Source organism: Frigidibacter sp. (assembly GCF_030695035.1).
Classification (GTDB): domain Bacteria; phylum Pseudomonadota; class Alphaproteobacteria; order Rhodobacterales; family Rhodobacteraceae; genus Frigidibacter.
Genome location: NZ_JAUYTT010000012.1, coordinates 113,205 through 224,050, shown reverse-complemented (window position 1 = coordinate 224,050; position 110,846 = coordinate 113,205). Strand labels below are relative to the sequence as shown.

At 67.8% G+C, this 110,846-nt stretch carries 106 protein-coding genes and 2 pseudogenes (2 of these 108 cut by a window edge); 61 read left to right on the top strand and 47 right to left on the bottom strand.

Translation table 11 applies throughout. The annotated features are described in order from the left end of the window. From Q8S30_RS12430 to Q8S30_RS12420, 3 genes are all read left to right on the top strand, one after another. On the top strand, window positions 1-97 hold the 3' end of the coding sequence (locus Q8S30_RS12430; protein ID WP_305666333.1) for a M48 family metallopeptidase. The gene continues 671 nt to the left of window position 1, outside the view; only the last 97 of its 768 coding nucleotides appear in the window; its start codon lies beyond the left edge, outside the window; its stop codon occupies window positions 95-97. A gap of 133 nt (window positions 98-230) precedes the next feature. Next, window positions 231-509: a DUF6455 family protein gene (locus Q8S30_RS12425; protein WP_305666332.1), complete on the top strand. Its 279-nt coding sequence runs from the start codon at window positions 231-233 to the stop codon at window positions 507-509. A 4-nt stretch (window positions 510-513) separates the two neighbouring features. Beyond that, the gene (locus Q8S30_RS12420; protein ID WP_305666331.1) at window positions 514-774 is read left to right on the top strand and encodes a DUF6455 family protein; all 261 of its coding nucleotides are present in this window, start codon (window positions 514-516) and stop codon (window positions 772-774) included. 112 nt (window positions 775-886) lie between these two features. Here Q8S30_RS12420 and Q8S30_RS12415 read toward each other — a convergent pair whose 3' ends face one another. After that, window positions 887-1,213 carry a hypothetical protein gene (locus Q8S30_RS12415; RefSeq protein ID WP_305666330.1) on the bottom strand — a complete coding sequence of 109 codons (327 nt, stop codon included), beginning with the start codon at window positions 1,211-1,213 and terminating at the stop codon, window positions 887-889. 211 nt (window positions 1,214-1,424) lie between these two features. On the opposite strand from Q8S30_RS12415, the gene Q8S30_RS12410 reads away from it, so the two are divergent. Together Q8S30_RS12410 and Q8S30_RS12405 are read left to right on the top strand one after the other, a co-directional pair. Beyond that, window positions 1,425-1,787, top strand: coding sequence for a YigZ family protein (locus Q8S30_RS12410; protein WP_305666329.1), 363 nt, complete (start codon window positions 1,425-1,427; stop codon window positions 1,785-1,787). Window positions 1,788-1,875: 88 nt separating this feature from the next. Next, window positions 1,876-2,241, top strand: coding sequence for a PRC-barrel domain-containing protein (locus tag Q8S30_RS12405; protein WP_305666328.1), 366 nt, complete (start codon window positions 1,876-1,878; stop codon window positions 2,239-2,241). A gap of 150 nt (window positions 2,242-2,391) precedes the next feature. On the opposite strand, the gene rimO is transcribed toward Q8S30_RS12405, so the two are convergent. The 4 genes from rimO to Q8S30_RS12385 all read right to left on the bottom strand — a co-directional run bounded on the left by rimO (window position 2,392) and on the right by Q8S30_RS12385 (window position 6,901). After that, a complete protein-coding gene (gene rimO / locus Q8S30_RS12400) occupies window positions 2,392-3,774 on the bottom strand; it encodes a 30S ribosomal protein S12 methylthiotransferase RimO (protein WP_305666327.1) in 1,383 nt (460 codons plus the stop codon). Between the two features lie 157 nt (window positions 3,775-3,931). Continuing rightward, window positions 3,932-4,582 (bottom strand): GcrA family cell cycle regulator, encoded by a 651-nt coding sequence (locus Q8S30_RS12395; protein WP_305666326.1) that lies wholly within the window; start codon window positions 4,580-4,582, stop codon window positions 3,932-3,934. 140 nt (window positions 4,583-4,722) lie between these two features. Then, window positions 4,723-5,649, bottom strand: coding sequence for an ornithine carbamoyltransferase (gene argF, locus Q8S30_RS12390; RefSeq protein ID WP_305666325.1), 927 nt, complete (start codon window positions 5,647-5,649; stop codon window positions 4,723-4,725). A gap of 82 nt (window positions 5,650-5,731) precedes the next feature. Continuing rightward, window positions 5,732-6,901: an aspartate aminotransferase family protein gene (locus Q8S30_RS12385; RefSeq protein ID WP_305666324.1), complete on the bottom strand. Its 1,170-nt coding sequence runs from the start codon at window positions 6,899-6,901 to the stop codon at window positions 5,732-5,734. Between the two features lie 351 nt (window positions 6,902-7,252). Between Q8S30_RS12385 and rlmJ the strand changes: the two genes are divergently transcribed. After that, complete coding sequence (gene rlmJ, locus Q8S30_RS12380; RefSeq protein ID WP_305666323.1) at window positions 7,253-8,038, top strand: 23S rRNA (adenine(2030)-N(6))-methyltransferase RlmJ; 786 nt, start codon at window positions 7,253-7,255, stop codon at window positions 8,036-8,038. 17 nt (window positions 8,039-8,055) lie between these two features. On the opposite strand, the gene efp is transcribed toward rlmJ, so the two are convergent. Further along, window positions 8,056-8,622 (bottom strand): elongation factor P, encoded by a 567-nt coding sequence (gene efp / locus Q8S30_RS12375; protein ID WP_305666322.1) that lies wholly within the window; start codon window positions 8,620-8,622, stop codon window positions 8,056-8,058. Between the two features lie 104 nt (window positions 8,623-8,726). Here efp and epmA point away from each other — a divergent pair, with 104 nt between their 5' ends. From epmA to Q8S30_RS12335, 8 genes are all read left to right on the top strand, one after another. Further along, window positions 8,727-9,773, top strand: coding sequence for an EF-P lysine aminoacylase EpmA (gene epmA / locus Q8S30_RS12370; RefSeq protein ID WP_305666321.1), 1,047 nt, complete (start codon window positions 8,727-8,729; stop codon window positions 9,771-9,773). Window positions 9,774-10,175: 402 nt separating this feature from the next. Further along, window positions 10,176-10,988: a TIGR00282 family metallophosphoesterase gene (locus tag Q8S30_RS12365; RefSeq protein WP_305666320.1), complete on the top strand. Its 813-nt coding sequence runs from the start codon at window positions 10,176-10,178 to the stop codon at window positions 10,986-10,988. Between the two features lie 164 nt (window positions 10,989-11,152). Further along, window positions 11,153-12,931, top strand: a complete 1,779-nt coding sequence (locus Q8S30_RS12360) for an SLC13 family permease (protein ID WP_305666319.1) — start codon at window positions 11,153-11,155, stop codon at window positions 12,929-12,931. A 14-nt stretch (window positions 12,932-12,945) separates the two neighbouring features. After that, a complete protein-coding gene (locus Q8S30_RS12355) occupies window positions 12,946-13,323 on the top strand; it encodes a hypothetical protein (protein WP_305666318.1) in 378 nt (125 codons plus the stop codon). Between the two features lie 57 nt (window positions 13,324-13,380). After that, window positions 13,381-13,644 (top strand): BrnT family toxin, encoded by a 264-nt coding sequence (locus tag Q8S30_RS12350; protein ID WP_305666317.1) that lies wholly within the window; start codon window positions 13,381-13,383, stop codon window positions 13,642-13,644. Next, entirely contained in the window at window positions 13,631-13,846 is a 216-nt protein-coding gene (gene brnA / locus Q8S30_RS12345; protein WP_305666316.1) for a type II toxin-antitoxin system BrnA family antitoxin, read from the top strand. Before Q8S30_RS12350 ends, brnA begins: the two co-directional genes overlap by 14 nt. A 94-nt stretch (window positions 13,847-13,940) precedes the next feature. Next, window positions 13,941-14,681 (top strand): YebC/PmpR family DNA-binding transcriptional regulator, encoded by a 741-nt coding sequence (locus Q8S30_RS12340; RefSeq protein WP_305666315.1) that lies wholly within the window; start codon window positions 13,941-13,943, stop codon window positions 14,679-14,681. A gap of 187 nt (window positions 14,682-14,868) precedes the next feature. Next, window positions 14,869-15,423, top strand: a complete 555-nt coding sequence (locus Q8S30_RS12335; protein ID WP_305666314.1) for a DinB family protein — start codon at window positions 14,869-14,871, stop codon at window positions 15,421-15,423. 3 nt (window positions 15,424-15,426) lie between these two features. Here the strand turns inward: Q8S30_RS12335 and Q8S30_RS12330 are convergent, their stop codons facing one another. Continuing rightward, a complete protein-coding gene (locus Q8S30_RS12330; protein WP_305666313.1) occupies window positions 15,427-16,359 on the bottom strand; it encodes an L-lactate dehydrogenase in 933 nt (310 codons plus the stop codon). Between the two features lie 184 nt (window positions 16,360-16,543). Here Q8S30_RS12330 and Q8S30_RS12325 point away from each other — a divergent pair, with 184 nt between their 5' ends. The 12 genes from Q8S30_RS12325 (at window position 16,544) to recN (ending at window position 30,467) form a co-directional block, all read left to right on the top strand. Then, complete coding sequence (locus Q8S30_RS12325; protein WP_305666312.1) at window positions 16,544-17,710, top strand: putative peptidoglycan glycosyltransferase FtsW; 1,167 nt, start codon at window positions 16,544-16,546, stop codon at window positions 17,708-17,710. A gap of 1 nt (window position 17,711) precedes the next feature. Then, complete coding sequence (murG, locus tag Q8S30_RS12320) at window positions 17,712-18,833, top strand: undecaprenyldiphospho-muramoylpentapeptide beta-N-acetylglucosaminyltransferase (protein WP_305666311.1); 1,122 nt, start codon at window positions 17,712-17,714, stop codon at window positions 18,831-18,833. Then, window positions 18,830-20,248: a UDP-N-acetylmuramate--L-alanine ligase gene (gene murC, locus Q8S30_RS12315; protein ID WP_305666310.1), complete on the top strand. Its 1,419-nt coding sequence runs from the start codon at window positions 18,830-18,832 to the stop codon at window positions 20,246-20,248. The genes murG and murC overlap by 4 nt, the downstream gene beginning before the upstream one ends. Next, complete coding sequence (locus tag Q8S30_RS12310) at window positions 20,248-20,532, top strand: DUF2484 family protein (protein WP_305666309.1); 285 nt, start codon at window positions 20,248-20,250, stop codon at window positions 20,530-20,532. Before murC ends, Q8S30_RS12310 begins: the two co-directional genes overlap by 1 nt. A 9-nt stretch (window positions 20,533-20,541) precedes the next feature. Further along, entirely contained in the window at window positions 20,542-21,468 is a 927-nt protein-coding gene (gene murB / locus Q8S30_RS12305) for a UDP-N-acetylmuramate dehydrogenase (RefSeq protein ID WP_305666308.1), read from the top strand. A 78-nt stretch (window positions 21,469-21,546) separates the two neighbouring features. Then, window positions 21,547-22,479: a D-alanine--D-alanine ligase gene (locus Q8S30_RS12300; RefSeq protein ID WP_305666307.1), complete on the top strand. Its 933-nt coding sequence runs from the start codon at window positions 21,547-21,549 to the stop codon at window positions 22,477-22,479. Beyond that, the gene (locus tag Q8S30_RS12295) at window positions 22,467-23,363 is read left to right on the top strand and encodes a cell division protein FtsQ/DivIB (protein ID WP_305666306.1); all 897 of its coding nucleotides are present in this window, start codon (window positions 22,467-22,469) and stop codon (window positions 23,361-23,363) included. Before Q8S30_RS12300 ends, Q8S30_RS12295 begins: the two co-directional genes overlap by 13 nt. A gap of 34 nt (window positions 23,364-23,397) precedes the next feature. Further along, window positions 23,398-24,729: a cell division protein FtsA gene (gene ftsA / locus Q8S30_RS12290; RefSeq protein WP_305666305.1), complete on the top strand. Its 1,332-nt coding sequence runs from the start codon at window positions 23,398-23,400 to the stop codon at window positions 24,727-24,729. 197 nt (window positions 24,730-24,926) lie between these two features. After that, window positions 24,927-26,615, top strand: a complete 1,689-nt coding sequence (gene ftsZ, locus Q8S30_RS12285) for a cell division protein FtsZ (protein ID WP_305666304.1) — start codon at window positions 24,927-24,929, stop codon at window positions 26,613-26,615. A gap of 258 nt (window positions 26,616-26,873) precedes the next feature. Beyond that, the gene (gene lpxC / locus Q8S30_RS12280; protein WP_305666303.1) at window positions 26,874-27,797 is read left to right on the top strand and encodes a UDP-3-O-acyl-N-acetylglucosamine deacetylase; all 924 of its coding nucleotides are present in this window, start codon (window positions 26,874-26,876) and stop codon (window positions 27,795-27,797) included. Window positions 27,798-27,957: 160 nt separating this feature from the next. Further along, the gene (locus Q8S30_RS12275; RefSeq protein WP_305666621.1) at window positions 27,958-28,800 is read left to right on the top strand and encodes an outer membrane protein assembly factor BamD; all 843 of its coding nucleotides are present in this window, start codon (window positions 27,958-27,960) and stop codon (window positions 28,798-28,800) included. Between the two features lie 17 nt (window positions 28,801-28,817). Further along, a complete protein-coding gene (recN, locus tag Q8S30_RS12270) occupies window positions 28,818-30,467 on the top strand; it encodes a DNA repair protein RecN (RefSeq protein WP_305666302.1) in 1,650 nt (549 codons plus the stop codon). A 74-nt stretch (window positions 30,468-30,541) separates the two neighbouring features. On the opposite strand, the gene Q8S30_RS12265 is transcribed toward recN, so the two are convergent. The 7 genes from Q8S30_RS12265 to Q8S30_RS12235 form a co-directional block, all read right to left on the bottom strand. Further along, the gene (locus Q8S30_RS12265; protein WP_305666301.1) at window positions 30,542-30,931 is read right to left on the bottom strand and encodes a DUF4440 domain-containing protein; all 390 of its coding nucleotides are present in this window, start codon (window positions 30,929-30,931) and stop codon (window positions 30,542-30,544) included. Beyond that, a complete protein-coding gene (locus Q8S30_RS12260) occupies window positions 30,928-32,313 on the bottom strand; it encodes an FAD-binding oxidoreductase (RefSeq protein WP_305666300.1) in 1,386 nt (461 codons plus the stop codon). The genes Q8S30_RS12265 and Q8S30_RS12260 overlap by 4 nt, the downstream gene beginning before the upstream one ends. A 345-nt stretch (window positions 32,314-32,658) precedes the next feature. Next, window positions 32,659-33,000, bottom strand: coding sequence for a DUF427 domain-containing protein (locus Q8S30_RS12255; RefSeq protein WP_305666299.1), 342 nt, complete (start codon window positions 32,998-33,000; stop codon window positions 32,659-32,661). Window positions 33,001-33,063: 63 nt separating this feature from the next. Continuing rightward, on the bottom strand, window positions 33,064-34,878 hold the full coding sequence (locus Q8S30_RS12250) for an aminopeptidase P family protein (RefSeq protein WP_305666298.1): 1,815 nt from the start codon (window positions 34,876-34,878) through the stop codon (window positions 33,064-33,066). Further along, a complete protein-coding gene (cobT, locus tag Q8S30_RS12245; protein WP_305666297.1) occupies window positions 34,879-36,759 on the bottom strand; it encodes a cobaltochelatase subunit CobT in 1,881 nt (626 codons plus the stop codon). It lies immediately after the preceding gene. 66 nt (window positions 36,760-36,825) lie between these two features. Then, a complete protein-coding gene (cobS, locus tag Q8S30_RS12240; protein WP_305666620.1) occupies window positions 36,826-37,812 on the bottom strand; it encodes a cobaltochelatase subunit CobS in 987 nt (328 codons plus the stop codon). Between the two features lie 200 nt (window positions 37,813-38,012). Then, complete coding sequence (locus Q8S30_RS12235; RefSeq protein WP_305666296.1) at window positions 38,013-38,651, bottom strand: J domain-containing protein; 639 nt, start codon at window positions 38,649-38,651, stop codon at window positions 38,013-38,015. Between the two features lie 114 nt (window positions 38,652-38,765). Here Q8S30_RS12235 and Q8S30_RS12230 point away from each other — a divergent pair. After that, a pseudogene (locus Q8S30_RS12230) lies at window positions 38,766-39,022 on the top strand (BolA family protein). On the opposite strand, the gene Q8S30_RS12225 reads toward Q8S30_RS12230, so the two are convergent. Next, window positions 39,019-39,516 (bottom strand): DUF4177 domain-containing protein, encoded by a 498-nt coding sequence (locus Q8S30_RS12225; protein WP_305666295.1) that lies wholly within the window; start codon window positions 39,514-39,516, stop codon window positions 39,019-39,021. The pseudogene Q8S30_RS12230 and the gene Q8S30_RS12225 sit on opposite strands and share 4 nt — an antisense overlap. 136 nt (window positions 39,517-39,652) lie before the next feature. On the opposite strand from Q8S30_RS12225, the gene Q8S30_RS12220 reads away from it, so the two are divergent. Continuing rightward, window positions 39,653-40,225, top strand: coding sequence for an NAD(P)H-dependent oxidoreductase (locus Q8S30_RS12220; protein ID WP_305666294.1), 573 nt, complete (start codon window positions 39,653-39,655; stop codon window positions 40,223-40,225). Window positions 40,226-40,322: 97 nt separating this feature from the next. After that, window positions 40,323-41,948, top strand: a complete 1,626-nt coding sequence (locus tag Q8S30_RS12215; protein WP_305666293.1) for a DNA methyltransferase — start codon at window positions 40,323-40,325, stop codon at window positions 41,946-41,948. Window positions 41,949-41,960: 12 nt separating this feature from the next. On the opposite strand, the gene gatB is transcribed toward Q8S30_RS12215, so the two are convergent. Then, entirely contained in the window at window positions 41,961-43,472 is a 1,512-nt protein-coding gene (gene gatB, locus Q8S30_RS12210) for an Asp-tRNA(Asn)/Glu-tRNA(Gln) amidotransferase subunit GatB (RefSeq protein ID WP_305666292.1), read from the bottom strand. 388 nt (window positions 43,473-43,860) lie between these two features. On the opposite strand from gatB, the gene Q8S30_RS12205 reads away from it, so the two are divergent. Further along, window positions 43,861-44,412: a transglycosylase SLT domain-containing protein gene (locus Q8S30_RS12205; RefSeq protein ID WP_305666291.1), complete on the top strand. Its 552-nt coding sequence runs from the start codon at window positions 43,861-43,863 to the stop codon at window positions 44,410-44,412. Window positions 44,413-44,575: 163 nt separating this feature from the next. On the opposite strand, the gene Q8S30_RS12200 is transcribed toward Q8S30_RS12205, so the two are convergent. From Q8S30_RS12200 to pepN, 3 genes are all read right to left on the bottom strand, one after another. Beyond that, complete coding sequence (locus Q8S30_RS12200) at window positions 44,576-45,457, bottom strand: lysophospholipid acyltransferase family protein (RefSeq protein WP_305666290.1); 882 nt, start codon at window positions 45,455-45,457, stop codon at window positions 44,576-44,578. 41 nt (window positions 45,458-45,498) lie between these two features. Next, window positions 45,499-45,753 (bottom strand): hypothetical protein, encoded by a 255-nt coding sequence (locus tag Q8S30_RS12195; protein WP_305666289.1) that lies wholly within the window; start codon window positions 45,751-45,753, stop codon window positions 45,499-45,501. A 225-nt stretch (window positions 45,754-45,978) separates the two neighbouring features. Then, the gene (gene pepN, locus Q8S30_RS12190) at window positions 45,979-48,546 is read right to left on the bottom strand and encodes an aminopeptidase N (protein ID WP_305666288.1); all 2,568 of its coding nucleotides are present in this window, start codon (window positions 48,544-48,546) and stop codon (window positions 45,979-45,981) included. A gap of 516 nt (window positions 48,547-49,062) precedes the next feature. On the opposite strand from pepN, the gene Q8S30_RS12185 reads away from it, so the two are divergent. The 6 genes from Q8S30_RS12185 (at window position 49,063) to Q8S30_RS12160 (ending at window position 55,847) form a co-directional block, all read left to right on the top strand. Beyond that, the gene (locus Q8S30_RS12185) at window positions 49,063-51,225 is read left to right on the top strand and encodes a malate synthase G (RefSeq protein WP_305666287.1); all 2,163 of its coding nucleotides are present in this window, start codon (window positions 49,063-49,065) and stop codon (window positions 51,223-51,225) included. Continuing rightward, window positions 51,222-51,647 (top strand): heme-binding protein, encoded by a 426-nt coding sequence (locus tag Q8S30_RS12180; protein WP_305666286.1) that lies wholly within the window; start codon window positions 51,222-51,224, stop codon window positions 51,645-51,647. The genes Q8S30_RS12185 and Q8S30_RS12180 overlap by 4 nt, the downstream gene beginning before the upstream one ends. Before the next feature lie 155 nt (window positions 51,648-51,802). Beyond that, window positions 51,803-52,591: a gamma-glutamyl-gamma-aminobutyrate hydrolase family protein gene (locus Q8S30_RS12175; RefSeq protein ID WP_305666285.1), complete on the top strand. Its 789-nt coding sequence runs from the start codon at window positions 51,803-51,805 to the stop codon at window positions 52,589-52,591. Between the two features lie 336 nt (window positions 52,592-52,927). Beyond that, entirely contained in the window at window positions 52,928-54,214 is a 1,287-nt protein-coding gene (locus Q8S30_RS12170) for a lipoprotein-releasing ABC transporter permease subunit (protein ID WP_305666284.1), read from the top strand. After that, the gene (locus Q8S30_RS12165) at window positions 54,207-54,887 is read left to right on the top strand and encodes an ABC transporter ATP-binding protein (protein ID WP_305666283.1); all 681 of its coding nucleotides are present in this window, start codon (window positions 54,207-54,209) and stop codon (window positions 54,885-54,887) included. The genes Q8S30_RS12170 and Q8S30_RS12165 overlap by 8 nt, the downstream gene beginning before the upstream one ends. Window positions 54,888-54,950: 63 nt before the next feature. Beyond that, entirely contained in the window at window positions 54,951-55,847 is an 897-nt protein-coding gene (locus tag Q8S30_RS12160; RefSeq protein ID WP_305666282.1) for a DMT family transporter, read from the top strand. A 198-nt stretch (window positions 55,848-56,045) separates the two neighbouring features. On the opposite strand, the gene Q8S30_RS12155 is transcribed toward Q8S30_RS12160, so the two are convergent. The 3 genes from Q8S30_RS12155 to Q8S30_RS12145 all read right to left on the bottom strand — a co-directional run bounded on the left by Q8S30_RS12155 (window position 56,046) and on the right by Q8S30_RS12145 (window position 59,919). Next, window positions 56,046-56,804, bottom strand: coding sequence for a gamma-glutamylcyclotransferase (locus Q8S30_RS12155; protein WP_305666281.1), 759 nt, complete (start codon window positions 56,802-56,804; stop codon window positions 56,046-56,048). A 94-nt stretch (window positions 56,805-56,898) separates the two neighbouring features. After that, on the bottom strand, window positions 56,899-58,851 hold the full coding sequence (parE, locus tag Q8S30_RS12150; RefSeq protein WP_305666280.1) for a DNA topoisomerase IV subunit B: 1,953 nt from the start codon (window positions 58,849-58,851) through the stop codon (window positions 56,899-56,901). 414 nt (window positions 58,852-59,265) lie between these two features. Further along, window positions 59,266-59,919, bottom strand: a complete 654-nt coding sequence (locus Q8S30_RS12145; protein ID WP_305666279.1) for a glutathione S-transferase family protein — start codon at window positions 59,917-59,919, stop codon at window positions 59,266-59,268. Between the two features lie 132 nt (window positions 59,920-60,051). Between Q8S30_RS12145 and Q8S30_RS12140 the strand changes: the two genes are divergently transcribed. The 4 genes from Q8S30_RS12140 to Q8S30_RS12125 all read left to right on the top strand — a co-directional run bounded on the left by Q8S30_RS12140 (window position 60,052) and on the right by Q8S30_RS12125 (window position 64,115). Next, a complete protein-coding gene (locus tag Q8S30_RS12140) occupies window positions 60,052-60,657 on the top strand; it encodes a cyclopropane-fatty-acyl-phospholipid synthase family protein (protein WP_305666278.1) in 606 nt (201 codons plus the stop codon). A gap of 336 nt (window positions 60,658-60,993) precedes the next feature. Next, entirely contained in the window at window positions 60,994-61,656 is a 663-nt protein-coding gene (locus Q8S30_RS12135) for a DUF1007 family protein (RefSeq protein ID WP_305666277.1), read from the top strand. Further along, window positions 61,644-62,681, top strand: coding sequence for a nickel/cobalt transporter (locus Q8S30_RS12130; protein WP_305666276.1), 1,038 nt, complete (start codon window positions 61,644-61,646; stop codon window positions 62,679-62,681). Before Q8S30_RS12135 ends, Q8S30_RS12130 begins: the two co-directional genes overlap by 13 nt. Before the next feature lie 54 nt (window positions 62,682-62,735). Beyond that, window positions 62,736-64,115, top strand: a complete 1,380-nt coding sequence (locus Q8S30_RS12125; protein ID WP_305666275.1) for an MATE family efflux transporter — start codon at window positions 62,736-62,738, stop codon at window positions 64,113-64,115. Here Q8S30_RS12125 and Q8S30_RS12120 read toward each other — a convergent pair. From Q8S30_RS12120 to Q8S30_RS12110, 3 genes are read right to left on the bottom strand one after another with little or no spacing between them, the layout of a single operon-like run. Beyond that, entirely contained in the window at window positions 64,088-64,513 is a 426-nt protein-coding gene (locus Q8S30_RS12120) for a hypothetical protein (protein ID WP_305666274.1), read from the bottom strand. The two genes, Q8S30_RS12125 and Q8S30_RS12120, sit on opposite strands and share 28 nt — an antisense overlap. Next, on the bottom strand, window positions 64,503-64,889 hold the full coding sequence (locus Q8S30_RS12115) for a bleomycin resistance protein (protein WP_305666273.1): 387 nt from the start codon (window positions 64,887-64,889) through the stop codon (window positions 64,503-64,505). The genes Q8S30_RS12120 and Q8S30_RS12115 overlap by 11 nt, the downstream gene beginning before the upstream one ends. 11 nt (window positions 64,890-64,900) lie before the next feature. Then, entirely contained in the window at window positions 64,901-66,103 is a 1,203-nt protein-coding gene (locus tag Q8S30_RS12110) for a pyridoxal phosphate-dependent aminotransferase (RefSeq protein WP_305666272.1), read from the bottom strand. A gap of 82 nt (window positions 66,104-66,185) precedes the next feature. Between Q8S30_RS12110 and Q8S30_RS12105 the strand changes: the two genes are divergently transcribed. From Q8S30_RS12105 to Q8S30_RS12095, 3 genes are all read left to right on the top strand, one after another. Further along, window positions 66,186-66,608: a helix-turn-helix domain-containing protein gene (locus Q8S30_RS12105; protein ID WP_305666271.1), complete on the top strand. Its 423-nt coding sequence runs from the start codon at window positions 66,186-66,188 to the stop codon at window positions 66,606-66,608. 13 nt (window positions 66,609-66,621) lie between these two features. Continuing rightward, entirely contained in the window at window positions 66,622-66,897 is a 276-nt protein-coding gene (locus Q8S30_RS12100; protein ID WP_305666270.1) for a succinate dehydrogenase assembly factor 2, read from the top strand. Window positions 66,898-66,989: 92 nt separating this feature from the next. Continuing rightward, window positions 66,990-67,493 carry a MarR family winged helix-turn-helix transcriptional regulator gene (locus tag Q8S30_RS12095; protein ID WP_305666619.1) on the top strand — a complete coding sequence of 168 codons (504 nt, stop codon included), beginning with the start codon at window positions 66,990-66,992 and terminating at the stop codon, window positions 67,491-67,493. A gap of 271 nt (window positions 67,494-67,764) precedes the next feature. Here Q8S30_RS12095 and Q8S30_RS12090 read toward each other — a convergent pair whose 3' ends face one another. Continuing rightward, window positions 67,765-68,193 (bottom strand): VOC family protein, encoded by a 429-nt coding sequence (locus Q8S30_RS12090; RefSeq protein WP_305666269.1) that lies wholly within the window; start codon window positions 68,191-68,193, stop codon window positions 67,765-67,767. A 178-nt stretch (window positions 68,194-68,371) separates the two neighbouring features. Here Q8S30_RS12090 and thyX point away from each other — a divergent pair, with 178 nt between their 5' ends. Continuing rightward, window positions 68,372-69,277, top strand: coding sequence for an FAD-dependent thymidylate synthase (thyX, locus tag Q8S30_RS12085; protein ID WP_305666268.1), 906 nt, complete (start codon window positions 68,372-68,374; stop codon window positions 69,275-69,277). 7 nt (window positions 69,278-69,284) lie between these two features. Here thyX and Q8S30_RS12080 read toward each other — a convergent pair whose 3' ends face one another. Beyond that, complete coding sequence (locus tag Q8S30_RS12080; RefSeq protein WP_371135510.1) at window positions 69,285-70,139, bottom strand: autoinducer binding domain-containing protein; 855 nt, start codon at window positions 70,137-70,139, stop codon at window positions 69,285-69,287. 196 nt (window positions 70,140-70,335) lie between these two features. On the opposite strand from Q8S30_RS12080, the gene Q8S30_RS12075 reads away from it, so the two are divergent. Both Q8S30_RS12075 and Q8S30_RS12070 read left to right on the top strand, forming a co-directional pair. Continuing rightward, a complete protein-coding gene (locus Q8S30_RS12075) occupies window positions 70,336-71,520 on the top strand; it encodes an FAD-binding oxidoreductase (protein WP_305666267.1) in 1,185 nt (394 codons plus the stop codon). Continuing rightward, a complete protein-coding gene (locus Q8S30_RS12070) occupies window positions 71,517-72,248 on the top strand; it encodes a phosphotransferase enzyme family protein (RefSeq protein ID WP_305666266.1) in 732 nt (243 codons plus the stop codon). Before Q8S30_RS12075 ends, Q8S30_RS12070 begins: the two co-directional genes overlap by 4 nt. Before the next feature lie 70 nt (window positions 72,249-72,318). Here the strand turns inward: Q8S30_RS12070 and Q8S30_RS12065 are convergent, their stop codons facing one another. The 4 genes from Q8S30_RS12065 to Q8S30_RS12050 all read right to left on the bottom strand — a co-directional run bounded on the left by Q8S30_RS12065 (window position 72,319) and on the right by Q8S30_RS12050 (window position 78,167). Next, complete coding sequence (locus tag Q8S30_RS12065; RefSeq protein ID WP_305666265.1) at window positions 72,319-73,362, bottom strand: cytochrome-c peroxidase; 1,044 nt, start codon at window positions 73,360-73,362, stop codon at window positions 72,319-72,321. Between the two features lie 109 nt (window positions 73,363-73,471). Beyond that, window positions 73,472-74,506 (bottom strand): NAD-dependent epimerase/dehydratase family protein, encoded by a 1,035-nt coding sequence (locus Q8S30_RS12060; RefSeq protein WP_305666264.1) that lies wholly within the window; start codon window positions 74,504-74,506, stop codon window positions 73,472-73,474. A gap of 23 nt (window positions 74,507-74,529) precedes the next feature. Next, window positions 74,530-75,903, bottom strand: a complete 1,374-nt coding sequence (locus Q8S30_RS12055; protein ID WP_305666263.1) for a phosphomannomutase — start codon at window positions 75,901-75,903, stop codon at window positions 74,530-74,532. A 131-nt stretch (window positions 75,904-76,034) separates the two neighbouring features. Further along, the gene (locus Q8S30_RS12050) at window positions 76,035-78,167 is read right to left on the bottom strand and encodes a polysaccharide biosynthesis tyrosine autokinase (protein ID WP_305666262.1); all 2,133 of its coding nucleotides are present in this window, start codon (window positions 78,165-78,167) and stop codon (window positions 76,035-76,037) included. 566 nt (window positions 78,168-78,733) lie between these two features. Between Q8S30_RS12050 and Q8S30_RS12045 the strand changes: the two genes are divergently transcribed. The 8 genes from Q8S30_RS12045 to Q8S30_RS12010 are packed head-to-tail and all read left to right on the top strand — an operon-like array spanning window position 78,734 to window position 87,505. Beyond that, window positions 78,734-79,609 carry an ABC transporter ATP-binding protein gene (locus Q8S30_RS12045; protein WP_371135520.1) on the top strand — a complete coding sequence of 292 codons (876 nt, stop codon included), beginning with the start codon at window positions 78,734-78,736 and terminating at the stop codon, window positions 79,607-79,609. Next, on the top strand, window positions 79,606-80,487 hold the full coding sequence (locus Q8S30_RS12040; protein ID WP_305666260.1) for a branched-chain amino acid ABC transporter permease: 882 nt from the start codon (window positions 79,606-79,608) through the stop codon (window positions 80,485-80,487). Before Q8S30_RS12045 ends, Q8S30_RS12040 begins: the two co-directional genes overlap by 4 nt. Further along, window positions 80,488-81,531 carry a branched-chain amino acid ABC transporter permease gene (locus Q8S30_RS12035; RefSeq protein ID WP_305666259.1) on the top strand — a complete coding sequence of 348 codons (1,044 nt, stop codon included), beginning with the start codon at window positions 80,488-80,490 and terminating at the stop codon, window positions 81,529-81,531. It begins immediately after the preceding gene. Window positions 81,532-81,563: 32 nt separating this feature from the next. Then, window positions 81,564-82,739 carry an ABC transporter substrate-binding protein gene (locus tag Q8S30_RS12030; RefSeq protein WP_305666258.1) on the top strand — a complete coding sequence of 392 codons (1,176 nt, stop codon included), beginning with the start codon at window positions 81,564-81,566 and terminating at the stop codon, window positions 82,737-82,739. 5 nt (window positions 82,740-82,744) lie between these two features. After that, complete coding sequence (locus Q8S30_RS12025) at window positions 82,745-83,554, top strand: ABC transporter ATP-binding protein (RefSeq protein ID WP_305666257.1); 810 nt, start codon at window positions 82,745-82,747, stop codon at window positions 83,552-83,554. Window positions 83,555-83,559: 5 nt separating this feature from the next. Further along, a complete protein-coding gene (locus tag Q8S30_RS12020) occupies window positions 83,560-85,368 on the top strand; it encodes a long-chain fatty acid--CoA ligase (RefSeq protein WP_305666256.1) in 1,809 nt (602 codons plus the stop codon). Window positions 85,369-85,384: 16 nt separating this feature from the next. Then, window positions 85,385-86,542, top strand: a complete 1,158-nt coding sequence (locus Q8S30_RS12015) for an acyl-CoA dehydrogenase family protein (protein ID WP_305666255.1) — start codon at window positions 85,385-85,387, stop codon at window positions 86,540-86,542. A gap of 21 nt (window positions 86,543-86,563) precedes the next feature. Then, a complete protein-coding gene (locus Q8S30_RS12010; RefSeq protein WP_305666254.1) occupies window positions 86,564-87,505 on the top strand; it encodes a nitronate monooxygenase family protein in 942 nt (313 codons plus the stop codon). 14 nt (window positions 87,506-87,519) lie between these two features. Here the strand turns inward: Q8S30_RS12010 and Q8S30_RS12005 are convergent, their stop codons facing one another. From Q8S30_RS12005 to Q8S30_RS11985, 5 genes are all read right to left on the bottom strand, one after another. Continuing rightward, window positions 87,520-88,314, bottom strand: coding sequence for a FadR/GntR family transcriptional regulator (locus tag Q8S30_RS12005; protein ID WP_305666253.1), 795 nt, complete (start codon window positions 88,312-88,314; stop codon window positions 87,520-87,522). 84 nt (window positions 88,315-88,398) lie between these two features. Next, the gene (locus tag Q8S30_RS12000) at window positions 88,399-89,193 is read right to left on the bottom strand and encodes an enoyl-CoA hydratase-related protein (RefSeq protein WP_305666252.1); all 795 of its coding nucleotides are present in this window, start codon (window positions 89,191-89,193) and stop codon (window positions 88,399-88,401) included. Beyond that, window positions 89,190-90,551, bottom strand: coding sequence for an enoyl-CoA hydratase-related protein (locus Q8S30_RS11995; protein WP_305666251.1), 1,362 nt, complete (start codon window positions 90,549-90,551; stop codon window positions 89,190-89,192). The genes Q8S30_RS12000 and Q8S30_RS11995 overlap by 4 nt, the downstream gene beginning before the upstream one ends. Before the next feature lie 10 nt (window positions 90,552-90,561). Continuing rightward, the gene (locus tag Q8S30_RS11990; RefSeq protein ID WP_305666250.1) at window positions 90,562-91,767 is read right to left on the bottom strand and encodes an acetyl-CoA C-acetyltransferase; all 1,206 of its coding nucleotides are present in this window, start codon (window positions 91,765-91,767) and stop codon (window positions 90,562-90,564) included. A 9-nt stretch (window positions 91,768-91,776) separates the two neighbouring features. Further along, window positions 91,777-92,538, bottom strand: coding sequence for an SDR family NAD(P)-dependent oxidoreductase (locus Q8S30_RS11985; RefSeq protein WP_305666249.1), 762 nt, complete (start codon window positions 92,536-92,538; stop codon window positions 91,777-91,779). A 266-nt stretch (window positions 92,539-92,804) separates the two neighbouring features. Here Q8S30_RS11985 and Q8S30_RS11980 point away from each other — a divergent pair. From Q8S30_RS11980 to Q8S30_RS11960, 5 genes and pseudogenes are all read left to right on the top strand, one after another. Then, window positions 92,805-93,479, top strand: a pseudogene (locus Q8S30_RS11980) (aldehyde dehydrogenase family protein). 88 nt (window positions 93,480-93,567) lie between these two features. Further along, window positions 93,568-93,795, top strand: a complete 228-nt coding sequence (locus Q8S30_RS11975; protein WP_305666248.1) for a hypothetical protein — start codon at window positions 93,568-93,570, stop codon at window positions 93,793-93,795. A gap of 229 nt (window positions 93,796-94,024) precedes the next feature. Beyond that, complete coding sequence (locus Q8S30_RS11970; RefSeq protein ID WP_305666247.1) at window positions 94,025-97,897, top strand: PAS domain S-box protein; 3,873 nt, start codon at window positions 94,025-94,027, stop codon at window positions 97,895-97,897. Window positions 97,898-98,188: 291 nt separating this feature from the next. After that, window positions 98,189-99,733, top strand: coding sequence for a PAS domain-containing sensor histidine kinase (locus Q8S30_RS11965; RefSeq protein WP_305666246.1), 1,545 nt, complete (start codon window positions 98,189-98,191; stop codon window positions 99,731-99,733). 106 nt (window positions 99,734-99,839) lie between these two features. Continuing rightward, entirely contained in the window at window positions 99,840-100,229 is a 390-nt protein-coding gene (locus Q8S30_RS11960; protein WP_305666245.1) for a response regulator, read from the top strand. Window positions 100,230-100,235: 6 nt separating this feature from the next. Here the strand turns inward: Q8S30_RS11960 and Q8S30_RS11955 are convergent, their stop codons facing one another. Both Q8S30_RS11955 and Q8S30_RS11950 read right to left on the bottom strand, forming a co-directional pair. Then, window positions 100,236-100,580: an Hpt domain-containing protein gene (locus Q8S30_RS11955; RefSeq protein WP_305666244.1), complete on the bottom strand. Its 345-nt coding sequence runs from the start codon at window positions 100,578-100,580 to the stop codon at window positions 100,236-100,238. 85 nt (window positions 100,581-100,665) lie between these two features. Continuing rightward, complete coding sequence (locus Q8S30_RS11950) at window positions 100,666-101,649, bottom strand: PleD family two-component system response regulator (protein WP_305666243.1); 984 nt, start codon at window positions 101,647-101,649, stop codon at window positions 100,666-100,668. Window positions 101,650-101,964: 315 nt separating this feature from the next. Between Q8S30_RS11950 and Q8S30_RS11945 the strand changes: the two genes are divergently transcribed. Together Q8S30_RS11945 and Q8S30_RS11940 are read left to right on the top strand one after the other, a co-directional pair. After that, window positions 101,965-103,011: a chemotaxis response regulator protein-glutamate methylesterase gene (locus Q8S30_RS11945; RefSeq protein WP_305666242.1), complete on the top strand. Its 1,047-nt coding sequence runs from the start codon at window positions 101,965-101,967 to the stop codon at window positions 103,009-103,011. After that, a complete protein-coding gene (locus tag Q8S30_RS11940; protein ID WP_305666241.1) occupies window positions 103,008-103,541 on the top strand; it encodes a chemotaxis protein CheD in 534 nt (177 codons plus the stop codon). Before Q8S30_RS11945 ends, Q8S30_RS11940 begins: the two co-directional genes overlap by 4 nt. Window positions 103,542-104,520: 979 nt before the next feature. Here the strand turns inward: Q8S30_RS11940 and Q8S30_RS11935 are convergent. The 9 genes from Q8S30_RS11935 to Q8S30_RS11895 all read right to left on the bottom strand — a co-directional run. Beyond that, entirely contained in the window at window positions 104,521-104,970 is a 450-nt protein-coding gene (locus Q8S30_RS11935) for a hypothetical protein (RefSeq protein WP_305666240.1), read from the bottom strand. Then, complete coding sequence (locus tag Q8S30_RS11930; protein ID WP_066811660.1) at window positions 104,967-105,353, bottom strand: response regulator; 387 nt, start codon at window positions 105,351-105,353, stop codon at window positions 104,967-104,969. Before Q8S30_RS11930 ends, Q8S30_RS11935 begins: the two co-directional genes overlap by 4 nt. 13 nt (window positions 105,354-105,366) lie before the next feature. After that, complete coding sequence (locus tag Q8S30_RS11925) at window positions 105,367-106,227, bottom strand: protein-glutamate O-methyltransferase CheR (RefSeq protein WP_305666239.1); 861 nt, start codon at window positions 106,225-106,227, stop codon at window positions 105,367-105,369. Further along, the gene (locus tag Q8S30_RS11920) at window positions 106,224-106,688 is read right to left on the bottom strand and encodes a chemotaxis protein CheW (protein WP_066811667.1); all 465 of its coding nucleotides are present in this window, start codon (window positions 106,686-106,688) and stop codon (window positions 106,224-106,226) included. Before Q8S30_RS11920 ends, Q8S30_RS11925 begins: the two co-directional genes overlap by 4 nt. A gap of 4 nt (window positions 106,689-106,692) precedes the next feature. Further along, on the bottom strand, window positions 106,693-109,056 hold the full coding sequence (locus Q8S30_RS11915; RefSeq protein ID WP_305666238.1) for a chemotaxis protein CheA: 2,364 nt from the start codon (window positions 109,054-109,056) through the stop codon (window positions 106,693-106,695). A 15-nt stretch (window positions 109,057-109,071) separates the two neighbouring features. Continuing rightward, the gene (locus Q8S30_RS11910; protein ID WP_066811669.1) at window positions 109,072-109,437 is read right to left on the bottom strand and encodes a response regulator; all 366 of its coding nucleotides are present in this window, start codon (window positions 109,435-109,437) and stop codon (window positions 109,072-109,074) included. Beyond that, the gene (locus tag Q8S30_RS11905; RefSeq protein ID WP_305666237.1) at window positions 109,434-109,712 is read right to left on the bottom strand and encodes an STAS domain-containing protein; all 279 of its coding nucleotides are present in this window, start codon (window positions 109,710-109,712) and stop codon (window positions 109,434-109,436) included. The genes Q8S30_RS11910 and Q8S30_RS11905 overlap by 4 nt, the downstream gene beginning before the upstream one ends. A gap of 111 nt (window positions 109,713-109,823) precedes the next feature. After that, on the bottom strand, window positions 109,824-110,804 hold the full coding sequence (locus Q8S30_RS11900; RefSeq protein WP_305666236.1) for a glucokinase: 981 nt from the start codon (window positions 110,802-110,804) through the stop codon (window positions 109,824-109,826). Continuing rightward, on the bottom strand, window positions 110,804-110,846 hold the end of the coding sequence (locus tag Q8S30_RS11895; RefSeq protein ID WP_305666235.1) for a GH1 family beta-glucosidase. Its footprint extends 1,286 nt past the window's final position; the window shows 43 of its 1,329 coding nt (coding positions 1,287-1,329); its start codon lies off the right edge, out of view; its stop codon occupies window positions 110,804-110,806. The genes Q8S30_RS11900 and Q8S30_RS11895 overlap by 1 nt, the downstream gene beginning before the upstream one ends.

Sequence of the window (110,846 nt, the reverse complement as noted above, 5' to 3'; positions counted from 1 at the left end):
GGGCGACCGCTTCATGGGCAGCCACCCGCCCAATGCCGCGCGGGTCGAGATCGTGCGCCGCACCATCGCCGACCTGCGCGCCGGCCGCGGCATGTGAGGCGGCTTGGCGGGAAACCGCCACGCCGGTCCAGCCTGCCCGCCGATTGATCTGGATCATGGCAGCGGGGCACCCCCGTCGGCATTCCTTCTGGCATCCGATCCAGCAATGATCGGGCCAGAAAGGAGCGCCCATGTGTGAAGCCCGCACGCTCAACCGCCACGCCGCGCTTGTGAACCGCATGGCCGAAACGCTTGGCCTCGACCTGACGCAGGCCACGCGCGACGGGCGCCTCTCGGCCGAGACCTGGCGCGATGCGGTGATGTCCTGTACCGGCTGCGCGGACCCGAACCATTGCATGGGCTGGCTGGCCGAGCGACATGAAACGGGGGCGGAGGCGCCGCCGGACTATTGCCAGAATGCCGCGCTGATGGCGCGGCTGGCGGATGCGGCAGCGGTGGGCAAGGAGTAGGGCAATGGGTCTGCAGGGGGATGTCGGCACGCATCTGTGGCTGACCCGCGGCATGGCAGCGCGGGTGGGCGTCTCGCTGGATGCGGTGCTGCATGAAGGCACGCTGACCCGCGCCGATTTCGCCGGCATGGTCACACGCTGCCGGGGTTGCAGCCAGCCGGTCGATTGCCTCGCCTTCCAGACGGCGGGCGGCGCGCTCTGCGCCGAGCCGCCGGAGTATTGCGCCAACCGGGCGCTTCTGGCGGAGTTACAGGATCTGGGCTGAAAAGCCCGGTATAGGTCCGCGCCGCAAGTCCTGCGGGGGCAGGCAGCGGCGCGAGGGACGGGGCGGGGTCTGGAGGGGCCGCGCCCCGTCCGCATTTTGGGGGCTGGCCCGGTTATTCGCCCTGGCTCATGACGACTACCGAGGCGACGGCCAGTGACAGCCCAAGCGCTTCACGCCAGCCGAAGGGCTCCTTGAACATGAAAAACCCCAGTGCGGCCAAGAGGATGATTGTCGAGGCGCTGTAGAGCACGCCGATCGCGGCCAAGGAATGGGTTCTCATCAGGAAGAACCATCCGATGGCCGGCAGCCCGTAAAAGACCATTCCCACCACGAAGGTCCGGCTGAACAGGCCGCTCTGCGCCCCCGAGGCCAGCTTGATGCAATAATCCCCGATCAGGGTCAGGCCGGTAATTCCGATCAGGATGAGCAGCGAGGTCATCTGGCAGTCCCTTGGGCGTGGAATAAGTCGTGTCGAAATCTGTGTGGCGATGGCCGACGCTAGCATGGCGCGGCCATGCCCCGGCAGTCTTTCCGCTGCCCGGTTGCAGATGTCGCGGGGGGGAGGGCGCTCCGGCCCTGCGCCGTGCCGCCTTGCCCTTCCCTCCGCGCCTGCTTTCATGCCACTCCTGCGGGGCAGCGGAGGGCACCCCATGCGAACCATTCTCGATGTCGCGACAGACCGCGGCTCTCGCTACGCTGTCACCGATGCGCCCGCTGCCAGCCGGGCCGAGGCGCTGGCGGTGGTGGCCGAGCTGAAAAAGTCTCGCCGTTTCGCCCGCGCCACCCATAACAGTTGGGCCGTGCTGCTGGAGGGGCCAGAGGGGCGCGAGTCGGTGAAGGCCGATGACGGCGAGTCGGGCGCCGGCGCGGTGATCCTGCGGATGCTGGAGCGGGCGGGGCGTGTGAACCATGTGGTGATCGTCACCCGCTGGTATGGCGGGGTGAACCTTGGCGGCGACCGCTTCCGCCATGTGCAGACAGCGGTGCGCGCCGCGCTTGGCGAGGCCGGCTGAAAGGCGCCTGCCGCGCGGGACTATCGGAACACCCGGCCCCGCCTCGCGTTGTGTCTGCATCATCCCACCCGAACTGGAGGATCACGACATGACAGACCACTATACCAGCAGCGCGAGCCAACCGCAGATCTCGACCTCGGACGTGAACGGCACCAAAGTGTACAGCCCCACCGGCGACAAGCTCGGCCATATCGACGAGCTGATGATCGACAAGCAATCGGGCAAGGTGGCCTATGCGGTCATGGGCTTTGGCGGCTTTCTGGGCATGGGCGAGGATCACCATCCGATCCCGTGGAGCAAGCTGCGCTATGATACCGAGTTGGATGGCTATGTGACCGACATCACCAAGGACCAGCTGGAAGGCGCCCCCGTGCGCAATGACAACTGGCGCAGCGACCGCCAGTGGGAAGAAGGTTACTTCACCTACTACGGCGCCGCACCCTACTGGATGTGATCGCCCAAGGGCTGCATCCGCAGTCCAGAACAGAAAACCCCGCGCTCCGGCGCGGGGTTTTGCTTTGGGACGTTTGCAGGAATGCGATGAAGGCTTGGCACATACGGTCAAACAGGGTGGCGAAATATCACAAACCCGACATTCCTGCCCTTACGCCCGCCGCCCCCACAGATCGTACTCCCCGGCCTCGTCCACCGTCACCGGGATGATATCCCCCGGCGCCAGCCCCTCGAAGCCCTCGTCGATGAACAGGTTACCGTCGATCTCGGGCGCATCGGCCATGGTGCGGCAGGTCGCGCCCTCGGCATCCACTGCATCCACGATCACCTGCTGCACGGTGCCGACCTTGGCCGCCAGCTTCGCCTCGGAAATCGCCTGCGCCTTTTCCATGAAGCGGTCCCAGCGGTCCTGCTTCACCTCGGCCGGCACATGGTCCGGCAGCGCGTTCGACCGCGCCCCGGCGACATTCTCGTATTGGAAGCAGCCGACACGGTCCAGCTGCGCCTCGTCCATCCAGTCCAGCAGGGTTTGGAACTCGGTTTCCGTCTCACCGGGATAGCCGACGATAAAGGTGGATCGCAGGGTGATCTGCGGGCACACGGCCCGCCAGGCCGCGATCTCATCCAGCGTCCTCGCCGCCGCCGCCGGCCGCGCCATCCGCCGCAGCACCTCGGGATGCGCATGCTGGAACGGGATATCGAGATAGGGCAGGATCGCCCCCTCGGCCATCAGCGGGATCAGGTCCCGCACATGCGGATAAGGGTAGACGTAATGCAGCCGCACCCAGGCCCCCAGCTTGCCCATCTCGCGCGCGAGGTCGGTGATATGGCTACGCACCTCGCCGCCCTTCCAGGGGTGCAGGTCATGCTTCCGGTCCACGCCGTATGCCGAAGTATCCTGCGAGATCACCAGCAGCTCGCGCACCCCCGCTTCCACCAGCTTCTCCGCCTCGCGCAGCACGGCATGGGCAGGGCGGCTCACCAGCTTGCCGCGCATGTCGGGGATGATGCAGAACTTGCACTTGTGGTTGCAACCCTCTGAAATCTTGACGTAACTGTAATGCCGCGGGGTGAGGGACACCCCCGTCGCCGGCAACAGGTCGATGAACGGATCGGGGCTTGGCGGCACCGCCTTGTGCACCGCGTCCAGCACCGCCTCATACTGATGCGGCCCGGTCACGGCGAGCACCGAGGGATGCGCGCCGGTGATGAACTCGGGGTCGGCGCCGAGGCAGCCGGTCACCAGCACGCGACCGTTTTCGCGCAGCGCCTCGCCGATGGCCTCCAGGCTCTCGGCCTTGGCGCTGTCCAGAAAGCCGCAGGTGTTGACGATCACCGCATCGGCGCCGCGATAGTCGGGGCTGATCGCATAGCCCTCGGCCCGCAGCCGGGTCAGGATCCGCTCGCTGTCGACCAGTGCCTTGGGGCAGCCAAGGCTGACCATTCCGATCCGCGGCTGGCCGGGACGCGCCGCGCCAGTAAATACCGGGGCAGGCGCAAGATCGGGTCGAAGGTTCGGTGGGTTGGCGCTCATCGGCTGTCCCTGAGGATGGCGGGGCGTGCCCCTGAAACGGATCTTCTAAAACGCCAGGGGGAAGAGCCGTGCCCTTCCCCATTCGTCTTGGTTCAAATATCCCGGGGGGAGTCCGCTTCAGCGGACGGGGGGCAGCGCCCCCCAACCCGGCCAGCCCCTAGCGGCGACGGTCGCGGCGCGCGCTCATCGGCTGGAACGCCACGCCCACATGCGCCTCGCAGTAGGGCTTGCCGGGAATGCTGCCAAGGCCGCAGAACCAGAAGTCATCCGTCGCAGGGTCACCGATCGGCCATTTGCAGGTGCGCTCGGTCAGTTCCATCAGCGTCAGCCGGCGGGCGCGCTTCTCGACCTCGCGGACGGAGGCCAGCGCTTCGGGGCTGATCTCGCCGGCGGAAGGCTGCGGCGGCAGCGGCTGGCCGGCGGGCACGATCTGCTTGCGGGCGGGGCTGACCGAAACTGGCGCGGCAGGCTGCGCCGGGGCCGGCGCGGCCGCCGGGGCAGGGCGCGGCGGCTCGGCGCGCGCAGCGGCGGGGGCCGCTGCGACCGGTTCGTCTTCGACCACCGGGGCAGCGCGCGGCGCCACCGTTTCCGCACGCGGCGCGGCAGCAGGCTCGGGGCGCGCCGGGGCTGCCGGTTTCGGCTCGGGTGCCGCCGGGCCGCCGACGCGGTTCGACAGGCCCAGCCGGTGCACCTTGCCGATCACCGCATTGCGGGTGACCCCGCCAAGCTCCTTGGCGATCTGGCTGGCACTCTGGCCTTCGGCCCACATCTTCTTGAGCGTCTCGACGCGCTCGTCGGTCCAGGACATGGATGACCCTTCGGCTTGCCGGGCACCCCGCGGAAAGGGCGGCCTTGCGAATTTCTGATGCTCCCGATCTAGTCAGGACGCCCGGTGATACAAGCTTGGGGGCGGAAGTTCAAGCCGCGTCCGCCCGCGCGGGGCGCGCCTCAGACCCCGAGGCACCAGCGCAGCACCGCCTTTTGCGCGTGCAGGCGGTTTTCGGCCTCGTCGAACACCACGGAATGCGGCCCGTCCATCACCGCGCTTGTCACCTCGTCATCGCGGTGGGCGGGCAGGCAATGCATGAACAGGGCATCGGGCTTGGCCAGCGCCATCAGCGCCTCGTTCACCTGATAGCCGCGCAGCTGGTTGTGCCGCCGCTCGCGCGCCGATTGCGGATCATGCATGCTGACCCAGGTATCGGCGACGACCAGATCGGCGCCTGCGACGGCCTTTGCCGGATCGCGGATCACCTGCACGTCGGATCCTTTGGAGCGGGCGAAGTCCAGCCATTCCCGCTCGGGGTCCAGCGGTTCCGGCCCGGTGAAGGTGAAGTCGAAGCCGAACTGCCCCGCGGCATGCAGGAAGCTGGCGCAGACATTGTTGCCATCGCCGGACCAGACCACCTTCTTGCCGGCGATCGGGCCGCGATGCTCTTCATAGGTCATCACGTCGGCCATGATCTGGCAGGGATGGGTGCGGTTGGTCAGCCCGTTGATCACCGGCACCGTGGCATGTTCGGCCATCTCCTGCAGCGTCGCCTCTTCGAAGGTGCGGATCATGATCAGGTCGACATAGCGCGACAGCACGCGGGCGGTGTCGGCAATGGTCTCGCCATGCCCCAACTGCATTTCCTTGCCCGACAGCACCATCGTCTGCCCGCCCAGTTGGCGCACGCCGACATCGAAGGACACGCGGGTGCGGGTCGAGGGTTTTTCGAAGATCAGCGCCACCATCCGCCCGGCCAGCGGCTGCTCGTCATCGGGCGTGCCGCGCGGGCGGCCGTTGCGGGCCGACTTCATCGCATGGGCGCTATCGATCATCTGCCGCAGGTCGGGGGCGGCGGTGGTGTGGATATCGAGGAAATGTTTCATCGCATCTGTCTTTCTTGCGGGGGTGCGGGGGCCCTTCGCCCCCTGCCAGCTGAGGCCGGCGTCACCCCCCGAATGTGGGATGTCAGGCAAGCCGGGTGGCGGCACGGTCCAGCCGCGCCACCGCCTCGGTGATCTCGTCATCGGTGATGTTCAGGGGCGGCAGCAGGCGCAGCACATTGTCGGCCGCGGGCACGGTCAGCACATGTTCGGCATAACCGGCCTTGACCATCTCGGCCGGGGCCACCTTGCATTTCAGCCCCAGCATCAGCCCCTGGCCGCGCACACCCTCCAGCACGTCCGGATGCGCCGCGACCAGCCCTTCGAGCCGCTGGCGCAGCAGCGCCGCCTTGCGGTTCACTTCCGCGAGGAACTCCGGCTCTGCCACGATCTCCATCACGCGGGCGCCCACGGCGCAGGCCAGCGGGTTGCCGCCATAGGTCGATCCATGCGTGCCCGCGACCATACCCGAAGCGGCGTTTTCGGTCGCCAGCACGGCGCCAAGGGGGAAGCCGCCGCCGATGCCCTTGGCGACCATCATGATGTCGGGGGTGATCCCGGCCCATTCATGGGCAAACAGCCGCCCGGTCCGGCCCATGCCGCATTGCACCTCGTCGAGGATCAGCAGCACGCTGGTCTCATCGCAAAGCGCGCGCAGCGCCTTGAGGTCCGCATCGGGCATCGGGCGGATGCCGCCTTCGCCCTGCACCGGCTCGATCAGGATCGCAGCGGTATCGGGTGTGATGGCGGCCTTGACCGCCTCCATGTCGCCCCAGGGCAGATGCACGAAACCCGGCATCAAGGGGCCAAAGCCCTTGACCATCTTCTCGGCCCCCGAGGCGGCGATAGCCCCGGTGGAGCGGCCGTGGAAGCTGCCTTCGAAGGTGATGATATCGGTGCGGTTCGGCTCGCCCTTCTCATACCAGTATTTGCGCGCCATCTTGATCGCCAGCTCCGCCGCCTCGGTGCCGGAATTGGTGAAGAACACCGTGTCGGCGAAGGTCGCCTCGACCAGCATGTCGGCCAGCCGCTGCTGCTCGGCGATCTGGTAGAGGTTCGACACATGCCAGAGCTTGCCGGCCTGCGCCGTCAGCGCGGCGACCAGCTCCGGGTTGGCATGACCAAGCACATTGACCGCGATCCCGGCGCCAAGGTCGAGATATCGGCTGCCATCCGCCTCGGTCAGCCAGGCACCCTCGCCGCTGACAAAGGACAGCGGGGCACGGTTATAGGTCGGCAGGACGGACGCGATCATGGGTCAGCTCCAGATGGGAAGGCCAATGGGTGCCTCAGGCACCGGGCCAAGTCAACGAGGGAAGGGGTGGGGTGTGGCGCAGGGCCACGGCGGATCGGACGTCAGGCGCGGGGGGCGCGACGTCGGGACTGAGCAATGCGGGCTGCGGTCTGGGCGATCATGCGAGGATGAGTAGCGCAAGGCGGGGCGTGGGGGAAGTGATTTTTGCGGGGGTGCTGGTGGCGAGCGCCGGGGGTTTTCCACCCCCGGACCCCCGGAGGATATTTGGACCAAAACGATGGAGAAAGGGGCGGCGGTTGCCTTGAGGGGCGAAAAGCTGGATAGGGGGAGGAGGTTACCAGCGAGGCTTTGATGCTTTCCTATCAGCACATCTATCATGCCGGGAATCTGGCCGATCTGCACAAGCACGCGATGCTGGCCTTCGTGCTGGACTACATGACCGCCAAGGACAAGCCGCTGAGCTATCTGGAAAGCCATGCCGGGCGCGGGATCTATGCGCTGGACGGGGCCGAGGCGGCCAAGACCGGCGAGGCGGCGCAGGGGATCATCCGGGCGCTGCGCGAGGGCTGGTTCCCCAAGGGCCACCCCTATCTGCGGCTGCTGGGGGAGGTGCGGGACCAGTTCGGGCCCGAGGCCTATCCGGGCTCGCCGCTGCTGGCGGCGCTGGCGCTGCGGCCCGGCGATGCGATGCATCTGGCCGAGCTGCATCCGCAGGAACATGCGGCGCTGCTGGAGGCGATGGAGCCCTGGACCGGCAATTGCCACCGCGAGGACGGGATCGCCATGGTGCTGGCCCGCACCCCGCCCGAACCGCGGCGGGGGCTGCTGCTGGTCGATCCCAGCTTCGAGGTGAAGACCGATTACGAGGCGATGCCGCGGTTCCTGGCCCAAGTGAACCGCAAGTGGAACGTCGGCGTGCTGATGCTATGGTATCCGGTGCTGACCTCTGCCCTGCACCGCCCGATGCTGGCGGCGCTGGAGCAGGCGTTTCCGGAGGGGCTGCGCCATGAGATCGGCTTCAAGCCCGCCCGGCCCGGGCATGGCATGGTCGGCAGCGGCATGTTCGTGGTGAACCCGCCCTGGGGGCTGGCCGAGGAGGCGGCGCGGCTGACGCGGGTTTTTGCCCGCGCCCGCTGAGCCTGCTGCGCTGAACCTCAGTCCTTCGCGCGTTCCACGTAGGAATTGTCCTCGGTGTTGATGACCACCCGCGTGCCGGCGCTAATATGCGGCGGCACCATCACCCGCAACCCGCTGGTCGTCATCGCCGGCTTGTACGACGATTGCGCGGTCTGGCCCTTCATCACCGGCTCTGTCTCGGCAATCTCGACCGTCAGCTTCTGCGGCACTTCCAGCGCGATGGCGATGCCCTGATAGGTCTTCAGGAATACCCGCAGCCCTTCGGTCAGGAACACCTTCTGGTCGCCGACGACATCGGGGGCGACGGCGACCTGATCGTAGGACACCGGCTCCATGAAGTGGAAGCCCTCGCCGTCTTCATAAAGGAAATCATATTCCCGCTCATCGACATGCGCCCGTTCGACCTGCTCGGTCGTGCGCCAGCGCTCCGACACCTTCACCCCGTCCGAGATGCGGCGCATGTCCACCTGGGTCACGGGCGTGCCCTTGCCGGGGTGGAAATTCTGCGCGGTCAGAACGACATAGAGCCGGTCTTCCAGCTCGACGACATTGCCCTTGCGCAGGGTCGAGGCGATGACTTTCACGTCGGGACTTCCTTGTTCCTGGTGGCGCCGCGTCGTAGAAGGCGCGCGTTTGTCGCCGCAGCTAGCGCATTTCGCGCCAAATCTCCAGCCGAAAGCCGAATGTCATGACCAGACCTGCCTCGCCCTGGTGGACGCCCCATGTCCATGCGGATCGCCGCCCGCTGCTGCTGGCGCGGGGGCGGATCCAGGCCGCGTTGCGCGGCTGGCTGGCGGGGGAGGGGTTTCTGGAGGTCGATCCCGCCGCGCTGCAGGTCAGCCCGGGGAATGAGGCGCATCTGCACGGCTTTGCGACGCAGATGATCGGCAATGACGGGCTGGCGCAGCCGATGTATCTGCACACCTCGCCCGAGTTCGCGATGAAGAAGCTGCTGGCGGCGGGGGAGGAGCGGATCGCCGCCTTCGCCCATGTCTGGCGCAACCGCGAGCGGGGGGTGCTGCACAGCCCCGAGTTCACCATGCTGGAATGGTACCGCGTGGGCGAGCCCTATGAGGCGCTGATGGACGATTGCGCGGCGATGCTGCGGCTGGCGGCGGGGGCGGCGGGGAGCGCCGAGCTGCGCTTCCGCGACCGGAGCTGCGATCCGTTTGCGGTGCCGGAGCGGCTGGGGGTGGTGGAGGCCTTTGCGCGCTATGCCGGCATCGACCTGATGGCGACGATTTTGCCGGATGGCGGGACGGACGCGGCGGCTTTGGCGGCGCAGATGGCGGGGGCCGGCTTGCGGTCTGCGGCGGATGACACCTGGTCCGACATGCTCTCGCGCGTGCTGGTGGAGAAGGTGGAGCCCAATCTCGGGCAGGGGCGGATGACGATTCTCGACCGCTATCCGGCGGCCGAGGCGGCGCTGGCCCGCCCGTTGCCGGGGGATGCGCGGCTGGCGGAGCGGTTCGAGCTTTACGCCTGCGGGGTGGAGCTGGCCAATGGCTTTGGCGAACTGACCAACCCCGAGGAACAGCGCCGCCGCTTCGGGCTCGAGATGGACGAGAAGGCCCGGGTCTATGGCGAGCGCTATCCGGTGGATGAGGAGTTCCTTGCAGCACTGGCGCTGATGCCGCCGGCCAGCGGTATCGCCTTGGGGTTCGACCGGCTGGTGATGCTGGCGACCGGGGCGCCGCGGATTGATGACGTGATCTGGACGCCGGTGGCGGGGTGATGGAGTAGGGGCTGAGACTGGATTGTCGTCTGGCCCGTCTCTGACCTTGGACCGTTGGGTCGGGCGGGAACAGGCGAGGCACTGCCTCGCCCCCGCCCGTGCGCGACTTGTCTCCAGGAGCCGCCGGCAATGAGATACCGTATGAGGACAGCGCCCGACCTGGCGGGCGAGAAGCGCCCGCCGAGGGGTGATGAGCGATCAGAAACCTTCCGGTGGAAGGTTTCCGGGAAGAACGCCCGGCCCGTGGCCGGGCCGGGAGGGCGGGCGCTGGCCGGGCCCTTTGGGGGCCCGTCCGGGACAGTTGAGATGTCTGGACGTGGCGAAGGCGATGGCCTTCGCCAATGTGAGGGGCTCCCCCCACCCCTCTTGCCCTTTCCCCTTCCCCGGCCTAATCCGGGATCCATGAAACTCCTCTTCCTAGGCGATGTCATGGGCCGCGCGGGGCGTGCGGCCATCACCGAACGGCTCCCGGCGCTGCGTGCCGAATGGGGGCTCGATTTCGTCGTGGTCAATGGCGAGAATGCCAGCAGCGGCGTTGGCCTCACCGGCGATCATGCCAAGGCGATCCTCGCCGCGGGGGCCGATTGCATCACACTGGGTGACCATTCCTTCGACCAGAAGGACATGATGCAGTTCATCGAGCAGGAGCCGCGGGTGCTGCGCCCGCTCAACTACGCCCGCGAGGCGCCGGGCAAGGGCGCACGGCTGTTCAACGCCACCCAGGGGCGCAAGGTCTTCGTCGCGCAGGTGCTGGGGCAGGTCTTCATGAAGCGGCCCTTCGACGATCCGTTCTCGGCCATCGACGCCGCCCTGCGCTCTCACCCGCTCGGCGGGCTCGCGCAGGCCAGCATCGTCGATGTCCATGCCGAGGCGACCAGCGAGAAGATGGCGATGGGCCATTGGTGCGATGGCCGCGCCAGCCTGATCGTCGGCACCCATACCCATGTGCCCACCGGCGACGCGCAGCTGCTGCCCGCGGGCAGCGCCTACATGACCGATGCGGGGATGTGCGGCGATTACAACTCTGTCATCGGCATGGACAAGGCCGAGCCGATGCGCCGCTTCATCACCCAGATGCCGCGCGAGCGCTTCACCCCGGCGGCGGGCGAGGCTACCCTGTCCGGCGTCTATGTGGTGACCGACGACCGCACCGGCCTTGCCAAACGCGTGACGCCGATCCGCATTGGCGGCCGGCTGCAGGACGCGCGGCCCTAAACGCCGAAGCCGCATTTCCGCGCGGCTTTTCCGCCCCACAGCCACTTTGCGGGGCGGCCCTGCAACGGCGCTCCCTCTGGCCCTCCTGTCCAAAGCGCCGGTGCTTGTGCGGATGCTGCACAAGCCGCATAAGGTGGGGGAAATTTCCCCTCAGGTGCCCCCGAATGTTCGACCTTGCCCTGTCCCCGCCGCTCCCGGCCATTCTGGCGCTGGTGATCGTGTCCGGGATGTTCGTGCTGTTCGTGACCGAGATCTTCCCGACAGAGGTGGTCGCCATCGCCGGCGCGGCGCTGATGCTGGTGACCGGGCTGCTGCCCTATGCCGATGCGGTGGCGGTGCTGTCCAACACCGCGCCCTGGACCATCGCCTTCATGTTCCTGATCATGGGCGGGCTGGTACGCACCGGCGCGCTCGACGGGCTGACCCGTGAAGTCGAGAAACATGCCGGCAGCCGGCCCAAGCTGACCATCGTCATGCTGTTCGGCTTCGTCGTCGTCGCGTCCGGCTTCATGAACAACACACCGGTGGTGGCGGTGATGATCCCCGTGGTGATCCAGATCGCGCGCAAGCTGTCGATCTCGCCCTCCAAGCTGCTGATGCCGCTGAGCTATTTCACGATCATGGGCGGGATGCTGACCCTGATCGGCACCTCGACCAACCTGCTGGTCGACGGGGTGGCGCGCGACCGGGGGCTCGCGCATTTCTCGATCTTCGAAATCGCGCCGCTGGGGATCACGGTGGCCTTGTCGGGCGCCGTGTTCATGGCGCTGTTCGCAGACAAGCTGCTGCCCGACCGCGTGTCGATGAGCGACCTGCTCGCCGGCCGCCGGGCGATGAAATACTTCACCGAGGTCGCCGTGCCCGAAGACAGCGACGTGATCGGCACCCCGGTGCTCGACGTGCCGCTGTTCAAGCGCGAGGGGATCCGGGTCATCGACGTGCTGCGCGGCGATGCCAGCTTGCGGCGCGACATGGGCAGCGCCGTGCTGGCCGCGGGCGACCGGGTGGTCTTGCGCACCGAGATGGCCGACCTGCTGGACCTGCAGCAAAGCAAGACGCTGCGGCTGGTCGACAAGCTGAGTTCCGTGCAGACCGAAACGGTCGAGGTGCTGATCTCGCCCGGCTGCCGGATGATTGGCCGCACCCTGGGCGAGCTGCGCCTGCGCCGCCGCTACGGCGTCTACACGCTGGCCGCGCACCGGCGAAACCAGAATATCGGCCGCCAGCTCGATGATCTCGAGGTGCGGGTGGGCGACACACTGCTGCTGGAAGGCGCCGCCGAAGACATCCAGCGCCTCGCGCTCGACATGGAACTGGTGGACGTCTCGCGCCCCACCGCCAAGCCGTTCCGCCGCCGCAACGCGCCCATTGCCGTCGGCGCGCTGATCGCCGTGGTGGTGCTGGCGGGGTTCGATGCCGCGCCGATCCTGGCGCTGGCGGCGGTGGCGGTGGCGGTGATCCTGATCACCCAATGCATCGACGCGGATGAGGCGTTCTCCTTCATCGACGGCCGCCTGCTGGCGCTGATCTTCGCGATGCTGGCGGTGGGCGCAGGGCTCGACCATTCGGGCGCGGTCACGCTGATTGTGGATGCGGTCGCGCCCTGGCTGATGGGACTCTCGCCGTTCCTGACCATCCTGTGCGTCTATTTCCTCGGGCAGGCGCTGACCGAACTGCTGTCGAACAACGCCGTCGCCGTGATTTTGACCCCCATCGCCATCGAGCTTGCCGCGACACTGGGGATGGACCCGCGGCCCTTCGTGGTGGCGGTGATGTTCTCGGCATCGGTGGCTTTTGCCACGCCGATCGGGTATCAGACGAATACGATGGTCTATGGCCCGGGCGGGTATCGCTTCACCGATTACATGCGCCTTGGCCTGCCGCTGAACATCGTGACAGGGCTCGTCGCCTGCGCGCTGATCCCGATCCTGTGGCCGCTGTGAGAAGGATGACCCCGATGCGCCGCATTTCCAAACCCGCCCTCCGCGCCGCTGCGTTGGCCCTGCTGCCTGCGCTGGTCCTCGGCACCGCCCTCAGCGCCGGCTCGTTCCCGGTGCGCGCCGACCGCATCGGGCTGACCTCGCAAAAGCTGACGGTCTGGTTCGCCGACGGCTCCGTCTGCCGCGCCGCAATGCAGGCCGAGGGCGGGCAGGGCATGTTCACCGACTGCCCGCATCCCGCCCGGTTCGATGTGCGTATCCAGCGTCAGAGCTTCCTTGCGCCGGTGCTTGGCGATCTGGTGGCCCCGCTGGCGACTGTCACCGTGATTTCGGCCGATGGCCGGACGCAGAAGTTCCTGTCCCCTGGCTCGCGGATGCCGGGCTGGAAGGACTGAGGGGCGATCCCTCACCGCGGCACTTGAAAATGGATAGTTATTATACCATTTTCCGGTATGTCGTTCGAGTATGACCCCGCCAAGAGCGCCCTGAACAAGACCAAGCACGGCATCGACTTCGACGAGGCGCAAGCCTTGGGGGAAGATCCCTGGATGCTCGAGGCGCCGGCGAAGACCGAGGAGGAGCCGCGCTTCCTCTCCATCGGGGTCATCGAGGGCAGGCACTGGGTGGCGGTCTGGACACCGCGGGGCGGCAAGGTGCGGATCATCTCGGTGCGCCGCGCCCGGACAGAGGAGATCGGATATTATGAAGGCAGCTGATTTCGACGCGAAGTTCGAGTCTGGCGAAGACCTCGGCGAGGCGGTGGACTGGTCCAAGGCCCGCCGCCCCAATGACCAGATCCGCCGCGTGAATGTGGACTTCCCATCCTGGGTGGTGGACGGGCTGGACAAGCAGGCCCGGCATCTGGGCGTGACGCGGCAATCCCTGATCAAGCTGTGGATCGCCGAGCGCCTTCAGTAAGGGCTCCACTCTCCCCCTCTCGCCCCTCCCTTGCGGTCGCCCCGCCCGCTGGCCTATAGAGGCGCGTGTTTCCAGGATAGCGACGGAGAAGGTCATGGCAGGCCATTCAAAATGGGCGAACATCCAGCACCGCAAGGGGCGGCAGGACAAGCTGCGCTCCAAGCTGTTCTCGAAGCTGGCCAAAGAGATCACCGTGGCCGCCAAGATGGGCGACCCCGACCCCGACAAGAACCCGCGCCTGCGGCTGGCGGTGAAGGCGGCCAAAGCTGTCTCCTGCCCCAAGGACGTGATCGACCGGGCGATCAAGAAGTCGATGGGCGGGGACGCCGAGGATTACTCGGAAATCCGCTATGAAGGCTACGGCGTGAACGGCATCGCCATCATCGTCGAGGCGATGACCGACAACCTGAACCGCACCGCCTCGAACGTGCGCAGCTATTTCACCAAATGCGGCGGCAACCTTGGCCAGACCGGATCGGTCTCGCACAGCTTCGACCGGGTCGGCGAGATCACCTATCCGGCCAGCGCCGGGGATGCCGACACGGTGATGATGGCGGCGCTGGACGCCGGCGCCGATGACGTCGAAAGCGATGAGGACGGCCACTGGATCTATTGCCAGGTCGAGGCCCTGTCGGAGGTCTCCGACAAGCTGGAGGCGATCCTCGGCGAGTCCTCGGAATCCAAGCTGGTCTGGAAGCCGCAGACCCTGACCGAGGTCGATCTCGAGACCGCGCAGAAGCTGATGCGGCTGATCGACATGCTCGAAGAGGATGACGATGTGCAGGCAGTGACGCATAACTTCGACATCCCGGAAGACGTCGCGGCGCAGCTCTGATCTCTGGCCGGGGAGGGGGGCGCTGCCCCCCGTCGCCTTTGGCGACTCCCCCCGGGATATTTTTGCAAAGAAGATGGGGGCAAGGCAGGGGCCTAGGGCAGATCGTATGTATGACATACATACGGGTTCCATACGGGTTCTGTATCCGCGGAGTTGACCCCGCGGGCGGGCCGTGATCCCCTTTGGCATGGATATTTGCCGCCCCTATCGCCAGATGGCCCGCAACGCCCTGCTGGCCAATCGCCGCCTTCACGCGGCCATTGCGACGCTGCCCACCGCCGAGTGGGAGGCGTCGCGGGTGTCGTTTTTCCCGTCCCTGCGGGCGACGCTGGCGCATGTGCTGCTGGTCGATGCCTTCTATCTGATGGCGATGGAGGGCGGGGTCTGGACGGAGGCTGCGGAAGCGGAGGTGGACCCCTGCGCCACCCCGGATGACTGGCTGGCGGCCCAGGAAAAGCTGGACATGCGGCTGCTGGAACGGGCCGAAGCGCTGGTTGCGCAGGACCTTGGGCTGCTGGTGCAGATCCACCGGACCGGGCGGGTGCAGGTGGAAACCCTCGGCGATACGCTGCTGCATCTGTTCCTGCATGACCAGCATCATCGCGGGCAGGTTCATGCCATGTTGGCCGGCACGGCCGTGCCGCCGCCACAGCTCGATGAGTTCATCATGGCCGATGATGCGGCGGCGCGGGCGCAGGATCTTGTGGCTCTGGGCCGCGATGAACCCTGGATCATGCGGTAGCGCTCAGAACCCCAGCGAGGTGGCGCTGTCCTTCAGCAGCCGGGCCGAGGCGGCGAGGCCCTCGCTCTCCGCCGCCGTCAGCTCGGGATGCAGGTCCGCCAGCACCCCCGCCGCGCCCACCACCCGCGGCAGCGACAGCGCCACATCCTGCACCCCCAGCACGTCTGGCGTCAGCATCGACACGGTCAGCACATCGCGCTGATCGGCGGCGATGGCGCGCACGATCCGGGCGAGGCCTGCGCCGATGCCATACCAGGTGGCGCCCTTGCCGGCGATGATCCGGTAGGCGGCGCGGCGCACGCCTTCGTCAATCGCGGCGCGGGCGGCGGCGTCCAGCGGCCGGCCCATCTGATCCGCGAAGGCTCCTATCGGGACCGATCCGGCGCGGGCCGTGGACCAGGCCAGAACCTCGCTGTCGCCATGCTCCCCCAGCACCAGCGCGTGAACGGACTGCGGCGCGATGCCCAGATGCCGGGCCAGCAGGCTGCGGAAGCGCGCGGTATCGAGGATGGTGCCCGACCCGATCACACGCCCCGCCGGCAGGCCCGACATCCGCGTCGCCGCCTGGGTCATCACGTCGACGGGGTTCGAGGCGATGAGCAAGATCGCGTCCGGCGCGGCGCGGCGCACCTCGGCCACCACCTCGGCGAAAACCTCGGCATTGCGGCCCAGAAGCTCCAACCGCGTCTCGCCCGGCTTCTGCGCGACCCCGGCGGCGAGGATCACCACGCCCGCGCCGGCCAGCGCCAGATAGTCACCGGCCTCGACCACGCAGGCCGAGGCGAAGGGCACCGCATGGGCGATATCCTCGGCCTGCGCCTGTGCCAGCGCGGCATTGCGATCCACCAGCACCACATGGCTGGCATGCCCCGTCAGCGCCAGCGCATAGCCCGCCGCCGATCCGACCATGCCCGCGCCGACGATTCCAACCTTCATGCCTGCCTCCTGCCTGCTGCGCCTGCAGCGTGACAGAAGCGGGGGCGCAGCGATATGCGTTTCACGCAGCCGCGATCCTGCCATGTCGCCGCCATGTTCTGCTGGCGCGGCGGCCCGGTTTTCGCTAGACTCTTCATCAGACCCGGCAAACGGGCGATCTCGAGGCAGTGAAAGCGGTACATCCATGACGGAAATGGTCTTCGGCACCATGCCGGCGCGAGTGGGCGAACCCGTCCTTCCGCGCTGGTGGCGCACAATCGACAAATGGTCCCTGTCCTCTGTCCTGTTGCTGTTCGGCATCGGGCTGTTGCTGGGGCTCGCCGCCTCGCCGCCCTTGGCCGAGAAGAACGGGCTGCATCCCTTCTACTATGTCGAGCGGCAGGCGCTGTTCGGCTTCGTCGCGCTGGCGGTGATGATGGCGGTCTCGATGATGTCGCCCTCGCAGGTGCGGCGGATCGGGGTCGTGGGCTTCCTCATCGCCTTCCTTGGCTTGATGGCGCTGCCGTTCTTCGGCACCGATTTTGGCAAGGGCGCAGTGCGCTGGTTCAGTCTTGGCTTTGGCTCGGTGCAGCCGTCGGAGTTCCTCAAGCCCGGTTTCGTGGTGCTGGCGGCCTGGCTGATGGCGGCCGCGCAAGAGGTGAACGGGCCTCCGGGACGCCTTTACAGCTTCGTCATCGCCCTCGTCGTGGTGATGTTCCTCGCGCTGCAGCCGGACTTCGGGCAGGCCTGCCTCGTGCTCTTTTCCTGGGGCGTGGTCTATTTCGTCGGCGGCGCGCCGTTCTTCTTGCTGATCGTCATCGTCGGGTTGGCGGTTGTCGGCGGCCTTGGCGCCTATAACGGCTCCGAGCACTTTGCCCGCCGCATCGACGGGTTCCTGTCGGCCGAGATCGACCCGCGCACCCAGCTTGGCTATGCGACGAATGCCATTCAGGAGGGCGGCTTCTTCGGTGTCGGCGTCGGCGAGGGGCAGGTGAAGTGGTCGCTGCCCGATGCCCATACCGACTTCATCATCGCCGTCGCGGCCGAGGAATACGGGCTGATCCTGGTGCTGGCGATCATCGCGCTTTACACGCTGGTGGTGGTGCGCAGCTTCTTCCGGCTGATGCGCGAGCGTGATCCCTTCACCCGGCTGGCCGGGGCGGGGCTTGCCGCCGCCTTCGGCGTGCAGGCGATGATCAACATGGGCGTGGCCGTGCGGCTGCTGCCGGCCAAGGGCATGACGCTGCCGTTCGTCAGCTATGGCGGGTCGTCCGTCATCGCCTCGGGCATCGCGGTGGGGATGCTGCTGGCGCTGACCCGGTCGCGCCCGCAGGGGCAGATCGGCGACCTGCTGATCAAGCGGGGCCGATGACATGGCCCCCGCAGCGACGCCGCCCCTGCTGCTGATCGCGGCCGGGGGCACGGGCGGGCATATGTTCCCCGCGCAGGCCCTGGCCGAAGAGATGCTGGCGCGCGGCTGGCGGGTGACGCTGTCCACCGATGACCGCGGCGCGCGTTATGCGGGCGGCTTTCCGAAAGCGGTGCAGATCCAGCAGGTCGCCTCGGCCACCTTCGCGCGAGGCGGGGCATTGGCCAAGGTCGGCACGCCCTTGAAGATCGGGGCAGGGGTGCTTGCGGCGGTGCGGGCGATGCGGCGCGACCGGCCGGCGGTGGTGGTGGGCTTTGGCGGCTACCCGTCGATCCCGGCGCTGGCGGCGGCGGTGCTGCTGCGCCTGCCACGGATGATCCATGAGCAGAACGGCGTGCTTGGCAAGGTCAACCGGGTCTTCGCCACCCGCGTCGATGCCTTTGCCTGTGGCACCTGGCCGACCGACCTGCCCGAGGGCGTCGCCGGCACGCCCACCGGCAACCCGGTGCGCGCGGCGGTGCTGGAGCGGGCCGGCGCGCCCTTCATTCCGCCTGGGGATTACCCGCTCAGCGTGCTCGCCATCGGCGGCAGCCAGGGCGCGCGCATCCTGTCCGATATGGTGCCCGCGGCGCTGGCCTCGCTGCCCGAACCGCTCCGCACCCGCCTGCGCGTCTCGCATCAGGCCCGGGCCGAGGATATGGCGCGCGTGACGGCCGCCTATGCCGAGGCTGGCATCGATGCCGATGTGCAACCCTTCTTCACCGACATCCCCCGCCGCCTGTCCGAGGCGCAGCTGGTGATCTCGCGCTCTGGTGCCTCCTCGGTTGCCGATATCTCGGTGGTCGGGCGCCCGTCGATCCTGATCCCCTTCGCCGCGGCGGCGGGCGATCACCAGACCGCCAATGCCCGCGGGCTGGTGGAAGCCGGCGCCGCAATTCTGGTGCCCGAGTCCCGCGCGACCCCCGCTTCCCTTGCGGAACAGATCGCGCTGGTGCTGGACAATCCCGCCGCGGCGCAGCAAATGGCGCGGGCCGCGATGTCTTGCGGCATTCCCGACGCTGCAGAGCGGCTTGCCGCGCTGGTCGAGACCGTCGCCACGACCACGAACAAGAAAGCCCCGACATGAACGCTGCCACCAAACTTCCCGGAGAACTCGGGCCGATCCACTTTGTCGGGATCGGCGGCATCGGCATGTCGGGCATTGCCGAGGTGCTCATGACTCTGGGCTACCGGGTGCAGGGTTCGGACCTGAAGGCCAGCAAGATCACCGAACGTCTGGTGGGCCTTGGCGCTACCTTCTTCGAGGGGCAACAGCGCGAGAATGTGGCGGATGCTGCGGTGGTGGTCGTCTCCTCCGCGATCCGCCCCGATAACCCCGAACTGGTCGAGGCGCGGCTGCGCAAGCTTCCCGTCGTGCGCCGGGCCGAGATGCTGGCCGAACTGATGCGCCTGCGGTCGAACATCGCCATCGCCGGAACGCATGGCAAGACCACGACCACGACGATGGTCGCGGCGCTGCTGGACAAGGGCGGGATGGACCCGACCGTCATCAACGGCGGTGTGATCCACGCCTATGGCTCCAACGCGCGGGCCGGGGCGGGCGAGTGGATGGTGGTCGAGGCGGATGAGAGCGACGGGTCCTTCAACCGCCTGCCCGCAACCATCGCCATCGTCACCAATATCGACCCCGAGCATATGGAGCATTGGGGCAGCTTCGACGCGCTGCGCAAAGGCTTCTACGATTTCGTCACCAACATCCCGTTCTATGGCCTTGCCGTGTGCTGCACCGACCATCCCGAGGTTCAGGCGCTGGTCGGGCGCGTGGCCGACCGGCGGATCGTGACCTTCGGCTTCAACGCGCAGGCCGATGTGCGGGCGGTGAACCTGCGCTACGAGGCTGGCGTGGCGCATTTCGACATCGCGCTGCAGAACGAGGATCAGGTGATCGAGGGTTGCAGCCTGCCGATGCCCGGGGATCATAACGTGTCGAACGCGCTGGCGGCTGTGGCTGTGGCGCGGCATCTGGGCATCAAGAAGGACGAAATCCGCGAGGCGCTGGCGGCCTTTGGCGGTGTCAACCGGCGCTTCACCAAGGTGGGGGAAGTCCTCGGCGGCGTCACCATCATCGACGATTACGGCCACCACCCGGTCGAGATTGCGGCCGTGCTGCGGGCGGCGCGGCAGGCGGTTGGATCCAACCCCGGCGCGCGGGTGATCGCGGTGCATCAGCCGCATCGCTACACGCGCCTGCACGCGCTGTTCGAGGATTTCTGCACCTGCTTCAACGACGCCGATGTGGTTGCCATCGCCGAGGTCTATGCCGCGGGCGAAGAGCCGATCCCGGGCGCGAGCCGCGATGACCTTGTGGCCGGCCTGATCGCCCACGGCCACCGCCATGCCCGCGCCATCCTGTCCGAGGAGGATCTGGAACGACTGGTGCGCGAGCAGGCGCGGCCGGGCGATATCGTCGTCTGCCTCGGCGCCGGCAACATCTCGGCCTGGGCCAACGCGCTGCCGGCGCGGCTTGCGGGGGCGGCCTGATGGAGGTTGCCACCTGCCTTGGGCTGGTGCTGATCTGGGTGCTGGCCGCGAACCTGCCGCTGCTGGTAGCGGATCGCTGGCGCCGCGCGGCGGGCTACGCGCTGGTGCCGCTCGGGGTTCCGATCCTTGGCTATGTCACCTGGCAGGCCGGTCCGGTCTGGGGCCTGATCCTGCTGGCTGCCGGGGCGATCATGTTGCGCTGGCCGCCGCTGATCCTGTGGCGGGCGCTGTTGCATCCGGGGCAGGGGCGGGGCAACAAGGGCCTGTCTGGTCCTGCCGAGTGAGCCTGCCCCATGCCTGCCTTCCCCGATGACATCCCCTGCCGCGGCACGCTGACGCCGAACCGCAGCCTCGCCGACCTCACCTGGCTGCGCGTCGGGGGGCCCGCCGACTGGCTGTTCCAGCCCGCGGATGCCGAGGATCTGGCGCAGTTTCTGGCGGCGCTTGGCCCCGCGGTGCCGGTCTTCCCGATGGGCGTGGGGTCGAACCTGATCGTGCGCGATGGCGGGCTGCGCGCCGTGGTGATCCGGCTCGGCCGCGGCTTCAACACGATCACCGTGCAGGACGGGCAGGTGACGGCGGGGGCCGCCGCGCTCGATGCCCATGTCGCGCGCCGCGCGGCAGAGGCGGGGCTCGACCTGACCTTCCTACGCACCATCCCCGGCAGCATCGGCGGCGCGGTGCGGATGAACGCCGGCTGCTATGGCAGCTATACCGCCGATCACCTGATCTCGGCCCGCGCCATCACCCGCAGCGGCGAGGCGGTGACGCTGACCCCGGAAGACCTGAGCTTCGGCTACCGCCAGTCGCATCTGCCGGACGGTTGGGTGCTGGTGGAGGCGACCTTTGCCGCGCCCGCCGGTGACCCGGCAGCGCTGGCCGCGCGGATGGATGAACAACTCGCCCGCCGCGATGCCAGCCAGCCGGTGAAGGACCGCAGCGCCGGATCGACCTTCCGCAACCCCGCCGGGTTCTCCTCGACCGGGCGGGCCGATGACGTCCACGACCTCAAGGCCTGGAAGGTGATCGACGAGGCGGGTCTGCGCGGCGCGCGGCTTGGCGGGGCGCAGATGTCGGAAAAGCATCCCAATTTCCTGATCAATGCCGGGGGGGCCACGGCGGCCGATCTGGAGGGGCTTGGCGAAGAGGTGCGCAAAAAGGTTTTGCAGCACTCGGGAATTTCGCTACAGTGGGAAATCATGCGTATCGGGGAACCGTAACGCTGGGGCGCGGCATCCAGGCAAGGGCCGTGTCGAATAAAAACGAATAATATCAAGGGGTCGCCAAAGACCCCGGAAATGGCGAACGTGGCGGGTGTGTCGAGCAGGACAACCCCCAAGGTGGCGGTACTGATGGGCGGACCCTCGGCCGAGCGCGAGGTGTCCCTGTCCACGGGGCGTGAATGCGCAACCGCACTGCGGGTGGCAGGATTTGAGGTGGTCGAGCTTGATGCCGGCCGCGACCTCTGCGCACGGCTGACCGAAATCGCCCCCGATGTGGTGTTCAACGCCCTGCATGGCCGCTGGGGCGAAGATGGCTGCGTGCAGGGGATGCTGGAATGGCTGGGCCTGCCCTATACCCATTCGGGCGTGCTCGCCTCCTCGATGGCGATGGACAAGACCCGCGCCAAGGCCGCCTTCCGCGCCGCCGGGCTGCCGGTGGTGGACAGCGTGCTGGCCAGCAAGGCCGAGGTGATGGCCGCCCATGTGCTGCCCGCCCCCTATGTGGTGAAGCCCAACAACGAAGGCTCCTCGGTCGGGATCTACATCGTCCATGCCGATGCCAATGGCCCGCCGCAGCTGTCCGCCGAGATGCCCGAGACAGTTATGGTCGAGACCTACGCCCCGGGGCGCGAGTTGACCTGCTCCGTGCTTGGCGACCGCGCGCTGTGTGTGACAGAGATCGTGACCTCGGGCTGGTACGACTATCACGCGAAATACGCGCCGGGCGGGTCCAGCCATATCCTGCCGGCCGATCTGCCCGATGACATCACCGATGCCTGCCTCGATTATGCCCTGCGCGCCCACCGCGCGCTTGGCTGCCGGGGCCTGTCGCGCACCGATCTGCGGTGGGATCCGGAGCGGGGCCTCGCGGGCCTCGTGCTCTTGGAGACCAACACCCAGCCGGGGATGACCCCGACCTCGCTCGCGCCCGAACAGGCACAGCATGAGGGCTTCGATTTCCCCGCGCTCTGCCGCTGGATTGTGGAGGATGCCTCGTGCAACAGGTAACCGCGCCGCTGCGCCGCGATCCTGCCCCCAGCCGGGCCGCCTACCGGATGCACCGGCTGTGGCTGACCCCGGTGTTCCGCGCGCTGCTGCGGGTGGGGGTGCCGGCCTTCGTGGTGACGATGGGCTTTGGCCTGTACCTCTCCGACGATACCCGCCGCGCTGCGCTTGGCGACAAGGTCGCGGCGATGACCAAGTCGGTGCAGGAGCGCCCCGAGTTCATGGTCACGTTGATGGCCGTCGATGGCGCCTCGGAACCCCTTGCCGCCGCGATCCGCAATCTGGTGGTGGTGGAATTCCCGGTCTCGTCCTTCTCGCTCGACCTTGAGGCGATGCGGGCCCAGATCGAGACCATCGACGCGGTGAAATCGGCCGACCTGCGCATCCGCGCTGGCGGCATCTTGCAGGTCGACGTCACGGAACGCGACCCCGCGATGGTCTGGCGGTCCGCGCAAGGGCTGTTCCTGCTTGATGAAACCGGCCACCGCATCGCCGGGCTGACGGTGCGCGACGCGCGCCCCGATCTGGCGCTGGTCGCGGGCGACGGTGCCGACAAGGCCGTGCCAGAGGCGCTGGCGCTGATGGCAGCCGCCGGGCCGATCGCCGGGCGCATCCGCGGCCTCGTGCGCATGGGTGAGCGGCGGTGGGATCTGGTGCTGGACCGCGAGCAGCGCATCCAGCTGCCCGAGGACGAGCCGGTGGCGGCGCTGGAGCGGGTCATCGCGCTCGACCAGGCCGAAGACATTCTCGAACGCGACCTGACGGTGGTGGACATGCGCAACATGCAGCGCCCGACGCTGCGTCTTGCGGGCGACGCGCTGGCCCGGCTCAGGGGCGAAGACCTCAAGCCGGCAACCCGCGTGGCGGGCGAACTGGCGGGCAACTGATGCAGGTGGATGGCAAGGTCATGAGGGCAGAACAATGACGGATCTCTACCAGTCGCAACGGGCCATGCGGAACATGCGCCGCGCCGCCATGCAGCGGGGCGTGATCGCCATCCTCGACGTCGGCACCTCGAAGATCGCCTGCCTGGTGCTGCGCTTTGACGGGCCGGAACGGTTCCGCGAGGACGGGCTTGGCTCGATGGCCGGGCAATCCTCGTTCCGGGTGATCGGCGCCGCCACCACCCGCTCGCGCGGGGTGCGCTTTGGCGAGATCGACGCGATGCAGGAAACCGAACGCGCGATCCGCACCGCGGTTCAGGCCGCGCAGAAGATGGCGAATGTCCGTGTCGACCACGTCATCGCCTGCCTGTCGGGCGCCCGCCCGAAAAGCTATGGCCTTGCCGGCGATATCGAGATTGCCGCCGAACAGGTGACCGAACAGGACGTCGCCCGCGTTCTGGCCGCCTGCGACGTGCCCGACTATGGGTCCGAGCGTGAGGTGCTGCACGCGCAGCCGGTGAATTTCGCGCTGGACCACCGCTCTGGCCTCGCCGATCCGCGCGGGCAGAACGGGCATCGGCTGGCCTGCGACATGCACCTGCTGACGGTGGAAACCACCGCGCTGCAGAACCTCCTCTACTGCATCAAACGCTGCGATCTGGAACTGGCGGGGCTGGCCTCGTCGGCCTATGTCGCCGGGATCGCCAGCCTTGTGGAAGATGAGCAGGAACTTGGCGCGGCCTGCATCGACATGGGCGGCGGCGCGACCGGCCTGTCGATCTTCATCAAGAAGCACATGATCTATGCCGATAGCGTCCGCATGGGCGGCGATCACGTCACCTCGGACATCGCCAAGGGTCTGCAGGTGCCGATGGCCACGGCCGAGCGCATCAAGACCTTCTATGGCGGGGTGATGGCCACCGGCATGGATGACCGCGAGATGATCGAGATCGGCGGCGACAGTGGCGATTGGGAGCGCGACCGCCGCAAGGTCAGCCGCGCCGAGCTGATCGGCATCATGCGCCCGCGGGTCGAAGAGATCCTGGAAGAGGTGCGCGCCCGTCTGGATGCGGCAGGCTTCGACAGCCTTCCCAGCCAGCAGATCGTGCTGACCGGCGGCGCCAGCCAGATCCCCGGGCTTGACGGGCTGGCGGCGCGGATCCTCGGCCAGAACGTCCGCCTTGGCCGGCCGCTGCGCGTGCAGGGCCTGCCGCAGGCGGCGACGGGGGCGGCCTTCGCCTCCTCCGTAGGCCTGTGCCTGTTTGCAGCGCATCCGCAGGATGAATGGTGGGACTTCGAGATCCCGGCCGAACGCTACCCGGCGCGATCGCTCAAGCGGGCGGTGAAGTGGTTCCGCGACAACTGGTAACAGCTAGATACAGCGTCTTCGGCGAAATACCGCTGGGGGCGCCCCGGCGCGTGCTATATTTTGCGGTGCTTTTTTGTTTTTTCCGTGACGTTCTGGCCAAGGAGCGCTAGAATCAACCAGTGCGGGGTAAATCGGCCGGACGTCGGGGTTAAATCGGCGGCAGAGGTCGGGCAGAACAAGACAGGCGGACCAGACCGATGACATTGAACCTGATGATGAGCGATCACGAAGAGCTGAAGCCGCGGATCACGGTCTTTGGTGTCGGTGGTGCAGGCGGCAACGCCGTGAACAACATGATCGACAAGCAGCTGGAGGGGGTAGAGTTCGTCGTTGCGAACACCGACGCGCAGGCGCTGCAGCAAAGCCGCGCCGCAGCCCGCATCCAGATCGGCATGAAGGTGACCGAGGGTCTGGGCGCCGGTGCGCGCCCGACGGTCGGCGCCGCGGCGGCCGAGGAATCGATCGAGCAGATCGTCGATCATCTGGCCGGCGCGCATATGTGCTTCATCACCGCAGGCATGGGCGGCGGCACCGGCACCGGCGCGGCCCCGATCATCGCGCAAGCGGCGCGAGAGCTCGGTGTGCTGACGGTTGGCGTCGTGACCAAGCCGTTCCAGTTCGAAGGCTCCAAGCGGATGCGTCAGGCCGAGGCCGGCGTCGAGGCGCTGCAGAAGGTCGTCGACACCCTCATCATCATCCCCAACCAGAACCTGTTCCGGCTGGCGAATGAAAAGACCACCTTCACCGAAGCCTTTGCGATGGCCGATGACGTGCTGTACCAGGGCGTGAAGGGCATTTCCGACCTGATGGTCCGCCCGGGCCTGATCAACCTCGACTTCGCCGACGTCCGTTCGGTGATGGACGAGATGGGCAAGGCGATGATGGGCACCGGCGATGCCAGCGGCGAAGACCGCGCCGTTCAGGCGGCCGAGAAGGCCATCGCCAACCCGCTGCTGGACGAAATCTCGCTCCGCGGCGCCAAGGGCGTGCTGATCAACATCACCGGCGGCTATGACCTGACCCTGTTCGAACTCGACGAGGCCGCGAACCGCATCCGCGAGGAAGTGGACCCGGACGCGAACATCATCGTCGGCTCCACCCTCGATCCCGACATGGAAGGCACCATGCGCGTGTCGGTCGTGGCGACCGGCATCGATGCCGCGCCGCAGGCCGCCGAGGTTCCGGTGCCGCGCCGCGGGATGGCCAAGCCCCTGCAGCCGCAGCAGCATCAGCCCGCACCCCAGCCGGCCCCGCAGCAGCGCGCGCCGCAACCGGCCCCGCAGCCTGCCCATCAGCCGGTGGCCGCGCAGCAGCCCGCCTCGCAGCAGGCCCGCCCGGTCGAACAGCATGACCCGCAGGAGAGCTTCCACGGCTTCGCCCCGAAGACCTTCGAGGAAGAGCTGACCGAGCAGCTGGCCGAAGACGAGATGCCGGCCCCGGCCTACCGTCCGCAGCCCGCGCCGCAGCAGACCATGCGCGATGTCTATGTCGATGATGACGCCTCGGCCTTTGTCGCTCCGCGTCCGCGCTCGCCCGGCACACCCTCGCCCGAAGCGCTGGCCCGCCTGCAGGCTGCTGTGCAGAAGGCCCCCGCTGGCGGCGGCACCGCCCCGCGCGCTCCGGTGCAGCGCGCCCCCGCTCCGCAGCCTCGCGCGCAGGCCCCGCAGCACGCGCCCCAGCCGGCGCCGCAGGCCGACAAGCCGCGCTTCGGGATCAACTCGCTGATCAACCGGATGACCGGCGCGCCGGCCGAACAGGCAGAGCGTACGGCCCCTGCGATGCGCCACCAGCCGCCCGTCACCTCGGCCTATGATGACGAGCAGGATGCCGATCCCGATCACGACCGCATCGAGATTCCCGCCTTCCTGCGCCGCCAGGCGAACTGAGGCGATCACAGATTCTGTAATGAGAGGGCCGGAGCAATCCGGCCTTTTCCATTTTTAATCAGATACTTGCCGCGCTGCGGCGCGACCCCGGGCAGATTGCCGCCCAAACTGTTCGTTAATATTTCATTACGTTGCAAACAGTGAATTGTGCTGACGCCGGCCCCGTCCTAACTCCAGTCTTGCCGCAGTCACTCCGACCCAAGGACTGCGCAGCCCGCGACGGGGCCAACCCCACGCGCCAGACCAGAGGTAAGAGCCGTGCAGACAACGATCCGTTCCGCAGTGACCTTCCAGGGCGTCGGCCTTCACTCCGGCGCGCCGGTCCGCATGACGATCCACCCCGCCTCGGCAAATTACGGGATCTGGTTCCGCCGCACCGATATCGACCGGCTCGACCCGCTGATCCCGGCCCGCTGGGATGCCGTCGTTGCCTCGCGCCTCTGCACCCTCATCGCCAACCGCGCCGGCACCACCGTCTCAACCATCGAGCACATCATGGCGGCGTTGGCCGGCACCGGCATCCACAACGCGCTGATCGAGATCGACGGGCCGGAAGTGCCGATCCTCGATGGCTCAGCCGCGCCCTTCGTCTCGGCGATCATGGCCCGCGGCCTGCGCGAGCTGGACGTGCCCGTCCGCGCCCTGCGCATCCTTGCCCCCGTGGAGGTGCGCGACGGCGAGGCTGTGGCGCGGCTGGAGCCGGGCGGCGACGCGCTGGACATGCGCTTTGACATCGACTTCACCGACCGCGCCATCGGCCGGCAGACCAAGCAGTTGACGCTGGCCAACGGCGCCTTCGTGCGCGAGCTGTCGGACAGCCGCACCTTCTGCCGCCGCGCCGATGTGGAAACCATGCAAGCCAACGGCCTCGCCCTTGGCGGCACCTTCGACAATGCCGTCGTCGTCGATGGCGATCGGGTGCTCTCGCCCGGTGGTCTGCGCCACGCCGATGAGCCCGTGCGCCACAAGATGCTGGACGCGCTTGGCGATCTGGCGCTGGCGGGCGGCCCGATCCTTGGCAGCTATGTGGGCCACCGTGCCGGTCATGCGCTGACCAACCGGCTGCTGCGCGAGCTGTTCCGCCGTCCCGACGCCTTCTGCATGGTCGAACTGGGCCGCGAGGCCGAGTCGTTCCTGCCGGGCGCCGGCCTGTCGATGGACGACCTCCCCGCCTTCGCCTGACCCTGCATCACAGGCACGAAAGGCGTTTTGCGCCCCGGATTTTTCTGTGCTAGGACGGTGCGGAACCGGCACCACCGGGTGCGTGGGGCACCGGGCAGGGGCCGCGGGAACAGGCCGCAAAGGCTGAGATAACGTGAAGCAGGAACGGGATAGGCAGGTCATGGCGCGCGGGCGGAGAGCGGCAAAACTTGCGGCGGGCCTTGTGCTTGCAGCGACCTTGGCAGCATGTGGCGGTGGCCGGCAGAGGGAAGTCCCGATCGAGGACCTCACTGCCGAGCAGATCTACCAGAAAGCCGAATTCGAACTTGAGACAAACGGCGAGCCTGAAGAGGCCGCGCGGCTGTTCTCCGAGGTGGAGCGGCTTTATCCCTATTCCGAATGGGCCAAGCGCGCGCTGATCATGCAGGCCTTCGCCTTCCACTCCGACCGCGACTATGAAAACAGCCGCGCGGCCGCACAGCGCTATATCGACTTCTACCCGGCCGAAGAGGATGCCGCCTATGCGCAGTATCTGCTGGCCCTGTCCTATTACGACCAGATCGACGATGTCGGCCGCGATCAGGGCCTGACCTTCCAGGCCCTGCAGGCGCTGCGCGTGGTGATCGAGCAATATCCCGACAGCGAATATGCGCGTTCGGCGATGCTGAAATTCGACCTCGCCTTCGACCATCTGGCCGGCAAGGAAATGGAAATCGGCCGCTACTACCTCAAGCGCGGGCATTACACGGCGGCGATCAACCGCTTCCGCGTGGTGGTCGAGCAGTTCCAGACCACCACCCACACGCCCGAGGCGCTGCACCGGCTGGTCGAATCCTACCTCTCGCTGGGGCTGACCGATGAGGCGCAGACCGCGGGTGCGATCCTTGGGCACAACTTCCAGTCCACCGAATGGTATCAGGACAGCTACAAGCTGCTGACCGGCCGCGGGCTGAGCATGGAAGCCAAGGGTGACAGCTGGCTGTCCGGGGTCTATCGGCAGGTGGTCAAGGGCGCGTGGCTGTAAGCCGGAGGGCCGGGTCGATGCTGCGCAGCCTCGACATCCGTGACATGTTGATCATCGAGCGCCTGTCGCTCGATTTTCATCCAGGCCTCAATGTGCTGACGGGTGAGACGGGGGCGGGGAAATCCATCCTTCTCGATGCGCTTGGCTTTGTTCTGGGCTGGCGCGGCCGCGCGGAACTGGTGCGCGCCGGCGCTGCGCAAGGCGAGGTGACCGCCGTGTTCGACCTGCCGCCCGGCCATGCCGCCCGCGCCGTGCTGGAAGAGGCGGGGCTGGCGCCCGAGGATGAGCTGATCCTGCGCCGGGTGAACGCCGCCGATGGTCGCAAGACCGCCTATATCAACGACCGCCGCACCAGCGGCGAGGTGTTGCGCGCGCTGTCGGACACGCTGGTCGAACTCCACGGCCAGCACGACGACCGCGGCCTCTTGGACCCGCGCGGCCACCGTAGCCTGCTGGACAGTTTCGCCGCCACCGAGCCGCTGCGCGCCGCCACCCGCGCCGCATGGTCCGCCCTCGCCGCCGCCCGCAAGCGCATGGCCGCCGCCGAGGCGGCACTGGCCGCCGCGAAGGGCGAGGAAGACTACCTGCGCCATGCCGTGACCGAGCTCGACAAGCTGGGCACCCAGCCCGGCGAGGAAGCCAGCCTCGACACCCGCCGCCGCGCCATGCAGGGCGCCGCCCGCATCCGCGAGGATGTGCTGCGCGCCCTCCACGCCCTTGGCAATGACGGCGCCGAAGGCCTGATGCGCGACGCCTCCCGCTGGCTCGATGGCGCCGCAGAGGCTGCCGACGGCCGGCTTGACGCGCCCATGGCGGCACTGACCCGCGCGACCATCGAACTGGCCGAGGCCGCGCAGGGGGTAGAGGAGGCGCTGGACGCCCTCAGCTTTGACCCCGCCGAACTGGAGGCCGCCGAAGAACGCCTCTTCGCCATCCGCGCCCTCGCCCGCAAGCACGGGGTTCTCGCCGATGATCTGGGCGGCTTCGCCGGCGACCTGCGCACGCGCCTCTCCGCCATCGACGGCGGCGAGGGCAACCTGCGCGCGCTCTCCGCCGAGGTCGCCGCCGCCACCGCCGCCTATGACAGTGCCGCCGCCGCCCTGACCGAGGCGCGGCGCGAGGCCTCTGGCCGGCTCGATCTGGCCATGGCCGCCGAGCTTGGCCCGCTGAAGATGGAACGCGCCGTCTTCCGCACCGACGTGACGCCCGGAGACGCGGGCCCCGAAGGCCGCGACGCCGTCGCCTTCACCGTCGCCACCAACCCCGGCGCGCCCGCAGGGCCGCTGAACCGCATCGCCTCGGGCGGCGAGCTGTCGCGCTTCCTGCTGGCGCTGAAGGTCTGCCTCGCCCAAGGCGCCGATGCCGTCACGATGATCTTCGACGAGATCGACCGCGGCGTCGGCGGCGCCACCGCCGATGCCGTCGGCCGCCGCCTCGCCCGCCTCGCCGAGGGCGCGCAGGTGCTGGTCGTCACCCACTCCCCCCAGGTCGCAGCCAAGGGCGCGCAGCATTGGCGGGTGGAAAAGCGCGTGACGGGCGAGGTCACCACCTCCAGCGTCGTGCCGCTGTCGCCGTCAGACCGCGTGGACGAACTGGCCCGGATGCTCGCCGGCGAAAGCGTCACCGACGCCGCCCGCGATGCCGCCCGCGCGCTTCTGGACGGCTAGCGCCCTCTTCCCATTCGTTTTGGCAAAAGTATCCCGGGGGTCCGGGGGCCGCGCCCCCGGCAGCCAGCCCAGCCTCACCCCTCCACGGTAAAGCTCGCCGACACGACCTCCCAGCCGTCCTCCCCCGCCACCATCACCGCGTTCAGCACCGCCCCCACACGCCCCGCATCGCTGCCATCCGCATGGCGGATGCCCGACAGCACGAAGCGCTGCATCAGCACCGCGCCCCCCGTCCCAAGGCCCCGCAGCTTGGTGCGCCCCGTCACCAGCTTGGCGCGGGCGAAGGCCCCCGCCAGCTCTCCCGCCAGCACATCGGCGATCGCCTTGCGCCCCTCGGCCCAGGCTCCGGTCAGCGTCAGCAGATCCGCATCCTCGGCGAACATCGCCGCCAGCGTGCCCACATCCCGGCTGCCCCAGGCCAGCGAGAAGGCGCGCGAGAACTGGTCGGGCGTGCCGAAGCTCATGGCCGTTCCCCAGTATCGGGCACGATCTTGCCGGGGTTGAGGATGCCCAAGGGATCCAGCGCCGCCTTGATCGCGCCCATCACCTCCCAGCCCGCGCCATGCTCATCCCGCATCAGATGGCGCTTGCCCATGCCCACGCCGTGCTCGCCGGTCATGGTGCCGCCCATCCGGTGCGCCCGCGCCGCCATCCGCGCCGCGATCCACTTGGCGCGGGTCAGCTCCTCGGGATCGTTGCGGTCCACCAGCAGGATCGCGTGGAAATTGCCGTCGCCGACATGGCCAAGGATCGGCCCGATCATCCCCTGCGCTGCGATGTCCTTGCGCGTCTCCTCCACTGCTTCCGCAAGGCGCGAGATCGGCACGCAGATATCCGTGACCACTCCCATGCTGCCCGGGCGCAGCGCCAGGCAGGCCGGATAGGCCCCGTGCCGCATCTTCCACAGGCGAGAGCGGTCCTCGGGCAGGTCGGCCCAGGCGAAATCCGCGCCCCCCAGCTCTGCCACGATCTCGCCGAAGCGCGTCGCCTGTTCGCGCACCCCGGCCTCGGTGCCGTGGAACTCCACCATCAGATGCGGCAGCTCCGGCAGGTCGGCCCCCGCATAGGCGTTGAAGGCCGCCGCTGTCGCCGCATCGACGAACTCGATCCGCGCAATCGGAATGCCCATCTGGATGGTGGAGATCACGGTATCCACCGCCGCCGCCAGGTCGGCAAAGGCGCAGACCGCTGCGCTGACCGCTTCGGGCTGCCCATGCAGCTTCAGCGTCAGCTCGGTCATCACCCCAAGTGTGCCTTCGGAGCCGACGAACAGCCCGGTCAGGTCATACCCGGCCGAGGATTTGCGAGCGCGGGTTCCGGTGCGGATCACCCGCCCATCGGCCAGCACCACTTCGGCCGCCAGCACATTGTCGCGCATCGTGCCATAGCGCACCGCCGTGGTGCCGCTGGCCCGGGTCGCGGCCATGCCGCCAAGGGTCGCATTGGCGCCGGGGTCGATGGGGAAGAACAGGCCCGTGTCGCGCAGGTGCGTGTTCAGCGCCTCTCGGGTGATCCCCGGTTGCACCACCACCAGCATGTCATCGGCCAGCACCTCCAGCACCGCCGCCATGCGCGTCATGTCGAGGCTGATCCCGCCCTGCGCCGCCAGTGCGTGCCCCTCCAGCGAGGTGCCCGCGCCCCAAGGCGTGATCGGCACTCCGTTTGCCGCACAGATCCGCACGATCTCGGCCACCTCGGCCGTGGTTTCGGGGAAGGCCACCGCATCGGGCAGCATCTGCGGGAAATAGCTCTCATTGGCGCCGTGCTGTTCGCGCATGGCCGAGGTCAGGCTCAGCCGGTCCCCCAGCAGCAGTTTCAACGGGTCCAGCGCGTCATTCAGGGTCATGGCATCCTCGGCTTCCGGGAGGCGACATTAGGGCCGCGGCGGGGCCGGGAAAAGCCCCCGCTGGTGCGGCGGAGGGGGTCTCGGCGTGAAACTGCCCTGCGCTCATCTTTGGCTCTCGCGGGCCACGGTTGCCGTGCAGAATTTCGGCCGTCGACGAAATTCTGCTGTGCCCGCCCCCCCAGGGCGGGCACATTCGTGCCCACCCGGGCGGTCCCAGCAGAATTTGGCACCCTCCGGACCAAGCTTCACCCCCCTTGCCCTGCGGCTTCCGCCTCCGGGCAACCGTCGCGGTCGGCTTGCCACTGGCAAGCCGCCTGATCGCGCCGGAAACAGGCGGGTCTCGCCTTAAACCCGCTCCACCGTCACCCGGCCGGTGTCGAAGGCGACATGACCGGCGATGCGCTCCGCCTCGGCCAGCGGCGCAGGATAGCTCCAGCCGGCATCGGGCAACTCGCCGCTGTTCAGCGCGATGGTGAAATACTCCGCCTCGCCCTTGCGCGGGCAGCTGCTGCGGCGGGCAGAGCCATCCAGAAACGCCATCGCCAGATCGTCCCGCGGGAAATAGATCACCGGCGGCAGCGTGCCCTCGGTCAGCTCCAGCGCGGCGTCGCTCTCGCCAAGGACGGCACCCCCGGCGCGCACGACGAGTGTGCCCGGCAGCTTGCGGATATAGATCTGGCTGTTCATCGTCGGTCCCCCAGTGACTTGCCCCAGCGGACAGTATCGTAGCGCCTTTGTAACAGGCTTGCGTCAGATCGGCGCGGTTGCGGCCTTCAGCCACGCGCGGGCCGCGTCCGTCACCCGCGGCGCGATCCGCTCCGCCACCTCGGCGTGATAGGCGTTCAGCCACTTCCGCTCGCCCGGTGCCAGCATCTCTGCGACGATCAGCCGCCGGTCGATCGGCACCCAGGTCAGCGTGCGGAAGGCCAGCATCGCGCGGTCATCGGCGCCGGGCAGGGAAGCGGCCTGTTGCACCACCACCAGATTCTCGATGCGGATGCCGAAGGCGCCCTCGCGGTAATAGCCCGGCTCGTTCGACAGGATCATCCCCGGCTCCAGCGGCACCTCGGACAGGCGGCTGAGCCGCGCCGGACCCTCATGCACCGAGAGGTACGCGCCGACGCCATGCCCGGTGCCGTGGTCATAATCCATCCCCGCCAGCCATTGCGGATAACGCGCCACCGCCTCCAGATCGCGCCCGGCGCGGCCCACCGGCCAGCGCAGGCGGCTGATGGCTATCATGCCTTGCAGCACGCGGGTGAAGCACTCGCGCTCCAGCGCGCCGACCTCGCCTACCGCGACGGTGCGGGTGATGTCGGTGGTGCCATCCACGTACTGCCCGCCGGAATCGACCAGCAGCAGCTCGCCCGGCCGCACCGGGCGGTCGGTGCCGGTGGTCACGCGGTAATGCACGATGGCCCCGTTCGGCCCGGCACCGCAGATCGTGTCAAAGCTGATGTCGCGCAGGGCATTGGTGGCGCGGCGAAAGCCTTCCAGCGCGGTAACAACCGCAATCTCGGTGAGTTGACCCTTCGGCGCCTCGGCATCCAGCCAAGCCAGGAACTCCACCATCGCCGCCCCGTCGCGCAGATGCGCCTCGGAGGTCGCGGCGATCTCGGCGGCATTCTTGCGGGCCTTGGGCAGCAGGCAGGGGTCATCGGCATGGGCAACGGGGATGCCGTCGCCTTGCAGCCGCCCGGCCTCTTGCAACTCATGCACCACCCAGACCGGCACGCTTGCCGGGTCGATCCGCACCGGCCCCGTCAGCCCCTGCAGCGCGGCGCGCAGGGCATCCGGGCGGTGGCAGCGGACGGTGGCGGGAAGGGGGATGCCGTCCAGCTTGGCGGGGTCGATGAAAAGGTCGAGCTTGCCACGTGAAGACAGGATCGCAAAGGCTTGAACCACCGGGTTTTTCGGCACGTCCGACCCACGGATGTTCAGCAGCCATGAGATGGAGTCGGGCGCTGTCAGCACCGCCGCCTCTTGCCCGGCGTCGCGCAGGATCGCGGCAATCCGCGCCAGCTTGTCCTCGGCGCTTTCGCCAGCAAATTCCAGCGGTTGCAAGGCGATCTTACCGCAAGCCGGGGCGGGCTGATCCAGCCAAACAGCATCCACCGCATTCGCCACCGGCACCAGCCGGATCGCGGTTCCTTTAAGTCCGGCCTCCAACTCCTTGATTTCCTTTGGAGTATGCAGCCACGGATCGAAGCCGATGGTGGCATCCGCCGACAGCTTCTGGCGCAGCCAGTCAGCGGCCCGCGTCTCTGGCCAGTTCACCGGCGTGAAGGCCGCCAGATCCACCTGCGCCTTCACCTGAACGCGGTAGCGCCCGTCGATGAACACGCCCGCCACCTCCGGCAGCACGATGCAGAACCCAGCCGAGCCGGTGAAGCCGGTCAGCCATGACAGCCGCTCATCATGCGGGCTGACATACTCGCCCTGCCAGGCATCGGCGCGGGGCACGAGGAAGCCGTCCAGCCCCTTGGCCGCCAGATGGGCGCGCAGGGCGGCAAGGCGCGGCGGGCCGTCCTCGGGGCGGGTGGGGGCGTCGAAGCTCTGGAACATCTACCGCCCGCCTGCATAGCGCTTGATGCCCATCACCCTTGCCCGGGCGCGCGGGTCGCTGTCGAAGAGACCTGCGAGCTGTTCGGTCATCGCGCCGGCCAGCTGTTCCACATCGGTGATGGTCACGGCGCGCTGGTAGTAGCGGGTGACGTCATGGCCGATGCCGATGGCGATCAACTCCACCGCCCGGCGCTTTTCGACCATGGCGATCACGTCGCGCAGGTGTTTTTCCAGATAATTCGCGGGGTTGACCGAGAGCGTCGAGTCATCGACCGGCGCGCCATCGGAAATCACCATCAGGATCTTGCGCACTTCGGGGCGGCCGATCATCCGGCGGTGCGCCCATTCCAGTGCCTCGCCGTCGATGTTTTCCTTGAGCAGCCCCTCTTTCATCATCAGCCCGAGATTGGGCCGCGTCCGCCGCCAGGGCGCGTCGGCGGATTTGTAGATGATGTGGCGCAGGTCGTTGAGGCGGCCGGGCTGCTGCGGGCGGCCATTGGCCAGCCAGCGCTCGCGGCTTTGGCCGCCCTTCCAGGCGCGGGTGGTGAAGCCCAGGATTTCCACCTTCACCTGGCAGCGCTCCAGCGTCCGCGCCAGCACATCGGCGCAGATCGCGGCGATGGAGATCGGGCGGCCGCGCATCGAGCCGGAGTTGTCGAGCAGCAGGGTCACGACGGTATCGCGGAACTCGGTGTCCTTCTCGATCTTGAAGGACAGCGGCGTAGTGGGGTTCGCCACGACGCGCGCAAGGCGGCCGGCGTCGAGCACGCCTTCCTCCAGATCGAACTCCCAGCTGCGGTTCTGCTGGGCCTGAAGGCGGCGTTGCAGCTTGTTGGCAAGGCGGCTGACGGCGCCCTTCAAGGGCTCCAGCTGCTGGTCGAGATAGGCGCGCAGCCGTTCCAGCTCTGCCGGTTCGGCAAGGTCTTCGGCGCGGATTTCCTCATCGAAATCCGTTGCATAGACGGTGTAGTTCGGGTCCGCCGCCGAGTAGGGGGCAGGGGGCGGCGGCTCCATCGGGGCGTCGCCATCAGGCATCTCTGCCTCGTCGCCATCCTCCATGTCGGCCATGTCATCCATGCTGACCTGGGCCTGGCTGGCGTCTTGCTGCTGTTCCTGGCTGCGCTCGGGCGAGGCGTCGCTGTCTTCGGGGTCTTGCTCATCCGATTGCTGGCTGTCGCCAGTGTCGGGGTCCTGGTCTTCGCCGGGCTGGTCGGCGTCCTCGTCCTGGTCGGCGTCGGGGTCATCGCCAAGCTGGTCGCCATAGCCGAGGTCGGAGATGACCTGACGCGCCAGCCGCGCGAAGGCGGCCTGATCCGACAGGCTGCCGTTCAGACCGTCCAGCGTGCCGGCGGCCTGCTGTTCGATGAAGGGGCGCCAGAGCTCCATGACATTGGCGGCCGAGGCGGGCAGGTCGCGGCCCGTTGCAAGGTGCCGCACGAGGTAGCCGGCGGCCTGCGCCAGCGGCGCATCGGCGGCGGCGCGGATCTGGCCATAGCCCTTGCGATCCGCCTCATGTGCGATTTTTGCGTCGATATTTCCGAGGGTTCCGGGCATATCGCGGGCGCCGACAGCCTCGCAGCGGGCATTCTCCATCGCCTCATAAAGGTCGCGCGCCATCTGGCCTTGCGGGGCATAGCGGGCGGCGACGCCATCGTCATGGTGGCGGCGGCGCAGCGCGAAGGCGTCCGCGGTGCCGCGGGCCAGCAGCACCTCGTCTTGCGTCATCCGGCGGCTGACCTGCGGCAGGCGAATGGTTTCCGCGGTCATGCCCGGAGGATCGACCGAGAAGCTGACGGCGATATCGCGGTCGTCGGCCATCGTCCGGGTTGCCTCGGCGAGGGCCTTCTTGAACGGGTCTGCCGGGTTGTCCGAAGGTTTCATTTCGGCGCCTCCAGCGCATATGGAAAGCGTATGGAACCTGTATGGTTTCCATACATACGTTTGCCCTTAGCGGATGCTCTGGCTTGCCGCCGATTCCGGCAGTTCCTCGGCAAAGCAGCGCTGGTAGAATTCGGCCACGGTCTGCCGCTCCAGCTCGTCACATTTGTTCAGGAAGGTCAGCCGGAAGGCATAGCCCGTATTGCGGAAGATCTGTGTGTTCTGCGCCCAGGTGATGACGGTGCGCGGCGACATGACGGTGGAGAGGTCGCCGTTCATGAAGGCGGTGCGGGTCAGGTCGGCGACGGTGACCATCTGGCTGATCTCGCGCCGGCCCTTCTCGGTGTTGTAGGTCGGGTTCTTCGCGAGGACGATGGCCGCCTCGGCGTCGTGCGACAGGTAGTTGAGCGTGGAGACAAGGCTCCAGCGGTCCATCTGGCCCTGGTTGATCTGCTGGGTGCCGTGGTAGAGCCCGGTGGTATCGCCAAGGCCGACGGTGTTGGCGGTGGCAAACAGGCGGAAGGACGGGTGCGGGGTGATGATCTCGTTCTGGTCGAGCAGCGTCAGCTTGCCATCGGCCTCCAGCACGCGCTGGATCACGAACATCACGTCGGCGCGGCCGGCATCGTATTCGTCGAAGACGATGGCGGTGGGGTTGCGCAGGGCCCAGGGCAGGATGCCTTCGTGGAACACCGTCACCTGCTTGCCATCGACCAGCTTGATCGCGTCCTTGCCGATGAGGTCGATCCGGGAGACGTGGCTGTCGAGGTTCACGCGCACGCAGGGCCAGTTCAGCCGCGCCGCCACCTGCTCGATATGGCTGGATTTCCCGGTGCCGTGATAGCCTTGGATCATCACCCGGCGGTTATAGGCAAAGCCGGCCAGAATCGCGAGCGTGGTGTCGGGGTCGAACTTGTAGGTGCTGTCGATATCCGGCACCCGCTCCGAGCGCTCGGGGAAGCCGCGCACCTTCATGTCGGTGTCGATCCCGAAGACCTCGCGGACCGAGATGTCTTCGGTGGGTTTCGCGTTCTTGTCCAGCATTCCGTCCGCCATCATTGCCCCTTGCGCCAGCTGGCGCTTTTGTCAGTTGCGCCGGGTGGCGCTGTCTTGCCCGCGCGCACGCGGCCCTCGAACGCCCCGGGGGCGCGGTGATCCCCGGATTGATGGAACATATCGGCGGGGGGTGCAAGGGCGAGGGCTGCGCTGCAGCGGCGGTGAATGGCCGGGGCAGGGTGCCGCCCCGGGGAGGTGGGTCAGTCACGGAAGTTGCGGCTGTCCTTGATCTGGTCCCAGGCCCAGACGACCTCTTGCAGGCGGTCCTCGTCGCTGCGGTCGCCGCCATTCATGTCGGGATGCAGATCCTTGACGAGGCTTTTGTACTGCTTGCGGATCTCGGGCTTGGTCCAGGTGTCGCGGGCATCGAGGATCTCGATGGCCTTGCGTTCTGTCGGGGGCAGCTTGCGCGTGGCGCCCGATCCGCCGCCGCGGCCCGGGTTCTGCGTGGCGTTGGTGCCGAGGATCTCCAGCGGGTCATCGACGCCGAGGCGCTGCCAGGCGCGGTCTTCCTCGCGGCGCTGACCGAAGGGTTTGGTCTCGCGCCCCCAGAGCCGGTCCTTCTCGAGGAATTTCTGGAACTCCTCGTCGGTGGTGCCCTGGAAGAAGTTCCACTTCAGGTTGTACTCGCGCACATGGTCGCGGCAGAACCAGAAGAACTCGTCCAGATGGTCGGGGGACTTCGGCGCACGGTACTGGCCCTGCTCCTGGCAGCCCGGATGGTCGCAGGCGCGGGTCGACGACTCGAAGGCCCCCGACATGCCGCGCTTGCCTTTGGTGCGGCGCTTCTTGTCCGAGGACACGCGCAGATCGAAGTTGAAGGGGTCGTTCTTGGTCATGGGTACCCTGCGGTGCTGCCTTTCCGACTCGGGAGGGCAAGTTTAGGGTTTTTCACGCCGCTTTGAAGGGGCAGTGACGGTGCGGGTGCAAAATAGCGAGAAGGCGGGGCAGTTATGACGATATCGGAGGAGATACGCCAGAGGTTAGAAGCGGGTTTGCACCGGAGACGCTAGAGGTGGCGGATGAGAGCGAGAGCCACCGCGGCCATGCGGGCTGGCGCGAGGGCGGGGAGACGCATTTCCGGGTACGGATTCGCGCAAGCGAGCTGGGGCCGATGTCGCGGCTGGCGCGGCACCGGGCGGTGCATGCGGCGCTGGGGCCGGAGCTGATGGCGCGCCTGCATGCGCTGGCGGTGGATGCGGCTGGCTAGTCCGCGGGGCCGAGGCGCGGGGCCTTGCCGGGTTCGGGCGCGGGGCTGACCTTGGGCGCGTCCCCCAGCGGAGCGGTGGCGCGCAGGGTCGGGGCCGGCTCTTCGTCATCGGCTTCGCTGGCCGGGTCCGCGGGGGTGCGCGTCGGCTGGCCAAAGCTGGTGAGGCCGGGGGCGGCGACCAGCGGGCGCTGCGGCGCGGGCGGCTGCGCGGCTGCGGGCGGCGCGGCCAGCGCGCGTGGCATTTCCACCGCGGCGACGGCGGCGGGGATGCGGCGGAAGGTCAGCAGGTTCTGATAGGTGGTGGTGCGGCTGGTCAGGCCCGACCGTTCCTCGCAGGGCAGGGTATCGGCGCGCAGGTATTCCCAGCCGTCGCGGCCCATCTCGTTCATCAGTTCGGTCATCGCATGGGCAAACCGCTCACCCGTGGTCTTCAGCCCGCGGACCTTTTCGCCGCGGCCGGGTGCCGGGATGACCTTGTACTCGTATCGCTGCATGACGTCTTCGTCTCCCTTGCCCCGAAGGTAGCGGCATCGGTTGCCTATGGGCCACAGCCACGCCGATTGCGCAAGATCAAGGCGCGGGCGGCTCGGCGGTTTCATGCTTCCTAACGGGCGGTAGCGGAGCAAGGCCATGAACATCCTCGTGATCCAGGGGCATCCGGACAGCGGCGCCCCGCATTTTTGCCACGCGCTGGCGGAGGCCTATGCCGGCGCGGCGGAGGCGGCGGGGCATGGCGTGCGGCGCATCGACGTGGGGGCGGAGGCGGTGACGCTGCTGCACTCGCGCGCCGAATGGAGGGAGCCGGCGCCGGGATGGGCGGCCGAGGGGCAGGCGGCGATCCTCTGGGCCGACCATCTGGTGCTGGTCTTCCCGCTGTGGCTGGGCGGGATGCCGGCGCGGCTGAAGGCGTGGCTGGAGCATGTGTTCCGCGAGGACTTTGCCTTCCGGCGCGGGGCGAAGGGGTGGGAGCGGCATCTGCGCGGCAAATCGGCAAGGGTGGTGGTGACGATGGGGATGCCGGCGCCGGTCTACGCGCTGTGGTACGGCGCGCATGGCACGGCGCAGCTGTCGCGGTCGATCCTGGGGTTCTCGGGCATAAGGCCGGTGCGGGAAACACGGGTGGGGATGGTCGAGGGGATGACTGCGGCAGCGCGGGAGGCCTGGCTGGGGCGGATGCGCGGGCTGGGGGCGAAGGCGGGGTAAGCCAAGCGCGCGATTGCCGAGCGGATGCCCGCGGGTTAACACTTTGGTGACCACGGGGCGGGCAAGCTTCGGGCAGGAGTGGGCAGGGGCAGACGGCATGGCGAACCATCTTTACTATGGCGACAATCTGGCCGTGCTGCGGGACAGCATCCGCGATGAGAGCGTCGATCTGATCTATCTCGACCCGCCGTTCAATTCCAACGCCAGCTACAACGTGCTGTTCAAGGGCGGCGACGGCGCGCAATCGGCGGCGCAGATCGAGGCGTTTGACGATACCTGGCATTGGAACGACAGCGCCGAGGAGGCGTTCGGCGAGGTGATGCGGGGCGGCAATGCGGCGGCCAGCACCATGCTGCGGGCGATGCGGTCGTTTCTGGGCGACAATGACATGATGGCCTATCTTGCCATGATGGCGGTGCGGCTGATCGAATTGCACCGGGTGCTGAAGCCGACCGGGAGCCTCTATCTGCACTGCGACCCAACGGCGAGCCACTATCTGAAGGTGCTTCTGGATGCGGTGTTTGGGGCGAAGTTTTTCCGCAATGAAATTGTTTGGAAGCGGACGTTTTCGCACGGTGACCCCAAGGGAAAATTTGGCGACATTACGGACAAGATTTTCTTCTACACGAAGACGAACAAGTATCTGTTTCACCCGCAATTTTCCGTCGTTTCTGCGGAGAAGGCCGAAAAGATATACCGCAGTAAGGATGCTGATGGGCGTCGATGGCAATCAGTTACGCTCAGAAGCCCAAGCCCGCGTCCAAATTTGCACTATCCTTACACCGCGTCGAATGGAGTTACGTATCAGCCGCACCCAAACGGCTGGTCGTGCAACTTGGAGAGAATGCAAACCTACGATGCTGAAGGGCGCCTTCATTTTCCTTTGAACCCGTCGGGAGCGATGCGGTTGAAAATGTATGCAGACGAAAGCGCCGGACACCGTGTGCAAAACCTGTGGGAGGACATACCGCCAATTGGCGCTCAAGCCCAAGAACGCCTCGGCTACCCCACCCAAAAACCCGTCGCGCTGCTGGAGCGCATTCTCAACGCCTCGTCCAATCCCGGCGATGTGGTGCTCGATCCGTTCTGCGGTTGCGGCACCACGGTTCATGCGGCGCAGAAGCTGGGGCGGCAATGGATCGGCATCGACGTGACCCACCTTGCCATCGGGCTGATCGAGAAGCGGCTGCGCGATGCCTTTCCGGGCGTGGAGTTCACCACCCACGGCGTGCCGCAGGATATTGGCGGCGCGCGCGAGCTGGCGGCGCGGGGCAAGTATCACGAGTTTGAAAAATGGGCGCTGTCGCTGATTGCGGCGCAGCCCGGCAACCTGTCGAAGAAGGGCGCCGACAAGGGCATCGACGGCAACCTGTGGTTCGGCGCGAAATCCGAGGGTCGCGCCATCGTCAGCGTCAAGGCCGGCGGCAATGTCGGCGTGGGCATGGTGCGCGACCTGCGCGGCGTGATCGAGCGCGAGGGGGCGGGGGTCGGCATCTTGCTGACGCTGACCGAGCCGACGCGCCCGATGCTGACCGAGGCGGCGGGGGCCGGGCAGTATGAGCTGCCGGGCTTTGCCCCGGTGCCGCGGCTGCAGATCGTGACGGTGGAGGAGGCGATGCGCCTGCGCGACCGCGCCCTGCGCCTGCCCGCGCGGCGCGACGATGCCTTCAAGCGCGCAGTGGTGGAGAAGGACCCCGGCGCGCAGGGGCGGCTGGATCTGTAGGCGGCCGGGGCGTTACAGCCCCAGCTTCCGTGCCACCATCTCGTTCACCACGGCCGGGTTGGCCTTGCCGCCGGTGGCTTTCAGCACCTGTCCGGTGAACCAGCCGGCGAGCTTGGCATTGGCGCGGGCCTTTTCCACCTGCGCCGGGTTGGCGGCGATGATCTCGTCCACCGCCGCCTCGATGGCGCCGGTGTCGGTGACCTGCTTCATGCCGCGGGCGGCGGCGATATCGGCGGGGTCACCGCCCTCGGTCCACAGGATCTCGAACAGGTCCTTGGCCATCTTGCCGGAAATCTCGCCCGAGCCGATCAGGTCCAGCACGCCGCCAAGCTGCGCGGCGGAGAGCGGGCTTTCGGCGATGCCGAGGCTTTCCTTGTTCAGGCGGCCGAACAGCTCGTTGATGACCCAGTTGGCGGCGGTCTTGCCGTCGCGGCCCATCGCCACCGCCTCGAAGAAGACGGCGTTTTCCTTTTCGGCGGTCAGCACCGAGGCGTCATAGTCGGTCAGCCCGAAATCGCCCATGTAGCGGGCTTTGCGGGCGTCGGGCAGCTCGGGCATGGTGGCGGCGATGTCATCGACCCAAGCCTGCTCGATCTCCAGCGGCAGCAGGTCGGGGTCGGGGAAGTAGCGGTAGTCATGCGCCTCTTCCTTGGACCGCATCGAGCGGGTCTCGCCCTTGTCGGGATCGTAGAGCCGGGTTTCCTGAACAATCGACCCGCCATCCTCCAGAATCGCGATCTGGCGGCGGGCCTCATAGTCGATGGCGGCCTGGATGAAGCGCAGCGAGTTCATGTTCTTGATCTCGCAGCGGGTGCCCAGATGGCTGAAATCCTGGGTTTCCTGATAGCGCTCATACGCGCCCGGCTTGCAGACCGAGACGTTCACATCGGCGCGCAGGTTGCCGTTCTGCATGTTGCCATCGCAGGTGCCAAGGTAGCGCAGGATCTGGCGCAGCTTGGCGACATAGGCGGCGGCCTCTTCGGGGCCGCGGATGTCGGGGCGGCTGACGATCTCCATCAGCGCGACGCCGGTGCGGTTCAGGTCCACGAAGGACATGTTGGGGTCCATGTCGTGGATCGACTTGCCGGCATCCTGCTCGAGGTGGATGCGCTCGATGCGCACGCGGCGCGCGACGCCCGGGCCCATGTCGACGATGACTTCGCCCTCACCCACGATGGGATGGTAGAGCTGGCTGATCTGGTAGCCCTGCGGCAGGTCGGGGTAGAAGTAGTTCTTGCGGTCGAAGGCAGAGCGCAGGTTGATCTGCGCCTTCAGCCCCAGCCCGGTGCGCACGGCCTGCGCGACGCAAAATTCGTTCACCACCGGCAGCATCCCCGGCATCGCCGCATCGACGAAGGCGACATTGGCATTGGGCTCGGCCCCGAAGGTGGTGGAGGCGCCGGAGAACAGCTTGGCGTTGGAGGCGACCTGGGCATGGACCTCGAGCCCGATCACCAGTTCCCACTCGGCCTTGGCGCCGGAGATCACCTTGGGCTGCGGGGCGGTGAAGGTCAGGTCGAGCATGGGGAATGCCTTATGTTTGCGGATCGCGCCTTCATACGGCGCGGGGGCGGGCCGGGCAAGGGTGGAGGGGAAGGGGGTGTTTGGGCGCTGCCCGGCGGCGCTGAAGCGCCTTGTTCCGGGCAAGGGAAGAAGGGGGGCAGTCCTCCCGGACAACAGGTTCCGAAACCGTTAACGCAATCTTGCGGATTCTGTCGGCTTTGCGCGGGTTTCCGCCGAGGAAGCGAGGATTCGCCTAGGCGGTTTTCCGCGAATTGTCAGCTCGGGGCCTTTGCGGGCAAAAGGGCCGCTGCCGGATGCATGGGTCCGGTGCCACAGTCCGGGTCCGATGACACCTTTCCGCCTTCCCCGTTCGTTTGCACTCTGTGCGTTTGTCTTCCTCGCTGCCTGCGTGCAGCCGGTCGAGGCCCCGGCCACTGCGCCGGTCACCCGCTGGGACCACCGTCCCGAGGCGCTGAGCTGGACCGAGGCGACGCTGACCGCGCTGGAAACCGACGGGGCCGTGCTGGCCACCACCGTTCCCACCGATATCGCCACCTTCTGCCCCGGCTATGCGACGGCCTCGCTGGAAGAGCGTGAGGCGTTCTGGGTCGGGATGCTGTCGGCGCTGGCCAAGCATGAAAGCACCTGGAACCCCAAGGCGAGTGGCGGCGGCGGGCAATGGCTGGGGCTGATGCAGATCGCGCCGGGCACGGCGCGGGCCTATAACTGCGAGGCGACTTCGGCTTCGGCGCTGAAGGATGGCTCGGCCAACCTCGCCTGCGCGGTGAAGATCGCGGCGCGGCAGGTCGGCAAGGACCGGGCGATCCTGTCGAACGGGCGGGGCGGCTGGGCGGGGCTGGCGCGCGACTGGGCGCCGATGCGGTCTTCGGGCAAGGTTGCCGAGATGGCGAGCTGGACCAAGGCGCAGCCCTATTGCCGGGTGCCGAGCTCGCGTACCTGAGGCTTTCGGGACTTGAGGTAGACGGGCAGGCTTCGGCCTGCCCTTTTGCGTTCCGGGGCTTTGGGGGCCAGCGGCGGGGGCTTTTTGCGCCCCCGCACCCCCGCAGGATATTTGAGGCAAAGCTGGAAGGCGCGCGCGCCGGGGGATGACCCCGCCGCGTGGGTCAGCCGCGAATCACGGCCGGGCGGCGCTTGGGCAGCAGCTTGCGCGTGGCGTCGATCATCGAGATGCCGCGGCCATCGGGCTGGCCCAAAGCCAAGGTCTCTGCCTTCAGCATCGCGATGCCCTCGGCCGAGGTTTCCGGCAGACGCTCCGGCGGGATCGGGCGGCCCACGGTCACGCGATAGGGCTGGCGGCCCTTGTTCAGCGTTTCATGGAACAGGGTGATGTCGCGCAGGGTGGGGTGGATCAGGTCGAAGAGGTAGAACAGCGCCGAGTTGCGGGCGCGGATGTTCAGCGGGATCACCGGGATGTCGAACTTGCGTGCGATCATCGCGGCAGAGGGCATCCAGTCGCGCTCATAGAGCCGGAGGCCGCGGCGCTTGGCCAGACGGCCCGAGGGGAAGATCACCCCGAGGCGGCCCTGATCGAGCGCGGCGCGGGTCAGCGTCATCGTTTCGCGGGTCTTGGCGAGGGTACGCTTGTCCATGCGCCATTCGACCGGCAGGATCAGGCTGCTCATCTGCGGCAAGATCCGCAGGATATCGGAATTGGCATAGATGAAGAGGTCGGGGCGGATCGATTGCAGCACCGACCACAGGATGATGCCATCGGCTATGCCGGTCGGGTGGTTGGCCACCACCATCGCCGGGCCGTTGCGCGGGATATTGTCGAGCCCGGTGACCTGCACGTCCTGCGCGATGATCTGAGCCATGGTCGCCATGATGCGTTCCGTCGGCTCATGCTCCACCGCCGTGCCGATGGCGACGGTCTTGGGATAGCCAAGGAGGCGCGTCAGCAGATGCCGCGCGACGGTATGATGCGGACGCCCGGTGAAGAGCCACGGCGCGCGTTCCGCGATTAAGGGGTCGATCTTGTCCTGCATGGCACACTCCGAACACAGGCTGACAACAGGAATATGACAGCTTAGTTCCCTGCGCCAGTGGGCCGCGTTCCCGGCCGCGGGATCGGCGGAAGCCTGCCGTGGGCCGTGTCTTGCGCGGCGGCGGGCAGATGCAGCTGGCCGGCGAGCCTATGCAGTGCCAACGCGACAAGCGCAAGCGCGAAGGGCAGCAGCGGCCAGAGCCCGCCGCGCCACAGCGCCAGCGCCGCCAGCAACCCCGCCCACAGCGCCAGATACTGCCCGGGCCTTGGCCGCAGCGCAGGGTCGGGGCGGGTCATGGCGAGGTCGGGATGGTGGCTGCGCATGGCGGAAAGAGGCCGCCGAATTGTGGCGCGATTGTGGCGGGGGGCTTTGGAGATTGGCACGTGCGGAAACAGCGCATGACAGAAGATCTCACTGTTTCCATATCATGGACAATACTGCTCCGATCCTTGCCGATCCGGGTAATTCTGCGGCGGCCCGGCCGCCCCGGCCGCCGCGGACATCGCTGCGTTTCCGTCTGGTCAGGCGTCTCCGGCCTTGAGGATTCGCCCCACCATCTCCGCGGTATCGCGGCTGAGTCCCGGGCGCGCGGCGATGCTTTGCAGTGCCTCGCGCGCCTGTGCCCGGCGGTCCGCATCGTAGCGGGTCCAGGTCTCGAAGGCGGTGCTCATCCGCGCCGTGGTCTGCGGGTTCACCGCGTCGAGCTTGATCAGCCAGTCGGCCAGCAGCCGGTAGGCGGCGCCCGAGGGGTGGTGGAAACCGGCATGGTTTTCCGCCAGCGCGCCCATGACGGAGCGGAAGCGGTTGGGGTTCTTCCAGTCGAAATCTGGGTGCCGGGTCAGGGCGCCGGCGACTTCGGCCAGACGCTCTGGCGCGGCATGCAGCACCTGCACCATGAACCATTTGTCGATGACCAGCCGGTTGCCCTGCCAGCGCTGGTGGAAGGCGGCCAGTTCCGCCTCGCCGCGGCCCGCGTCGAGCAGGCAGGCCAGCGCGCCGAGGCTGTCGGTCATGTTGTCCGCTTCGGCATGGGCGCGGGTGGCGGCGTCGCCACCGTCCAGCCGCGTCAGCAGGCCGAGGCAGGCGAGGCGCAGCGCGCGGCGCCCGGCAGCCTCGGCGCCGGGGTTGAACGGGCCGGGGCTGGCGAGGCCTTGGATCATGCCGGGCAGCACCGGGGCGAGGCGCTGCGCCAGCGCCAGCTGCAGGCGCTTGCGGGCGGCGTGGATCGCCTCGGGGTCGGGCACTACACCAGCGGCGTGCAGCGTCTGCGCCATGTCATCCTCGGCCGGCATCCGCAGGCAGAGCGCCCGGAAGGCCGGGTCGAGCGTTTCATCGCGCACCACCGCCTCCAGCCCCGCTAGCAGGTCGGCGGCAGGCTCTGCGCCCTCCGCCACCATCCGCGCCAGCACGTCCTTGGCGAGCGCCCGGCCCGCCTCCCAGCGGTTCACCGGGTCGGTGTCATGCGCCAGCAGGAAGGCGCGCTCGCCGGGCGGGGCGGTGCGGTCCAGCACCACGGGGGCCGAGAAGCCGCGCAGGATCGAGGGGACGGGGCGGGCGGAGAGGCCCTCGAAGCGGAAGCTCTGTTCGGCTTCCGTCATCTCCAGCACGGTGGTCGGCAGCACCTCATCGCCATTGGGGTTGAGGAGGCCAAGCGCGATCGGGATCACCCGCGGCGGCTTGTCCGGCTGGCCGGGGGTAGGGGGCGTTTCCTGCCGGAAGGTCAGCGTGTAGGTGCCGTCGCGCCAGTCGTCCTGCACCGCCAGCCGCGGGGTGCCGGCATCGGTATACCAGCGCTTGAACTGCGTCAGGTCGCGGCCCGTCGCATCCTCGAACACCTTCAGCCAGTCCTCGATGGTGGCGGCGTCCCCGTCATGCCGGTCGAAATAGAGGTCGAGCGCGGCCTTGTAGCCCTCCTCCCCCACCAGCCGCTTGAGCATGCCGATCACCTCGGCGCCCTTTTCGTAGATGGTGGCGGTGTAGAAATTGTTGATCTCGACATAAGCATCGGGGCGCACGGGGTGCGCCAGCGGCCCCATATCCTCGCGGAACTGGCGGGCGCGGAGCGTCAGCACATCCTCGATCCGCTTCACCGGGGCGGATCGCATGTCGGACATGAACTGCTGGTCGCGGAAGACGGTCAGCCCTTCCTTGAGGCAGAGCTGGAACCAGTCGCGGCAGGTGATGCGGTTGCCGGTCCAGTTGTGGAAATACTCATGGGCGATGACCCGTTCGATGCGCTCGTAATCGGTGTCGGTCGCGGTGTCGGAGGTGGCCAGCACCAGCTTGGAGTTGAAGATGTTCAGCCCCTTGTTCTCCATCGCGCCCATGTTGAAGTCGTCGACGGCGACGATGTTGAAGACGTCGAGGTCATATTCGCGGCCATAGACCTGCTCGTCCCATTCCATCGAGCGTTGCAGGGCATCCATGGCGAAGGCGCAGCGATCCTCGTCGCCGGGGCGGACCCAGATGTTGAGAGGGGTGGCGCGGCCCGAGCGGGTGGTGAAGCTGGCGAAATGCGCGACCAGATCGCCGGCGACGAGGGCGAAGAGGTAGGCGGGCTTGGGCCAGGGATCGACCCATTCCGCCCAGCCGGGGCCGGAGGCGGCGGGATTGCCGTTGGACAGCAGCACCGGCATGTCCGATTCGATGCGCACGCGGAACGGGGCCATCACGTCGGGGCGGTCGGGGTAGAAGGTGATCTTGCGGAAGCCCTCGGCCTCGCATTGCGTGCAGTAGATGCCGCCGGACATGTAGAGGCCTTCGAGCGCGGTGTTGCCTTCGGGGGCGATCTCGACCTCGGCCTCCAGCGTGAAGGGTGTGGCGGGGAGGAGGGCGGCGGGGATGGTGATGCCCTCGGCGTCGCGGGCGACGTCCGTCAGTGGCGCGCCATCGAGGGTGAGAGAGATGAGGGTCAGGTTCTCGCCGTGCAGGTACAGGGGCTGGCCGGGGACAGTGGGCACAAGGCTCAGGCGCGAGAGGACGCGGGTGCGGGTGGGATGCAGGCGGAAGGTCAGCGCCACCTGCTCGACGGTGAAGGGGAAGGGGGCGTAGTCGGCGAGGAGGGTGGGCTGGGGGGCGGTATCGGTCACGGGATGCGTCCTTCTGGGGGAAGCCGGGGATCGGGGGAGCCTAGGGTGCGGGGCGGTGGGGTTCAACCTTGAGTGGGGGCTTGGGGTGATGGCCCAGATGCCTTGGCTGGCATTGCTGCGGTTTCTTCGGGCGGGAACAGGCGAGGCACTGCCTCGCCCCGCCCGTGCGCGACCTGTCCACCAGCGGCATCGGCCACACAAAACCGAATGAGGACAGCGCCCGACCTGGCGGGCGAGAAGCGCCCGCCGGGGGCGGGGCGGGCGCTGGCCGGGCCCTTTGGGGGCCCGTCCGGTGCTGGTGGAGAAGGCGCGGCGTGGCGAAGGCGATGGCCTTCGCCAAGGATAGGGAGCGGGCCATCGGGCCGTCGCACACCCCAAACACCCGCCCACCAAATCATCACCCGCGGGCCAGAACAGGCCGACCGGGCGAAACTGCCGCCCGCTTTCTTGCGCCGCTGCGGCCGCTCGCCTATTGCTGGGTCGGCCCGTGCGCGGGCAATTGCGAGGGAGAGACGCATGAGCGAACGCGTGGACCGCCACGGCCTGCAGGTCGATACGGTGCTGGCCGATTTCATCGAAACCTCGGCGTTGCCGGGCACCGGGGTGGAGCCGGGCGCTTTCTGGGCCGGGCTCTCGGCGCTGATCCACGACCTTGGCCCCAAGAACCGCACCTTGCTGGCGCGGCGCGAGGAGCTGCAAAAGCAGATTGACGCCTGGCATACCGCCCGGCGCGGGCAGGTGCATGACGCCGAGGCCTACACCGCCTTCCTGCGCGAGATCGGGTATCTGCTGCCCGAGGGGCCCGATTTCACGCTTGCCACCGAAAACACCGATCCCGAGATCGCCACGCTGGCCGGCCCGCAGCTGGTGGTGCCGATCACCAATGCCCGCTACGCGCTGAACGCGGCGAATGCCCGCTGGGGCTCGCTCTACGATGCGCTCTACGGCACCGACGCGCTTGGCGATGCGCCTGAAGGCAAGGGCTATGACGAGGCTCGGGGCGCGCGGGTGATCGGCTGGGCAAAGGACTTCCTCGATCAGGCGGTGCCGCTGGACGGCGCCTCCTGGACCGCGGCGCAGGCGCTGACGGTTGCGGAGGGCGCGCTGCGGGTGCGGACCGAGGCGGGCGAGATCACTCTCACCGACCTGTCGCAATTCGCTGGCCATGCTGGCGAGGCGAGCGCCCCCGAGCAGATCCTGCTCAAGCACAATGGCCTGCATATCGAGATCCTGATCGACCCCGCCAGCCAGATCGGCGCCACCGACCCGGCCGGTATCTCCGATGTCTGGCTCGAATCCGCCCTCTCCTCGATCATGGATTGCGAGGATTCGGTGGCCTGCGTCGATGCAGAGGACAAGGTGCTGGCCTATTCCAACTGGCTGGGCCTGATGCGCGGCGATCTGGCCGAGACCTTCACGAAGGGCGGCGAGACGCTGACGCGCCGCCTGAACCCGGATTTCGACTACATCGCCCCGGACGGCTCGACCCTCACCCTAAAATGCCGCGCGCTGATGCTGGTGCGCAATGTCGGCCACCTGATGACCACGCCCGCCATCCATGACCGCGAGGGCAATGAGGCTGGCGAGGGGCTGATGGATGCGATGGTCACCACGCTGATCGCGATGCACGATCTGCAGAAGACCGGGGGCCCGCGCAACTCGGCTCGCGGTTCGGTCTATGTGGTGAAACCCAAGATGCATGGGCCCGAGGAAGTGGCCTTTGCCGATGAGATATTCACCCGCGTGGAACAGGTGCTCGGCCTGCCCGCCAACACCGTCAAGCTGGGGATCATGGATGAGGAGCGGCGCACCAGCGTCAACCTCAAGGAATGTATCCGCGCGGCGATGCACCGGGTGGCCTTCATCAACACCGGCTTCCTCGACCGGACCGGGGATGAGATCCACACCGCGATGGAAGCGGGGCCGATGCTGCGCAAGGGCGAGATGAAGGCGCAGCCGTGGATTTCGGCCTATGAGGACCGGAACGTGGATATCGGGCTGGCCTGCGGGCTGCAGGGGAAGGCGCAGATCGGCAAGGGCATGTGGGCGGCGCCCGACCTGATGGCGGCGATGCTGGACCAGAAGATCGCGCACCCGATGGCCGGGGCGAACTGCGCCTGGGTTCCCAGCCCGACGGCGGCAACCCTGCATGCGGTGCATTACCACAAGGTCGATGTCTTCGCCCGGCAGGCCGAGATTGCGGCGATGAACCGGCCCGCGCGGCTTGGCGATCTGCTGACGCTGCCGCTGGCGACGGGGCGCAACTACTCGGACGCGGAAATCCGCGACGAGGTCGAGAACAACTGCCAGGGCATCCTTGGCTATGTCGTCCGCTGGGTCGATCAGGGCATCGGCTGCTCCAAGGTGCCCGACATCCATGACGTGGGGCTGATGGAGGACCGCGCGACCTGCCGCATCTCGGCGCAGGCGCTGGCGAACTGGCTGGCGCATGGCGTGGTGTCGGAATCGCAGGTGATGGACGCGCTGCGCAAGATGGCGGCGGTGGTGGACCGGCAGAATGCCGGGGACGCGGCCTATGTGCCGATGGCGCCCGATTTCACCGGCTATGCCTTCCAGGCGGCCTGCGATCTGGTGTTTCTGGGGAATGTGCAGCCTTCGGGCTATACCGAGCCGGTGCTCCATGCCCGGCGCGCGAAGGTCAAGGGAGCTGCAAGATGAGCCTCACACTGGCTGCCGCGCGGCAGATCATCGAGGTGGCGATGGAAACCGGGCGTGGGCAGGGCTGGAAGCCGCTGTCCGTCGTGGTGCTGGATGCTGGCGGCCATGTGCTGTCCTTCGACCGGCCCGATGGGGCCAGCCCCGGACGGTTCGAGATCGCCCGGGCCAAGGCGTATGGCGCGGTAATGCTGGGCATGGGCGGATCCGCGCAGATGGCGCGGGCCGAGGCTCAGGCCTATTTCATGGCGGCGGTGAATGGAGTTTTCGACGGCAAGGTGCTGCCCGTGCCGGGCGGCGTGCTGGTGCGCGGGCCGGGCGGTGCGGTGATCGGCGCGGTGGGTGTGACCGGCGATACCTCGGACAATGACGCCGCCGCGGCCTCGGCCGGTATCCGCGCGGCGGGGTTTGTGGCCGAGGCATAGCGGCTGCGCTGCGGGCAGGTCCGGGGGCGCCCGATCTGCCCGTTTCCCGGGCATCTGCCCTGATGCGCGGCGCACTGTGCGCAAGGGGCCCTTTCGCGCCGGGACTTCTGCGCCTATCTTCCCCTCATGCGACAGACATGCAGGAAGGACGCCCCATGACGCGCCCGGTCGTCGGGATCATCGGCAATTCGGCATTGCTGAATGACAGTTACCCCGCCCATGCCGGCGGGGTGATGAACAGCCAGGCGGTTGCGCAGGTGGCCGATTGCATCCCGCTGCTGATCCCCGCCGATCCCCGCTATATGACGGTGCCCGAACTGCTGGAGGTCTGCGATGGCTTCCTGCTGACCGGCGGGCGCCCCAATGTCCACCCTTCGGAATATGGTGAAGAGGAGACGCCCGCCCACGGTGCCTTTGACCGTTCGCGCGATGCGATCACCCTGCCGCTGATCCGCGCCTGTGTGGAGCGGGGCCAGCCCTTCTTCGGCATCTGCCGCGGGTTCCAGGAGGTGAACGTGGCGCTTGGCGGCACGCTCTACCCCGAGATCCGCGATCTGCCGGGGCGGATGAACCATCGGATGCCGCCCGATGGCACGCTGGAGGAGAAGTTCGAGCTGCGCCACACCGTGCGGTTCAGCGACGACGGCCCCTTCACGCGGCTGTTCGGCGCGCCCGAGGTGATGACCAACTCGCTGCACGGGCAGGGGATCAAGACCCCCGGCAAAAGCGTGGTGGTCGACGGGGTGGCGCCGGACGGCACCGCCGAGGCGCTGTATGTGGACGGCGCGCCGGGCTTCACGCTGTCGGTGCAGTGGCATCCGGAGTGGAATGCGGCGAACGACCCGGTCTCGCGCCCACTGTTCTGCGCCTTTGGCGAGGCGGTGCGGGCCTGGCGCAAGGGGCTGGCGCAGCCGGTTGCAGGGGTGGCACGGCTGAGTGCGTGATCGAAAACTGCGGCGCGACGGTTCCCTTCCAGAATTTCGGCCGTCGACGAAATTCTGATGTGCCCGCCCCCCCTTGGCGGGCACATACGTGCCCACCGGGGCGGTCACCTCAGAATTTGGCACCCTTCGGACCAAGCCCCACCCCCCCTTGCCCTGCGGCTTGCGCCTTCGGGCAACCGTCGCGGGTGACTTGCCACTGGCAAGTCCCCTGATCGCGCCGGAAACGGGCCCCGCACCCCCATCATCCTTTGGTGAGCCACCCCCACCACCCCGCGCCACCGCCTTGACCTTTCCCCCCCGCGCCGCCACGGTGCCGGCCGATCAAGGGAGCCCGTCATGGCCAGCCGCACCGCCCCGTTTGCACCGTTCGAATTCATGATCGCCTGGCGCTATCTGCGCGCCCGCCGTGCCGAGGGCGGGGTGTCGGTGATGACCTGGATCAGCCTGATCGGCATCACCCTCGCCGTTTTCGCGCTGATCGCCACGCTGTCGGTGCGCGCGGGCTTCCGGGCGGAGTTCGTCGATACCATCCTCGGCGCCAATGCCCATGTCACCGTCTACTCCGCGCCCGTCACCACCGAGACCGGGGCCACCATACGCACCATTGCCGACTACGAGGCGATGACGGCGCGGCTGGCCGAAGTGCCCGGCGTGACCAGCGCCGCGCCGCAGGTGCGCGGGCAGGCGATGGCGAGCGCCGGGGATCGGGCCGCTGCTGCCGATGTCTATGGCCTCAGCGCCGAAGACCTGGCCGCCATCCGCCGCGTCGCCGATCCTGAAACCTCGCAGGGCGACATTGCCCGGTTCGATGAGGGCATCGCCATCGGCTCGGTCATGGCGCAGGAGCTGGGGGTGGCCCTTGGCGACCGCATCCGCCTGATCCAGCCCAATGGCGCGCGCACCGCATTCGGCACCTCTGCCCGGGTGAATGCCTATGACGTCGTCTATATCTTCACGGCAGGCCGCTATGACATCGACCGCACCCGCATCTACATGCCCTTCGCCGAAGCGCAGAGCTATTTCAACCGCGAGGGCGTGGCGGATGAGATCGAGGTGATGGTCGAGGACCCCGAACAGGTGGACCGGCTGACCGTGCCCCTGCTGATGGCTGCGGGTCCGCAGGCCTATATCTGGACCTGGCGCGACAGTTCCGGCAGTTTCCTGCGCGCGCTGGATGTCGAGGACAACGTGATGTTCATCATCCTGTCGATCCTGGTGCTGATCGCGGCGATGAACATCACCTCGGGGCTGATCATGCTGGTCAAGAACAAGGGCCGCGACATCGGCATCCTGCGCACCATGGGGCTGACCGAAGGCTCGGTGCTGCGGGTGTTTTTCCTCTGCGGCACCTTCACCGGCGTGATCGGCACGGCGATGGGGGTGATCCTCGGCTGCCTCTTCGCGCTCTGGATCGACCCGATCTTCTCCTTCGTCAACTATGTCGCCGGGGGCGGGGTCTGGGACCCGTCGATCCGCGGCATCTACAACCTGCCGGCCAAGCTGCAACTCGCCGATGTGCTGAAGGCGGCGGGGCTGTCGCTGGCGCTGTCCTTCGTCGTCACGATCTTTCCCGCGCGCCGTGCCGCCCGGATGAACCCGGTGGAGGCCCTGCGCTATGAGTGAAACGGTGCTGGATCTGGTGGGGCTGGAGAAGGTCTACAACCGCGGCAAGCCGTCGGAAGTGGCGGTGCTGCGCGGCGTGGACCTGACGGTCGCGCGCGGCGAGGTGGTGGCGCTGGTCGCGCCCTCGGGCGCCGGGAAATCGACGCTGCTGCATATCGCGGGGCTGCTGGATACGCCGGATGCCGGCACCGTGGCGATCGAGGGCGAGGCGATGGCCGGCCTCGGCGACCGCCGCCGCACCGAGGTGCGCCGCCGCAAGGTCGGCTTCGTCTACCAGTTCCACCACCTGCTGCCCGAGTTCACCGCCGCCGAGAATATCGTGCTGCCGCAGCTGGCAAACGGCATTCCCCGCGCCGAGGCCGAGGCGCGGGCGCGTGACCTTCTGGACCGTGTCGGCATTCTGCCCCGCGCGGACCACCGCCCCGCGGCCCTGTCGGGCGGCGAGCAGCAGCGGGTGGCCTTCTGCCGCGCGCTGGCCAATGCGCCCTCGCTGCTGCTGGCGGATGAGCCGACCGGCAACCTCGACCCCGGCACCTCGGACCGGGTCTTCGGCGCGCTGATGGAGCTGGTGCGGGCCACCGGCCTTTCGGCGCTGATCGCCACGCACAACCTCGAGCTCGCGGCGCGGATGGACCGGGTGGTGCGGCTGGATGCGGGGCGTGTGGTTGTCTGACGCGGCTTCCACCCCGTCCTCGAACGGCACCGAAATGCACGAACCTTCCAGAATCCCCCGCTGATGGCCGACCTTGCCACAAGTGAGCGGTCCACCCAGCTTGCCGGCATCCTGCTGCGCGTTGCCGCCGCCGGACTGATGGTGGCGATGTCGGCCTGCGTGAAGATGGCCGCCGCGCAGGTAGAGCTGGGGCAGGTGATCTTCTGGCGCTCGGCCGTCTCGCTGCTGCCCATCGTCGTCTTCCTCGCGCTGCGGCACGACTTCCCCGGCGGTCTGCGCACCAGCCGGCCCCGGGCGCATCTCCTGCGCAGCGGGCTTGGCTTCGTCACGATGGTCTGCTCCTTCGTGTCGTTCAAATACCTGTCGCTGGCCAATGCCACGGCGCTGAGCTTCCTCGTGCCGCTGATCACCTTGCCACTGGCGGGCCTGATGCTGCGCGAGCGGATCACGCCGCGCATCCTGCTTTGCGTGGGGCTGGGGTTCGTGGGCGTTCTGGTGCTGCTCGGCCCCGACCTTTCGGCCCCCGGAGCGGACAGCGGCTTCCTTCTCGGCGTCGCGGGCGGGCTGGGATATGCGCTCTCGATGTCGGTCCTGCGCATCTTCATCAAGCGGATGACGGTGACCGAGACCTCCTCGGCCATCGCCTTCTACTTCGGCCTCACCTGCGCCGGGATCGCGCTGACCTCGCTGCCCTTCGGCTGGACGATGCCGGAGGCGGAGACATGGGCCTACCTGATCGGGGCTGGCCTGTTGGGAGGCGTCGGCCATATCGCCGCGACCGAAGCCATCGCCCGCGCGCCCGTGTCCCTGCTGGGGCCGTTCGAATACACGGCGCTGATCTGGGCGATGCTGCTCGACATCGCCTTGTTTGCTGCGTTTCCGCAGACACTGGCGGTGCTGGGGGGCGGGATCATCATCGTTGCGGCGATATTGGCGAGTGGGTCACGGGTGGCGAGATGAGGGATCTGGTTGGAGCGCACAGGCAGAGGGGAGTGCCCGTCCGCCGGGTGGGCGAGCAACGGCGGTTCTAGGCGCTTTATGGTACGGCCACCTCCACCGGCGTTCTAGGCGCAACGGTCAAGAAGCGCCCGCCCGAGGGGGCGGACGGGCGCTGAACGGCGGCGCTGAAGCGCCTTGATTCCGGGCAAGAAAGAAGGCCTAGGAGACGGGGTCCGAGCCCGCCTCCCCCCACCGCGCCACCTCTTCCGCCACCAGATGCTGCAGGTGCCACAGGTTCTTATCCCGCAGGCCGTATTCGTCCATCTTGGCGACGGTGCTGTAGAGGTATTCCGCCCCCGACCCGGCATGTCCGCAGGCATGGGCCAGCCGCCAGGCCACCGTCTCGGGCGCCAGGCCGGAGGTGACGATCGGCCCCTTCGGCCCGGCCCAGAAGGTCAGCGCCCGGACCTCGTCCCCGTCCGAGCGGGTCTTGATCCAGCGCGCCATATCGGCATGTTCGCGCGCCGGCATCTCGCGGCGCAGCAGAGCGTCCAGCCCCTCCGCCTCCTGCCCCGGCGCGATCTCCATCAGCAGGCCGGTGGTCGAGCCGCCCCGCTCCAGCGCCATCATCAGCCCCGGGATCTCGGGCGAGCCGCGCCAGCTGGTCAGCTCAAGGCAGAAGCTGCGATGCCAGCCATGCGCCACGGCGGGGCGGATCCGGCCCACGGCAAAGCCCGGGTTCCAGATCAGCGAGCCATAGGCGAAGACCCAGAGCGGGCCCTTGTGGCCCTGCAGGATCCCGTCCGCCATCCGGGCATAGTCGTCATCGGTCAGCAGGGTGAAGCTGGGATCCGGCCCGGGGTCCGGAACCTCGCGCCGGGTGCGCTGCACCTGCTCGGGCGTCAGCGTCATCGGCCGGGTGATCGGATGAAACACGCGCCGCGCGGGGGCGCGGAGCGGCTGGGAGGAGTCAGGCATGGGGCGTTCGCTGTGCTTTGGGGCAGGGGCGCGAGGCCGGTTCGCGGCGGCCTCGGGTCCAAGGTAAGAGCGCCCGGCGACAGGTCAACCCTGCTTACACATCCAGCTCTTCCACAAACCGCGCATTCTCCTGGATATACTGGAACCGCAGCTCCGGCTTCTTGCCCATAAGCCGCTCCACGAGGTCGCTCGTATCCCCCGGTTCGTCCTCGTCGATGCTGACGCGGATCAGCTTGCGGGTCAGCGGGTTCATCGTGGTGTCCTTCAGGTCCTTGGCGTCCATCTCGCCAAGGCCTTTGAAACGCTGCACGTCGATCTTGCCCTTGCCGCCGAGGCCCTTGGCCATCATCCGCTCTTTCTCGGCATCGTCCGAGACATAGATCCGCCGCGCGCCCTGGGTCAGGCGGTAGAGCGGCGGGCAGGCGAGGTAGAGGTGCCCCTTGTCGATCATCGGCCGCATCTGGGTGAAGAAGAAGGTCATCAGCAGGCTGGCGATATGGGCGCCGTCGACATCGGCATCGGTCATGATGATGATCTTGTCATAGCGCAGGTCATCGACGTTGAAGCGGGTGCCCATGGTCACGCCAAGCGCCTGGCAGAGGTCATTGATCTCCTGGTTGGCGCCCATCTTGGCGCTGGCGGCGCCGAGCACGTTGAGGATCTTGCCGCGCAGCGGCAGCAGCGCCTGCTTGGTGCGGTCGCGCGCCATCTTGGCGCTGCCGCCGGCGCTATCGCCCTCGACGATGAACAGCTCGGTCCCCGCGCGGTTGCTGGCCGAGCAATCGACCAGCTTGCCGGGCAGGCGCAGCTTCTTGGTGGCCGATTTGCGCTGCGTTTCCTTTTCCTGCCGGCGCCGCAGCCGTTCTTCTGCCCGCAGCACCAGGAAGTCGAGGATTGCCCCCGCCGCCTTGGTGTTCGCGGCCAGCCAGTTGTCGAAATGGTCGCGCACCGCGGCCTCGACCCATTTCGCAGCCTCCTCGGTCGCCAGCCGGTCCTTGGTCTGGCCGACGAATTGCGGCTCGCGGATGAAGACGGAGATGAGGGCGCAGCCGCCCGCCAGCATATCCTCGCGGGTGATGTCGGCGGCCTTGCGGTTCTTGACCAGCTCGCCATAGGCGCGGATGCCCTTGAGGATCGCGGACCAGAAGCCGGATTCATGGGTGCCGCCCTCGGGGGTGGGCACGGTGTTGCAATAGGATTGCAGGAAGCCATCCCGCGCGGGCGTCCAGTTGATCGCCCATTCCGCGCTGCCCGGCACGCCGAACTTGTCCTGGAACTGCACCTTCCCGGCAAAGGGCTTCTCGGCATAGGTGGTGCTGCCGGCGAGCTGGTCGCCGAGATAGTCGCCAAGCCCGCCGGGGAAGTGGAAGGTCGCCTCAAGCGGGGTCTCGCCGTCGTTGACGGCGCTTTTCCAGCGGATCTCGACGCCCGAGAACAGGTAAGCCTTCGAGCGCGCCATCTTCAGCAGCCGCGCCGGTTTCATCTGCAAGGACCCGAAGATCTCGGCATCCGGGTGGAAGGTCACGGTCGTGCCGCGCCGGTTCGGGGCGGGGCCGACCTTCTGCACCGGGCCCTGCGGGATGCCGCGCGAAAACTCCTGCACGTAAAGCTCGCGGTTGCGTGCCACCTCGACCCGCATGTGATCGGAGAGGGCGTTCACCACCGAGGCACCGACACCGTGCAGGCCGCCCGAGGTCTGATAGGCCTTGCCCGAGAACTTGCCGCCCGCGTGGAGGGTGCAGAGGATCACCTCCAGCGCCGACTTGCCGGGGAATTTGGGGTGCGGGTCGACCGGGATGCCGCGGCCATTGTCGCGCACGGTCACCGAGTTGTCGGCATGCAGCTCCACCTCGATACGGCTGGCATGGCCCGCCACCGCCTCGTCCATCGAGTTGTCGAGCACCTCGGCGACCAGATGGTGCAGGGCCCGCTCATCCGTGCCGCCGATATACATGCCGGGGCGCTTGCGCACCGGCTCCAGCCCTTCCAGCACCTCGATCGAGGAGGCGTCATAGGTTTCGGGCTGACCGGAAAGCAGGTCGTTCATGGGGCCTCGTTTGCGGTTAAGCGGGGTTTTGGGGGCTGCTCGGGTGTTTTGGTTGGGGGCGATTAGACCATGCGGCTCCGGGCGGGGCAAGGGAGGGTGGGGGAGATGGGTGGGAGCGATCCATGGCGGGGAGGGGCCGGGTAGATTTCCGGCTCGCGCCAATGTCCATTGGCAACCGCCTGCGCTTGCTCTGGCGAAGGCCATCGCCTTCGCCACGCGCTGCGCTTTGCCCTTTCACCGGACGGGCCCCAAAGGGCCCGGCCAGCGCCCGCCCCGCCCCCGGCGGGCGCTTCTCGCCCGCCAGGTCGGGCGCTGGCCTCAGTCGGTTTCGCGTGGCCAGCGGCGCTGAATGACAGGTCCCGCACGGGCGGGGGCGAGGCAGTGCCTCGCCTTGTCCCGCCCGAACTTGCGGCCCTACTCCGCCGCGCGCGCCGCCCACATCGCCTTGAACGCCGGCCGCGCCTGGCAGGCCTCCAGCCAGCCCTTCAGCGCCGGGAACTCGGCCAGCAGCGGGGCATGGGCCTGGGCGTAGCGCACGCATTCGGCGGTGTTGATGTCCGCCACAGTGAAGCGGCCGCCCACCATGAAGCCGGTCCCCGCCAGATGCGCCTCCAGCACCGCAAACGGGCGGCGCAGCTTGTCGGCCGCCGCCGCAACCACCGCATGGCCCACCGGGTCGTCCTGCTTGCCCTCGGCATAGGTGAAGCTGATGTCCAGCGCCGGGCCCTCGATGCTGGTCGCGGCATAAAGCGCCCAGTTCATCATCTGCGCTTCTTCCGCCAGATCGGCCGGGGCCAGCGGGCCGCCTGCCTTTCGCGCCAGATACAGGTTGATCGCCAGCGATTCGTGCAGCACCAGCCCGTCATCCTCCATGCAGGGGATGGTCCCGGCGGGGCTCAGCTTCAGGAACTCGGGCGAGCCGGTGTTCATCGGCGCATCCGCCGCCAGCGGATCGGCCAGCTTGTATTTCTGGACGACGGGGACGTGCCGGGCCTCGAGTCCCAGCTCATTGATCAGCCAGAAGGTGCGCGTCGCGCGGGATTTGTAGATGCCGTAGATCGTGAGCATGTGTCGCTCCTGCCAGTGCTGCGATGGCCGGACGCTACAAGCGGCCCGCGCGCCGGGAAAGCGGATTCCATGGGCGCTTGACCTCGGCTGCCGCGCGCGCCACCTGTTTCCCTGCAATAGGGGAGGCCGGACATGGCGGATTGGGACGCACGTTTCGCGCAGGACGGTTATGTCTTCGGAAGCGCCCCCGCGGGCTTCGTGGCGCGGCAGGCCTGGCGGATCGCGCCGGGCAAGCGGGTGCTGTCGGTGGCCGAGGGCGAGGGCCGCAACGCAGTGTTCCTCGCCGAGCAGGGCGCGCGGGTCACCGCCTTCGACGGGTCGGGCACTGGGCTTGGCAAGGCGCGGCGGCTGGCGGCAGAGCGGGGGGTGAGCCTCGATCTGCACCATGCCGACATTGCCGATTGGGACTGGGACGCGGCGCCTTTCGACGTGGTGCTGGGGGTATTCATCCAGTTCGCGCCGCCCGCCTTGCGGGCGCAGGTCTTCGCCGGGATGGCCCGCGCGCTGAAGCCGGGCGGGCTGCTCCTCCTGCACGGCTACGCGCCTCGGCAGGTGGGCTATGGTACCGGCGGGCCGCCGCAGCAGGCGAATCTCTGGACACTGGACCTGCTGCGCGAGGCTTTTGCCGGGTTCGAGATCCTGCATGAGGCGGATTATGACGCCGACCTGGCCGAGGGGTCGGGCCATCGCGGTCGCTCGGGCCTGATCGACTTTGTGGCGCGGAAACCGGGGGCTTGAGGCTGGCGAAGGCCGGGCGCTGACGTCTGGATCGGAAGGCGCGACGGTGGCCGTGCAGAATTTCGGCCGCCCGTGAAATTCTGCTGTGCCCGCCCTGCGGGGGGCGGGCACATTCGTGCCCATCCGGGCGGACCCATCAGAATTTGGAACCCTTAGAGCCTATGTCTCCGCCCCTTGCCCTGCGGCTTGCGCCTCCGGGCAACCGACGCGGTCGGCTTGCCACCGGCAAGCCGCCTGATCGCGCCGGGACGGCGCCCGCCGATTTGGCAACCGTGATTGGAACCCCGCCGCAGGATTTGCTATGCCCGGCGCAGCGCAGGACAGGGATGGTTCACGATGACAATGGCTCGGGCAACACTCGCGGCGGCGGCATTTCTGGCGCTGGCCACGCCGGCATCCGCCCACCCCCACATGTTCGTAGATACCGAGCTGGAGGCGATCTTCGACGCCGAGGGCCGTCTGGCCGCGGTGCGGATCACCTGGATCTATGACGAGCTGACCACGCTGATGAGCGTCACCGATGGCGGCTATGACAAGGACGGCGACGGCGCCTTGTCCGAGGCCGAGATGCAGCCGCTGCAGGGATTCGACATGGAATGGGGCGCGGATTTCCTCGGCGATTTCCAGATCAGCCGCGGGACCGAGAAGTTGGAGCTGGTGCCCGGCCCGCAGGACTGGACCTCGGACTGGAAGGACGGGCACCTGATCTCGACCCATGTGCGCAGGCTGGCGGTGCCGGTGGACCCGGCCACGGGGCCGCTGGTGCTCAAGCCGTTTGATCCGGGCTATTACACCGCCTATTCCATCATCGGCACTCCGGTCATCACGGGGCGCAGCGACTGCTCCGCGCAGGTGTTCGAGCCGGACCTGTCGGCGGCGCAAAAGGCGCTGGCGGCGGCGCTGGACGAATACACCCCCGACCAGTCGCTGGAGGAGATGGGCTATCTGATGATCGGCGAAAGCTATGCCGAGGAGCTGCGCCTGACATGCGGGGGCTGAGCACGAGGCTGGCATTGGCCGCCGTGGTGCTGGCCGTCGTGCTGGCGCTGGCCGCGCTCTGGGCACTGGGCGGCTTCGACGCGCTGGCGCGCTCTGCCACAGCCGGCCAGCGTTGGGCGCAGAACGAGATGGCTGGCGGCCTGCGTGGGCTGAAGGGCGGCGAGGCGGGGGCGTTCTGGGCGCTGATGGGCATCGCCTTCGGCTATGGGGTGTTCCACGCGGCCGGGCCCGGGCATGGCAAGATGCTGATCGGCGGCTATGGCCTTGCCGCCGCGGTGCCGGTGCGGCGGCTGGTGCTGATCGCGCTGGCCTCCAGCCTCGCGCAGGCCACGACGGCGGTGGCACTGGTCTATGCAGGCGTGCTGGCTCTGGGGTGGACACGGCAGCAGGTGGTGGGGTTGACGGATGACACGCTGGCCCCGCTGGGGCATCTGGCGGTGGCGGCGGTGGGGATCTGGCTGGTGCTGCGCGGCGCACGTGGGCTGATGCGGTGGGGACGGGCGGGGCAGGGCGGGCATGACCATGGCGGGCGCGGGCACGCTGCCCACGATCACGCCGACCACGGCCACACCCATCATGGGCATGGGGCGGAGGGCGCAGCCGGGCATGACCACGCTGCCCATCCGCAATCCGGACACGATCACCCCTCCACTCCCGTCTGCGAGACCTGTGGTCACGCCCACGGCCCCAGCCTTGAGCAGGTGGCCGAGGTCCGGTCCCTCCGCGACGCGCTGGTGCTGATCGCCGGCATCGCGGTGCGGCCCTGTTCGGGGGCGCTGTTCCTGCTGATCCTGACCTGGCAGATGGGCATCGCCGGGGCCGGGATCGTCGGCACCTATGTCATGGGCCTTGGCACCGCGCTGGTCACGGTGGGGGTGGCGCTGCTGGCGGGCGGGATGCGCGCCGGGACGCTGGCCTCGCTGGCCGGCACCCGGGGCGTCGCGCTGGCCGTCCCGGCGCTGGAGCTGGGGGCGGGGCTGGCGGTGGCGCTGATCGCGGGAGGGCTGGCGCTGGCAGCGCTCTGACCGCGAGCGATCACATCTGGACCTCCCCTCGGCTTCCGCGCTAAGCCCCCGGCCATGACCGAGCGCGTTCCATATTCCACCCATGCAAGGGCCCTGCTGGTGCTTGGTCTGCCTCTCATCGGCAGCCACCTGGCGCAGATGGCGTTGCATGTCACCGATACGGTGATGCTGGGCTGGTACGGGGTCGAGGCACTGGCGGCGGTGGTGCTGGGCGCCTCGCTGTTCTTCATCGTCTTCATCCTCGGCTCGGGCTTTGCCATTGCCGTCATGGGCATGGTCGCCGCCGCGCTTGGCCGCGGCGATGAGGTGCAGGTGCGCCGCGATGTGCGCATGGGCCTGTGGCTGTCGCTGCTGTTCGGCCTCGCCGTTGCGCCCCTGATGTGGTGGTCGGGCGCGCTGCTGCGCGGGCTGGGGCAAGACCCGGTGGTGGCGCAGCTGGCGCAGGATTACCTGCGCATCGCCGGGCTTGGCATGGTCCCCGCCCTGCTGGTCATGGTGCTGAAAAGCTACCTTGCCGCGCTGGAGCGGACAGCCGTGGTGCTTTGGGCGACGCTTGGCGCGGCGGCGCTGAACGGGCTGATGAACTGGGCGCTGATCTTCGGCAACTGGGGCGCGCCCGAGCTTGGCGTGCGCGGCGCCGCCGCTGCCAGCCTCGCCTCGCAGGTCCTGTCGCTGGCGGTGCTGGCTGGCTATGCCGCCTGGAACCCGGCGCTGCGGCGCTTTCACCTGTTCCAGCGCATCTGGCGCCCCGACTGGCAGGCCTTCCGGCAGGTGTTCCGCACCGGGCTGCCGGTGGGGCTGACCAGCCTGGCCGAGGGTAGCCTCTTCAACGCCGCCGCGGTGATGATGGGCTGGATCGGCACCATCGAGCTTGCCTCGCACGGCATCGCGATGGAGGCGGCGGCGCTGGCTTTCATGGTGCATCTGGGCCTGTCCAATGCCGCCACCGTCCGCGTAGGCCGGGCGCACGGGATGCGCGATGCGCAGGGGATGCGCGATGCGGCACTGACGGCGATTGCGATGTCGATGGGCTTTGGCCTGCTGGTCGTAGCGCTGTTCCTGCTGACGCCGGGGCTGATCATCGCGGCCTTCCTCGACATGGAGAACCCGGCCTCGGGCGCGATTGTGCTGGTGGGCACCATGCTGCTGGCCGTCGCCGCGCTGTTCCAGCTGTTCGACGCGCTGCAATGCATGGCGCTTGGCATCTTGCGCGGGGTGCAGGACACTGGCGTGCCTATGGCGCTGGCGGTGTTCAGCTACTGGGTGGTCGGCATCCCGGCCAGCTATGTGCTGGCCTTCCCGCTGGGGATGGGGGCCGCCGGGCTGTGGCTGGGGCTGGTGATCGGGCTCGCGCTGGCCTCGGCGCTGCTGATGCTGCGCTTCTGGTCGGGGCGCGCGCGGCGGGTTCAGTCGCCGCTGTCCTCGGTCGGCTGACCCTTCATGATCCTTTCCGACTTCTTGCGCACCAGCACGGTGCGCAGGTCATGCATCGCCAGCAGCAGGGCGTCGGTCACATCCTCCAGCTGCGCGTCGCTGGCCTTGGTCTGCACCCAATGCGCGGTCAGGTTCAGGTAATCGACGGCGCGGTGGATATCGTCGATGTCGCGCCTGGCCAGCAGCGCCTGCCGATTGGCCAGCCACTCGCGGATCACCCCCATGTCGGCCGGCGTCAGCTTGCGCTCGCCATGGGCCTTGATCTCGCCATTGCGGACATTGACCAGCGCGATCTGGTCCATCTCGATCCGGCGCTGGCGGTTTTCGGTATCGACCCGAAACACCGCCGCGCCATTCTCGCGGATGCGGAAGTAGTAGTCGGGAAGATCAGCCGACATGCGCTTCTCCTGTATCGCGGTTGTCGATCACCCGCAGGAGGGAGCCGTCGGGATCGACCAGCGCGAACATGCGCGGGGCGGCGCCGGGCTTGAAGAAGCCGGTCAGGCGGGGGATCGCACCCTCGCCCGAGGACAGGCCCGCGCCCTGCCATTCCGCCAGCAGCGCGTCCGGGTCATCGACGCGGATGCAGGCGGAAAACCAGCTTGAAAAGCGGTCCAGCTCGGGATGGGGAAAGAACTCCAGCACGAGCGGGCCGCGGTTCAGGATCATCCAGCCGCCATCACGGTAGGCTTCGGCAAAGCCGAGCCTGCCGTAGAAGGCCGAGGTCGCCGCGAAATCGCGGCTGGGCAGGTTGGCGGTGATCCGGTCGGCCATCGGCCTGCTCCTTAGACCAGCGCGGCGCAGAACCGCTGGATGCGTGTGCACGCCTCGGTCAGGGCCTCGTCCGAGGTCGCGTAGCTGACGCGGAAATTCGGCGACAGGCCAAAGGCCGCGCCGAACACCACCGCAACGCCGGTTTCCTCCAGCAGCGCCGTGGCAAAGACCTCATCATCGGTGATCTTCGTCCCCGCGGCGCTGGTCTTGCCGATGCAGCCGGCGATGGAGGGGTAGACGTAGAACGCCCCCTCCGGCATCGGGCAGCGGATGCCTTCGGCCTCGTTCAGCATCCCCACCACCAGATTGCGCCGGCGTTCGAACGCGGCGCGGCTCTCCGCAATGTAATCCTGCGGGCCGTTCAACGCCTCGACCGCTGCCCATTGGCTGATCGAACAGGGGTTGGAGGTCGATTGCGACTGCACCTTGCCGATAGCCTTGATCAGCGCTTCCGGCCCCGCGGCATAGCCGATCCGCCAGCCGGTCATCGCATAGGCCTTGGACACGCCATTGCAGGTCAGCGTGCGGCCATAGAGGCCCGGCTCCACCTGCGCGGGGGTGCAGAATTCGAAATCGCCAAACACCAGATGCTCATACATGTCATCGGTCATCACCCAGACATGCGGGTGGCGCATCAGTACATCGGTCAGTTCCTTCAGCTCGGACTTCGAATAGCCCGCGCCCGAGGGGTTGGAGGGCGAGTTGAAGATGAACCATTTGGTGTTGGGCGTGATCGCCGCTTCCAGCTGCTCGCCGGTGATCTTGTAGCCGGTCTGCATCGGGCCTTCGACAAACACCGGCGTGCCGCCCGCCAGCAGCACCATGTCGGGATAGCTGACCCAGTAGGGCGCCGGGATGATCACTTCGTCGCCGGGGTTCAGCGTCGCCACCAGCGCGTTGTACAGCACCTGCTTGCCGCCGGTGCCGACCGTCACCTGAGCAGGCGTATAGTCCAGCCCGTTCTCGCGCTTGAACTTGGCGCAGATCGCCTTCTTCAGCTCGGGGATGCCGTCCACGGCGGTGTATTTGGTCTTGCCCGCGTCGATGGCCGCCTTCGCCGCATCCTTGATGTTCTGCGGCGTGTCGAAATCGGGCTCGCCGGCGCCAAGGCCGATCACGTCCTTGCCCGCGGCCTTCAGCTCGGCCGCTTTTTGCGTGACGGCGATGGTCGGCGAGGGTTTGACGCGCGAAAGGGTGTCGGAGAGGAAGGCCATGCGGGGGAACTCCGGTTTGTATCTGCCGGGGCCATGTCTTAGGCTGCCGCCGATGACCGATCAAGGACCAAAGGAGAAAGCGATGAGCGATCCGATGGAAGAGGCCACCGAGGCCGGCTGGTTCAGCGACGAGACCGCGACCTTCGGCGACCGCGTCACCGGCGCGCGCGAGGCGGCGGGGATGACGCGCGAGCAGCTGTCGGCGCGGCTGGGGGTCAAGCTGAAGACCGTCGCCGCCTGGGAGGATGACATGTCCGACCCGCGCGGCAACAAGCTGCAGATGCTGGCGGGGATGCTGGGCGTGTCGATCCCCTGGCTGCTGACGGGGCAGGGTGACGGGCCCGAGGGCCCCGACGTGGCGCCCCGGCATGAGATGGCACCGCTGCTGGCCGAGATGCGCCAGCTGCAGGCCGATCTGGGACAGATCGCCGGCCGCATGGGCCGGCTGGAGGAACGCCTGCGCGCCGCAACCGGCAGCGCGGCACAGCGTGAGTTGGCAGATTGAGGGAGATGACGGAATGACCGAAACGGCGGAAGCCCGGCTGAAACGGATGCGGATGCGCAGCTGGCGGCGCGGCACCAAGGAGATGGACCTGATCCTCGGTCCCTGGGCCGATGCGCGGCTGGCCGGCATGTCGCCCGAGGCGCTCGACCTCTACGACGTGCTGCTCGAAGAGAACGACCAGGACCTCTACCCCTGGATCACCGGCCATGCGGTTCCGCCCGCGCATCTGACCGCGCTGCTGGACGAGATCGGCACCTTCGCCCGCACCCGTCTGTCGCCCGCAAGCTAGGCCCGGCAGGCCCAAACGCCGTTAACCGGAATTTTGCCTTTCCCCGCCAGTCTCCCCTTCGGGACGGGCAACTGGCGGAGACGCGCATGACGATGCAACAGGCGGTGCAACTGGCAGGCCAGGACACGGCCAAGCGGGGCTTTCACCTCGGCTACCTCGACAGCCTCGCGCTGGTGGAGCGGCTGCACCGGCTGCTCCTCGACGTGATCAAGGATGAGTTCGAGCGGCTGGGCCAGCTGGAAATCAATGCCGTGCAGGCGCTGCTCTTGTTCAACATCGGCGAGAACGAGGTGACGGCCGGAGAGCTGAAATCCCGCGGCTACTACCAGGGCTCGAACGTCAGCTACAACCTCAAGAAACTGGTGGAAGCCGGCTTCATGCACCACCAGCGCTGCGAGATCGACCGCCGATCCGTGCGCGTGAAACTCACCCCCAAGGGCCGCGAGGTCCGCGCCACCGTCGCCGCCCTCTTCGCCCGCCATGCCGAAGGGATGGAGACGAAGGGCGTCATCGGCCTCGACGGCATCGACCTCGTCAACACCGCCCTGCGCCGGTTGGAGCGCTACTGGACCGACCAGATCCGCTATATCTACTGAGGGAGCGGGGACGGCCTGCGTTCGCCCTCCCCAAAGCCCGCACCTGCCGGCCTGCGCCGCCGGCACCCCTAGGAAACCCACGGGCCACTGCCTTGGCGCAACCCTTCTTCGCCTTTGCCTTGTCCAAATATCCTCGGGGGGAGCGCCCGGCACGGGCGCCGGGGGGCAGTCAGCCCCCCGCCGTGGTCAGCCCCCCGCCTTGGTCAGCCCCCCGCCTTGGTCAGCCATGGGCCTTGGTCAGCCACGGGCCGCCCGGAAACCCGCAACGCCCTCACCAATGCCCGGTATTGCCCATGCTTGCCCAGGGCTCCGCCGGGGCCAGCGATTCCCCCATCTGCAGCAGCTCGATCGACACATTGTCGGGGCTGCGCACGAAGGCCATGTGCCCGTCGCGCGGCGGGCGGTTGATCACCACGCCAGCGGCCTGCAGCTTGGCGCAGGTGTCGTAGATATTCTCCACGGCATAGGCCAGATGCCCGAAATGCCGGCTGTCCGAGGGCAGGCCGGTGTCGCCATCCCAGTTATAGGTCAGCTCCACCGGGCACTCGCTCTGGCCGGGAGGGGCGAGGAATACCAGCGTGAAGCGGCCCTTTTCGCTCTCGGTGCGACGGGTTTCCTCCAGCCCCAGCAGGCGGAAGAAGGCGATCGAGGCGTCAAGGTCCAGCACCCGGACCATGGTGTGAAGATAGCGGATCTGCATGAGGTCTCTCCTGTTCGCGGCGCGGTGGCCTTCCCGCAGTCTAGCGCCCCGCGCGGCGGGGGCGAGGGGCAACCGGCGCGATGCGGCATTTCCCCGCCACCCGCCTCCGCATATAGCCGTTCACCCCAAGGCCCCACCCATATACAGTGTGCCCGGAATCATGCCGCAGGAGGGACCGATGCCGCTGACCCCGGAACAACTGGCCGAGATCGAGGATGCGCGCAGCGAGCCGCGGCAAACCCTGCGCGCCACCGCCCCGGGGATGGAGGCGCATCTTTATTCTGCCCATCCGGTGCTCGATCACGGCCTCGTCCGCGTCATCGACTATATGGGCGATGATGCCGCCATCACCCAGGCCGCCCGCGTCAGCTATGGCCGCGGCACCAAGGCGGTGTCGAACGACGAAGGGCTGATCCGCTACCTGATGCGGCACTGGCACTCGACCCCGTTCGAGATGTGCGAGGTCAAGTTCCACGTCAAGCTGCCGGTCTTCGTAGCCCGCCAGTGGATCCGCCACCGCACCGCCAACGTCAATGAATACTCCGCCCGCTATTCGATCCTCGACCGGGAGTTCTACATCCCGGCGCCGGACCAGCTCGCCGCGCAATCCACCGTCAACAACCAGGGCCGCGGCGCGGTGCTGGAGGGCGAGGAGGCGGCCCGCGTGCTCGACCTGCTGCGCGAGGATGCGATGCGCAGCTATGACCATTACGAATCCATGCTCAGCCAGGACGGCCAGCAGGGCCTTGCGCGCGAACTGGCGCGGATGAACCTGCCTGCGAACATCTACACGCAATGGTACTGGAAGATCGACCTGCACAACCTGTTCCACTTCTTGCGCCTGCGCGCCGATGCCCATGCGCAGTATGAAATCCGGGTCTATGCCGAAACCATGTGCCAGATCGTCAAGGACTGGGTGCCGCTGGCCTATGGCGCCTTCGAAGATTATCGGCTGGGCGCGGTACAACTCAGCGGCAAGGGCGCGCAAGTGCTCAAGCGCCGGTTGGCGGGTGAGGTTGTCACGCAGGACAGCTCGGGCATGAGCAAGGGCGAATGGCGCGAGTTCGAGGCGGAGTGGGGCTGAGGCGCGTTCAGGCCCGCACGGTGCGGGCCTCCTGCCGCGTCTCAGCCCGCGTCTCGGGCCGCGCTTCCGGGCTGACCACGAAGATCTGGTTCTGGAACGCCGCCTTCAGCACTGCCTGTGCTGTGGTGTCCACATCCAGCGCCTCGCGCGCCAGCCGCAGGTGCTTTTCCACCGTAGCCGGCGCCAGCCCCATGATCTGGGCGATATCGGCGGTAGTCTTGCCGTCGCCCACCCATTCCAGCGCCTCGCGTTGGCGCAGGCTCAGCGCCCGGCGCGAGGTGGCGAAGGGCATCGCGGTGATCCGCAGATGGGTGATGTTGTTCAGCACCAGCAGCTCGCGCCCGTGCCGCGCCCAGATCTCGTCGACATCAGCCTGGTCCAGCCCCTTGCGCGCGCAGAGCCCGATCGCACCTTTTGCGCGGACCGAGGCATCGCGGAAGCTGATCGAATAGCCGGCGCGGATGCCGTAGCGCTGATTGAGCGCCTGAACCCGCTCGGCCTCTGCCGCCGGCCCGCTCCGGGCGCGCTCGTCGATCATCCGCCAGGAACAGGCGCCCTCATTCGCGGCCGCCCAGCTGACCATCGGGGCGTGAACGTAGAGCCCGCCGTCGATATATTCGCGCAGAAAGCCGGCCTCGTAATTCGACAGCACCAGCAGATCATCCTTGCTGCCAAAGGACTTGGTGGTGCGGAACCTCGTGAATCCATAAAGCAGCCGGTCAAAGCCGAAACCGGCCATCCGCGCCGCATGCAGCGCCCAGATTTCCTCGATGGTGCCGGCCTGCATCAGCTGTTCGAGATGGTCGATCATGCCGCACCAGCCCCGGGCGCCAAAGTCGCGCCGATCTGCCAGCCCCGACAAGGCATGGATGTCGTTTGCCAGTGGCCCTTAAGGGCAATTGTACTCTTCATATGCATAAGTCCCCACCCAAACCTGCCATGCCCAGTTCGTTCTGTCGAGAGTGCGGTCGCTTTTCCCCGCCAAAGGGGCGGCGAGGCCGCTTTTCCCTGCGATCACCGCGCGGTAGGTAGGATCAGAATCGGGTAAAGGGCAAAACATGGACAGTCGGGCAACGGATGTTCTGGTCATCGGCGGCGCGGTGATGGGCGCCTCGGTCGCCTTCTGGTTGACGCGGATGCAGCCGGGCCTGCGGGTGACGGTTGTTGAGATGGACCCGAGCTATGCCCGCTCCTCGACCGCGCTGTCGGCGGCCTCGATCCGCCAGCAGTTCAGCAATCCGGTCAATGTGCAGATCAGCCGCTTCGGGGTGGAGTTCATCCGCGATTTCCAGGGCGCGCTGGGGCAGGAGGTCGGCGTGCCCTCGCTGGGGCTCAAGGAGAACGGCTACCTGTTTCTGGCCGAAACCGCCGAGGGCGCGGCGCTGATGGAGGATCTGGCGGCGATGCAGCGCGGGCTGGGGGCCGAGACTCAGGTGTTGTCACCCTCCGAGATCGCGGCGCGGTTTCCGTGGATCGAGACCGCGGGCCTGTCGGCTGCCAGCTACGGTGCGCGGCTAGAGGGGTGGTTCGACAATATGGGCCTGCTGGCGGGGTTCCGCGCCGCTGCCCGCGCGCAGGGGGCGCAGTTCATCTCCGACCGGGTGATCGGGCTGGAGCGCGTGGATGGGCGCGTGGTTGCGGCGCAGCTGGAAAAGGGCGGCCGCGTCGAGGCGGCGAGCTTCATCTGTGCGGCGGGGACGGGGGCGGCGGCTGTTCTTAAGATGTTGGGTGAAGATCTGCCTGTAGAGCCCCGGAAACGCACGGTTTTCGTCGTGGACGCCCCCAACGCCCGCCATCCCGGCGCCCCGATGGTCATCGACCCCGCCGGATACTGGATGCGCCCCGAACACGGCCAATGGCTGACCGCCACCGTGCCCACCGATGATGGCCCCTGCGCCGCGGATGATTTCGACCCCGATGCCGGCCAGTTCGAGGATTTGATCTGGGAGAAGATCTGGAACCGCGTGCCGGGGTTTGACGAGGCGAAGGTCACGCGGCTCTGGGCCGGGCACTATGCCTATAACACCTTGGACCAGAACGCTATTCTGGGGCTTCACCCGCATATGGCGAACTTCTACCTGATGAACGGCTTCTCGGGCCACGGGCTGCAACAGGCCCCCGCGGTGGGCCGCGGCATTGCCGAGTTGCTGCTGACCGGCAACTACCAGAGCCTCGACCTGTCCCCCTTGGGAGTGGAGCGGGTGCTGGAGGGCCGGCCGTTCCTGGAACAGGCCATCGTGTGACCCGGCCGCCGGACAGCATCCTCTCGCTCTGGGGCGTCACGGCGCCGCTGGAGCGGCTGACCGGCGGGCACCGCAATGCCGCCTGGCGCACGCGGGGGCAGGGGCGCGAGTTGGTGGTCAAGAGCACCCGGCGCAGCGAGGCGGCGCTGGTCTGGCTGGGCGGCATGATGGAGGCTGCCGAGGCGGCGGGCTTTGCGGTGCCGCGGCTGATCGCGTCCGGCCAGGGCCGGCTGATCGAAGACGGATGGACCTGCGAGCCGTTCCTTGAGGGCCGCCCCTTTGCGCCGGCCGATCTTGCCGGCATCGCGGGCCGCATCGAGGGCATGCACCGCCGCACGGCGGCGATGCCGCAGCGGCCGGGCTTTGTCGGCGCGGTGGACCTTGCGGGCGGGGCAGAGGCGGGCGGCGATGTGGACCTGCGGGCGATGCCGGTCCCGCTGGCGGATGCCTGCCAGGCGGCCTGGGGCGCGCTGCGGGGGCTGACGCGGGCGGGTATTCACGGCGATCTTGGCCCCGGCAACCTGCTTTGGAGCGCGAGCGGCCAGCCGGCGTTGCTCGACTGGGACGAGGCGAGGGTGGATGCCGTGCTGTTCGACACCGGGCAATGCGGCGCGGACGTTCCCGCGCCGATCAGCCGGGCATTGCTGGCTTGGGAGATTGCCTGCTGCTGGCAGGTGGAGCCGGAGCGGGCCACCGGCTTGGCGGCGGGGTTCATAGCGGGAGCCTGAGACAGCCGCCCGCCACACGCGGAAGGGGCGCGGTGTCCCGCGCCCCTTGTTGCTGCAATCCGAGATGGGATTACATGTGGTCAGGCTTCGGCGTCGCGTTGGTGCGCACCGGCAGGATCGGGTGCACGACCTCGGGCTGCTCGCCGGTCAGCGTGCCGAGGAAGGCGACGATGTCGTCGACTTCGGTGTCATCGAGATCAGCGCCAAGCTGCGAGGTGCCCATGATCTGCACCGCCTCGCGCAGATCCCAGACCACGCCCGAGTGGAAATAGGGGGCGGTCAGGGCGATGTTGCGCAGCGGGCCGGCGCGGAAGACATACTCGTCATCCACCGTCTCGGTCACGGCAAAGCGGCCGCGGTCGCCTTCGGGCAGCACGGTGCCGCCGGGGCGTGTGATCAGGCCGAAGGGGTAGTATTCCTGCCCGCCGATATTCACGCCGGCATGGCACGAGGAGCAACCCTCATCCATGAACGCCGCGAGGCCGCGCTTCTCTTGCTCGGTCATCGCGCCGTCAGAGCCCATCAGCCACTGGTCGAAGCGCGAGTTCGGGGTGATCAGCGTCGCCTCGAAGCTTTCGATAGCGCGGGCGAAGTTGTCGAAGGTGATCGGATCGGCCTCGCCCGGGAAGGCGGCGGCGAAGGCGGTTACATAACCGTCCATCGACTTCAGCGTGTCGGTGACCTGATCGGGGGTGTTGTTCATCTCGACCCCGGCCTGCACCGGGCCCTTGGCCTGTTGCTCAAGGTCAGGCGCGCGGCCGTCCCAGAACTGGGCGATGTTGAATACGGCGTTCAGCACGGTCGGCGCGTTGCGCGGGCCTTTCTGCCAGCCATGGCCAATCGAGGTTTCCAGCCCGTCCACGCCGCCGATTCCGACATTGTGGCAGGACTGGCACGAGAACAGCCCCGATCTGGAGATCCGCGGATCGAAGAACAGCATCGCGCCCAGATCGATCCGGTCGCGGGTCATTACGTTGTCACCAAGGTCGGGCCCGTTCATCGGGATCGCCTCGAAGACTTCCTTGGCCTGCTCACGCAGGGCGGCATCATCAGCCAAGGCCGGGGCGGCCAGCAGGGCAAGCACCGCTGCGGTCGATGTGAAATAGCGACTCATGGGATAGTCCTTCCGGTTCGTTTTGAACGTAGAACTATTCTAATGAGAGGTGGGTCACGGATACTTGATCTGGATCAGATGGGGGTGTTCGGGCCAGTCTGTCGCAGGCTCAGACCTGAAAGTAATCCCGATACCAGGCCACGAACTGCGCCACGCCTTCGGGCACCGCGGTGCGCGGGCTGTAGCCGGTCAGCGACTGCAACAGGGCGCCGTCGGCCCAGGTGGCGGGCACGTCGCCCGCCTGCATCGGCATCAGATTCAGGGTCGCGCTGCGGCCCGTCGCCTGCTCGATGGCGCGGATGAAGTCCAGCAGCTGCACGGGTTCGGAGTTGCCGATGTTGACCACGCGCCACGGCGCCACGGCGGACAGGCTGTCTCCCGGTGCAATCGCCTCGGGGGTTTCGGGGCGCACGGGCGCCGCGTCGATCAGCAGGCGGATGCCCTGGACCAGATCCTCGACATAGGTGAAGTCGCGCTTCATGTCGCCGTGGTTGTAGACGTCAATCGGCACGCCTTGCAGGATCGCCTTGGTGAACTTGAACAGCGCCATGTCGGGGCGGCCCCAGGGGCCATAGACGGTGAAGAACCGGAACATGGTGATCGGCAGGTCATAGAGATGGGCATAGGAATGCGCCATCGCCTCATTGGCCTTCTTGGTCGCGGCATAGAACGACATCTGGCTGTCGGCCTTGGCGGTTTCCGCATAGGGCATTTCGGTATTCGCGCCATAGACCGAGCTGGTGGAGGCCATCAGCATATGCTGCGGCGGATAGGCGCGGGCGGCCTCCAGCAGCTCGAAGCTGCCGATCAGGTTGGCCTCCAGATAGGCGCGAGGCTGGTCGATGGAGTAGCGCACCCCGGCCTGCGCCGCCAGATGCACCACAATGTCGGGGCGCTCATCGGCCATCAGGCCCATCAGCAGGCCGGGCTCTTCGATCTTGGCATGCACGAAGCGGAAGCCGTCCGATTGCATCAGCATCGCCCGCCGCCGGTCCTTCAGCGCCACGTCGTAATAGTCGTTCAGGCTGTCGAGTCCGATGACGCGGAACCCGTCCTCCAGCAGCCGCCGGCAGAGGTGATAGCCGATGAAGCCGGCCGCCCCTGTAACAAGAGCGGTGCGGGGGGAGGTGCTGGGTTCGGTCATCTCGGTCTCCGGGGTGGGCAGGATCAGGGCTGATCTTGCAGCATTTTCGTCAGTACGGCGGTCTTTTGGGCCAGAAGATCGGCGTTGCCCGCCGCCTCGACATTCAGGCGCACCACCGGCTCGGTATTGGACGAGCGCAGATTGAAACGCCAGTCGGAAAACTCAAGGCTGACGCCGTCCATATCGTCGCGCAGGGTCGCTTGCGGCTCGAAAGCGGCGATGATGCGGGCGATGGCGGCCTTGGGATCGGCAATGTGGAAGTTGATCTCGCCCGAGGAAGGGTAGGCGGCGCGCCGCGCCGCGACCAGGTCGGCCAGCGGAACCCCGCGGCGGGACATCAGCTCGGCGACCAGCAGCCAGGGGATCATGCCGCTGTCGCTGTGGACGAAGTCACGGAAGTAGTGATGCGCCGACAGCTCGCCGCCATAGACGGCGTCGCTGTCGCGCATCGCCTGTTTCAGGAAGGCATGGCCGGTCGGGGCCTGCACGGCGCGCCCGCCCGCCCCGGTGATCACGGCGCGCGTGTTCAGCACAACGCGCGCATCATGTACGATGGCGGCGCCGGGGGTCTTGTCCAGGAAGACCGCCGCCAGCAGGCCGACGACATATTCGCCGGGGATGAAATCTCCCTTGGCGTCGAAGAAGAAGCAGCGGTCGAAATCGCCATCCCAGGCCACGCCCATATCGGCACCGGCAGCGCGGACGGCCTCGGCGGTGACCGGCTGGTTTTCGGGCAGCAGCGGGTTGGGGATGCCGTTGGGGAAGCTGCCATCGGGGGTATGGTGCAGCCGCAGGAAGGTCAGCGGCGCGCCGCGGGCGACCAGCGCCTCGGCGATGGCGTCGAAGGTGGGCCCGGCGGCGCCGTTGCCGGCATTGACCAGGATCTTCAGCGGGCGGAGCGCGGCGATGTCGACGAAGGACAGCACCCGCTCCACATAGGCCGCGCGGGCCCCGTTCGCGGGGGCCACGCTGCCGCCGGCTTTCGGTTCGGCAAAGTCCTCGGATTCCGCCAGGGCCTTGATCGCGGCCAGCGCGCCCTTCGGGTCCAGCGGCGCGGATCCGCGGCCGACCAGCTTCATGCCGTTGTAGTCTATCGGGTTGTGCGAGGCGGTGATCTCGATCCCGCCATCGGCATCGAACTGGGTGGTGGCGAAATACATTTCTTCGGTGCCGGCAAGGCCAAGGTCCATCACCTCGACACCCGCATCCATCAGCCCCTGGGTCAGCGCGGTGCAGAGGCTGTGCGAGGAGGCGCGGCAATCGCGGCCGATCACCACCCGGCGGGCCCCCAGCACCTCGGCAAAGGCGCGTCCGATGCGGCGGGCGATATTCTCATCAAGGTCGACTCCAAGGCGGCCGCGAACGTCATAGGCCTTGAAGCAGGTCAGGTCGGACATGGGGTTTCCCGGCAGGTCAGAGGGGGCTGCGGCGATGAATGCGCAGGCGCGCACCCGGAAATCACCCGCCGGCCCGGGCCGAACCTGCCCGCGAGCCGCCGTTTCAGGCCAGACTGCGGGCAGGCGCCGGATCAGTCGTTGTAGTACTTCTTCCCGTAGGAGGCGTAGGCGCCGTAGCTGTCGCCATAGCCGTAGCGCCGCATCCCGACCGCGTCGATCTGGGTCAACACCAGGCCCGAGACCCGCAGGTTTGCGGTTTCGAACAGCCGCAGCGCTTCGGCCACCTGCGATTTGGACGTGGAGTCCCATTTGACGACAAATATGATCGCGTCGGCCTGCTGGCCGATGATCCGTACGTCGGGCACGACCAGCACCGGCGGCGTGTCGATGATGATGAAGTCGTAGATTGCGCGCATTTCGGTGACGAACTTGGCGAAGCTGTCGGACGAGAAGACGTCGGCGGCGTTGGCCTTGGTCGCCTCGCCGATCAGTACGTCGCCGATCCGCACGTCATGATTGATCACCTCATCCAGCCGTTTCTCGCCGGAGAGCACGGCCAGCAAGCCAAGCTCTTGCTCGAACTTGAAATACTGCCCGAACACCCGGCGTCGGATGTCGCCTTCGACCAGCAACACCTTCTTGCCCATCTGCGTCAGGTTTTGCGCCAGTGCCAGAGAGGTTGTCGTCTTGCCCTCACCCGGGATCGCCGAGGTGCTGATGATCACCTGCGGCTGGCTGTCGAGGTTGGACAGCAGCACCGAGGTGCGCAGGTTGCGCACCGCCTCGGCAGCCGCCGAGGTCGGCTTGGCATAGAGATAGCCGATCGCGTCGCTGCGCGATCGCGACGGGATCTGCGGGATTTGGCCCATGACGGTGCGGCCGGTCAGCTCTTCCAGTTCGCGGGCGCTGCGGAAGGTGTTCTGGCCCGCCTCGCGCAGCAGCACGATGCCGGTGCCCAGCATCAGGCCCAGAAAGCCCGAAATTGCGACGATCAACGATTTGCGGGGGGCGGACGGCATGTCCGGCACCACAGCGTCGGACAGCACCCGGCTGTCGGCTTGCTGGATGCCTTGCTGAACCGATGTCTCTTTCATCCGGTTCAGGAAGTATTCGTAGATCAGCCGGCTGGATTCGGCCTCGCGGGTGAACTGCTGCAGCGTGATCAGGTCGGCGGATTGCCGTTCGATCTGGCCTTCGAACTCGCTGAGGCCAGCGCGGAGCGAGGCAAGCTGATCGGAGGACCGGGTTGCTTCAAGCTCGGCGCGGGAAAGGATCTGCTCGAACCGCAGATCAAAGCTGCGGTTGTCCTCGGGCGAAAGGGTGCCGCCGCTTTCCGCCAGCAGGCGCTTGAGCACGGCATCATCGGACACGGCGGCTTGCGCGGCCCGATCAGAGGCGCCGCGCAGCGCCTCGGCCCGCTGCGTCAAGGCTGCGCTTTGCGATTCTGAAGCTGCGATACGGTCACGCAGGTCCTTGGCCTGGCGGTCGAGCGCCAGAAGCGTCTGCTCGTCGATCAGCTGGGTCGAAGCGCGGAAGTCCTGCAGCCGGCCCTCGGCGGCCTCCAGCGAAGCCTGCAATTCTATCACGCGTTCCGACAGCCAGTCGGTGGCCTGCTCGGTCGCGTCGAACTTCACCTGCAGCTGTTCGAGGATGTAAAGCTCGGCAATCCTGTCGGCGATCGTGGCGGATTTGATCGCGTTCTCGGACTCCACCGTAATCTGGAACACCAAGCTGTTGGGCACGTTGCGGATGATGGTCTTGGCCAGCAACGTCGAAACGACGCTGTCGACAAGCTGCTTCTCGGCCTGATCCGGATCCAGCGCCGGTTTCGCCGGCGAGGGCAGCAGCGAACGGATCGCGTCCTTGAGGCGATCCGCCGTGCTTGGCGCTTGCAGGGCGATGTTGAACTCGGGATCGGTGGTCAGATCCAGCGACTGCACGACCTTGCGCATCAGCGAGCGGGCGCGCAGCACCTCCACCTCGGTATTGACGACCGTAGTATCTCCGCCCAGTCCTCCCAGCACGCCTTCAAGACCCGAAACCTGCTCTTCGCGGGTATCGAGGATGACGACCGAGGTGGACTGGAACAGCGGCGTCGCCGCCACATAGGCATAGTAGCCGCCGACCAGCACCATGATCACGGTGCAAAGCGCTATCCAGATCTTGCCGCGCCACAGAGTCGAGACAATGCCGGCGATGTCGATGGTCTCGTCACTGACAGTCGGCGCGGAAGGTTGCTGAACCTGCGCTGGATTGTGAAGCATTGGGGCCCCTTGTTGAGCTGGCTGTGTTGGCCCGCGGACGCTTTAGTGCCGAATTCGGGACGTGCGAAAGCATTTTACCATTATACCGGCCAAGAGATAACCGAGTTTTTGGACTGCGCAAAGCGCGATGTTGCAGTGCAGAAACTTGGTGGTGCATTTCCGCCCACGGCGGCGGCGGCTTTCAAGCGGTTGCCCGGAAAGGTCACGTTCCGGCCTAGCAGGGCAGGCCGATCCCTTGCCGCGCCCCGTAGGTTATCGGCGCCAGATCTGCTTGCAGTTGCAGCAATTTTTCTGCCCGCGCATCCCGTCTGGTCGCGAGATGCCCCGCGCCCGGGTCGGATGCCGTCCGTTCCAGAAATCCCGCAACCTGCCTGCGGAGGCGCTTGACGGCGGGGCCTGGCATCGGCTTCATTGTCTGACAAATGGACGAAGCTGGCACATGCCTCGCCCGTCATTCAGCGCAAGGCGCGAGTGACGGCGGCGGCAAAACCGGGTTCGGCAGCCGCTCCGGGGAGGGAGCGGCGATCAGGGGGGCGCAGGATGATGTGCAGGGGCGACGTCGCATGATGGCGGGCGAATCGATTGTTGGTCAGCGGGCCGCAGGCGACCGGGGCGCCGCCGCGCTGAGCGTCGAGGGGCTGACGCTGGCCTTTGGCGGGCTGAAGGCGCTCGGGCATGTGTCGTTCACGGCCGAGGCCGGGTCGATCCACGCGCTGATCGGCCCGAACGGCGCCGGCAAGACCTCGATGTTCAACTGCATCTCGGGCTTCTACCGGCCATCGCAGGGGGTGATCCGCCTCGACGGGCAGGATATCAGCCGGCTGCGGCCCCCGGCGCGGGCCAAGCTGGGGCTGGCGCGGTCGTTTCAGAACATCGCGCTGTTCCGCGGCATGTCGGTGCTCGACAACATCAAGCTCGGCCGCCACGCGCATATGCGCACCAACCTGCTGCAGGCGCTGATCTATGCCGGCCCCGCCGCGCGCGAGGAGGAGGCGCTGCGTGCCGAGGTCGAGGAACGGATCATCGACTTCCTCGAGATAGACCATATCCGCCACAAGCCGGTCTCGGTGCTGTCCTACGGGCTGCAGAAACGGGTGGAACTGGCGCGGGCGCTGGCGATGCAGCCGCGGGTGCTGATGCTGGACGAACCCGTCGCCGGCATGAACCGCGAAGAGACCGAGGACATGGCCCGCTTCATCCTCGACGTGAAGGAAGAATGGGGGGTCACGATCCTGATGGTCGAGCATGACATGGGGCTGGTGATGGATATTTCCGACCGGGTGACGGTGCTGAACTTCGGGCAGGTGATCGCCGATGGCCTGCCGGCCGAGGTGCAGGCCGATCCGCATGTGGCCGAGGCCTACTTGGGCAGCGGCGATCCGGCGGCGCTGATGCGGCGGCTGGCGGCGGAAGCGGGCCAGGAAGCGGAGGCGCGGGCATGACCGACCTGCTGTTCTTGCTGGAAGTGTCGCTGGCGGGCCTCGGGTCTGGCGCGCTGCTGTCGCTGACCGCGCTGGCCTTCGTGCTGATCTACAAGGCGACGCGGGTCATCAACCTTGCGGTGGGCGAGATTCTGATGCTGGGCAGCTACCTGTTCTTCGCCTTCGCGGCGGGGATGGGCCTGTCGGTCTGGCTGGCGCTTCCGCTGGCGGTGGCGGGCGGGGCGTTGACCGGCGCGGTGGTGGAGCGCGGGCTGATCCGGCCGATGCTGGGGGAAAGCCCGATTTCGGTATTCATGGTCACGGTCGGCCTCGGCTCCGTGCTGATCGGGCTGGTGGAGCTGATCTGGGGCACCGATCCGCGCAGCCTGCCACCCTTCATCGCCAACACCCCGGTGTTCCTGGGCGAGGCCTATGTGTCGCGCAAGATCCTGGTGGCCTTCCTTGTGGCCGCGGCGGTGATGGCTGCCTTCATGCTGCTGTTCCGCTACTGGCGCGGCGGGGTCGCGCTGCGCGCCACCGCCACCGATCAGGCGGCGGCCTATTCGTGCGGCATCAACGTGCCCGGCGTCTTCTCGGCGGCCTGGACGGTCGGCTGCGGCATTGCCGCGGGCGCGGGCGTGCTGCTGGGGGCAATTGGCGGCATCTCGCCCTCGATGGGGGTGTTCGGTCTTTCGGCGCTGGTGGTGGTGATCGTCGGCGGGCTCGATTCCATCCTTGGCGCGCTGATCGGCGGGCTGGCGCTGGGGCTGATCCAGTCCTGGGCCGGTACTTATCTCGGCGGCGAGTATCAGGGCGTCGTCACCTTCGGGCTGCTGATCGTGGCGCTGATGGTTCGCCCCTATGGCCTGTTCGGCACCCATGAGATCGAGAGGCTGTAGATGATCATCGGCACCGCCAAGGAAACCTACCGCGCCGACGCCGCCCTGCTGACAACCCCGCCGCAGCGGGTCTGGATGGCGATCTTTCTGGCCGCGCTGCTGGTGCTGCCCTTCATGCTCGATGCCTATTGGCTGTATCTCGTCTGCCTTGCGATGATCAATGTCGGCGCCGCGACCGGGCTGAACATCCTGACCGGCTATACCGGGCTTGTCAGCTTGGGGCAGGCAGCGTTCATGGCGGTGGGTGCCTATACCGTCGCCTGGCTGGAGCGTGATCTGGGAACGCCGATGCTGGTGAACCTCGCCGCCGCGGGCGGGGTGGCCGCCGCCGTGGGGGTGCTGGTCGGCATTCCCAGCCTGCGGGTCAAGGGGCTCTACCTCGCCATCGCCACCATCGCCGCGTCGTTCATCCTGCATTTCGTCTTTGTCCACTGGGTGCCCGTCACCGGCGGCGCCAGCGGCATCAGCGTGCCGCCCGCCACCTTCTTCGGGGTCGAGCTGGTCACCTATTTCCGGCTCTACTGGGTGATCCTGCCTGTCACGGCGCTGATGGTGCTGGGGGCGGCGAACCTGTTCCGCACCCGCATCGGCCGCGCCTTCATCGCCGTGCGCGACCGCGACATCTCGGCCGAGGTGCTGGGGATCCCGCTTCTGCGCTATAAGCTGATGAGCTTTGGCATCGCCTCGTTCTATGCCGGCGTCTCGGGCGGGCTCTGGGCCTATTTCTTCCGGGTGGTCACGCCCGAAAGCTTCCCGCTCCTCGCCTCGATCTTCCTGCTGGCGGCGATCATCGTCGGCGGCATGGGCACCATCCTTGGCGGCATCATCGGCGCGATCTTCATGACGCTGGCGCCCGAGATGCTGCGCTTCGTGGTGGAATGGGTCAGCCCCTGGGTGCCCAATGCCGGCACGCTGCTCTCGCCGCTGCGCACTGTGGTGTTCGGCGCGATGATCGTCGGCTTTCTGGTGTTCGAGCCGCAGGGCATTGCCGAGATCGTGGCGAGGGTCCGGCGCTATTTCCGGCTCTGGCCGTTCCGAACCTGACACGACAAGACCATGCATGGGAGGAGAACCGCATGTTTTCACTGACAAGACGGCGCGTCACTGGGCTGATGGCCGGGGTGGCGCTGGTCGCGGGCCTTGGCGCGGCGCAGGCACAGGAGGACGACATCGTCATCGGTGGGTCGATCCCGCTGACCGGCGTCTTCGCCTTTGCCGGCGTGGCGATCGAGGCCGGGATGCAGGACTATATCACACAGGTGAACGAGGCCGGCGGCATCGGCGGGCGCAACCTGCGGCTGGCCTATGAGGATACCGGCTACAAGGTCGACCAGTCGGTGGCGGTGTTCAACAAGCTGACCAGCCAGGACGAGATCCACCTTTACTATGGCGACTCCACCGGCTTCGCCAAGACCATCGCGCCCGAACTGAACCGGATGGGCGGGATGATCATGGGCGGCGCGTCCTTTGCGTCCGAGCTGAACGACCCCGAGGAACATCCCTACATGTTCATGGCGGGCCCGGACTATTCCGAGATGATCGCCATCCTGATGGAATACATCGCCGAGGAAACCCCCGGCGCCAAGATCGTGCTGGTCAACTCCGACACCGAATTCGGCCGCGACCCGATTGAGAGCTCGCGCGCCAAGGCGTCGGAGCTGGGGCTGGAGATCGTCGAGGAGATCATCACCCCGCCGACCGCCGTCGATGTCTCGACCGAGGTGCTGAAGCTGCGCCGCGCCCGGCCCGACTACACCATCTTCCACGGCTACATCCTCGCCCCGCTGCCCGAGTTCATGACCCAGGCCCAGCAACTGGGGCTGGAGACGAAGTTCATGGGCACCTTCTGGTCGATGGACAGCTCGATCTGGGACAGCGTGGGTGAGCCCGCGGATGGCTTCATGGGCGTGATGCCCTACCGCTATTACTACGACGAGGAAGCGGACGCGCCGACGATGGCGAAGATCCGCGAGATGCGGCCCGAATATCAGGCTACCGGCTACATGCAGGGCTACCTGTCTGCGATGCTGATGGCGGAGTCTGCGCGCCGAGTGCTGGATCAGGGGCAGGAGCTGACCGGCACCAACCTCAAGGCCGCGATGAACACGATTCAAGATTTCGACACCGGCGGGCTGATCGGCATCCCGATCTCGATCCCCGGCAATTCGGTGCCGGTGGGCCGCGTCTATCAGTACAGCGCCGCGGAAAAGAAGATGCAGCCGGTCTCTGACTGGATCACCGTGACGGAATGACGGATATGGCCGCGGACACCATCCTCGAGATCGAGAATATCGAGGTCATCTACAACAAATCCGTGCAGGTGCTTCGCGGCCTGTCGCTCCGGGTGCCGCGGGGCCAGGTGGTCACGCTGCTTGGCTCCAACGGCGCCGGGAAATCCACCACGCTCAAGGCGATCTCGCGGCTGCTGAGCCTTGAGAATGGCGAGCTGACCTCGGGGCGGATCCTGTTCGACGGGCAGGACACCGCCGGCGAGGAACCGCACCAGCTGGTGCGGCGCGGGCTCTTTCACGTCATGGAGGGGCGGCGGGTCTTCGGCGACCTGACGGTCGAGGAGAACCTGACCGCCGCCACCTTCGCCCTGTCGGGGCGGGGGGTGAAGCATAGCGGCTTCGATCAGGTCTATTCCTACTTCCCGCGCCTGCATGAGCGCCGCCACGCCCGCGCCGGCTATCTGTCGGGGGGCGAGCAGCAGATGCTGGCCATCGGCCGGGCGCTGATCGCGCAGCCTGCGCTGATCTTGCTGGACGAGCCTTCGCTTGGCCTGTCGCCGCGGCTGGTCGAGGAGATTTTCACCATCATCGCGCGGATCAACCGCGAAACCGGGGTGTCGATGCTGCTGGTCGAACAGAACGCCGCGGTGGCTTTTGCCATCGCCCATTACGGCTACATCATGGAAACCGGCAAGATCCAGCTGGACGGGCCCACTGCCCGGCTGATGGCCGATCAGGATGTGCGCGAGTTCTACCTGGGCCATGCTGGGCACGGGGGAGAGCGCAGCTACCGCGACATCAAGCATTACAAGCGCCGCAAGCGGTGGCTGTCGTGACGCAGATGACCCCTCAGCTTCCCGCCCTGACCCTGCCGCAGATGCTGCGCGAACAGGCGCGCCGCTCGCCCACCCGCACTGCGATCCGGCAAAAGGACTTCGGCATCTGGCGGCCCTGCAACTGGCAGGAGTATTTCGAGCGCGCCTGCGATCTGGCCCACGGGCTGCGGGCCATCGGCGTGCCGGAAGGCGGCCATGTGGCGATCCTGTCCGAAAACCGCATCGAATGGGTGCTGGCGCAGCTTGGCGCCAATTGCGCCGGGGCGGTGGCGGTTGGCGTCTATTCGACCAGCCCGGCGGGCGAGGTCGCCTATGTCCTGGGCCATTCCGACGCGCAGGTGGTGATCTGCGAGGATCAGGAACAGGTGGACAAGGTGCTGGACCGCCGCGCCGAACTGCCCGATCTGGCGCGGATCGTGGTGATCGAGACCAAGGGGATGCGCGCCTATCCGGATGGCGCGGTGATCAGCTTTGCCGCGCTGGAGGAGATGGGCCGCGCCCACCGCGCCGCGCAGCCGGGGATGGTCGAGGCGGTTCTGGCCGCGCAGACCCTGCCCGATGTGGCGCTGATGATCTACACCTCGGGCTCCACCGGCAAGCCCAAGGGCGCGATGCTCAGCTATCGCAACCTGCGTGCGCAGGCGATGGCGATCGGCGGGTTGCTGGGGCTGTCGGCCTCGGACACGCACCTGTCCTACCTGCCGCTCTGCCATGTGGCCGAGCAGATGACGACGGTCATGGCCCCGATCTATCTGGGCAGCACCATCAACTTCGGCGAGTCGCTGCGCACCGTGCAGGAGGATCTGCGCGAGGTCGCCCCCACCACCTTCCTCGGCGTGCCGCGGATCTGGGAGAAGCTGCATTCCGCCATCCATATCCGGATGCTGGAGGCGGGGGGCTATCGCCGCGCGCTCTATGACCGGGCGCTGACCGCCTGCGCGCCCTTTGCCAACCTGCCGGCCGGGCAGCGCAGTCTGGGCCAGCGGCTGACCTTCCTCTTCTGGTACATCCTCGTCTTCCGCGCCCTGCAGAACTACATCGGCCTGCGCCGGGCGCGGGTGGCGATGACCGGGGCCGCGCCGATCTCGCCGCGCATCGTCGCCTATTTCCGCACCATTGGCGTGCCGCTGGTCGAGGTCTACGGCGCCACCGAAACCACCGGCGTGGCGCTCGGCCAGCGCCTCTCGCGCCTCGATCCCGGCGCGGTGGGCGAGGTGATCGCCAATGCCGAGGCGCGGGTGGGGACGCATGGCGAGCTGCAATTGCGCGGCGAGACGATCTTTGCCGGCTATTACAAGAACGACGCCGCTACCGCCGCGGCCCTGCAAGACGGCTGGCTGCATACCGGCGACGTGGTCGAGGAGAAGGACGGCCAGTTCCGCATCGTCGACCGCCTCAAGGACATCATGATCACCGCGGGCGGCAAGAACCTCAGCCCGTCCGAGATCGAGAATACCGTGAAGGGCAGCCCCTATATCAAGGAGTGCATCGTCATCGGCGAGCGGCGCAAATACGTCTCGGCGCTGATCCAGGTGGATTTCGAGACCGCCGGGCGTTGGGCCGAGGAGGCGGGCATCACCTTCACCAACTTCCGCAACCTTGTCGAACGCCCCGAGCTGCGCGCGCTGGTCGAGGCCGAGATTGCTGCCGCCAATGCCGAGCTGGCCGCCGTCTCGCATATCCGCCGCTTCCACCTGCTGACCAAGGAGCTGGACCATGACGATGACGAGGTGACGGCAACGATGAAGGTGCGCCGGTCGAGCATCGCGCAGAAATACGCCGCCGAGATCGATGCGCTCTATCCCGCCGGCTGACAGTCAGGAGAGACCCATGATCGACCTGCGCCCCCGCCGCCCGTGGGAGAGTGACGAGGCCGCCCAGTTCCGCGACATGGTCCGCCGCTTCCTGCTGGCCGAGGCGGTGCCGCGCGATGCCGCCTGGCGCGCGCAGAAATTCGTGGACCGGGATTTCTGGCTGCAGGCCGGCGAGTTGGGTCTGCTGTGCCCCGGCATTTCGGATGACTATGGCGGCGGCGGCGGCGATTTCGCGCTCGATGCCATCGTCAGCGAAGAGCTGTCCTATGCCGGGATCACCAGCTTTCAGCAGCTGATCCATGGCGGCATCGTTGCGCCCTACATCCTGCATTACGGCACCGAGGATCAGCGCCAGCGCTGGCTGCCAAAGATGGCCAGCGGCGAGATGATCGGGGCCATCGCCATGACCGAACCGGGCGGCGGGTCCGACCTGCAGGCGGTGCGCACGACCGCGCAGCGCGAGGGCGGCAGTTATGTGCTGAACGGTGCCAAGACCTTCATCACCAATGGCATCGTCGCCGATCTGGTCATCGTCGCCGCCCGCACCGGGCCGGAACCGGGCGCGCGCGGCCTGTCGCTGATCGTTGTCGAAACGGCGGACCTGCCCGGCTTCCGCCGGGGCCGCAACCTTGCCAAGATCGGCATGCATGGCAGCGACACCGCCGAGCTGTTCTTTGACGAAGTCCGCGTACCCGCAGAAAACCGGCTGGGCGAGGTGGAAGGTCAGGGCTTCGTGCAGATGATGCAGCAGCTTCCGCAGGAACGGCTCGGCGTCGCCGTCGGCGCGCAGGCGATGATGGAGCGGGCGGTCGAGATCACGGTGGAGTATGCCCGCACCCGCAGCGCCTTTGGCAAGGTGCTGATGGAGCTGCAGAACACCCGCTTCACGCTGGCGGACTGCCTCGCCAAGGCCCAGGTCTCGCGCGCCTTCGTGGACCGCTGCATCGCGGACCATCTGGCGGGCCGGCTGACCGCCGCCGATGCCTCGATGGCCAAGATGTGGACGACCGACCGCCAATGCGAGGTGATCGACGACTGCCTGCAACTGCATGGCGGCTATGGCTTCATGGAGGAATATCCCATCGCCCGGATGTATGCCGATGTGCGGGTGCAGCGGATCTATGGCGGCGCCAATGAGATCATGAAGGAAATCATCGCGCGCAGCCTTGGCTGAGGCGCCTTGCGGGAGAGACCGATGCCGATCCCCGACGCGTTCAAGGCCCTGCGCCTGCCCGCCATCGCCTCGCCGATGTTCCTTGCCTCCGGCCCGGACCTCGTGGTGGAAACCTGCCGCGCCGGGCTGGTCGGCACCTTTCCCGCGCTGAACCAGCGCAGCAGCGAGGGGTTCCGCGACTGGCTGCACCAGATCCGCGCCCGGCTGGCGGCGCATCCCGGTGCCGCGCCCTTTGGCGTGAACCTGATCGTCCACAAGTCCAACCCGCGGCTGGAGGCGGATCTGCAGATCTGCATCGAGGAGAAGGTGCCGCTGATCATCACCTCGCTTGGCGCGGTGGCGGATCTTGTGGCGCGGGTCCATGCCTATGGCGGCCTCGTGTTCCATGACGTGATCAGCGCCCGCCACGCCCGCAAGGCCGCCGAGGCGGGGGTGGACGGGATCATCGCCGTCGCGGCGGGGGCGGGGGGGCATGCCGGCACGCTCAGCCCCTTCGCGCTGGTGCCGGAAATCCGCGCGGTGTTCGGCGGCACCATCATCCTTGGCGGCGCGATCAACACCGGGCGCGACATTGCCGCGGCGCGGATGCTGGGGGCCGACATGGCCTATCTGGGGACGCGGTTCCTGGCGACGGCGGAGTCGATGGCCGACCCCGCCCACAAGCAGATGATCGTGGATACCTCCGCCGCCGACATCCTCTACACCCCGCGGATCAGCGGCGTTCACGCGAACTTCCTGCGGCCGAGCCTTGTCGCGGCGGGGCTGGACCCCGAGAACCTGCACGACGCCGGCGCGCTCGACATGCAGGGCGAGGCGAAGGTGTGGAAGCATCTGTGGTCGGCGGGGCAGGGGGTGGGATCGGTCAGGGATGTGCCCACCGCCGCCGCGCTCTGCGACCGGCTTGTCACCGAATACCGCGCCGCGCTGGCGGAATGTGCCGCCGAAGCCGCGTTATACCAGTAGCAGGGGGGGTCTGATCAGGCCCGCCCGCCGGAGCGCAGCCCCGAGACATGCTCGATGAACGAGCGTTCGACCGGGTCGTCCAGCCCGCGCCCCGACTTCTCGAAGCCCCGGCGCCAGTCGTTGATGTGCCGCTGCATCCACAGCCGCGCCTCTGCCGCGTCATGGCGGGCCAGCGCTGCGATGATATGGGCATGCGCCTCGACATTGCGCTGCGGCGCGGCCTCGACCTTGGGCAGGATCACCCGCAGCGTCGGCGCGAACAGCAGGCTTGCCGGTTCGCGCGCCAGTTCCAGCACCCGGTTGCGCCCGGTCTTGGCGATCAGCGCATGGAACTCGCTGTCCAGATGGATCACCGCATCCGGGTCGCCCAGTTGCGCGCGGCTGCGCTCCAGATTGTCGGTCAGCGCCGCGATATCCTCATCGGTGGCATGGCGCGCCGCCGCTTCTACAGATGCCGTCTCGAGCGCCAGCGCCGCCTCCCACAGCTCGCGGAAGGTGGTCTGGTGCAGCACCAGCGCCCGGCTCATCCGCGTCGCCAGGTTGTTGTAGCGCGGCAGGCTGGCAAACAGCCGCCGCGACTGGTCGCGCCGCAGCAGGCCGCTTTGCTCCAAGAGGCGGATGCCCTCGCGCACGGTGGAGCGGTTGACGCCGAACTGTTCGCAAAGTGTCGCCTCGGTGCCGACCGGATCGCCGGGGGCGATGCGGCCCGAGACAATCTCGCGTTCGATCGCCTCGGCCAGCCGCAGATAGGCGGGCTGCGCTTCCAGCCGGGCGAAGGGTTCGGGGGCAGGTCTCTTGGCTTCGGTCATATGCGTCCTGCGGGATAGATGCGTCCCTGTCGCGGCTTGGGATCAGGGTTCGTAGAAAGCCGTCGCGCCGCTGTCAACGCAGCTTCAGCGGCCGGTGAAGACGGGGCGGCGCTTGCCCAGAAAGCCGGCGACGCCTTCGGCGAAATCCGCGCTGCCGGCGATGGCGAGAAATTCGGCCCGCTCCGCCTCCAGATGCGCGGCGAGCGGGGTGACAGCGCTGCCATCGCAGAGCCGCCGGAACGCGGCGTAGGAGCGGGTCGGACCCGCCGCCAGTTTGGACGCCAGCGCGTCCAGCGCCGCGTCGAACCCATCCGCCGGGGCGATCTCGGCGACGATGCCCCAGTCCAGCGCTTCGGCCGCGGTCAGCGCCCGGCTGAGCAGCATCATCTGCGCGGCCCGGCCTGCGCCTACCTTGCGCGGCAGGAACCAACTGGCGCCGCAATCGGGAACCGCGCCGATCCGGTCATAGGCGATCAGGAACTGCGCGCCCTCTTCGGCCAGCACCAGATCGGCGGCCAGTGCCAGGCTGAACCCCGCGCCCGCCGCCGCCCCGCGCACCCCGGCGATCAGCGGGGCATCAAGCGCGCGCAGGGTCAGGATCGCGGCGTTCATCCCGTCAAGGATCGCGTTCAGCGCCGCCGCGGTCTGCGCCGGCTGCCCCGAAAAGCCGCTGACGTCACCCCCGGCCATGAAGGCCCGCCCCGCGCCGGTCAGCACCACGCAGCGCAGGCCGTCTTGCTGCGCCAGCGCCCGGGCCGCCTGCTGCAACCCCTCGGCCAGCGCCACGTCGATGGCGTTGAGCCGGGCGGGGCGGTTGAACGTGATCCGTGCGATGCCGGTGGCGGGGTCGAAGCTGCTCAGGATCGGGGCGTCACTCATGCGATCTCCTCCTCGATGTGGAACCGGCCGCCGCTTGCGGCCACGGCGGGCGGTACGGCGAACTCCAGGGCCTCGGCCTCCGCGGCAAAGGCCGCGGCCCCCGCCCGGTCGATCATCGCCAGCGGCCCGCCGGTCCAGGCCGGGAAGCCGCTTTGCACGGAGGCGAGGTCCACGGCGTCGGCATGGCCCGGCTCTGCGCGTGCCGCGCCCGCCGCTGCAAGGGCGCCCGCCACCAGAAGTTGCCGCGCCAGCGCCTGCAGTTCGGAGGCGGGCAGGGGTTCCGCCCCCTGCGTCGCCTCTCCTGTGGGGGCCGGTGCCAGAGCGATCCCCGCCGCCAGCGCCGCATTCACCACCCGCGCTGCCGGGATGCCCCCCGCCACCATCCGCGCCGCCTCGGCCGCCATCGCCGCGGCGCAGGCCTCTGCCGCATCGCCCGCCTCGGGGCGCACCCCCAGCCGCGCCAACCGCTGCCGCGCGTCGAAGCGCAACCCGATCAGGGCGCGCGCCACAGGCCCCGTCACCAGCTGGCCGAAATACTGCGACTCCACCATCAGCGCCTTGTCCATCGGAAGCCGCAGCCCTTCATAAAGGCAGGACAGGATCGCCCCCGGCGCCGGATAGGCCGGCCCCGGGTCCTGCGCCACGGCGGCATTGGCGGCGATGAAGTCGGCGAACCCCTCGGCGCTGCCCACCGCCGGGCCGGGCATCGCAAAGCCCTTGCGGTCCCAGGGCTGCTGCGCCGGGACCCGCCCCTCGGCCAGCATCCGCCGCGCCGCCGGGATCAGCTCCTCGGGTGCCACCAGCGCGTCCAGCAGCCCGGCCTCCAGCGCCGCCTCGGCCCCCATCGGCGCGCCCCCCAGCAGGATCGGCAGCGCCGGCGCCAGCCCGATCAGCCGCGGCAGCCGCTGGGTGCCGCCCGCGCCGGGCAGCAGCCCCAGCGTCACCTCGGGGAAGCCGAACAGCGCCCGGTCATTGTGCGCAGCGATCCGCGAATGGCAGGCCAGCATCACCTCCAGCCCGCCGCCAAGCGCCATGCCGCTGGCCGCGGCGATCACCGGCTTGCCGAGCCGCTCCAGCCGCCGCAGCACATCCCCAATCCGCCGGATCCGCGCCGCCGCCTCGCCCGCCGTCACCCCCTCGGCCCAGAGCGCGGGCATGATCCCCAGATCCGCCCCCGCGATGAAGCTGGCCTTGCCCGAAGCGAGGATCACTCCCGTCACGCGGCCATCCGCCGCCAGCGCCGTCACCGCGCCGTCCAGCGCCTGCGCAAAGGCCCAGTCGATCACGTTCACGCTGCGGCCCGGCATGTCCAGCGTGACAAGCGCGACGCCTTCGGGGTCAATCTCGGTGGTCAGCATCGTACCCTCCTCAGACCCGCTCGATGATGGTGGCGACGCCCATTCCGGCACCCACGCACAGCGTGACCAGCGCCGTCGCCTTGCCGGTCCGCTCCAACTCATCCAGCGCGGTGCCGAGGATCATCGCCCCCGTCGCCCCCAGCGGATGGCCCATCGCAATCGCCCCGCCATTGACGTTGACGGCTTCGGGGTCGAGCTCCAGCGCCTCGATGAACCGCAGCGCCACCGCGGCGAAGGCCTCGTTCACCTCAAAGATGTCGATGTCCCGGGCCGTCATCCCGGCCCGCTTCAGCGCCTTTTCCGCCGCCGCCGCGGGGGCGGTCAGCATGATGGTCGGCTCCGAGCCGATCTCGGCAAAGGCCCGCACCCGGGCCCGCGGCCGCAGGCCCGCAGCGGCCCCCGCCTCAAGGCTGCCGATCAGCACCGCGGCTGCACCATCGACCATGCCGCTGGAATTGCCGGCATGGTGCAGATGCGGGATCGCGGCCAGATCGGGATAGCGGGTCAGGGCGATGCGGTCGAAGCCCGCCGCCCCCATCGCGGCAAAGGATGGGCGCAGCGCTGCCAGATCGGCGGCCGTGGTGCCGGGGCGCACGGTTTCGTCCTGTGCCAGTAGCACCTCGCCAAGGCCATCGCGCACCGGCACCACCGTCCCGGCAAAGCGCCCCTCGGTCCAGGCCCGGGCGGCGCGGGCATGGCTTTGCGCCGCCAGCGCGTCCAGCGCCGCGCGGTCATAGCCCCAGCGGGCGGCGATCAGGTCGGCCGAGATCCCCTGCGGCACGAACTGCGTGGCCCGCGCCACCGCCGGGTCCGCGCCCCAGGCCCCGCCATCCGACAGGATCGGCACCCGCGACATCGATTCCACCCCGCCGCAGATCACCATATCGGTCTGCCCGGCCATCACCTTGGCCGCGCCCACGTTTACCGCCTCCAGCCCCGAGGCGCAGAAGCGGTTCACCTGCACCCCCGCCACGCTGTCGGCATAGCCCGCGGCCAGCGCCGCGATGCGGGGCAGGCACTGGCCCTGCTCGCCGATGGGCATCACCACGCCGAAGATCACGTCATCGACGAGGGCCGTATCCGGCAGGCTGCGGTCCCGCAGCGCCCCCAGCACGGTGGTCGCCAGCCGCAGCGGCGTCACCTCATGCAGCGCGCCGTCGGGTTTGCCGCGCCCGCGCGGGGTGCGCAGATGGTCGAAGATGAAGGCGTCGCCCACCCCCGCGCCCTATTTCGGCGCCATGCGCAGCGCGCCGTCGAGCCGGATCGTCTCGCCGTTCAGCATCTCATTGCCGAGGATATGAAGCACCAGCGCGGCATATTCCGCCGGCCGGCCGAGGCGCGAGGGGAAGGGGACCGCGACGCCAAGACTGTCCTGCGCGGCTTGCGGCAGACCCTTCAGCATCGCGGTTTCAAAGATGCCGGGGGCGATGGTGCAGACGCGGATGGCGTTCGCCGCAAGCTCCCGCGCGGCGGGCAGCGTCAGCCCGACGATCCCACCCTTCGATGCCGCATAGGCCGTCTGCCCGATCTGCCCGTCATAGGCGGCGATGGAGGCGGTGTTGATCGCCACGCCGCGCTCGCCAGTGTCCAGCGGGTCCAGCGCCGACGCGCCCGCGGCGAACAGCCGCAGCATGTTGAAGCTACCGATCAGGTTGACCTCGATGACGCGCGCGAAATCCTCCAGCGGCATGGTGCCGGCCTTGCCGAGGATCTTCCTGGCCGGGCCGATGCCGGCGCAGTTGACGAGGATCCTCGCGGTCCCGTGCTGCGCGGCAGCCTCTGCCACCGCAGCTTCGGCACTCGCGGCCGAGGCGACATCGCACCGCACCGCGATCCCGCCAATCTCGGCCGCGACGGCCGCCGCCGCCTCATGGTTGAAGTCCAGCAGCGCCACCCGCGCGCCTGCGGCGGCCAGTGCCCGCGCCGTCGCCTCGCCAAGGCCGGACCCGCCGCCGGTGACCAGTGCCGCTACGCCTTCGATCTTCATGCAAAATTCCCTGAGTCTTCTGCGGCACCGCAAGCAGGGGCGGGCCGGCAAGTTTGTCGGACAATGTGACAGCTATGCAAACCGCCACCGCCCCTGTCAACGGGGTTGCTCCGCCGCTTAGGCGCGGCTCTGCGGGCTGAGGGCACCAAGCGCCCAGTCCTGAAAGGCGCGGCAGAGCGGGTTGGCGATCTTGCCCTCGGCAGCACCACGTAATAGGCCAGATCGGTCGCCATCGGCGCGCCGGCGACAATCTGCAGCTGGCTGTCGTGCAACTCCTGCTCGATCAGGTGGCGCGGCAGCAGCGCCACGCCGCGGCCGCCTCGATAATCATCGAGAATTTGTCGGGGCACCCGCTGGGGGCGGATCTGAGCCAGGTGCTGATCGGCGGCGCCGATGTCGGCGCGGCGCTGGTCGCGCATAAGGGAGTCGCTTTGATCTCGGCCACCGGGTCCACCCGCATGGGCCGGCAGGTCGGCCCGGCGGTCGCGGCGCGGTTCAGGCGCTCGATACTGGAGCTAGGCGGTAACAATGCCGGCATCGTCTGCCCCTCGGCCGATCTCGATATGGCGCTGCGCGCGATTGCCTTTGGCGCGATGGGGCACGGCCGGCCAGCGCTGCACCACGATGCGGCGGCTCTTCGTGCATGACTCTGTCCATGGCGCGCTGGTGCCGCGGCTGACCGCGCCTAGGGCAGCGTCAGCGTCGGAAACCCGCTGGAAACCCAGGCGCTGGTCGGCCCGCTGGTCGATGGCGCGGCCTTCACCGCGATGCAGGCGGCGCTGGAGGCGGCCCGCGCGGCGGGCGGCACCGTGCATGGCGGCGAGCGGGTGAGCGTCGGTGCCGACGCCGCTTTCTGCGCGCGGCCGGCGCTGGTCGAGATGCCCGGTCAGGTGGGGCCGGTGCTGGGGGAAATCTTCACGCCGATTAGTTTATGTGATTAATTACAGTGACTTATAAGACGTTCTTCACAAACATAGTGAAGTTGGTGCGGGCCTTTCGTCATCAATCTTCACCACCGACCTGCGCGAGATGGAAACCTTCCTCTCCGCCTCTGGCTCGGATTGCGGCATCGCCAACGTCAACATCGGCACCTCGGGTGCGGAAATCGGCGGGGCCTTTGGCGGTGAGAAGGAAATGGGCGGCAGGCGCGAGAGCGGCTCGGACGCCTGGAAGGGCTACATGCGCCGCGCCACCAACATCATCAACTACTCGCGCGCACTGCCGCTGGCACAAGGCGTGGTCTTCGACATCGACTGACGCTGCAGATGCCGCAGGACCGGCTACCGGAGCGGGGCGAGATCGGGGATTGCCCCCTGTCGCCCCGTCTCGGATAACGGCCCTTGCAGCGGAGTTTCGTCGCTTTCTTCGATTCTGCGGTCGCGGCCGACAACTGAGGGTTGAACTTCGGGGTAGCATCATGCGCAGATAGCGGCGATATCCCGATGCTGCATGAGGGAGAGCGGCCAGGTTGACAGATAACAGTGCCTTGGCAGGATCCGAAGGCGGGGTGGGGTCCGAGCCACGCCGCGGCGGTGTGGCCGCGTGGCTGGCCGGAACCGTGCTGCTGGCGCTGGCCTATGCGCTTGGCGGACTTAGCGGGACGGCGCTTGCGGTGCCGCCCGGCTATGCCACGATCATCTGGCCCGCCTCTGGCATTGCGCTGGCAGCCCTGTTGCTGGGCGGACGCCGGCTGTGGCCGGGGGTGTTCCTCGGGTCATTCCTGATCAATTGCCATATCGGCGGGGTGTTCGAGCGCGCCTTCGATCCGGCCGGCCTGCTGATCCCGGCGCTGATCGCCATTGGCGCGATGCTGCAGGCGCTGCTGGCCACCACGCTGGTGCGGCGGCGGTTTGGCCGTCCGCTGGGACTTGGGTCGCCGAACGATGTGTTCCGGCTGGTGCTGATCCTGGGGCCGCTCGGTTGTCTGATATCGCCCACCTTCGGCACCACCGCGCTGTGGCTGATGGGCAGCCTGCAGCCAGGCTCGGTCTATCACAACTGGCAGACCTGGTGGCTGGGCGATCTGTTCGGGGTGCTGATCGTGGTGCCCCTGACGCTGTTCGCGCCTTGGCGGCAACGCCCGCCGATCCTGTGGCGCGGCCACTCTGTTGCCCGGATGAGCGTGATGGGGCTCTTGCTGGTCTCGCTGTGCCTTGGCGCCACCTTCTATGCCTGGGCAACGCTCAGCCATGTGCTGCATCAGCGCAATTCGGCGGCCTTCACCGCGCTGGTCGATAACACCTCGCGGATGCTGAGCCACCGCCTGCAATCCTATTCGCATATCCTGAATGCCGGGTCCGGCTTGCTTGCTGCCTCGGAGCGGATGGAGGCGGCAGAGTGGCGGCGTTTCGTGGCCGAGCTCGACATTTCGGAAACACTGCCGGGCCTGTCGGGCCTTGGGCTGATCCGGCCGGTGGCGGCCAGCGCGGTGCCGGCCTTCGAGGCCGAGGCCCGCGTCGATCTGGGCAGGCCCTTCAACGTCCATCCCGACACTGGCCTGCCAGAGCGGTATGTCGTGCGCCAGATCGAGCCGCATGAGGCGAATGACGAGGCCCTTGGCATCGACCTCGGGTTTGAGCAGAGCCGGCGCGTGGCGGTGCTGGAGGCGCGGGACAGCGGGCGTACCACGATCTCGGCGCCCTTGGTTCTGGTTCAGGATCCCAATGCCGGGCCGGGGTTCGTGCTGCTGCGCCCCGTTTATAGCGGTGGCGGCGTGCCCGAGACGCTGGAGGCACGGCGGGCAACCTTTGCCGGCTGGGTCTATGCCCCCTTCGCAGCGGACCCGTTCTTCCGCGCTGTGATCGGCGCCGATGCCAGCCGCCTGTCGCTGACGGTCGAGGACCGCGCGGCACCAGAGGCGGAACGGCAGGTGTTCAGCAGCGCGCCGGCGAACCCTTCGCAGCGCGCGCAGTTTGCCGAACGGCGCACCCTACCGATCCACGGGCGCGAGTGGCGGCTGTCCTATGCCAGCACCCCCGCCTTTGATGCCAGCGTGGCCCGCGGAGAACCGACGCTGGTGCTGCTGGTCGGCTTCGCGCTGAGCGGGCTGATCGGCACCTTGCTGTCGGTGATGCTGCGGCGGGCCGAGATCGTGACCGAACTGGTGGAAACCAAGACCCGCGAACTGGCGACGCAAGAAGAGCATACACGGTCGATCATCGACACGGCGATGGTCGGGATCTTGCTGCTGGATGCGGGCGGGCGGATCCTTGCGCTGAACCGGGCGGCGGAGCCGATCTTTGGGGCCGCCGCGGCCGAGCTGATCGGCCGGCCGCTGACCGATCTGGTACCGATCGAGTCGATTGCGCGGCTGTGGCTGCCCTCGGCGGCCGAGGCGGCGGCGCTGCCGCAGCAGGGGCGGCGCTTCCGCATCCGCAGGGGCGATGGGCTTGAGGTCTATATCGAGCTGCAGCTGAACAGCTGGCGCACCGATGACGGGCAAAGCCGGTTCACCGCGATCATCCGCGACATCACCGTACGCCAGCTGGCCGAGATGCGGCTGCAACAGGCCGAGCGGCGGCTGAACATGGCGCTGACCGGCGCCCATATCGCGGTGTTCGACGTGAACCTGGTTGAGCGCACGCAGATCGTATCCGACAACTGGCTGATGCTGATGGGCTATCCGCCGGAAACGAGCGTCTCTGCGGCAGATATCCGGCGGATCTGGGAAGAGGGCGTGTATCCCGAAGACCGGCCTTTGGTGACCGAGGCTGATCGTGCCTGCATCGCCGGCGAGACGGAACGGTCGGTCAGCCAGTACCGGGTGCGCTTGCCCGATGGCCGTCAGCGCTGGATGCGGTCCGAGGCGCTGGTGCCCGAACGCGATGATGAGGGCCAGGCGTTGCGGCTGCTGGGGGTGCAGATCGACGTGACAGAGCTGCAGGGAGCGCTTGACGCTCTCAGCCGCAGCGAGGCGCAGTTCCGCTCGGTGATCGAGCTGGCGCCGGTGGGGATGGCGCTGCTGGACCGCGATGGCCGCTTCGTGCGGGTAAACGAGGCGCTGTGCCGCTTTACCGGCTATGGCGAGGATGAGCTCTGTGGCAGCTTGCTGGGCGACCTTGCCGCGGCCGAGACAGTTACCGTCGATCCCGAGGTGATGGACCGGTTGCTGGACAGAAGCCTGCAGGTCCACAAGACGGAATGTGCCTATCTGCGCCGGGATGGCCGGACGGTCTGGGGCCTGCTGAGCATTTCGTTGACCGGGGGCGAGCCCGAGGATGAAGCGGTGTTCATCGCGCAGATCCAGGACATTACCGACCGCAAGGAGATGGAGCAGATCAAGAGCGATTTCGTTGCCACCGTCAGCCACGAGCTGCGCACGCCGCTGACCTCGATCAAAGGCGCGCTGGGGCTGGTGCTGGGGTCTATGTCGGGCGAATTGCCGCCGCAGGCCGAACGGCTGCTGTCGATCGGGCAGAAGAACTGCGACCGGCTGATCACGCTGGTGAACGACATTCTCGACCTCGAGAAGATCTCGTCGGGGCAGTCTCGCTTTACCTTCGTCGAGGCCGAAATTGGTGCGCTGGTGGAGCAGAGCCTGGCCGCAACGCAGCCCTTTGCTGCCGATCTTGCGGTGACGTTGCAGACCGGTGATGTCGATCCCTCGCTGCAGGCGCTGGTCGATGTCGATCGCTTCCAGCAGGTAATGGCGAACCTTCTGTCGAATGCCGCGAAGTTCTCGCCGCGCGGTGGCACGGTCGAGGTGGGCGTGGCGCGCGATGGCCGGAACGTGCGGGTCACGGTCACCGACCACGGCACCGGGATCCCGGCCGATTTCCGCGACCGGATCTTCTTGCCCTTCTCGCAGGCCGACAGCTCCTCGACCCGGGCCAAGGGCGGCACCGGGCTTGGCCTCAACATCTCGCGCCAGATCGTGGAGCGGATGGACGGCGATATCGGGTTCGACAGTGCGCCGGGCGAGACGGTGTTCTGGTTCGTCCTGCCGCTGTCAAGCGCCGTTGCGGCCCGGCGCGAGGGCCCCGAAGTGCCTGCCGTGGAGGCCGAGCGCCCCGGCCATGTGCCGGTGATCTTGCATGTCGAGGATGACGGTGACTTTGCCGAGGTGTTCCGGTCTGCCTTCGGGGCGCAGGCCGAAGTGCTGGGGGCCGCCAGCCTTGCCGAGGCCCGCCCGCTGCTGCGCGACCGCCGCTTTGATCTGATCGTGATCGACTGGGAGTTGCCCGATGGCAGCGGCATCGCGCTTCTGGACCAGATCAGCCAGTTGCAGCCTGAAGTGCCGGTGTATGGGCTCAGCGCGCGCGACCAGCCGGCGGCCGATCCGCGGGTGCGGCGCCACATCACCAAATCACGGGCACGACTCGACCAGCTGGTCGCGGACTTCCTCAAGGCGGCTGCCTGACGGATCGGGCGATGGTGCGGCGCTTTGACCCGCAGGAGTGACCAAACGGGCGCCATATTCACGGGTGCTGCCTCGATTTCGCCTCAATGGGGGGGCAGGTTGCCCGAATAAGCACTAGATTCGGTCCAGAATTCGCCCATCATCCGAGCCAACCTTTGGTCTGCAAGCCGCGACGCAATTTCAGGTGGCTGCAGCATTGGAACAGGGGACGGCGGGCCAGATGGGCCGCTTCAGGGATCGACCCACAGGGTCGGACCTGCGGGGACGGGGGCGGGTAAGCGTATGTATAATATGAGCGCGGTTGATGGATCTCTCTCGACCTCGGCAACGCCCCTGGCCCTGATCGGGCTGGGCCTTCTGGCGGCCAGCCTGATCATGGTGGTGCTGCGCAGCAAGCGTCGTTTCGGTATCTTGCACGGCCAGATGGAACGCTACCGGGCTGCGGTGAACGAGCATTGCATGGTGAACCTCACCGATGCCGCGGGGCGCATCACCAGCGTGAACGACAGGTTTCTGCAGGTCACAGGCCTGACCCGTGACGAGGCCGTGGGAAGCCGGGTCGATGAGCTGCCGCCGCTGACGCGAGAGCCTGGCCGGACCGAGCGCATCAAGGCGCGGCTGGCTGAAGGCAAGTCCTGGTCAGGCGAAACCGCTTGGCGGCAGGCCGACGGCAAGCTGTGCTGGACGCATTCGACGCTGGTGCCTGTGGTCAATCGCCGCGGCAAGCTGGTCGAGACCTTTGCGATCCGCACCGACATCACCGCCGTGAAGATGGCCGATGCCGAGACCCAGTTGCGGGCGACGCTGGACCTGCTGCAAGACGAGGTCTGGATGTTCTCGCCGGACGATCTGCGTTTTATCTATCTCAACCGCAAGGCCATCACCCGGCTGGGCTGGGAAGGGCAGTGCTACGAGGGGCGCACGTTGGCCGATGTCGGCTGGATGGCCGATCTGCGGCATATCGGCCGCGATCTGCATCGGCTGAACAGCGGCGAAGAAAGCGCACTGACCTATGAGCTGCAGGACCGCGAGGACCGCACGCTGGAGATCACCCTGCAGCTGGTCGCCCCGGCGGGGAACCCGGCACGCTATGTCGCCGTGCTGCGTGACATCACCGAGCGGCAGGCCGCCGCGCGGGCCAAATCGCAATTCGTGGCCATGGTCAGCCATGAATTGCGCACGCCGCTGACCTCGATCAAGGGCGGGCTGGGGCTGCTGACGATGACCGCTGCCGCCGAGATGTCGGAACGCTCGCGCTCGATCCTGACCATCGCACAGCGCAACACCGACCGGTTGATCTTGCTGATCAACGACATTCTGGACCTTGAGAAGATCGACGCCGGGATGATGGATTTCCGCATGGAACATACCGACCTGACCTCGGTGATCGAAGAGGCCATCGAGATGAACGGCGGCTATGGCGCGCAGTTCGGGGTGCAGTTCGTGGGTGTCGGGCTTGACCGGCCGGTGCTGGTCGATTGCAGCCCGGAACGCCTGCTGCAGGTGCTGACCAACCTGATGTCGAACGCCGCGAAATTCTCCAAGCCCGGCGACACGGTTCAGGTGGGGCTGTCGGACCTTGGCGGCAAGGTGCGGATCTATGTGAAGGACCGCGGCGCCGGCATCCCGCTGGAAGCGCAGCCGCGCATTCTTGAGCGGTTCACCCAGGCTGACAGTTCCGACCGGCGCAAGGTGGGCGGATCGGGCCTTGGCCTCAGCATCGTGAAGGCCATCGTGGAGCGTCACGGCGCCGAGATCCGCTTTGACAGCCGGCCGGGGCAGGGCAGCGAGTTCTACTTTGATCTGGAGCGGCAGAGCGAGCGCCACGTCGCCTGACCGGGCCCGCGCTGCCGTGCAGCATTGACGTTTCAAACCGGGCCCTGCATCTGCGGGGCCAGACTTTTCCGCATCCGGCAGAGGCCGGCGACAGGATGACAGGCCGATGACCCAGCTTCGCAAGATCCTTCACGTCGAGGACGATGCCGACATCCAGGAAATCGCCGCCATCGCGCTGGAAACCGTGGGCGGGTTCGAGATCGTACAGTTCATCTCTGGCGCAGAGGCGATTGCCGCGGCGCCGGGGCATACGCCAGACCTGTTCTTGCTGGATGTGATGATGCCCGGGCTTGGCGGCGAGGAGACGCTGCTGGCCCTGCGGGCGCTGCCGGGGCTGGCAGAGGTGCCGGCGATCTTCATGACCGCCAAGGCGCTGGAGGCGGATGTGCGGGCGCTGTGCGATCTGGGCGCGCTTGGGGTGATTACCAAGCCCTTCGACCCGATGAGCCTTGCCGATGAGATCAAGACGCTGTGGCGCAAGTCGGGGCGGAGCTGAACCCGCCTAGCGGCCAGCCTGCGCCAGGATCAGCGCCATCTCTCCCAGCATGTCATCGGTCAGCGCGACCACCATGCGCGGGGTTGTTGGCGGCTCTCGGTGTTCCAGATGGTCGGTGGCGGCAAGTTCGACACGCTGGCTGAGCATTCCCAGATCGGCAAAGCCAAGGGTCGCGGCCACGCCAACGGTCTTGTGGGCGGCAAAGCAGATTGCGCGCACATGGTCTTCGCGGACTGCCTGGGGCAGCCCGCCAGCCTCCAGCGCGTCGCGCAGGGCTTCGACCTCGTTCAGCCGGGTTTCAAGGACGTCGAGGAACCTGATGCGCAGCGCCGACAGTCGGCTGGCGATCATGCTGCGGGTATCATGGGGCACAGATTCACGTTCCAAGGGCACTCTCCACAGCTTACCCTTACGTTAACCCGGAGCGCCAGACCCATCAAGCCAATCTGAACTGGCTCCAATGTTCGCCGGACCGCCCGTCTTCAACCTTCGGCGCGTCATGCTCGGCATTCTCGATGGCCACATACAGCGCATCGACCGCGCCGCGCCCGGCCCGCACCAGCCCGACCCGCACCGGCGAGCCGACCCGAAGGCGGAACTTCAGCGGCACGCCGCGGCTGTTGGTCAGCGCCATCTCCTCTACGATCAGGTTCGCCGTGCCTTCGATCACTTCAAGGTCCAGCGCCCCGCGGCCATGCGCGACGCAGACATAGACCCCGTTGCCGGCATAGGACACGAAGCGCTCATGCGAGCGCAGGGCGGTCGAGACCGCCTCGGCCACGTCGGTCAGCAGGTAGCGGAAGTCGATGGGCGAGGTTGATGCATAGATCGTCTCGATCCCGACGATCTTGAAGGCGAAGATCGAAGTGGCGAACAGCCCGCTGCGCGACAGTTGCAGCAGGTAGTTTTCCAGCGCCTGCAGGTCGATCACCGCATCGACATCGGGAATCGAGATCGGCTCGTTCAGGTCGACAAAGCGTTCGCGCTCCAGTTGCGCGCGCAGCGTCGCCACGGCCGAGCGGTTTTCGGTCAGCGCCCGCTCACTCTCGACCATCTTGGAGGCCAGCCGGATCCGCGCGCCAAGCTCGACAGGGTCGAAAGGCTTGGTCACATAATCGGTGGCGCCGGCCGAGAAGGCGCGGTCGATATAGGACTTTTGCGACATCGCGGTGATCATCACGATGGGCGCCGCGGCGTAGACCGGGTTGCGACGGATGGCCCGGCACAGCTCGATCCCGTCCACCTCGGGCATCTGGATATCCAGCAAGAAACAGTCAAACGGGATCCTTGTCGCAGCAATCTGCTCCAGCGCCTGCGCGGCTGAGCTTGCCACGGTCAGATCCGCAAAGCCCGCCGCGCCCAGGCTTGCCGATAGCAGCTCCAGGATCATCTCGTCATCATCGACAGCCAGAATGCGCATTTCTCGACCTTCCTTGTCACGGGACACCAATGGTCCGGACCCCGCGGCAGGCCCGGCCGGATCCATGTCCCGCCTGTTCTTCATCCTCAGATTGAGCGGCGATTGGGGCGACAATGTGACGTTCATGATGAATCGTCATGGCTTTGCGAAGGCATGTCCCGGATCGCCCGCCGCAATGGCACGCAGCGCTCATGGGGTCAGCTTAAACGAATCTTCAGGCAGTGGCGAGAGGGTCAGCAGCGACGGGCGCGCACAGGGCCGGCCGTCATCGATTCGCCCCGCGCCGACGCGCGCCCCAGCCGGAGACGCCGCCGCATGACCTCGCAGACCCGCGTGCTGATCGTCGATGACAGCCCGACGATCCGCAACCTGATCCGCCGCCGGCTTGACGGCGACCCGCGCATCCTTGTGGTGGGCGAGGCGTCGGACCCGTTCGACGCGCGCGAAAAGATCAAATTGCTGAGCCCCGATGTGCTGACCCTCGATGTCGAGATGCCGCGGATGAACGGGCTCGAGTTTCTGGAAAAGCTGATGCGGCTCAGGCCGATGCCGGTGGTGATGATCTCGACCGAAACCCATCGTGGTTCGGCCGCCGCGATTGAGGCGCTGGCGCTTGGCGCCATCGAATGCATTGGCAAGCCCGCCGCCGACCGCTTGCCCGAAGGGTTCCAGCATCTCGCCGATCTTCTCGTGGTCGCATCGCGGGCGCGGGTGCGTGAGCCCGGCACCCGCAGCGTTGCCGCGCCGCCCAGTGATTTCCGCTGGAATGGCCGCTTCGTGCTGATCGGCTCCTCCACTGGCGGCGTCGATGCGCTGGAAACCGTGCTGAAGGGCTTCCCGCCGGATTGCCCGCCGACGCTGATCACCCAGCACATGCCCGAAGGCTTCCTGGCCAGTTTCGCGCAGCGTTTGGCGCCGCGGATCGCGCCCAAGATCGCGCTCGCCTCGGACGGGGCGCCGCTGGTTGCGGGTCAGGTCTATCTGGCCCCCGGCGGCGAGGCGCATCTGACGCTGACCGCTGGCGATCCGCCGCGCTGCCGGCTGATGCATGGCGACAAGCGCAGCGGCCATCGGCCCTCTGTCGATGTGCTGTTCGAAAGCGCCCGCTCCATCGCCGCCCGCTGCGTGGCGGTGATCCTGACCGGGATGGGCCGCGATGGCGCCGATGGCATGGCGACGCTGCGCGCCGGCGGCGCCCGCACCTTCGCGCAGGACGAGGCAAGCTCGGTGGTGTTCGGGATGCCCCGCGTCGCCCTCGAAATCGGCGCGGCCGAACGGGCGGTGCCGCTGGGGCGGATCGCCGGAGAAATTCTTGCGCTTGCGGGCAAGGATGTTGCGGCGCGGGAAAGGGCGCCGCGATGAGCCTGGCCCCGCATCATGGCGCGGGGGACCGTCCGCGCCATATCACCCAAGGCGAATACGCGGTGGGGGACGGCGTCCACTCCTCGATCAGCACGATCCTTGGCTCCTGCGTCGCGACCTGCCTTTACGATCCCGGCAGCGGCCTTGGCGGCATGAACCATTTCCTGCTGCCCGAAGGCACCGGATCGGGCGCGCCTGCGGCCAGCTTCGGCACCAATGCGATGGAATTGCTGATCAACGCGCTGATCAAGGCCGGCGCGCAGCGCACGCGGTTTCAGGCCAAGGTGTTCGGGGGCGCGCGGATGATTGCCGGCCTGTCGGATGTTGGTGCGCGCAATGGCGAGTTCGTGCTGGATTTCCTGCGGCGCGAAGGGATCACCTGCACCGGCCAGAGCCTTGGCGGCACGCAGGCCCGCCGCGTCCAGTTCTGGCCCGGCGAGGGCCGCGCCCGTCAGAAACTACTGGGCGAGGCGATGGTGGTGGAAACCGTGCCGGCCGCCAAACCCGGCAACGAGGTGGAGTTGTTCTGATCCGGCGCGTGAGCACGACGGCCATGCGGACAAAGCCGGGCTTCACGCCTTGACGATCGGTCCACCGCGCCCTGCCGCAACGAGGTTCGGCGCCCGGTCTGCCCGGTGCAGGTCGGGCGGCAGTTTGCGGGCCGCGCTGAGAGATGACCGTAGCCTGGCCAGCAAGCGGTGTGCCGCGACTGTGCGTTTGCGCCCTGCAGGGGGCGCCGACACCATCGACGCTATCGGCATATGCTCGACGCTGACCACTGTGTCCGCGCTGGCGCGATCCGCCGTTCCGTGCGGCTCTCCCGCCGATCTCGGGCCGTCCCTAGCAGCGGGCGGTGCCCTGTCGCCGGGTTTTGCGCGCCGCACGGGAAGGCTGGCTGTGCGGGGCGACTGTCGTCCCGGAGAGGATCGGTGTCAAACGCGTGGCGCCCGCCGCCGCCGGCGCGGGTCCGAGGTGGCCGCGGCATTCTTGCACCTGTGACAACCGGGCGCAGCGCCGATGAGGGGCTGGCACGGATGCGCGCAAGGCTATTGAGTGACCCGCGCGCGGCGCCAACGGCAATTCCGGTTGAGAGCGTGATAGGGGGGGCTCGTGCACGGCAGAACTGCGTTCCCCACCGGATGAGCGAGGCCCGGCCCCCATTGCGACTGGCGAAGCCAGAGCGACCCCGCGCTCCCCGCTGACCGCCGGGAGCCGTCAACCCAGGGAGGGGATGCGCCGGGGCGGCGCGCTTCTTGGGGGTGCTCTATGCGGCGGGCATCGGGGTCGATGCCGGCGCGGCCGCCTGCATCCCCGGTGGGCGGGCCGCAGATCCGCCGGGCAGCTTTGCCCTGAGGATGCAGCACCGACTGTCCCGCGCGCCCTCCGTCCGGAGCGTTCGAGCAGGCCGACCTGCGGGTGTTGGCCGGCCCGTCACCCGGCCTGTGCCAATTGCCCCGGATCGAGCAAGGCGCTTTCACACCACCGAGGCAAGCCCGGGGCTTCTGGTGGTCAGAACCACATGATCTCGCCTTGCAGGTCCGGCTGGCGGACCACAGGCGCTGCGTCCGGATCGAGATTCGCCACCAACTCATGCAGCCGTAGCCGCGACAGGATCGGAACGGCGTGAAGCCGCACATTTGGCGGCATTTCGCCCGAGACGGCCGCCATCAACCGCCCCAGATCCTCGAGGCTCTGGGTGATGCGGTCGATGCCCTGCAGACCGCGGATGGCATTTGCGTCGGTGTGTTCGGCGAAATGGCACAGGGACAGCGCCGTCTGCACCCCCGCCGACAGCTGGGCAAGGATATCAAGCTCATCGGCGACGCGCTGCGCCAGCGCATCAAGCGGTAGATCCCGATGGGCAACACCGAGCGCGGCGATGGATTCGAGCGCGCCACTTCCGGAGCCGGGCGCGCCAGCGCGCGCCGCCGCGGCGCGAGAGGGGGCCGGCGGTTTCACAGGCGCCCCACGACGGCTTCGATGCAGCTGCGCAGCTCTTGCGGCTGAAAGGGTTTCTTCAGGAAGTTGTTCATGCCGAGCCGGCGCCCGGTCTCGATGATCTCGCGGTCGGCTCGGCCGGTGATCAAGATGAATCCAACCCCTTTCGTGCGCGGATCGCCGCGCAGCGCCTGCAGCAGCTGCAGCCCGTCCATTCCGGGCATGTTGTAGTCCGACACCACCAGATGGACCGGCGCCTTCTCGATGGCGGCCAGTGCGCCCGGACCGTCGCTGGCATAGCCGACCTGGCGGATACCCATCGCATCAAGTGCCTGGGTGATGAGTCCGCGGCTGGTGGACATGTCATCCACCACCATGATCCGCAGCTGATCCCTGAGTGCCATGCCTTGCCCCTTGCTATTTGTTGCCTGCCGCCGGCGGCAGGCGGTATGTCGTGATGCCGGCGGTGACAAAGCGCGACGCCGGCGCGACCGGAACGCGCTCGGAATGGCCGACCATCAGCCAGCCCCCCGGCGGTAGAACCTCAGCAAAGCGATGCCACAGCCTGTCCTGCGTCTCGGCATCGAAATAGATCACCACGTTGCGGCAAAAGATCGCGTCGAAGGGCCCGCGCATCGGCCAGGGCGCGTGCAGGTTCAACTCGTGAAAGCTGACCAGCGATTGCGCCGCGGGGATTAGCCGGTGCTGACCGGCCGCCGCTTCGAAGAAGCGTTTGCGCAGCGCCGGGTCCACCCCCGCCACCATCTGCGTGTCATAGGTCGCGCTTCGGCCCTTCTCGACCACCAGCGGGTCGATATCGGTCGCAAGGATCCGCAGGTCATGTTCCGGCGCGTCCGGCATCAGGTCCAGCACGGTCATCGCCATCGACCAGGCTTCCTGACCGTTCGAGCATCCGGCCGACCACAGCCGCGCGCGTCCCCCGGCCCGGACCTTCGCCAGCAGTGGCGGCAACACCTCGTTGCGCAGCGTGTCGAAATGATGGGCCTCGCGGAAGAAATGCGACACATTGGTGGTCAGCGCCGAGATCATCCTCCGCCGCTCTTCCTGGCCGGCCTCGCTGTCCACCAACTCCAGATAACTGTCGTAATCGGGCAGGTCGAGCGCGCGCAGGCGTTTGGCCAGCCGGGATTGCACCATGCTGGTCTTGCCGGGCGCGATCACGATGCCGGCCTCGGAATAGGCGATGCGGGCAATCGCCGCCATCTGGGCCGGATCGGGCATGCTGGCGCCGCCGGCGTGGTGAAAGCTGCTGCTCATGCGGCCTCGGTCTGGTAGGTCGGCAGCACAGCCGAGAGGTCGAGCACGCGGATCATCCGCCCGTCGACGATGGTCAGCGCCTGCACGAAGCTATGCGCCAGGTCGGCGGCGAGTTCGGGGGGCGGCTGCAACTCGGTGCGGGGCAGCGCGAGGATGTCCGACACCGCATCGACCAGCAGCCCGACGCTCTGCCCCCCCGCATGGACCACGATGATCACGTTGCGGGCGTCGCCTTCGACCGGGGGCATTCCCAGCCGCGAGGCAAGGTCGATCACCGGCAGCACCGTGCCGCGCAGGTTGATGACCCCGCGCATGAAGGGCGGCGAATGCGGAAGGGGCGTCGCGCGGGTCCAGCCGCGGATTTCGCGCACCGACATGATATCGACGCTGTATTCCTGTTCGGCGAGGCGGAAGGACAGCAGTTCGACTTCGGCGCTGGACTGGGATCTGGTCTCGATCATGATGTCATCCTGCAAGGGCCAAGAATGTGTCGGCAGAGCGGGTGCGGCCGGTCGCATTTTCGACGAGGTCGCCCGGGTCGAGGATCAGCGCGATCTGGCCGTCGCCGAGGATGGTGGCCGCGGCCACCCCGGGGATGTTCCCGTAGCTGTGCTGCAGCCCCTTGATGACGACCTGGCGCTGCTCAAGGATCTCGTCCACGACCAGGGCGGCGCGGCTGCCATCTTCTTGTGCGGTCAGTAGCACGATGCCGCCTTCGTAGCTGGCCTTGGGGCCGCGATACCCAAGCTCGGCGCCAAGGTCGAACAGCGGGACAAAGCCGCCGCGGATATGGATCACGCTGGTTTCGGGGCCAAGCGAGCGGATGTCATCTGCCGAGAGGGTTGCCGTTTCGACGATGGAGGAGAGCGGGATCACCAGTGTCTCGCCGGCGACGCGCACCACCATTCCGTCGAGCACCGCCAGCGTCAGCGGCAAGCTGATCGAGAACCTTGTGCCGCGCCCCCGCTCTGACGTGATGGCGATGCGCCCGCCGAGGGCGCCGATCGCCTGTTTCACTACATCCATGCCCACCCCGCGCCCGGAGAGGGCCGAGATCTGGGTGGCAGTGGAGAATCCGGGCAAGAACAGAAGATTGTCGATCTCGGCGTCGGACAGTACTGCGTCCGGTGCGACCAGCCCCTTGCGGATGGCGATGTCCCGGACCCGGGGCCTGTCGATCCCGGCGCCGTCATCCGCGACCTCGATAACCACCCGGCCCGACCGGTGCTGGGCCGAGAGGGTGACCACGCCCTCCTCGGGCTTGCCGGCCTCTCGTCGGCGGTCGGGGGTTTCGAGCCCGTGATCGACGGCGTTGCGGATCATATGTGTCAGCGGGTCGGCGAGGCGTTCGATCACCGTCTTGTCCACTTCGGTGCCCTCGCCCTCGCTGCGCAGCCGCACCTCCTTGCCGACTGCGGCCGAGGCTTCGCGCACGATCCGGGCCATACGCTGGAACAGCGGCTTGACCGGCTGGGCGCGGATCATCATCACGCTGTCCTGGATGTCGCGGGTCAGCATCATGAAGGCTTCGAGCCCGTTCATCACCGCCGAGTTCGCCGGCAATCCGGCCTCGGTCACGCTTTGCGCCAGCATCGCCTGATTGATGACCAGCTCGCCCACCAGGTTTACCAGCCGGTCGATGCGGTCGAGATCGACGCGCACCGTGGCGGCGACCGCTTCGGCCGGGGCCGCGGCTTGGGCGGCCGCGGCTTGCACCGCAGGGATGACGGCCTGCGGTGTGGGCGCCGCAGCTTGTGACGGGGGGGGCAGGGGATGCTCCGGGGGCAGGTCGACAGCCTGGCCGATGGCGGGCAGGACCGGGAGAGCCGGCGCAACCGGGGCGATGGCAAGGACCTTGGCGGTGTGCGTAGGCTCGGGCACCGGGTCGGCGGCGGACGGGGTTGGCGGCGCGGCTGGTGCCAGCGCAACCTCGGGCTGGCAGAGGCGCGGGTCCTCGGCCAGCTCCGGCGTTTTGGTGACCGTGATTTCGGCCACGTCCTCGACAAAGTCGAACACGGCGCGGATGTCGCTTTCCTCGATCTCGCCGGTCAGTTGCACCGTCCAGCTGAGATACGAGGTCTCGGCCATCAGCGCATCGAAGTCGGGCAGCGCCGCGCGCTCGCAGGTGATGCTGGCGCTGCCCAGCTCGGCCAGCGCCCGCAGCAGGTGGAAGGGCTCGTTCCCCGAGGCATAGAGCGCGTCAAGCGGGCGCAGGCGCACCGTCCAGCGCTGGCCACCCAAGCCCGATTCGCCCAAGTCCGATTCGCCCAAGTCCGATTCGACCGAGTCTGAGTCGGCGGGGTCTGGTTCGGCGGGACCCGGCCCGTCATCGTCCAGCGGCCCGCCCAGATCCGGCAGCGCCAGGTCGAAGCTCAGGCCCATCGGTGCGAACTCGACCTCTTCCTCCTCGGCTTCGGGGGCCCGGTCGCCCATCAGCCCCTCGACGGCGATCAGCAGCGTTTCGGAGCCGGGCGGCGAGCCGCTGGCGTCGTCGCGGGCAAGGCGCACATGATCGGCCAGCATGTCGGCGGCCTGGAAGAACAGTTTCATCGCCTCATGGTCCACGACCAGCCGGCCGCAGCGCAGCTCATCCATCACCGTTTCGAAGCGATGCGCGAAAGAAACCAGCGCCGTCAGCCCGAAGGCCCCGGCACCGCCCTTGATCGAATGGACGGCGCGGAACACCACGTTGATCGTTTCGGTATCCTGCGTGCCGTCACCTTCCAGATGGTCCGCCATCACCGACAGCGCATCTTGCAGGCTTTCAAGAAGCTCCTCGCACTCGACAAAAAACGAGGCGCGAATCTCTGCCATCGGGTCATGTGTCATGCGAATCTGCCCCTTTTACCCAGCGACCATCTGCAGTGCCTTGACCAGCTTGGGCGGATCGAAGGGCTTGACGATCCAGCCGGTGGCGCCAGCCGCGCGGGCCCGCGCCTTCAGCTCCGGCGCGCTTTCCGTCGTCAGCACCAGAATCGGGGTGCCGCGGTGCCGGTCCTGGCCCCGCACCGCCTCGATGAAGCCAAAGCCGTCGAGCCGTGGCATGTTGATGTCAGAGATGATCGCGTCGGGCGCGATCCCCTCCAGCACTTCCAGCCCGTGCACCCCGTCTTCGGCAAGGTGCAGCGTGAATCCGGCCTCGGTCAGCGCCAGTTTCAGCATGTCACGGATGGTGCGGCTGTCATCGACGGCCAGGATGGTCAGGCTCATGCCCCGCCCTCCGATTCGAGCTGGGAAGGCGCCAGCCCGAACATCGCCACCGCATCCTCGAAAGCCTGTGATCGTGGGGTGATGCGCAGCGGTTGCCCTGCGGCGCGCCAGCTTGCGGCGGCGGCGAGCAGTACCTGCAGGCACAGGCCGCCCAGATGGGCGACATTGCCGGCGTCGAGGTCCAGCGCCTGCCCCATTCGGGCCCGGATCGCCTCGGACAGGGGACTGGCCGCCGGCAGATCGAGCCGCGGCGCAAGCGAGAGCGGCGCGGTCATTGCGCCAGCCCTGCAATATGGTCGGTCGTAGCGTTCACCTTGTCCCCCTTCCGTCCGTTCGGGTGAGACAAGGCTTAAGTGCGCCGGGTTAAGATAGGTTTGACGTCTGGCTCAGTTTTCCGGTGTCGTCACATTGCCCATCCGGTGCGCCAGATAGCGGGCGCAGCCGGTCAGCGCGGCGAAGTCATCTTCGATCACCGAGACCGGGAAATCGGCCATCAGCGGGGCAAAGCGGCCCTTGTCCCGAAAGGCCGCTGCAAAACCAAACTCGTCCAGCCAGGGCACCAGCGCGCGGGCCATGCCGCCGATCAGATGCACGCCGCCGAAAGGCAGGTGGATCAGCGCCAGATCGCCCGCCACGGCGCCCAGCATCTGCACCGCCGTGGCCACGGTCTGCCGGGCCCGGTCCTCGCCCGCTTCCAGTGCGGCAAGCACGCTGGCCGAATCACGGGTGCCGGTCTCTCCAGACTCCCCTGCCAGCCAAGCGTCGATATGGGCGATGCCCCGGCCCGACAGCACCTCTTCCACGCCGGGAAAGCCATGCTCCCGCGCCACGAATCGCGACAGCCGCAGATCGGCGTCATTGCGCACCGGCAAGGTGACATGCCCGCATTCCGAGGGCACCACCACGCGCCCGCCCGGCCCCTCATGCACCGGGGCGGCGTTGAAGCCGGTGCCGACGCCGATCACCAGCTGCGAGCCGCCGGCCTCAGCCACCGCCGAAATGATCGTCCGGTGCGCCCCCGGTGCCAGATGGCCAAGCGCATGGCCCTGCGCCTGCAGGTCGTTCAGCACCGCCACCGTGCGCGCCCCCGTCGCCGCGGCCAGCCCCGCCCCGTCCATCGCCCAGTCGAGATTGGTCAGCCGGCCGACGCCGCCCCTGACCGGCCCCGCCACGGCCACGCAGGCGCCCGCGGGCACGGCGCAATCCGCATCGGCGCGAAACTGAGCCAGCACCGCATCCAGCCCCGCAAAGCCGGTATTGGTGTAGCGGCGCACCGAACCCGGCACGATCCGCCCGGCGCTTGCCAGCGCGACGCGGGTATTGGTGCCACCGACATCGGCAACAAGGCAAAGCGGGGCATCGGTCATCAGGGTCTCCGGGTCAGGGCATCTGCAAGGGCAAGATAGGAT

Excerpts from the sequence above, each read along its gene's own strand:
- Q8S30_RS12425 (WP_305666332.1), top strand. The coding sequence starts at position 231 with ATGTGTGAAGCCCGCACGCTCAACCGCCACGCCGCGCTTGTGAACCGC.
- Q8S30_RS12420 (WP_305666331.1), top strand. The coding sequence starts at position 514 with ATGGGTCTGCAGGGGGATGTCGGCACGCATCTGTGGCTGACCCGCGGC.
- Q8S30_RS12415 (WP_305666330.1), bottom strand. The coding sequence starts at position 1,213 with ATGACCTCGCTGCTCATCCTGATCGGAATTACCGGCCTGACCCTGATC.
- Q8S30_RS12410 (WP_305666329.1), top strand. The coding sequence starts at position 1,425 with ATGCGAACCATTCTCGATGTCGCGACAGACCGCGGCTCTCGCTACGCT.
- Q8S30_RS12405 (WP_305666328.1), top strand. The coding sequence starts at position 1,876 with ATGACAGACCACTATACCAGCAGCGCGAGCCAACCGCAGATCTCGACC.
- rimO (WP_305666327.1), bottom strand. The coding sequence starts at position 3,774 with ATGAGCGCCAACCCACCGAACCTTCGACCCGATCTTGCGCCTGCCCCG.
- Q8S30_RS12395 (WP_305666326.1), bottom strand. The coding sequence starts at position 4,582 with ATGTCCTGGACCGACGAGCGCGTCGAGACGCTCAAGAAGATGTGGGCC.
- argF (WP_305666325.1), bottom strand. The coding sequence starts at position 5,649 with ATGAAACATTTCCTCGATATCCACACCACCGCCGCCCCCGACCTGCGG.
- Q8S30_RS12385 (WP_305666324.1), bottom strand. The coding sequence starts at position 6,901 with ATGATCGCGTCCGTCCTGCCGACCTATAACCGTGCCCCGCTGTCCTTT.
- rlmJ (WP_305666323.1), top strand. The coding sequence starts at position 7,253 with ATGCTTTCCTATCAGCACATCTATCATGCCGGGAATCTGGCCGATCTG.
- epmA (WP_305666321.1), top strand. The coding sequence starts at position 8,727 with ATGACCAGACCTGCCTCGCCCTGGTGGACGCCCCATGTCCATGCGGAT.
- Q8S30_RS12365 (WP_305666320.1), top strand. The coding sequence starts at position 10,176 with ATGAAACTCCTCTTCCTAGGCGATGTCATGGGCCGCGCGGGGCGTGCG.
- Q8S30_RS12360 (WP_305666319.1), top strand. The coding sequence starts at position 11,153 with ATGTTCGACCTTGCCCTGTCCCCGCCGCTCCCGGCCATTCTGGCGCTG.
- Q8S30_RS12355 (WP_305666318.1), top strand. The coding sequence starts at position 12,946 with ATGCGCCGCATTTCCAAACCCGCCCTCCGCGCCGCTGCGTTGGCCCTG.
- Q8S30_RS12350 (WP_305666317.1), top strand. The coding sequence starts at position 13,381 with ATGTCGTTCGAGTATGACCCCGCCAAGAGCGCCCTGAACAAGACCAAG.
- brnA (WP_305666316.1), top strand. The coding sequence starts at position 13,631 with ATGAAGGCAGCTGATTTCGACGCGAAGTTCGAGTCTGGCGAAGACCTC.
- Q8S30_RS12340 (WP_305666315.1), top strand. The coding sequence starts at position 13,941 with ATGGCAGGCCATTCAAAATGGGCGAACATCCAGCACCGCAAGGGGCGG.
- Q8S30_RS12335 (WP_305666314.1), top strand. The coding sequence starts at position 14,869 with ATGGATATTTGCCGCCCCTATCGCCAGATGGCCCGCAACGCCCTGCTG.
- Q8S30_RS12330 (WP_305666313.1), bottom strand. The coding sequence starts at position 16,359 with ATGAAGGTTGGAATCGTCGGCGCGGGCATGGTCGGATCGGCGGCGGGC.
- Q8S30_RS12325 (WP_305666312.1), top strand. The coding sequence starts at position 16,544 with ATGACGGAAATGGTCTTCGGCACCATGCCGGCGCGAGTGGGCGAACCC.
- murG (WP_305666311.1), top strand. The coding sequence starts at position 17,712 with ATGGCCCCCGCAGCGACGCCGCCCCTGCTGCTGATCGCGGCCGGGGGC.
- murC (WP_305666310.1), top strand. The coding sequence starts at position 18,830 with ATGAACGCTGCCACCAAACTTCCCGGAGAACTCGGGCCGATCCACTTT.
- Q8S30_RS12310 (WP_305666309.1), top strand. The coding sequence starts at position 20,248 with ATGGAGGTTGCCACCTGCCTTGGGCTGGTGCTGATCTGGGTGCTGGCC.
- murB (WP_305666308.1), top strand. The coding sequence starts at position 20,542 with ATGCCTGCCTTCCCCGATGACATCCCCTGCCGCGGCACGCTGACGCCG.
- Q8S30_RS12300 (WP_305666307.1), top strand. The coding sequence starts at position 21,547 with ATGGCGAACGTGGCGGGTGTGTCGAGCAGGACAACCCCCAAGGTGGCG.
- ftsA (WP_305666305.1), top strand. The coding sequence starts at position 23,398 with ATGACGGATCTCTACCAGTCGCAACGGGCCATGCGGAACATGCGCCGC.
- ftsZ (WP_305666304.1), top strand. The coding sequence starts at position 24,927 with ATGACATTGAACCTGATGATGAGCGATCACGAAGAGCTGAAGCCGCGG.
- Q8S30_RS12275 (WP_305666621.1), top strand. The coding sequence starts at position 27,958 with ATGGCGCGCGGGCGGAGAGCGGCAAAACTTGCGGCGGGCCTTGTGCTT.
- recN (WP_305666302.1), top strand. The coding sequence starts at position 28,818 with ATGCTGCGCAGCCTCGACATCCGTGACATGTTGATCATCGAGCGCCTG.
- Q8S30_RS12265 (WP_305666301.1), bottom strand. The coding sequence starts at position 30,931 with ATGAGCTTCGGCACGCCCGACCAGTTCTCGCGCGCCTTCTCGCTGGCC.
- Q8S30_RS12260 (WP_305666300.1), bottom strand. The coding sequence starts at position 32,313 with ATGACCCTGAATGACGCGCTGGACCCGTTGAAACTGCTGCTGGGGGAC.
- Q8S30_RS12255 (WP_305666299.1), bottom strand. The coding sequence starts at position 33,000 with ATGAACAGCCAGATCTATATCCGCAAGCTGCCGGGCACACTCGTCGTG.
- Q8S30_RS12250 (WP_305666298.1), bottom strand. The coding sequence starts at position 34,878 with ATGTTCCAGAGCTTCGACGCCCCCACCCGCCCCGAGGACGGCCCGCCG.
- cobT (WP_305666297.1), bottom strand. The coding sequence starts at position 36,759 with ATGAAACCTTCGGACAACCCGGCAGACCCGTTCAAGAAGGCCCTCGCC.
- cobS (WP_305666620.1), bottom strand. The coding sequence starts at position 37,812 with ATGGCGGACGGAATGCTGGACAAGAACGCGAAACCCACCGAAGACATC.
- Q8S30_RS12235 (WP_305666296.1), bottom strand. The coding sequence starts at position 38,651 with ATGACCAAGAACGACCCCTTCAACTTCGATCTGCGCGTGTCCTCGGAC.
- Q8S30_RS12225 (WP_305666295.1), bottom strand. The coding sequence starts at position 39,516 with ATGCAGCGATACGAGTACAAGGTCATCCCGGCACCCGGCCGCGGCGAA.
- Q8S30_RS12220 (WP_305666294.1), top strand. The coding sequence starts at position 39,653 with ATGAACATCCTCGTGATCCAGGGGCATCCGGACAGCGGCGCCCCGCAT.
- Q8S30_RS12215 (WP_305666293.1), top strand. The coding sequence starts at position 40,323 with ATGGCGAACCATCTTTACTATGGCGACAATCTGGCCGTGCTGCGGGAC.
- gatB (WP_305666292.1), bottom strand. The coding sequence starts at position 43,472 with ATGCTCGACCTGACCTTCACCGCCCCGCAGCCCAAGGTGATCTCCGGC.
- Q8S30_RS12200 (WP_305666290.1), bottom strand. The coding sequence starts at position 45,457 with ATGCAGGACAAGATCGACCCCTTAATCGCGGAACGCGCGCCGTGGCTC.
- Q8S30_RS12195 (WP_305666289.1), bottom strand. The coding sequence starts at position 45,753 with ATGACCCGCCCCGACCCTGCGCTGCGGCCAAGGCCCGGGCAGTATCTG.
- Q8S30_RS12185 (WP_305666287.1), top strand. The coding sequence starts at position 49,063 with ATGAGCGAACGCGTGGACCGCCACGGCCTGCAGGTCGATACGGTGCTG.
- Q8S30_RS12180 (WP_305666286.1), top strand. The coding sequence starts at position 51,222 with ATGAGCCTCACACTGGCTGCCGCGCGGCAGATCATCGAGGTGGCGATG.
- Q8S30_RS12175 (WP_305666285.1), top strand. The coding sequence starts at position 51,803 with ATGACGCGCCCGGTCGTCGGGATCATCGGCAATTCGGCATTGCTGAAT.
- Q8S30_RS12170 (WP_305666284.1), top strand. The coding sequence starts at position 52,928 with ATGGCCAGCCGCACCGCCCCGTTTGCACCGTTCGAATTCATGATCGCC.
- Q8S30_RS12165 (WP_305666283.1), top strand. The coding sequence starts at position 54,207 with ATGAGTGAAACGGTGCTGGATCTGGTGGGGCTGGAGAAGGTCTACAAC.
- Q8S30_RS12160 (WP_305666282.1), top strand. The coding sequence starts at position 54,951 with ATGGCCGACCTTGCCACAAGTGAGCGGTCCACCCAGCTTGCCGGCATC.
- Q8S30_RS12155 (WP_305666281.1), bottom strand. The coding sequence starts at position 56,804 with ATGCCTGACTCCTCCCAGCCGCTCCGCGCCCCCGCGCGGCGCGTGTTT.
- parE (WP_305666280.1), bottom strand. The coding sequence starts at position 58,851 with ATGAACGACCTGCTTTCCGGTCAGCCCGAAACCTATGACGCCTCCTCG.
- Q8S30_RS12145 (WP_305666279.1), bottom strand. The coding sequence starts at position 59,919 with ATGCTCACGATCTACGGCATCTACAAATCCCGCGCGACGCGCACCTTC.
- Q8S30_RS12140 (WP_305666278.1), top strand. The coding sequence starts at position 60,052 with ATGGCGGATTGGGACGCACGTTTCGCGCAGGACGGTTATGTCTTCGGA.
- Q8S30_RS12135 (WP_305666277.1), top strand. The coding sequence starts at position 60,994 with ATGACAATGGCTCGGGCAACACTCGCGGCGGCGGCATTTCTGGCGCTG.
- Q8S30_RS12130 (WP_305666276.1), top strand. The coding sequence starts at position 61,644 with ATGCGGGGGCTGAGCACGAGGCTGGCATTGGCCGCCGTGGTGCTGGCC.
- Q8S30_RS12125 (WP_305666275.1), top strand. The coding sequence starts at position 62,736 with ATGACCGAGCGCGTTCCATATTCCACCCATGCAAGGGCCCTGCTGGTG.
- Q8S30_RS12120 (WP_305666274.1), bottom strand. The coding sequence starts at position 64,513 with ATGTCGGCTGATCTTCCCGACTACTACTTCCGCATCCGCGAGAATGGC.
- Q8S30_RS12115 (WP_305666273.1), bottom strand. The coding sequence starts at position 64,889 with ATGGCCGACCGGATCACCGCCAACCTGCCCAGCCGCGATTTCGCGGCG.
- Q8S30_RS12110 (WP_305666272.1), bottom strand. The coding sequence starts at position 66,103 with ATGGCCTTCCTCTCCGACACCCTTTCGCGCGTCAAACCCTCGCCGACC.
- Q8S30_RS12105 (WP_305666271.1), top strand. The coding sequence starts at position 66,186 with ATGAGCGATCCGATGGAAGAGGCCACCGAGGCCGGCTGGTTCAGCGAC.
- Q8S30_RS12100 (WP_305666270.1), top strand. The coding sequence starts at position 66,622 with ATGACCGAAACGGCGGAAGCCCGGCTGAAACGGATGCGGATGCGCAGC.
- Q8S30_RS12095 (WP_305666619.1), top strand. The coding sequence starts at position 66,990 with ATGCAACAGGCGGTGCAACTGGCAGGCCAGGACACGGCCAAGCGGGGC.
- Q8S30_RS12090 (WP_305666269.1), bottom strand. The coding sequence starts at position 68,193 with ATGCAGATCCGCTATCTTCACACCATGGTCCGGGTGCTGGACCTTGAC.
- thyX (WP_305666268.1), top strand. The coding sequence starts at position 68,372 with ATGCCGCTGACCCCGGAACAACTGGCCGAGATCGAGGATGCGCGCAGC.
- Q8S30_RS12075 (WP_305666267.1), top strand. The coding sequence starts at position 70,336 with ATGGACAGTCGGGCAACGGATGTTCTGGTCATCGGCGGCGCGGTGATG.
- Q8S30_RS12065 (WP_305666265.1), bottom strand. The coding sequence starts at position 73,362 with ATGAGTCGCTATTTCACATCGACCGCAGCGGTGCTTGCCCTGCTGGCC.
- Q8S30_RS12060 (WP_305666264.1), bottom strand. The coding sequence starts at position 74,506 with ATGACCGAACCCAGCACCTCCCCCCGCACCGCTCTTGTTACAGGGGCG.
- Q8S30_RS12055 (WP_305666263.1), bottom strand. The coding sequence starts at position 75,903 with ATGTCCGACCTGACCTGCTTCAAGGCCTATGACGTTCGCGGCCGCCTT.
- Q8S30_RS12050 (WP_305666262.1), bottom strand. The coding sequence starts at position 78,167 with ATGCTTCACAATCCAGCGCAGGTTCAGCAACCTTCCGCGCCGACTGTC.
- Q8S30_RS12045 (WP_371135520.1), top strand. The coding sequence starts at position 78,734 with ATGGCGGGCGAATCGATTGTTGGTCAGCGGGCCGCAGGCGACCGGGGC.
- Q8S30_RS12040 (WP_305666260.1), top strand. The coding sequence starts at position 79,606 with ATGACCGACCTGCTGTTCTTGCTGGAAGTGTCGCTGGCGGGCCTCGGG.
- Q8S30_RS12035 (WP_305666259.1), top strand. The coding sequence starts at position 80,488 with ATGATCATCGGCACCGCCAAGGAAACCTACCGCGCCGACGCCGCCCTG.
- Q8S30_RS12030 (WP_305666258.1), top strand. The coding sequence starts at position 81,564 with ATGTTTTCACTGACAAGACGGCGCGTCACTGGGCTGATGGCCGGGGTG.
- Q8S30_RS12025 (WP_305666257.1), top strand. The coding sequence starts at position 82,745 with ATGGCCGCGGACACCATCCTCGAGATCGAGAATATCGAGGTCATCTAC.
- Q8S30_RS12020 (WP_305666256.1), top strand. The coding sequence starts at position 83,560 with ATGACCCCTCAGCTTCCCGCCCTGACCCTGCCGCAGATGCTGCGCGAA.
- Q8S30_RS12015 (WP_305666255.1), top strand. The coding sequence starts at position 85,385 with ATGATCGACCTGCGCCCCCGCCGCCCGTGGGAGAGTGACGAGGCCGCC.
- Q8S30_RS12010 (WP_305666254.1), top strand. The coding sequence starts at position 86,564 with ATGCCGATCCCCGACGCGTTCAAGGCCCTGCGCCTGCCCGCCATCGCC.
- Q8S30_RS12005 (WP_305666253.1), bottom strand. The coding sequence starts at position 88,314 with ATGACCGAAGCCAAGAGACCTGCCCCCGAACCCTTCGCCCGGCTGGAA.
- Q8S30_RS12000 (WP_305666252.1), bottom strand. The coding sequence starts at position 89,193 with ATGAGTGACGCCCCGATCCTGAGCAGCTTCGACCCCGCCACCGGCATC.
- Q8S30_RS11995 (WP_305666251.1), bottom strand. The coding sequence starts at position 90,551 with ATGCTGACCACCGAGATTGACCCCGAAGGCGTCGCGCTTGTCACGCTG.
- Q8S30_RS11985 (WP_305666249.1), bottom strand. The coding sequence starts at position 92,538 with ATGAAGATCGAAGGCGTAGCGGCACTGGTCACCGGCGGCGGGTCCGGC.
- Q8S30_RS11975 (WP_305666248.1), top strand. The coding sequence starts at position 93,568 with ATGGAAACCTTCCTCTCCGCCTCTGGCTCGGATTGCGGCATCGCCAAC.
- Q8S30_RS11965 (WP_305666246.1), top strand. The coding sequence starts at position 98,189 with ATGAGCGCGGTTGATGGATCTCTCTCGACCTCGGCAACGCCCCTGGCC.
- Q8S30_RS11960 (WP_305666245.1), top strand. The coding sequence starts at position 99,840 with ATGACCCAGCTTCGCAAGATCCTTCACGTCGAGGACGATGCCGACATC.
- Q8S30_RS11955 (WP_305666244.1), bottom strand. The coding sequence starts at position 100,580 with ATGATCGCCAGCCGACTGTCGGCGCTGCGCATCAGGTTCCTCGACGTC.
- Q8S30_RS11950 (WP_305666243.1), bottom strand. The coding sequence starts at position 101,649 with ATGCGCATTCTGGCTGTCGATGATGACGAGATGATCCTGGAGCTGCTA.
- Q8S30_RS11945 (WP_305666242.1), top strand. The coding sequence starts at position 101,965 with ATGACCTCGCAGACCCGCGTGCTGATCGTCGATGACAGCCCGACGATC.
- Q8S30_RS11940 (WP_305666241.1), top strand. The coding sequence starts at position 103,008 with ATGAGCCTGGCCCCGCATCATGGCGCGGGGGACCGTCCGCGCCATATC.
- Q8S30_RS11930 (WP_066811660.1), bottom strand. The coding sequence starts at position 105,353 with ATGGCACTCAGGGATCAGCTGCGGATCATGGTGGTGGATGACATGTCC.
- Q8S30_RS11925 (WP_305666239.1), bottom strand. The coding sequence starts at position 106,227 with ATGAGCAGCAGCTTTCACCACGCCGGCGGCGCCAGCATGCCCGATCCG.
- Q8S30_RS11920 (WP_066811667.1), bottom strand. The coding sequence starts at position 106,688 with ATGATCGAGACCAGATCCCAGTCCAGCGCCGAAGTCGAACTGCTGTCC.
- Q8S30_RS11915 (WP_305666238.1), bottom strand. The coding sequence starts at position 109,056 with ATGACACATGACCCGATGGCAGAGATTCGCGCCTCGTTTTTTGTCGAG.
- Q8S30_RS11910 (WP_066811669.1), bottom strand. The coding sequence starts at position 109,437 with ATGAGCCTGACCATCCTGGCCGTCGATGACAGCCGCACCATCCGTGAC.
- Q8S30_RS11905 (WP_305666237.1), bottom strand. The coding sequence starts at position 109,712 with ATGACCGCGCCGCTCTCGCTTGCGCCGCGGCTCGATCTGCCGGCGGCC.
- Q8S30_RS11900 (WP_305666236.1), bottom strand. The coding sequence starts at position 110,804 with ATGACCGATGCCCCGCTTTGCCTTGTTGCCGATGTCGGTGGCACCAAT.